The following is a 115343-nucleotide window of genomic DNA, read 5'->3' on the forward strand; positions in this document are numbered from 1 at the left end:
GCGCGGCGGTGTCGGCGTCAACAGAAGCATCCGCTGCCGATGCAGCGGCGAGTTCTACGCACGCTGTGTCGACCGCAGCCGCATCCGCATCCGCATCCGCACCCACACCGCCGACATCGAGCACGTTCCGCGCAATACCCCCCGCGGCACCACCAATACATCACGACACGCCGCGCGCCACGCCTGAACTCGATCGCGCCCGCGCTACCGCATTCGCCGATACCGTCGATGCACTGTACGGCGTGATCGCCGATCAGCGGCGCGCCGCAACCGATCATTCGCGCCGTATGAAGTGGATGCTCTCGATCGTAGTGGGCGCGTTGCTCGTGACGGTCGCGATCGGTATCGCGCAAACACTGCTACTGATGCGTCTCGCGCGGAACACCACGCTGCAACAACAGCGCATCGAACAGATGATGCTGACCCAGCAGGCCACGCTCGCGACGCTGCTCGATACCGATTCGGCGACAGTACCGGTACCCGCTGCAGCGGCGCCCGCGCCGGCAGTGGCGCAACCGCGTCCGGCGGCGCCGGCACGGCATCCGTCGAAAGCGCAGCACGGGCATAAGTCGAAGACGGCGAACGCGCACTGAAGGCACTGAGTTTCGCGAGCCCGCGGTTCTGTCTATAGCTACCCCGGTTCCCTCCAGCCGGCGGGAACGCTTGCTGGGCATGCGTTTGCGCAGGATAGAGGGCGACGGCTCCGACACGGAGTCGGTTGCCTCGTCTGTTGTATTGATGCAACGCACCAACCCTCTCCCAGCCGCACAAGCTCAATCAATTGTTAAAAATGGTGCGATGCACTAGACATCGACTAGGGAAAACCCTAGAATTCAATTTAAGGGAAAACCCTAGCTATTTATCAACCGGGAGTCGCCATGAGCTTTATCCTCGCACTGTTTCAAAAGGTCAGCGGCCTCTTCGCGTCGCCGCATCTGCCGATGGACTCGGAATACTCGTACGAAGCGCGCGCACGTGAAGCGCAACGCGTTCGCGAGTCGCAGTCCACGCTGTTCGGTATCCGTCTGATCGACTGAACACGGCTGACATCGCGCGGTCTTGTTCGCGCATCGTCAGTGAGCGGCGCGTCCTGCCTGGACGCGCCGCTTTCTTTTTGTCTGCTGGTTTCGCGTTTCGCTTGATCCAGGCAGCGCGCTCTTACGCGATATTTCGAACCCGAAATGGATGTAACGACTGCTGACCAGCCGCTCCGGCAGACGATCGTCGCGTCCCTTCCGATGGCCCCGATAAACAGCGGCCCAACCGTATCGAACCGTTTTTTCGCCCCCCGTCGATCCTGAAATTTGCGCTTACAAGTGCTCACGTATTCGCGCAGCATCGATCGTTAGAGTGGATTGCAAGCGCGGGATGAATCACGACGGCAGGTCCAGTTAATCGGGCACGCCGACCGCCTCGCGACAAACCTGAAAAACGGGAGGTGTTCGATGAAGACACGCAATAGGGTTTCGCAAACGATCCTCGCCGCGGCGCTCGCGGGCAGTGCATTACTGGCTGCAAGCAGTGCGTTTGCGCAGGAGGTGGTGGTCGAGCAGCCGCGGATGATTCCGGTGGGTGTACAGATCAATATCGGCTGGCATGGCGATCGGTATTGGGATGGTCACCGCTACTGGGCGCACGACGAGTGGATGCACCGCCATCCGCACGATCGCGATCCGCGGCGCGACCGCGATCATCGCTACTGACCGGCGCGGCGTAACGAGCAGTCAACCCGATGCGGCGTGGGGCGGCGTCGGGTAGCAGGCCCAGCAAGGCCGGCGTTCGAAAGGGCGCCGGCCTTTGCTGCATCTGGCGTTGCGAAGCGGCGCGTTAGGCTATTCTCTGGGGCTTCTATCGAAGGCTCGGCAGGAGAACAGCTTGGATAACGTAGAACCCTCGCGCGCCCATACTTCGCGCATCGATGGACCTGGCACGACCGTCATCGGCGTGATCGGCAGCGGGTTGATGGGCGTCGGCATCGCGACGCAAAGTGCGTTGCATGGCTATCGGACGATTGTGTACGACGTCGACGAAACGCGCCTTGCGAGCGTTGCACCAAAGGCCGAGGCGATCCTCGATGAACTCGTCGACGCCGGTCGCATCGACCTTGCTGCGAAGCAGGTCGCACTTGCGCGCATCGAGCGTCGCGCGCAGCTCGACGCGATGTCCGAAGCAGGTTTCGTAATCGAAGCGATTCCCGAAGTACTCGAACTCAAGCATCGGCTGTATGCAGCGCTCGCGGAAGTGCTCGGCGAGACCGCGATTCTCGCGAGCAACACCAGCGGTTTTCCGCCCGACCGGCTCGCGTCCGCCTTGCGCGCACCCGAGCGTTTCGTTATCGCACACTTCTGGAATCCGCCGCACCTGATTCCGCTCGTCGAAGTCGTGCCGGGTTCGGTTACATCCGCCGACGTCACCGCCCGTACCGTTGCGCTGATGGAAGCGATCGGTATGGAACCGGTCGTACTTGAGAAAGCGATCCCGGGGTTCGTCGGCAACCGGTTGCAGTTCGCGCTGCTGCGCGAAGCGCTCAACATCGTGCGCTCGGGCGCGGCTTCGCCGGAAGTCGTGGATCGTGTGATGAAGGCGTCGCTCGGACGTCGCTGGAGCATTGTCGGTCCGCTCGAAAGTGCGGATCTCGGCGGCCTCGATACGATTCTCAATGTCGGCACGCACCTGATGCCCGAACTCGCCAACGATAACGACGTGCTCGATCTGCTGCGCGAACAGGTCGACGCAGGACGCGTCGGTGTGCGCAGTGGTGCGGGCTTTTACGAATGGGACGAGGCGCGTCTTGCGCGCGTCCGCGCGCTGCGCAAACGCCTGATCGGCGGAGGATAAGCCCCATGTCGCATCTTTTCTATGACCCGGCGCAAGGCCACGGTCTGCCGCACGATCCGTTCAAGGCAATTGTCGCGCCGCGCATGATCGGCTGGATCTCGACACGCGATCCCGAAGGTCGCCTGAACCTCGCGCCATACAGTTTCTTCGGTGCGTTCGCGACGTTTCCGGCGATCATCGGATTCTGCAGCGAAGGCTACAAGGACAGCATCCGCAATATCGAAGCGACCGGCGAGTTCGTGTGGAATCTCGCGACGAAGCCGCTAGCCGGGCAGATGAACCGCTCGTCGGCGCCGGTCGCACCCGACATCGACGAATTCGAGCTGGCCGGTCTGACGCCGGCGCCGGGTCGCAACGTTGCGGTACCGCACGTCGGCGAGACGCCCGCGGCGCTCGAGTGCCGGTTGTTGCAGGTGATCCGTTTGCATACGCTCGACGGCACGCCGATGGACAACTTCCTCGCGCTCGGCCAGGTGGTCGGCGTGCATATCGACCCCGCGTACCTGAAGGACGGCCTCTTTGATACACGGGCCGCCCAGCCGATCATGCGTGCGGGGTATCGCGCCGACTACGCGGAGATCGGCGCGATGTTCCAGATGGTGCGACCGACGGCCTGAGCAAAGGCGAAACTGCTACCGCGGCTCACTTCGCGCCACGCCAGCCGCGCAGCAGCAACGCATTGGTCACCACGCTGACGCTCGAAAACGCCATCGCCGCGCCGGCCAGCATCGGATTGAGCAAACCAAACGCGGCAAGCGGAATGCCGATCAGGTTGTAGACGAACGCCCAGAACAGGTTCTGCTGGATCTTGCGCCACGTGCGGCGCGAGATGTCGATTGCGTCGGCGACCAGCGCCGGATCGCCGCGCATCAGCGTGATGCCGGCCGCGTGCATCGCGACGTCGGTGCCGGTCGCCATCGCGATGCCGATGTCCGCTGCGGCAAGCGCGGGTGCGTCGTTGATGCCGTCGCCGACCATCGCCACGACGCTGGCGGTGCGGATCTTCAGATCGTGGATCACGCGGGCCTTGTCTTCGGGCAACACCTGCGCATGAAACTCATCGATGCCGAGCGCGGCGGCGACACTGGCTGCGCTACCCGTGTTATCGCCGGTGACGAGCACGCTTTTCACGCCCATTTTCGCGAGCCGGGCGATCGCTTCGCGCGCGGTCGGTTTCAGCGTGTCGCCGAAGGCGATCAACGCGAGCGCGGCAGGTACGGCCGACGGCGCGCTACTGCTGCCCAGCTCCATCAACCACGACACGGTATTGCCCGCCTGCTCGAGTGCTTCGGCACGGGCTGTGACTTCGGGCGGCAACGCGATATGCAGTTCCGCCAGCCACCGGCTGCTGCCGATACCGAGCATGCGGCCGTCGATCTGCGCCTCGACGCCGCGACCTGGCACGGCACGCGCCTGCGTCACCGTGCGAGCGTCGGCGGCAGCGGCAGCAGGCGATTGCGCTGCGGAAGCCTCGTCGGCCGCTTTCAGTATCGCGCGCGCCAGCGGATGATCGCTATGCCGCTGCACCGCCGCGGCCAGCGCGAGCGCTTCGTCGCGCTCGATGCCGAGCGGCTCGAAGGCCGTGACCGAGGGTTGACCGATCGTCAGCGTACCGGTCTTGTCGAATGCGACGACATTCACCTGATGAGCGATCTCAAGCGCTTCGGCGTCCTTGATCAGCACGCCGCGCCGCGCTGCCGCGCCGGTGCCGGCCATGATCGAGGCGGGCGTCGCGAGACCGAGCGCGCAGGGGCACGCGATCACGAGGACTGCGACCGCGTTGAGAATCGCGCTCTCGACCGATGCACCGGCTAGCAGCCAGCCGATCAGCGTCAGCGCGGCGATGACGAGGATCGCGGGGACGAAGATCGCGCTCACCCGATCGACGAGCCGCTGGATCGGCGCCTTCTCGGCCTGTGCGCTTTCGACGAGGCGAATGATCCGCGCCAGCGTGGTCTCTGCCCCGGTGGCGGTCGTGGTAACGGTGATCGCGCCTTCGCCGTTGATCGAGCCGGCCGTGACCGGATCGGCGGATTCTTTCGGCACGGGCAGGCTCTCGCCCGTGATCAGCGATTCGTCGATGTGCGTGCGGCCCAGCAGGATATTGCCGTCCACCGGCACCCGTTCGCCGGGCCGGATTGCGACGATCATGCCGACACGCACCTGCGCAAGCGGTACCTCGTGCTCGCGATCCCCGACCACGATGCGCGCGCGTTCGGGGCGCAGGGCGTTGAGTGCGCGGATGGCATCGGTGGTCTGGCGCTTCGCGCGCGCTTCGAGCCATTTGCCGAAGCGCACCAGCGTGATGACGACCGCCGCCGCCTCGAAGTACAGATGTTCCGTGGCGCCGGGATGCACCACCAGTTCATACACGCTGATCCCATACGCCGCCGACGTACCGAGCGCGACCAGCAGATCCATATTGCCCGCGCCCGCGCGGACCGCGCGCCACGCGGCGCGGTAGAAGCGCGCGCCGAAGCCGAACTGCACGATCGTGGCGAGCGCGAACTGCAGCCAGGCCGGCGGCGAGAGATCGAGGCCGATGCCCGTCAACCACGTACCGGCCATCGGTGCGATGAGCGGCAGTGTCAGCAGTGCGGCCACGACGACTGCCACGAGTTCGCGTTGTGCGATGTTGGCCTGCGTGGGCCGGCCGGCTGCGCCTTGCGTCGCCTCCACGTCGGCCTCACGGGCGAGCGGAACGGCGGTGTAGCCGGCTTTCGTCACGGCTGCGACGAGTTGATCGACGGGCACGGCGTCGTGCAGATCGACGGCGGCTTTTTCGGTGGCGAGATTCACCGAGACGCGCGCGACACCGGGCACTTTCGCCAGCGCCTTTTCAACGCGCATCGCGCACGAGGCGCAGGTCATTCCGCCGATCGCGAATTCCGCGGTCTGCCCCGCGGTTGCGGTGTCAGCTGCGGCTGGGTCGGCTTCAAGCACGACCGGCGTCGCGTCGTAACCGGCTTTGCGAACGGCCTCGACAAGAGCGCCGGCGCTGGCGGTGTCGCGTAGATCGACGGTGGCTTTTTCGGTGGCGAGATTCACGGACACATGTGAGACGCCCGGCACCTTCGCCAGCGCCTTTTCGACGCGCGTCGCGCACGACGCACAGGTCATCCCGCTGATTTCAAGTTCCGCCTGCGCGGCGGCAGTGCGGTCTGGAACGGCAAGGTCAGTCATGATGGGGCTCGGTCTGGGGCGGCGTTCTACCGCACGATAAAACCCAGTATTGACGTTCCCATGATGGGAAGGTCAAGAACAGATGCAATCGATTGGCAAAACCCCGCTTTCGCCTGTGACAAATCGATGTCTCCGCGTTCGGACTTGCTTCGCCGTCACGGATACGTTAAAACCCGATGTTAGGGTCGGAGACGCGCCGGTTCGCCAATGAGCGGGGGCTCAGCGGACCTGGCCGCATCCGGTTCGCGCTATTTCACCGAACGCCTGTATCAATCAACGAATGATAAAAAGCCGCCGAGATTCCTTTTCGCTCCACTGGACCTGCGCATCGCTCGCAGGCCTCGCTTTCCTCGCCGGTTGTGCCGCCCCGCCTGGTGACAGTCCGAAGTCGACGGGCTGGATCAAGGACGAGGTGGCCGACTCCTACGTGTTCGGCTACCCGCTCGTACTGATGAGCGTCGCACGCGACGCCGCGGTCGGCGACAGCATGGGCCAGGCGCCCGTCAACACGCTGCGGCATGCGCAGACGCTGCCGCCGGTCGGCGCGGCGAACCCGACCACACCCAGCCTCGATACGCTCGACTCGACCGGCTGGCTCGACGTCGGCGCCGAACCTGTCATCGTTTCGCTGCCCGATTCGCACGGCCGTTACGTCGACGCGCGCGCGCTCGACATGTGGACCAACGTGATCTGGTCGACGGCCGCACAAGTCGGTCCGCATGCTGCGGGACTCAAGGCGCAAACGATTGCGTTCGTCGGCCCCGGCTGGCAGGGCGATCTGCCAAAGGGCGTCACGCGCGTCAACGTGCCGACCCGTAACCTGTGGCTCACGGTGCGGGTCCAGTCGAGCAGTCCGCGCGATGTCGTAGCGGTCCGCAAGCTGCAGCGCGCGATGCGCGTCGCGCCGCTCAGCGCGTGGTCGAAGCCCGCCGCTTCGGCGGCGGCGCCCGCATCACGTCCGGGCGGCAATCCCGCCGATGTGCCGTCCGCCGCCACGCCGGCCATTCTCGTGGCCGGTTACGACGCCAACGCGTTCTTCGGTCGGCTTGCTCAAGCGTTGCAAGACAACCCGCCCGAACCGGTCGATCCGCACGCGCTGAAGACCCTCTCCGACCTGGGCGTGACGCCGGGCGCATCGGCGGCATTGCCGTCGGGTGCAAGCGATGCAATCGCCACGGGTCTCGCCGACGGTCACGACCGCGTGGCCACTGCGCCGTCCAACCTGTTGACCGGCAACGGCTGGAGCTGGTTTGGCGACGGCATCGGTAACTACGGTCCGGACTACTCGTTGCGCGCCTATGCGGCGTTCGCGCAACCCGGCATCGGTACGCGCGACGACGAAGTCCGTGCCACGGTCGCGGTTGACGGTGACGGCCGGGCACTGAACGGTGCGAACCGCTATCAGATCCACTTCGCGCCGAACCAGTTGCCGCCGGTGCGTGGTTTCTGGTCGATCACCGCGTACACGAAAGAGGGCGCGCTGGGCGAAAGTGCGCCGGCGCACCTCGCGGTCGGCGATCGTAACGGCTTGCGGCGCAATCACGACGGTTCGGTCGACGTGACCGTGTCGGCGGTGCGGGCGAAGGCTACGAACTGGCTGCCGGTGCCGCGCGCCGACTTCCAGCTGATGATGCGTCTGTATGCGCCGAAGCCGGAGGCCACGGATGGTTCGTGGGCGCCGCCGACTGTCGTGCGCCAGTAACGCAGCGACGCGCGGATAACCGCATGGGTGGGGCAGCGGGCCAGTGCTTCGCTGCCCTTCGCGCGTGTCGTCCGTGGGTGGGATCGTGTGAGTGAAGCCTGTCGATGCCTATGCATGCATGTTGCATCGATGAGCGCAGTACCGTGCAAATTGCCTCACATTTGCACGACACGAAACTTCCAGGACGTATACTTGCCGCAGTCTGAACTTTCGTATCGCGGCGGGCTTGCCGCCGCATCATCGGCGACCGACAAGCATGGCGAGCCTCAACAAGGCGGCACTCGTTTCTTCCCTGCAGGCCGTTCGCGGCGTGGCAAGCGCGCGGCGTACCCGGCGCATCCTGACCGGTCTGCTGATCTTCCTGGTGTTGTTTGGCCTGTTCGGCTTCTTCGCCGCGCCCCCGCTGATCCGCCACATCGCCGAGCAACAGTTGAGCAAACAGCTCGACCGGCCGGCCACGATCGGCCGCATCGCACTGAATCCCTACACGCTCAACCTGGAAGCCGATAGCGTTCATATCGGCGAACGCGGCGGCGCGGGTGATTTCATCGATATCGCGCGGCTGATCGTGCGGCCGTCGTGGGCGTCGCTGTTTCGCGCGGCGCCGATCGTCAATGAAGTGCAGCTCGATTCGCCGAGCTTTCACATCATCCGTTACGACGCGCAACGCTTCAATTTCACCGACCTGATCGAGAAATTCTCGAAGCAGCCGTCCACACCGAATAGCAAACCGACGCTGTTCTCGGTATCGAACATCCGGCTCGAAAACGGCCGGATCGATTTCGACGACCGGCTGCTCGGCATGAAACACGTCATCGATCAGTGGAAGCTCGGTATTCCGTTTATCGCGACGCTGCCGTCCAAGACCGATATTTTCGTGCAGCCGCTGTTGCGCGCGCGGATCGATGGCAGCCCGCTCGCTATCGACGGCAAGACGAAGCCGTTTGCGGCCTCGCGCGAATCGGAAGTGGCGTTGCGTTTTGATGGTCTCGATATGCCGCGTCTGCTGTCGTATGTGCCGGTCAAGCTGCCGGTCACCGTGCGGACAGGCAAGCTGTCGAGCGATCTGAAACTGAACTTCGTGATGTCCGACGATGCGCCCACGCTGCGCATCTCCGGCACCACCGATCTCGACGACGTCGATGCAGTCGACCAGAACAACGCGCCGTTTGTCTCGCTGCATCAGCTGCATGTTGCCGCGGCGACGCTGGAACCGTTGAAGAACATCTATCGCTTCGACGACATCCGTATCGATGCACCGACTGTTGCGCTGGCCCGCGACAAGGCTGGCGTGCTGAGTGTGCAGCGCATGTTCGCACCGGCGCCGGGCGCCGCGACCGATGCTGCGCAGAGCGCCAGCACCGTGCCTGCTGCATCGGCGGCCAGCGCTGCATCGGGCGTGGCCGCTCCGACCGAAGCCGAAAAACCACCGGCGCCGTTCGATCTATCGATCAAGCGCTTCGAACTGACCGGCGGCACCGTCAATTTCCGCGACGACACGCCCGCGCAACCCGTCACGCTCGGCATCACCGATGTATCGTCGACGCTCACGGACTTCGCGATGCTCGGCAAGTCGCCGGCGCACTACACGCTGGGCGCGTCGCTGAAGGGCGGCGGGTCGGTGGCCGCCGCTGGCGCGTTCACGCTTGCCGCACAGACCGCCGACGCGAAGCTCGACCTGAAAACATTGCCGTTGCCACTGGTGCAGCCGTATCTCGCCGGCGCAACCGCGGCGCGGATCGCCGACGGCACGCTGTCCGCGAGCGTGAACCTCAACACGAACTGGGGCAAGTCGCCGCTCGACCTGAAAGTCAACGACAGCACGCTGACACTCCAGTCGCTCAAACTGAACGTACCCGGCGTGAAGCAGCAGGCCATCGGTCTGGCGCAGGCCGACGTGAAGATCGACCAGGTCGATCTGGCCGCGCGCAATGCCGTCGTCACTAGCGTCGATCTGACGGGGCTTGTCGTCAACGCGCAGCGTTTGAAGGACGGTCGCATCGATCTCGCAGCGCTGGCCGATTCACCTGCAACCGCACCGCGGCGCGCGGCGCCGCGCACCGCGCAGCCCGCGGCGAAAGAGGCTGCGTGGCACTACAAGATCGGTGAGCTGAGCCTGAAAGACGGATCGGCGGATTTCACCGACAACACGACGCCGCGCCCGGTGAAGCTCAGCGTGACGCCGCTGCAACTGAAGGTGCAGCAGATCAGCGACGATATGAGCCATCCGCTACCGATCGATCTGCAGGCGACGTTGAACCGCAAGGGCACGCTCGGCGTGACCGGCAACGTGACGGCGACTCCGTTAAAACTGGTGCTGAAAATCAATGCGAACCGGCTTGATGCCGCCGCCTTCGAACCGTATTTCGGCAACAAGCTGAACGCCACCATCGCGAGCGCGCTGCTGAATGCGAACGGTGAAGTGGCGTTGTCGCAGAACAAGGCGCTGCAGGTTGAGTATCGCGGCGACGTAGCCCTCGTCGATGTGCGCATGCTCGACAAGGCGACCTCGGATCCGTTTGCGGGCTGGCGTTCGCTGGCGCTGGCGAACCTGAAGGCGAACTACAGCGAGAGGGGTACCGACGTCGATGCGAGCCGTGTGACGTTCGCGGGTTTCTATGGCCGCGTGCTGCTCGACGCGCAGGGCAAGCTGAACCTGAGCCAGGTGGTCGCGCAACAGACGGGTGAGGCGCAGTCGCTCACACGCGACAAGAACGCGAAAGGCGAAGCGGTGCCGCTGACGCCGCAGGCTGCATCCGATGCGTCGGAAGCAGTCGCGGCATCGGCGCCGCATCCGGCGTCGGGGCCTGCCCCGACGGTGGTCGCCGCCACGCCGCCGCAAAGCCCGGTGAAACTGCATTTCGGCCAGTTGCTGTTGCAGGACGGTCGCGTCACCTACACCGACAACTTCATCAAGCCGAACTACACGGCGAACCTCGTGAGCATTACCGGCAAGATCGGTGCGTTCGGTACGCAGTCGACCACATCTGCGCCGGTGGACGTCGCCGCGAAGCTCGCGGCGAACGGCCCGCTGTCGATCCGCGGCTCGGTCAATCCGCTGATCGCGAAGCCCGCGCTCGACCTGACCGCGAGTGCGCACGACATCGAGTTGACCAATCTCACGCCGTACTCGGCGAAGTACGCGGGCTATCCGATCACGAAGGGCAAGCTGAACGTCGACCTGCACTACCAGCTCGCCAACGACCAGTTGAGCGCGAACAACCACATCTTCATCGATCAGCTGACCTTCGGCGACCACGTCGACAACAGCACGGCGACGAAGCTGCCGGTGCGGCTCGCGATCTCGCTGCTGAAAAACTCGCGCGGCGAGATCGATGTGAATATCCCCGTGTCGGGTTCGTTGTCGAACCCCGAGTTCAGCATCGGGGGGCTGATCTGGCATGCGGTGCTAAACCTGCTCGAGAAGGCAGTGACCGCGCCGTTCTCGTTGATCGCGAACGCATTCGGCGGTGGCAATAGCGAGGAGCTTGGCTACGTCGAGTTCGATCCGGGTTCGGCGAAGTTGTCCGATGCCGCGACGAAGAAACTCGATACGATCATCAAGGTGCTTACGGAGAAGTCGTCGATCCGTATCGACCTGATCGGCCGAGTCGATCCCGCAGCCGACGGGCCAGGCCTGCGCACCGCATATGTCGATGGTCTCGTGAAGCAGCTGAAAATCAAGGACACGGTCGGCAAGGGCGAGAGCGTCGACACGTCGACCGTGACCGTCGATCCCGCCGACTACGACAAGTATCTGAGCAAGGCGTACAAGGCCGCGGATTTCAAGAAACCGCACAACTTCGTCGGTCTGACGAAGTCCCTGCCCGCCGACGAAATGAAGAGCGCCATCGCCGAACATGCGCCGGTCAACGACGCCAGCCTGCGCGAGCTGGCGCAGCAGCGCGCGCAGGCCGTGCAGCAGTATTTCGAAGGCAAGATCGATAGCAGCCGGGTCTTCATCGTTGCACCGAAGCTCGACGCGCAGGGCATCAAGGACAAGGGCGCGGCGACGCGGGTGGACTTCGGCCTGAAATGACGCGCGGCCTGTCATGTCAGGCCGCCGCGCATCGCAACGACGCAGCACAACAGGACAGCGCATGCCGCCGCTCGACCCGTCGAGATCCGCCGTACCTGCAGCACCAGTAGCCCGCCTCGCGAGACGCGCACTCGCGGCCATGATGCTGATCTGCATGGCGGGTTGCGGCAAACCACTACCCGCGTTACCCAACGATGCATACGTCTGGCAACGCACGTGGACCCCGGCGGTTGCCGCGGCGATCGATGTGAGCCGCGGCTTCGTCGCGAGCTGGCATGTGCTGGCCGCGGAGCTCGACGCTCGCGGCCGCTGGGTCGACATGACACCCGATGCAAGTGTGCTGACCGCGGCGCATGGGCCGGTGGTGGCGGTCGTGCGCTTCGACGGCGCGCTGAGCGATCTCGACGATGCGGCATCGATCGCGCACATCGCGACGCTGCTCGGCGCGTGGCAGCACGAGGGGATCGCGTTGGCGGCTGTCGAAATCGACTACGACTGCGCGACCGCGCGTCTTGCGGGCTATCAACGGTTTCTTGGCGCGTTGCGCGAGCGGCTTGCGGTTGCGTCGCCGGGCATGCGCCTGTCGATCACTGCACTACCGACCTGGCTGGATAGTCCCGCGCTCGACAGCCTGCTCGCGCAGACGGACGAAGCCGTGCTGCAGGTGCATGCCGTGATGAACCCGGTGCGAGGGCTCTTCGACGAAGACCGTGCACAGACGTGGATGCGTGCATTTGCCCGGCGCACGCATCACCCATGGCGCGTCGCGCTGCCCACCTACGGCACGCGCGTCACGTGGGGACCGGACGGACGCGTAACGGGTATCGAGAGCGAGCGCCCGACATTGCAGTCCGACGATCTCGCACACGAACTCGTAGCAAAACCCGATGAGATCGGTGCCTTCGCGGCGCGCATCGGGCGTGACCGGCCGGCGGGTCTCGCTGGCATCGTCTGGTTCCGTCTGCCCACCGACGATGACGAACGCGCATGGAGCCTCGTCACGTGGCGCGCGGTGCTGACGCATGCGCCGCTGCGGCCCGCGTTGTCAGTGCGTACGCGCGCAGCGGCCGGTTCGACAGCAGCCGATGTCGTGCTGGTCAACGCCGGTACCGCCGATGCATCGCTGCCGTCGCGTATTCGCCTCGACAGCACGTGCGTGGCCGCTGACGGTATCAATGGCTATACGCTCGATCGCGATGCGCGGAACCTTGTCTTACGTCGCACGCAGGATGGTCTGCTGCGTGCGGGTCGCCAGCGCACCATTGGCTGGATTCGCTGCACTCAACCCACGGTGACTTCACGTGTCGATCCGTAAACCCACTGGCCTCGCGCTGGTTGCGGCGCTTGCCGCTGTCGTAGCGGGCGCCGCGGCTGTGCTCGCCTGCGGCCCGGATTTTCCGCTGCAACTACTCGACAATCGCGCCGGCACACTGAAAAGCACGCCGGCTAATTCGTTTGCCTACGAGGCATCGCATCTGGTTTCGGCGAACGACGCATTGAAGGCTGTGGAGTCGCTCACCGGCAACGACAGTTCGCCCGATACGCCCGACAAGCCGATTCTCACCGCCGATCAGATGAAGACCGTGCAGGCGATGCGCGCACTCGGCAACGGCGACACGGCGTTCGCGCTCGGTGATGGTGTGCCGGATGCGGTGCGTCTGTACACCGCTGCGGCGGTCGATTACAAGGCGTCGAATGCAACAGTGCCGTCGTGTGATGCGGGTGCGGCAAGCACGGCAAGCGCAGGCGATCATGCCGCAGCTTCAACGCGATCTTCGACAAAGCGCGCCGCCAGTTGCCGAGCTGCCCAGAAGCGCGCGGAGTCCGACGCGGCAGCCGCCGGTGTACGCGCGCAGCAGCGCTTCCAGGCCGTACTCGATCTGCCACGCGCAAGCAGCGATCTACGTGTGGTCTGGGCCGCCTACATGCTCGGCAAGATGCACGCCGACGCTTCAGCCGGTGCGGGCAACGATGCCACCGCAGAACGCGCGGCAGCCGTGCAGTCCTTCGCGCTCGCGCGTGCCCGGGCCCGCGATGGAGCACGCGACCCCTGGGGGCTGGCGGTCGCGAGCTATGGTGAAGAGGCGCGCCTGTATCTGTATTCCGGTGGCATACGATGCGATGACAGCGATTTCGACAACCGGACGGCCTGTGTCGATGCCATCGCGCCAGCGGACCTGAGCCGCGCCATCGCGTTGTACGCCGAACAGGCCGCGCGCGGTTCGACGAGCGGCCAGGTATCGCTGATCGTGATCGCCGGATGGGCGCTCAGCAGTCCGGCGCGCGCGACCCGGTTAGTCGGCGATCCGCTGACTCCGCTGACGCAGCGGCTGCTGGTCGCCTACGGCCTCGCGCGTCTTGGTGATGTCGTGAAAGACGATCCGGCGAGCACGACCGATTTCTTCGCGAGACGTGACCTCAATGGACACAACGGCTATGCGGACACGGCCCGCGGCGACAAGGACGTGAAGGCCAACCCGGTGCTGACGGCGCTCGTCGCAGCGATCGAGAAGCAGGGCATCGAGCGGTCAGCGGGCGCGGACCGGCTCGCGGCACTCGCGTATCGGCTCGGGCGCTACGACGTTGCGCAAACACTGATCGCACACGACGACAGTGCGCTCGCGAGCTGGGTGCGCGCGAAGCTCGCGCTGCGCAATGGCGATCTGACGGCGGCCGCGCAGGCCTATGCGCAGGCATCGAAAGCGTTCCCGCCGAACGATGCGAGTCTCGATAGCGGTAGCGCGGCGCTCGTCAAAGGCGAGCAGGGCGTGCTGACGCTTGCGCGTGGGCAGTATGCGGATGCATTGGACCAGCTCTACGCGGCCTCGCTGCGCAAGGAGAAGGCGAGCGGTGTCGACGACGTGTACCTTGGCAACGATGGCAGTGGAGTCGGTTACGCGGAAGATGCGGCTTACGTGGCCGAGCGCGTGCTGACAACCGACGAACTGAAGTCGTGGATCGATGCGCATGTGCCGGCCAGTGCAGTTCCAGCACCACCGATACCGGCAAGCTCGATCAGCCTCGCCGGCGACCAGTACTACCAGTGGCGCTTGCAGCACAGGCGGACGATGAACGACATGCTGCGCACGTTGCTGGCACGTCGTCTGGTGCGCGACGGGCGGGTCGATGAAGCCTTACCGTACTTTCCCGCGGACAACGACCCGCGTTTTGTCGATATCGATTACCGCAATGACAAAGTCATCGTGACGCCATGGCAGGCGCGCACCTGGGCTGCTGCCTATGGTGCCGCGTTGCACGATGCGCAGCATGCATGGCGCAGTACAACGCGAGCACAGGCATGGTTCACCGCCGCCACGCTCGCACGCACCCACGGCATGGAGATCATGGGCTATGAACAGGAGCCGGACTTTGCGACCTTCGACGGCGCGTTCGACGGCGGCGCCGGACGCCGCAGCGCCTGGCAGCCCGCTGCCGATTCGTCTTCCGGGCCCGCCGCACCGCCTCCCGACACGCCAGCACAGCGCGCCGCCGCCGACCTGCCTGGCTCGTTCGTGACCGATGGCGAGCGGCAACGCTATGCATCGAGCGAAGCAAAGCCCGACACGAGGTTTCACTATCGCGCAGTGGCCGCCGACGAAGCCCTCAACGCCGCGAACCTGTTGCCGCCGCGGTCACAGGCATTTGCAACCGTGTTGTGCCACGGTGCGGCATTCGTGCGCTACGACGATGACCGCGCGAATGCGATCTACCAGCGCTACGTGAAAGAGGGGGCCGCCGTTCCATTCGCCGCGCATTTCGGCCGCGACTGTCCGGCGCCCGATTTTCGCGCGGCGAGCCGCTTTCCCTATGTGCAGGCGTGGCGCGCGACGCGCTACTGGGTGCATCGGTATCTGTATGTGCCGGTTGGCGTGGCGTTGCTCGGTATCGTGGGCGTGGGCTGGTGGTACCGGCGCGATCGGGCCCGACGGGCTGGTTGAGCATGGCGTGCGTGTTTTGACGGAAAGTCCGGCAGCGCCGGTTTGCAGGCAGATCGATCAAGCGGTGCGACGCAAGACGTTCCCGAGGTTACCCCCGTATTGGCTGTTGCCTGCGCGGTGTATCCTCCGCACTAACGCCCTCGATAGTTAGAGAAATACTTCTCGGGCGTTGCTTAATTCACCCCACGGTCTTTGAGAGTTATCCGGAACATGGCCAGCACGACATCCATCGGAAGCAACAAGAATCTGCCTGTCATGCTCGGCGGCGGCCGGCTGTCGCTCGGCAACCGCATCGTGCTGAGTTTCGGCACGCTGTTCGTGCTGTTGCTCGTGATGGCGGCGATTTCCTACAGCCGCCTGCGGGCGATCGACGAACAGGCTCATAGCATCGGCCGCGATTCGGTGCCGGGGCTCTATCTGTCGACCTCGCTGCGCGCGGCGGCGAACGTGAGCTACACGATGCTCGAACGGGCGGCGTTCGTCGACGGTACCGCGGACGATGCGAAACACGACCTCGATGGTGTGCCCGATGCCCTGCGGAACTTCGAGCAGTTGAGCAGCGACTATCAGGCGACCATCTACGACGAACAGGACCGCGAGCAGTTCCGCGCATTTCGCAGCGCCTACGACCAGTACGTGCCGCTCCTGAACGACGCGGTGCGCATTGCCCAGACATCGAAACCGGCAGCCCAGGCCGCGTTTGTGAAGCTCACACCGACGTGGAACGAAGTGATCCGCACGGCGAATGTGCTGGTCAAGCAGAACCGTGCAAGTGCCGACGAATCGGCGCAACAGATCCGCAGTTCGGTGACCGGCACCGAGATCACGCTCGCCACGGCGCTCGGCGTCATCCTGCTGATTTCGCTCGCCACCGGCTATGCGCTGCTCAAGGCGGTCACGGTGCCGATGGTGCAACTCGTGAAAGTGCACGACCGGATGCGTACCGGCGACCTGACGCAGCGGCTCGACTTGCGGCGCGACGACGAGTTCGGGCGTCTGGAAGACGGCTTCAACCGTATGTCCGAAGAGCTGGCCAGCCTCGTTTCGCAGGCACAGAAGTCGTCGTTGCAGGTGACGACCTCGGTGGCGGAGATTGCGGCGACATCGAAGGAACAGCAAGCAACCGCAAGCGAAACCGCCGCGACCACCACCGAAATCGGTGCGACTTCGCGCGAGATTTTCGCGACTTCGCGCGATCTACTGCGCACGATGAACGAAGTGTCGAACGTTGCTGAGCAGTCGGCGTCGCTCGCGGGCGAAGGCCATACCGGTTTGTCGCGGATGGAAGACACGATGCGCAGCGTGATGGAAGCGGCCGGCTCGGTCAACGCGAAGCTCGCGATCCTCAACGAGAAAGCGATCAACATCAACCAGGTCGTCGCGACGATCACCAAGGTCGCGGACCAGACCAACCTGCTGTCGCTGAACGCGGCGATCGAAGCCGAGAAGGCAGGCGAATATGGCCGCGGCTTCGCGGTCGTGGCGACTGAAATCCGCCGGCTTGCCGATCAGACCGCGGTGGCGACGTACGACATCGAGCAGACTGTGAAGGACATCCAGTCGGCGGTATCGGCCGGTGTGATGGGCATGGACAAGTTCTCCGAAGAGGTGCGGCGCGGTATGCGCGACGTGCATCAGGTGGGCGGCCAGCTGTCGCAGATCATCACCGAAGTACAGACGCTCGCACCGCGCTTCCAGATGGTCAACGAAGGCATGCAGACCCAGGCGAGCGGCGCCGAGCAGATTACCCAGGCGCTGTCGCAACTGTCGGAGGCCGCGCAGCAGACTGCGGAGTCGTTGCGCCAGTCGTCGCAGGCCATCGACGACCTCACACTGGTCGCGAACCAGCTGCGCACGGGTGTGTCGCGCTTCAAGATCGAGGCCTGACTCAAGGGCTAATTCAAGGGCTGACACTCGCACCGGACCGCGCAGGCAATCGCGATGCTCTTTCTCCAGTTCGAACTCGACGGCGACCGCTACGCACTCGATGCGGCCACGATCGTTCAGGTGCTCGCCTACACGCAGGTGCGGCCGCTTCCCGGCACGCCCGCGTGGATCGCGGGCGTGATCGAGCACGGCGGTGCACCGGTGCCGGTGATCGACGTGGCACGGCTGGCGCTTGGCCGTGCGGCGCGTGCGTTGCGTTCTACGCGTCTGGTGCTGGTGCGTTATCGCAGCGGTGTATCGCTGAATGAAGATGATGCCGGGCATCTGCTCGGCCTGATCCTCGAGCGCGCGACACGTACGCAACGAATCGAGCGTGAGCGTTTCGCCGACAGCGGTGTCGCGACGCCCCATGCGCGCTGGCTCGGCCCCGTTGCAAGCGATGCCGAAGGGCTCGTGCAATGGGTCGATGTCGAAGAGATGCTCGACGATGAAACCCGCGCACTGCTGTTCCCGGCCGCACCCGTTGTAGCAGTGAGCGCCCGCACGTGATGACACCCATGACCTTCGCTGACCCGCGCTTCGTCAACTGGCTCTCGTCCGAGACGGGCATCGATGCGTCGTCGCTCGGTGTCAACGCATTCGGCCGCGCGGTGCTCGAACGCGTGCGCGCAACCCAGCACGACGAGCTGCCCGAAGACGTCGCACTCGATGCGTACTGGCTCCTGCTGAACCTCTCGCCCGAGGAGCGCCAGGCGCTTGTCGAATCGCTGGTCGTGCCGGAGACCTGGTTTTTCCGCGAGCGCGAGGCGTTTGCCGCGCTCGTGCGGCTCGCGCATGAACGGCTCGCCAGTGCGCCGGCGCGCGTGTTGCGCGTCTTGAGTGCGCCGTGTTCGAGCGGCGAGGAACCATATTCGGCGGCGATGGCGTTGCTCGATGCCGGTATCGACCCGGCGCGTTTCATCGTCGATGCAGTCGATATCAGTGGGCAGGCGATCGAGCGTGCACAGCGTGCGGTGTACGGGCGCAATTCGTTTCGCGGGCACGCACTCGAATTTCGCGCCCGCCACTTCGATGAAACTGCCGAAGGCTGGCAGTTGCACGAGCGTGTGCAGAGGACGGTGCAATTCACGCAAGGCAATCTGTTCGGGCCTTCGCAGCGCGCGGATATTCGCTACGATTTTATTTTTTGCCGCAACGTGCTGATCTACTTTTACCGCGATGCGCAGGACCGTGCGATCCGTCTGCTCGATGCGCAACTCGCGGACGGCGGCACGATCTTCGTCGGCCCCGCCGAAACCGGTCTGATGATGCGTCATGCGCTGACGTCCGCACGTATTCCGCTAGCGTTCGCATTTCAGCGCATGCCGGCTGATGAGAAGAACCTGATTGGTGGGACCACGCGGGCGGACCAGTGGTTTGCGCTGTCCGCGGGTGCGCCCGATGACGGTGCTGTGCAGTCGCTCGTGCCTATTGCGCGGACAACGACGTTGAAGCCGGTCACCGCACGCCCGGCACCGCCGCCCTTTGCCGCATCGCGTCCGTCAGAGATTGCCGCGCGTAGTGCCGCGGCCAGGGCCTCTGCGCCGCGTGCATCTACATCTGCGCCTGCATCGTCCGGGCTCGCCGAAGCGCATCGACTGGCCGATGCCGGTTTGCTCGGCGAGGCAGAGCGTCTGGTGCGTACTTTCATCGACGGTCACCAGCCCGAGGCGGAGGCGTTCTATCTGCTCGGCCTGATCGCCGATGCGCGTGGCGAAGGCACACAGGCTGTCGATTTCTATCGCAAGGCGCTCTATCTCGCGCCCGCTCACTATGAAGCGTTAACGCATCTTGCCGTACTGCTCGACGTGAGCGGCGACACCGCTGGCGCACAGCAGATGACGCTGCGCGCCCAGCGCGCGATGGCGCGGATGTCGACGCGCGAATCGGGTCGCGCGGATCCATCATGAGGAACGCATGATTCACGTCGCCACCGACAACGTGTGGACCACCGCGCCCGTCGACGATTGCTGGAATCGCATCGGTTCGCGCGGCGATGGTTCGTGCCCGCGTCTCGCCGAGCATGCGCGTTGCCTGAACTGCCCGGTGTTCGAACGCGGCGCGGCGTTGCTGCTCGATCGTCCGCTCGATGATGCGGCTAGCCTGCCGCATGTTTCGCATCCGTCCGCGCAGGCTGCATCGTCGGCGTCGCGAGAACTTGCTGCACGAGCCCTCGCCGCTCACGACCGCGCTGACCTTGCCGACATCGACCGCGCATCGCTTGAGGCCGCCCTCGTGTTTCGCGTCGCGGACGAATGGCTCGCACTGCCGGCCGCCGCATTGCGCCAGGTCGACGAGCCACGGCCGATTCATTCGTTGCCGCATCGACGCAATCGGGTGGTGCTCGGCCTCGTCAACATTCGCGGTGCGCTCACGGTTGCTGCGTCGCTCGGTGAGCTGCTGAATCTCGATCGCAATGGCCCCGCGCGGCACGCGAATCGCACTGTCTATGCGCGCATGCTGGTCGCGACGCATCGCGGCGAACCGGCTGCATTTCCCGTCGATGAAGTGGAAGGTGTCGTGCGCTTTGCGACATCGGCGGTGATGCCGGTCCCGACGACGCTTGCGCATGCAACCGCATCGCACGCACGCGGCGTACTCGCGTGGCGCGACACGACGATCGGCCTGCTGGATACGGCACGCGTATTCGAGTCGCTAGCGAGGAGCCTGCGATGAGCAGCACCGACGATCCGGGCCGCCTGTCGTTGCTCGAATTGTTCCGCGAAGAGGCGCAGGTGCAAACGCGCGTGCTTTCCGACGGACTGCTGCAGCTCGAACATGCGCCAACCGATGCTGCCGCGCTCGAAGCGTGCATGCGGGCCGCGCATTCGTTGAAGGGCGCGGCACGTATTGTCGGCCTACCGGATGGCGTCGACGTTGCGAACATGATGGAGGAATGCTTCGTCGCCGCGCAACGTGGCGAGCTGGTGCTGACCGCGCAACATATCGACGAACTGCTGCGCGGCGCCGACATGCTGCTGCGTATCGGCGAAGCAAGCCCCCCGGTGCCGGTACTGCGCGACGAAGTCGACGCATGGGTGGCGGGTCTGGCGGCGTTCGGCGCCCAGCCGGTAGCGCCGGTCGGCGTCAACTTCAACTTCAGCGAGCCAGACGAAGCATCGAGTGCCGACGACGATGCGACCTTGCGCACCGCGCTTGCACTGCTCAATGCGCATGCGGCCGCACAGCCGGACGCGCGCCTGGCCTCGCAGCAGCCGGTTGCATCGTTAGCCGTGCAGCCGCCCACGCGCGCAGACTACCGGGTCGCTAGCGATGAGAGCGCACCAGCCGCCGCCGAAGTGCCCATCGCGCATATCAACACGACTCGCGATCCGCATCGCATGCTGCGCGTGCGCGCGGACAGTCTCGACCGGTTGCTGAGTTTGTCGGGCGAATCGCTGGTTGAAGCGCGCTGGCTCAAACCGTTCGCCGAATCGATGCTGCGCGTGAAACGCACGCAGCGTGACGCTGCCCGTTCGCTCGATACGTTCTACGAGACGCTTGCGGAGCGTCTCGATGCCGACGCGCTTGCCGCACTGAACCGCGTGCGTGAAACGCTCGGCAACATGCAGCAGCTGCTTGGTGCTCGCATCGATGAACTCGACCGGTTCGATCGTCGTAGCACCCATCTTGCGCAGCAGCTCTACGACGAAGCGCTGCAATCGCGGATGCGGCCGTTCGGCGATGCGGCGCACGCGTACCCACGCATCGTGCGCGATCTCGCGCGTTCGCTTGGCAAGCGTGTGCGCTTCTCGGTGGTTGGTGAGTCGACCCAGGTCGATCGCGACATTCTCGACATGCTCGACGCGCCGCTTGGGCATCTGCTGCGCAACGCGCTCGATCACGGTATCGAAACGCCCGATGTGCGCACGGCCCACGGCAAGCCTGCCGAGGCGACCGTGACGCTCGAAGCGCGGCATAGCGCCGGCAAGCTGCTGATTTCCGTCAGCGACGATGGCGCCGGCATCGATCTCGACAGCGTGCGGGCGGCGGTTGTGCGCCGTCGTCTCGCCGACGACGATACGGCCGCGCGCCTGACCGATCACGAGTTGCTCGAATTCCTGCTACTGCCCGGTTTCTCGATGCGCGAGCGTGTCACCGACGTATCGGGGCGCGGTGTCGGTCTCGATGCCGTTCACGAAATGGTCAAGGCCGTGCGCGGCACGGTGCGCATCCACAACGAACCCGGCCGCGGCGCGCGCTTCGTGCTGCAACTGCCGCTCACGTTGTCGGTGATCCGCAGCCTGCTGGTCGAGGTCGGCGGCGAAGCATATGCGTTTCCGCTTGCCCATGTGCGACGCACACTCGAACTCACGCGCAACGACATCGATATGCTCGAAGGGCAGCAGCACTTTGCGTTCGAAGGCAAGCCGATTGGCCTCGTCACCGCGCATCAATTACTCGGTACACCGGTGTCGGATGACACGCGCGCCGGCGTCGCGGTTGTCGTGATCGGTGACGAGCGCGAACTGTGCGGCATCGCGGTGGACCGTTTTCTCGGCGAGCGCATGCTGGTAGTGCAGCCGCTCGATAGCCGGCTCGGCAAGGTCAAGGATATTGCCGCGGGCGCGCTGATGGAAAACGGCGAAGCGGTGCTGATTGTCGATGTCGAAGACCTGCTGCGCTCGGTGGACAAGCTCGTGCGCGGCGGTCAGCTCGACAAGGTGCGGCGCGCGCAGGGCACGGCGGTCGAAACGCGCAAGCACGTGCTGGTGGTCGAGGATTCGCTGACAGTACGCGAGCTCGAGCGCAAGCTGCTGGAAAAGCGCGGCTACCTGGTAACGGTTGCAGTGGACGGTATGGATGGCTGGAATGCGTTGCGTAATGCAGAGTTCGATCTGGTGGTGACCGATATCGATATGCCGCGCATCGACGGTATCGAACTCGTGACGTTGATCCGGCGCGATGCGGCGCTCAAGTCGCTGCCGGTGATGATCGTGTCGTACAAGGATCGCGAGGAGGATCGCCGCCGCGGGCTCGATGCGGGCGCGGACTACTATCTTGCGAAAGGCAGTTTTCACGACGAAGCGCTGCTCGACGCAGTGCGCGATCTGATCGGAGAAGCCCGTTCATGAACATCGGGATCGTCAACGACTTGCCGCTCGCGGTCGAAGCGATACGCCGCGCGATCGCGTTACGCCCCGAGCATCGCGTGCTCTGGGTGGCGCCCGACGGCGCACACGCCGTCGATTTCTGCGCGGCACAGCCGCCCGACATCGTGCTGATGGATCTCGTGATGCCCGGATTCGACGGTGTCGAAGCCACGCGGCGCATCATGGCGTCGCGCACGCCGTGCGCGATCCTCGTCGTGACGAGCAGCGTCGGTGCGAACGCGTGGCGTGTTTATGAAGCGATGGGTGCAGGTGCGCTCGACGCGGTCGACACACCGACGCTCGGCGACCACACACTCGCGGACAGCTCGCAACCGTTGCTCGAGAAGATCGACCAGATTGGCCGGCTGCTCGAGCAGCCGGTGGTGCGACGCGCGACGACATTGGCGCCGCGCGCAACGGGTAACGCCTCGATGCTGGTGGCGATCGGCGCATCGGCGGGCGGCCCGACTGCGCTCGCAACGGTGCTCGGTAAATTGCCCGCGGATTTTCGTGCGGGGATCGTGATCGTGCAGCACGTTGACAAGGCGTTTGCGGAAGGCATGGCGCAATGGCTCGATGGCCAGACACCGTTGCGCGTGCGCGTGGCCCAGACCGGCGACCGGCCGCAGCCTGGCGAAGCACTGCTTGCGGCGACCAACGATCATCTGAACCTCACGCGCACCGGTACGCTCGATTACGCGCGCGAGCCTGCCGACACACCATATCGACCGTCGGTGGATGTGTTTTTTCACAGCGTGGTCCAGCACTGGCAGGCCCACGCGATTGGCGTGCTGCTCACCGGCATGGGGCGCGACGGTGCGATCGGGCTGAAGGCAATGCGTGCGAAGGGCTACCACACGATTGCGCAGGACGAAGCGACGAGCGCGGTGTTCGGCATGCCGAAAGCCGCGGCCGCGCTCGGTGCGGCGCGCTCGATCTTGCCGCTCGATAAAGTAGCGGGCGAACTGTTGGCGCTGGTTAAAAAATCACAATGAGAGGCAGTAAGACTACCTGAGTCAGTCGAGGGGTGAATATGGATACAGATCGAAGCGGCGAGCCTGACCAGGGTGGCCGCATCAAGACCGAGGAAGGTGTACATCCGACGCTCGACGCGGTCCATGCCGCGCTGCAGACACCGCTGGCGTCGGCCGTGCCCGCGATGGTTCTGCTCGTCGACGACCAGGCGATCGTTGCCGAAGCGGTGCGCCGCGCGCTGGCCAACGAGGAGGGCATCGACTTCCACTACTGCGCGCACTCCGACGAGGCGATGCATGCCGCGGTGCAGACGCGGCCGACCGTGATCCTGCAGGATCTCGTGATGCCTGGCACAGACGGGCTCACGCTCGTGAAGGCGTATCGTGCCAATCCTGCGTTGCGCGACGTACCGATCATCGTGCTGTCGACCAAGGAAGAACCGGTCATCAAGAGCGCGGCGTTCGCGACCGGTGCAAACGATTACCTCGTGAAACTGCCCGATCGCATCGAACTGGTGGCGCGCATTCGTTATCACTCGCGTTCGTATGTGAACCTGCTGCAACGCGATGAAGCGTATCGCGCGTTGCGGCAATCGCAGCAGCAACTGCTCGAAGCGAATCTCGAACTGCGGCGCCTCACGCATTCGGATGGTCTGACCGGACTGTCGAACCGGCGCTATCTCGACGAGTATCTGAGCGCCGAATGGCGGCGCGGTCTGCGCGATCGATCGGAGCTGTCGCTGCTGATGATCGATGTCGACAATTTCAAGCTGTACAACGATACGTACGGGCACGTCGCTGGCGATGAAGTGCTCAAGCAGATCGCGGCGACGGTGGAAGGGTGCCTCGGTCGCGCGGGGGATCTCGCGGCGCGCTTCGGCGGTGAGGAGTTTGCGGTGGTGTTGCCGGGTACGTCGATGGGCGGCGTGAAGCTGCTTGCCGAGAAAATCCGCGCGGGGATCGAGGCGCTGCAGTTGCCGCACCGGCAATCGTCGACGGGGGACTACGTGACGATCAGTATCGGCGGTGCGACGGTCGTGCCCGAGATCGAAGCGGCGATGACGTCGTTGATCGAAGCCGCCGATGTTGCGCTGTATCAGGCGAAGCGGGATGGGAAGAATTGTGTGGTTGTGAATGCGGATCCGCATGCGATGCGGGATTAACGCGGGCGGTGTGGATCGAGATGATGGTTTCCTCGCTATCGGCAATGAAGGAATCGCGGCCTTTAACTGTCGTTCATATCAACGGCTCGATTAATAGCGGGAAATCTACGGTGATCGGGGTGCACGTGTGCTGAGGCGCGAGGAGCGCGAACGTATCGTCGAGATGTATGCGCAGGGATATCAGGCGCGGGCGTTCAGTGACGTTGTTCGCGATAACGCCGGCCTGTCTGCTGAAGAAACGGCGGCGTGCATTGCGGCGTATCTGGTGGACGAACGTCATTGAGGCTTGCTTTACTCGCTCAACACTCTGCAAGTTGTCGTGCACCGCGTTGCTGCCTAAAAAATGGCGGTAGGCGCACTTCCGCCCTTATTCATAGATCCTCCTGGTGATGCTTGTTTGCTAACGCTGTTTCTCGCGTTGGCAATTGTTCACAAATACCGTTCCCGGCTTCGCTACTCTTACGCGCAGACCAGAACCTGCGCGTGAATCGCACGCCGTGAATAATGAACAAGAACTGCTATCGGGTTATCTTCAATCGCGCTCGGGGCGCGCTCATGGTGGTGCAGGAGAATGGCCTGGCGCCGCACGCCGCGGGCAATCGTAGTGCATCTGGTGCGCTGGTTGTTTCCGCGATACTGCAAGTGACACGGCGCCCGATAGCGCTGGCTGCCATGCTGCTACTGGGTGTGCCAGCAATCGCCATGGCCCAGATTGTCGCCGCGCCCGGTTCCGGCGCGCACGTGATCCAGACACAGAACGGCTTGCCCCAGGTCGACGTGGCGCGTCCCTCGGGTGCGGGGGTGTCGGTCAACACCTACAACCAGTTCGACGTGCAGAGGGCCGGCGCGATCCTGAACAACTCGCCTACGATTGTGCAGACCCGGCAGGCGGGTTATATCAACGGAAATCCGAACTTCGGGGCCAACGACGCGGCCAGGATCATCGTCAACCAGGTCAACAGCAATAATCCGTCGCAGTTGCGAGGGTTTGTTGAAGTTGCAGGTCAACGTGCAGACGTGGTGATTGCGAATCCGTCGGGCCTGATGGTGGATGGTGGTGGATTCATCAATACTGGCCGCGCGACGCTAACGACCGGGCTACCGTTCTACGGGGTGGACGGCTCGCTCGCTGGTTTCAATGTTAACCGCGGCCTCGTCACGGTGGCGGGTTCGGGGCTGAATGCGTCGGGTGTCGATCGTGTCGACCTCATTGCGCGGGCAGTAGAAGCGAATGCCGCAATCTACGCGAATAACCTGGGCGTCCTCACCGGCGCGAATCAGGTCAACCATGACGCGTTGGCGACCTCGCGCATTCAGGGCGAAGGTGCTGCACCCGCCGTTTCCATCGATATCGGTCAGCTCGGCGGGATGTACGCGAACCGGATTTTCCTGGTGGGTACGGAGGGTGGTGTCGGTGTTCGCAACGCCGGCACGATCGCAGCAGACGCGATGGGCCTGACGCTGACAACTGAAGGTCGGCTGGTGCAGGCGGGCACGATCAGTGCGCTCGGCAACGTTGCGGTATCGGCGGCGGGTGGTATCGGGAATACGGGCACGACGTATAGCCAGCAGTCCGTGTCGCTGAACACCGGTGCGGATATGGCAAACAGCGGCACGCTCGCCGCGCAACGCCATGTGGGCGTGAATGCGGGTTCGGTGGATTCGACGGGATCGATCGGCGCGGGTGTGGACAGCGATGGCGTGCTCACGCAAGCCGGGGATCTGCAGATCACAACGACAGGCCAGTTGAGCGCGACTGGCAGGAACGTCACGGGCGGCAACGCGACGCTAAAGGGCTTCGCGGTGAATCTTGCCGGCAGTACAACAGCCGCGAACGGCAACCTGTCGCTGACCGCCGCGACTGGCGACGTCAATCTCGCAAACGCGACGACGATTGCCCAGGGGAGCGTCACGGTGAACGCGGCGAGCGCGTTCATCAACGACTACGGCGAGGTGTCGGCGGGCACGAATCTCCATGCGACAGGGTTGCAATCCATCGACAACAGCAGCGGCTCGCTGAAGGCGGGCCAGCACGTGGTCGTTGATGCAGGTTCGCGTCTCACCAATGCGGGTGGCACGATAGCCGGTCAGGTGGCTACGGTAAACGGGACCACGATAGACAACAGTACCGGGACCGTACAGGCCGTGCAGGTCACGTTGAACGGCACCGATCTCGTCAATCACGGGGGCACGGTCACGCAAACGGGCACCGGCCTGACGACCGTCAACGTGAGCGGTACGCTCGATAATTCGAATGGCGGCGTGCTTCAGACCGGCAGCACGAACCTGACGCTAGCCCCTGCTGAACTGATCAATTCGGGCGGCACGATTGCGCATGCGGGTGATGGCACGTTGACGATAGCGCCGGGTGTTGGCACGGGTCATCTGAAAAACGATTCCGGTCTCATCGCCAGTAAAGGGCAAGCGGTCGTGAACGCGGGCGACCTGAACAACGCGCAAGGGATCCTGTCGGCGCAGCGCGGCATCAATGCCACAGTCAGGGGCGACATCGACAACACCAAGGGTTTGATACGGTCGGACACGGAGCTATTTCTCGCGAACGGCGGCGCACTCGTGAACCGGGCAGGTCATATCCAGGCGGGCCAGACGACGGCAGACGACACGGGCACACTCGATGTCCAGTCCGCGTCGATAGACAACACTGACGGTTCCATCAACAACCTCGGCACCGGCCGGATGAACGTACAGGGTGGTAGCCGGATCGTGAACAGCCATGCTGGCGGCGTGAGCGGCATGGGCAGGATCACCGGTAACGGTGAGGTGACGATCGACGCAACATCGATCACAAACGACCATGGCGGACAGTTGAGCGGTGCCTCGCTGCGCGTCAGGGGGACGACACTCGATAACCGGGGCGGACAGATCGGTAACGTGGAGAAGTCGACGGGCGACGTGGACGTGACGATGACCGGTGCAATCACGAACACAGAAGGACAGATCAGCTCGACGTATGACCTCACCGTAACGGCGAGCACTCTGGCGGGGGGCGGAGCGTACAACGCGACCCACGACGTGACCGTGAATCTGCGCCCCGAAGGAAGTGCCCCTGGGGTGCACGCCGAAGGAAGCGCCCCGGGCGGAGGGGGCAATTTCATTGCTTCGCCTGACGTGCAGTTCAATGCCGGCCACGACCTGTCGTTCACGTTACCCGGCCAGTTTATCAATGGCGCGAACCTGCAATCGGTCAACAACCTGAGCGTCGAGGCGCAGAACATCTCGAACACCGGTTCGATGCAGGCGGGCGCCCTGCTGCGCACGCACTCGACCGATCTGACCAACACCGGCACGATGATCGGCGGCAGCGTGTCGCTGGCCGCAGGCGGCACGCTGTCGAACCTGGACACGAAGGCCCTGATCGGTGCATCGGACAGCGACGGTACACTCGAAATCCTCGCGCGCCTCATCGAAAACCGTGACGACAGCACGGCGACCGACACGATTGCGCAGCCGGCGATCTTCGGTCTGGGCAGGGTCGTGCTGGCGGGTGGCAAGGACGCGGACGGAAATTACACAAACGCGGCACGGGTCAACAACGTGTCGGCGCTGCTCCAGTCAGGCGGCGATATGGCACTGCACGCCGACCGGGTGCTGAACACACGGCGCGAGATGAAGACATCGGGCATCACCAGCGAGATCGACCCGGCCGCGCTGGAGCAGTACGGCATCAGCATGAAGGGCTGTGCAGCCTACTACGTGGAGGCGTGTTCCGGCCACGACGTGGGCTGGATCAGGCTGACGCGTAACCCGGAAAAACCTGAGTACGATCCCGCGCCCTTCATCGCGAAGCTGCGGACCCTGCCAGGCGGGCTGTACACCGACCCGCCTCACGAGGGTCGGTGGAATAGCGGCTATCAGTACACGACCTACGAGGGTAAGGCGGTCGCGAATACCGTGACGCAGATCAGCCCGGCCGGGCAGATCATCTCGGGCGGCGTGATCGATACGGCGTCGGTCGGGGCGATGCAAAACCTCTGGAGCAACATCGCCTCGGCGGGTGACTTCATTGCGCCCGCCAGCTACGAAACGGATGGCTGGAAAGCCACCGGGCAGCAGGCGCCGGGCGTGACCGTCACCTACTCCGGGCACTACCACTACAACAACTACAACAACACCAGACGTAACTGGACGTTGCCGTTTGGCGATGCGCGGTTTGTTGGCCAGCGTCCTCGCGGCTACGCGCAGGCCGCGCCCGCCGACGTCCGGCAATACAGCCTGCCGGGTTACGAATCGACCTGGGGCGCGAACGGGAAACTGACTGGCACAGACGTGAGCATCAACAACACGGCCGGCAATGCGGGGCTTCCGTCGCTGGGTCTGCTTCCCGGCCAGTCGGTGCCCGGGTTGACGATAGCCCCGCTCATCGGGAGTGCCAGTGGGGCATCGATACAGGGAGGTCCACCAACGATCGTCGATCCGGTCATCGCCAGCGCGACAGCACTGAACGTACTGACCAGCCTGACGATCCCGCGAGGCGGGCTGTACAGGCCGAACCCGTCGCCCGGCGCGGGCTACATGATCGAAACAAACCCGGCATTCACGAACCAGAAGAGTTTCATATCGAGCGATTACTTCTTCAACCAGATCGGAGTGGATCTGATCCATATCCCGAAGCGACTGGGTGACGGGTTCTACGAGCAGCAACTGGTGCGCAACCAGGTGACGGCGCTTACCGGCCGTGCCGTGCTGGGCCCGTACACCGATCTTCAGACGATGTACCAGTCGCTCATGACGGCCGGAGCAGCGCTTGACAGGCAGCTTGACCTGCCGGTCGGCGCGAGCCTGTCGGCGGCTCAGGTGTCGACGCTGACGGGCAACGTGATCATGATGGAAACGCGCGTGGTCGACGGCCAGTCGGTACTGGTACCGGTGGTCTACCTCGCGAAGACGAACCAGCAGAACATCAACGGCCCGTTGATTACCGCGACCGATATCGATTTCCAGAACACGCAGTCGTTCGCGAACAGCGGCACAGTGAAGGCGGATAACACGCTGTCGGTCCAGGGCAGGCAGATCGACAACGCATTGGGCGCGCGGCAAAGCGCCGGGCTGATGTCGCTGATGACGACGGGTAATGTCGATCTGACTTCGGCCAACGTGAAGGCCGGCAGTCTGGCGTTGAATGCGGGTGGCGACCTGATTCTCGATACAGCGACGAGGACGGATAACCGGGTCAGTCGCGATGGAGCAACAAGTGTCGTGACCACGCTGGGGCCAACCGCCAGACTGGACGTCGCGAACGATGCATCGATCGCCACCGGCGGCAACTTCCGGCAGAACGCGGGCAACCTGACGGTTGGCGGCAATCTCGAGACCGGTATCGGCGGTAACTGGGCACTCGGCACGCAACAGACCGGTGAACACAAGACCGTACGACGCGCGAACGGCGTGTCGGACACGGATATCAACAATGTCACGGGTAGTACCGTGAAAGTGGACGGCGTTTCCGACATCAGCGTCGGCGGTGACCTGACCGCGCGCGGCGCGCAGATCGACCTGAACGGTGGCGGCACGATCGCGGCTGAGGGGAGCGTCTCGCTATTGACTGCGAGCGCGACCACGACCGTGAACAACAACAGTTCGAGCAGCGATCGTCGCCGTAGCTCTGCCGCGGCGGAACACGCGGTGGATCAGCGGTTGACCGGCACGACGCTCAGGAGCGGCGACGCGCTCAACATTGTGTCGGGCAAGGACATCACGTTGAGTGGCAGCACGCTTAGGCTCGACAAAGGTCGAGCGACGCTGGATGCGAAGGGTGACGTGAATGTCGAATCGGCGACCGAAACGCGCGCAATCAATTCGCACGAAACACATAGCCGCAGCGGTCTCGTCAGTGGCACGAAGGTGGCGAGCGGAGTCGATCAGACGGCGACGTATAACCTCTCCAGTGCGATTTCGGCGGATGGGGTGACGATTGCAGGTGGTCGCGATATCAACGTCACGGGCAGCACGATTGTGGGCACGGATGACGTGAAGCTGAAGGCAGTACGCGATGTCAACCTCAGGACCTCGCAGGACACCGTTCAATCGTCCGGTTACTACCGGAAAAAGGACACGGGTCTGCTGTCGAACGGCGGTCTGTCAGTCTCGATCGGCTCGCAGTCGATGACCGATCGTCAGCAATCGTCCAGCGTGACGAACAACGCGAGTTCGGTCGGCGCACTGAATGGCAACCTGTCGATCGAAGCCGGCAACAACGTCAATGGAACGGCCGCGATGCTTCACGCCGGCAACGACGTGGAAATACTCGGCACACGGGTCCGGCTGGATGCGGCGCACGACACGATGGATCAGGGCAGCCAGCAGCAATACAGACAGGCGGGTGTGACGGTGGGCATCACCAATCCAGTCGTGGCAGCAGTGCAGACCGGGCGGCAGATGGCGAATGCGGCGCAAAGCGTCGACGGCGATCCACGGCTGCTGGCGCTTGCGGCGGTCACCACAGGGCTCGCTGCGAAGAACACCTACGATGCAGTGAAGCAGATGGGCGGCGATCCACTGAAGGCGGCGGCGAGCGTCAATGTCAACGTGTCGCTCGGTGCAAGCAAAAGCGATAGCCAGTCGCGCGCGCAATCGAACACGGCGCTCGGGGGTGTCGTGTCGGCGGGCCACAACGTGAAGGTTACGGCGACAGGCGCAGGTGACGATAGCAACATCGACGTGACCGGCAGCACAATTTCGGCGGGCAACGACACGAAACTGAAATCGGACGGCAGGATCAACCTGCAGGCGGCTGAGAATACGAGCAGCCTGCACGGCACGAATAGCGGTTCGAGCGTGGGCGTCGGCGTCACGGTCGGACTCGGCGCACAAAGCGGCGTTGCGTTGACGGCGAGCGCGGCGGGAAACCGCGGTCGCGCCAGTGGAGATTCCAGCACCTGGACTAATTCATACGTGATGGCAGGCAATACGCTCACACTTGAATCTGACGGTGACACGAACATGAGAGGGGCGGTCGCGTCTGGCAGACAGGTCGTGACGAATGTGGCCGGCAACCTGAACATCGAGAGTCGGCAGGACAGGGATTACTACGATTCGAAACAGCAGAACGCCGGGATCGGAGTCAGTGTCTGTCCGCCGCCGTGTCTGTCGAGTGTGTCGGGTAGCGTTGGCCAGACGAAGATGAAGAGCGATTACGCGAGCGTGACCGGGCAGTCGGGGATCAGGGCGGGCGATGGCGGTTTCCAGGTCGATGTGAAAGGTAATACCGATCTGAAGGGTGGCGTGATCGCGAGCAGTGACAAGGCGGTGGCGGAGCACAGGAACAGTCTGAAGACGGCGACGCTGACGACGAGCGATATCGAGAACCATGCTTCGTACGACGCTTCGAAGGTAGCGCTGAGTGGCGGGTATAGCTTTGGTGGCGATAGTCACGCGGATGACGGCAACAGGAGCGGTATCGGCAAGGATCAGAAGGGTAAGGCCGACAATGTGAATCCTGTGCCGGGGACGGCGCTGGCGAAGTCTGATGGAGGATTGTCAGTTGCGCCGCCTGTTGTGCTGGGTGCTTCTGGAGAGGCGAAGTCGACTACGCGTAGCGGGATCAGCGGTGGGGGGATCACGATTACTGATCCTGAAGCACAACAGCGGCTTACTGGCAGGACGGCTGAGGAAACGGTTGCGGGCGTCAATCGGGATACGGCGGATACGGGTGGCGCACTGGTGCCGATCTTTGATAAGGAGAAGATTCAGGCGGGGTTTGAGATCGCGGGGCAGTTTGTTAATCAGGTGGGAACGTTTGTTGCGAACCGGGCAGCCGAGGCAGATGCGGCGAAGAAGGCGGCGACTGATCCGGATCTGACGCCGGAGCAACGGGCAACTGCGCAGCAGCGGGCGGATCAGTTGAATGCTGACTGGGGGCCGGGCGGGACGTATCGGCAGGTATTGACTGCGTTGACGGTTGCAGCGGGCGGTAACGTAATGGGCGGTGCGGGACAGTTTGCGCAAGGAGCGACGGTTGCCTACTTGCAGGAACTCGGTGCGAGCCACGTCAAACAGCTTGCGGACGACCTCGGTAGCGAAGAGGCGCGTGCGGCGCTTCATGCGATCGTGGGGTGCGCGGGAGCGGCGACCAGTAACCAGAGTTGTAGTGCGGGTGCGATGGGCGCGGCGACAAGTTCCGTGCTCGGTAGGTTGCTTGCCCCTACCGACGGGATGACGACTTCCGAACGTGAGGCGCGCGCCAATCTGGTTACCAGTCTGGTTGCCGGCATTGCGGAAGTGTCCGGACAGAATGGTATGACGGCGGCCGGCGCTGGCAAGATCGAAGTGGAGAACAATCAAGTTGCAATGCTAATGCCCAAGGGGATGATGGACTATGGGCAGGCCCAGGCATCATTGGGTCAATTCATGTTGCAGAACGGCGCGACACCGGAAGAAATCGTTCAAGCTCAGGCGGAGCTCGCTAGAGGTAAAGGGCTTAATTACACCGACCCAGTCAGCGGCCTTTTAAAGGGTTGGGTGCTGTTGATGAGCACTGCTGCTACGGCAGGACTTGGTCCTGCCGCAGGGGCAGGAGCTGCAATTGCAGGAGGGGTAATTGGCGGTGCTGCGAATGCCGGGGCTCAACTTGCCACGAAAGACAGCGGTTCATTTAGCTATATCGATGCGCTGATCGCTATCGGCACCGGCGCGTTGACGCAGGGCAAAGGCATCGTAACGACAAGCGTGACCAGCATGGGCGGTGCTTTTGCAGGTAGTGTGATTAAAGGCGAAGATCCAGTCAACTCGGTGATTGGAGCTGGAATGGGATCCATGGTTGGAAGCGGTGTAGGTAAAATTGTAACGGATAAGGTGAAGCCTAGTATATCCGACGCAGTTGCTGAAGTTGTTGGATCAGGTTCGGGTGCAATTATTTCTGAAGCCATCGATTTTGAAACCCGAGATAGATTCAATAAATAGGACAGGATAAATTATGAGGCCAACCACAACTGGATTCTATCTTTTGTTATCTCTAATGTTGACAACGGTTGGTTCGCTATTTGCATCCTCGTTGATGATAAGACTTATATTGATGATTTTTTCTTATAAGAATAATGAAGAATGGAATTTTAACATGGTCGATGTAATTTATTCGGCAAAGATAAGTTTGGGCGGGGGAATCCCTTTAGCGGTTGGTGGGTGGTTACTTGCAAATTTTAAGGCAAAGCGCCAAAAATAATGCCTTGATGAAAGCGCAATTCTTTAAATGATCTGGCCGGATATGTGGTGGGGTATTTGAGGTATTGGAATTTGAAGTTTTGAATTATGCGACAAAGGTTGGTCTAGGAGCAGGTATCCCACTGGGTATTGGCATTTGGTTTATGTCCTGGATGAAACAGCGTGAAGAGAATCGTTCTCCACGAGGAGAAGATCCATGCACGGTCCAGGATCATGGGGCCGTTCGGGGTCAGCAGTGGGATGATTACGATCACCGACGTTGAGAACGTCAGCTTGCGGTGATGGTGTCGGTCCATAGGTGATTTGCCGGGTTCGGGCCGCCGGGACAGAGGGGGCAGGATCGACAGAGAGGCGATGGAGTGATTGTCGATCCAGTTCGGCTTGTGGACCCAATCGTTACCCGTACGCCGCCGGATACGCGATTGCAGATTACAGCGATGGCAACCACGAGGTAGAGTTCCCGAACCTCGGCGGACAACCAGGACACCGTCGGTCACTACTGGAAGCGACTCGAAATCAACAGAGGAGCAGTGGCAACAAAGCGCGGCCGCATTGGTTATCAGCGGTCGCGTGACAGGTGGTGGGAACCCACTACCGCAAATCGTGGAATCTGTCGAATCGGGGATAGAAAAAACAATGAAACGAACCACACGGCTGGCGGCCTTGCCTATCACAGCCTTGGTATCGCTCGGGGTGCACGCTCAACAGACTCCCACGCCTGCCGACGAGGTCGCCGCCGCGCGAGCAAACGCAGAACGCGACCGCCAGGCACAACAGCAACACGACGCACAGCAACGCGACGCGACTGTACGCGCACCTTCAGCACGCTCCGACTTACCCAAGCCCGAAACGTATCCATCGCTACCGTCCGAGCAACCTTGCTTCCACATCAGCCGCTTCACACTCGACATGCCTGACTCGCTGCCCGCGGCCGTCAAATCATCGGGAGCCTCAACGTTGCCAATGGACCGTTTCGCCTTCGTCCACGAATGGCTGACCCACTACACGGGCCAATGCATTGGCCAGCAAGGCGTTGACGCACTAGTAAAAGGTCTCTCCCAGGCGATTCTGTCACGCGGTTACGTCACCACGCGCGTACTCGTCCCCGAGCAGGATCTATCGAGCGGCACACTCAAGCTAGCCTTGATCCCCGGCGTCATTCATCACATTCGCTTTGCCGACGAAAAACTATACGGCACATGGAAACCGGCCTTCCCGACAAGGGATGGTGACCTGCTGAACCTGCGCGACCTCGAACAGGGTCTGGAGCAGATGAAGCGCGTCTCGAACCAGGACGTATCGATGCAGATCGTCCCCAGCGAGCAGCCAGGCGAAAGTGACATAGTGCTCGACGTGAAGCGGAGCAAGCCGTGGACACTCGTCGCATCGATCGACAACTCCGGCACGCGCGCCACCGGCAAGCTGCAAGGCAATCTCTCGATCGGCGTCTACAACCCACTCGGCCTGAACGACATCTTCAACATCGGCGCGAGCCAGGATCTTGAATTCGGCGACAGGCGCCTCGGCTCACACGGCTGGAACAGCATCTATTCAATCCCGTGGGGCTACTGGACCGCCACGCTGTCGGCGTACACGAACACCTACTACCAGCAGATTTCCGGTGTGAATCAGACGTTCGTCGCGAGCGGTAACTCGAAGACGGTCGATTTCAAGCTGGCCCGTGTGCTGATGCGCGACCAATATGACGTATTGGGCGGGTATCTCCGACTATCGCGCCGCTTTGGTCGGAGTTTTATTGAGGATACCGAGATTCCCCAGCAGCGCCGCAATAACACGATCATTGAAATCGGCATGACCGATCGGCACTACTTCGCCAATGCGCAGTTCGATGGCGCACTCGCGTACCGGCAGGGCGCCGGTGCATTCGGCGCGCAGGACGACGTGTTTGCAGCGGCCGGCGGTCCGACCTATCGCTACCGGATGGCCGTGCTCGATGCGAACCTGTCGGTGCCATTCGCAATCGCGAAGCAGCCGTTCCGCTATGTCGGAACGTTCCACGGCCAGTACACCGGGAACACGCTGTACTACATCGATAACCTGACGATCGGCAGCCGCTACACGGTACGAGGTTTCGACGGGGAAACGCTGCTGGCAGCTACGCGCGGGTTCTACTGGCGCAACGAACTGCAAATGCCGATCGGCCAAACCGGACACGCGCTCTATTCGGGATTGGACTATGGCCGGGTCTTGGGCGCGCAGCCGATCGCACTGGCTGGCACGCAACTCGCGGGCGCGGTGATCGGCGTAAAGGGCAGCGCCGGCAAGCGTATGGGGACGTATGCGTATGACCTGTTTGCGGGCACGCCGATCTACAAGCCGTCTGGATTTCCGACTGCGCGCGTTACGGTCGCCTTCCAGGCGACCTCGCAGTTCTAGGTCGATTGTGTCACGGCCATCCCAAGTCTAGATTCTTCGTGCGGCAGCTTTTACATCGCGTCTTTTATACAGTAATCGCGCAAGGGAAATTGGGATCAAGTCGAAAAATTGAACGTCGTAACTTGTTAGGAATATTTATCAATCAAAGGAATTAGTAATGAGGAAGCAATTTCTTCTGGCAAGCCTGGTAAGTTCAACCGTCTTGCTCGCGGCGTGTGGTGGGAGCAACGGCGGGAACATCAATGGAGGAACGAGCACCTCGAACAATAACGCGGCCGAAACACCAACTACCGCTCCGCCCAATTCTTCGACACCACAGCCTTCGATCCACGCAGCATGCCGGCCCGACGGCAGCTTTACCTATTCGGGGTCCGCCTCTCAAATAGCGGTAAACAACGGACAACTGGCTGTGGTGGTGGTCCCCACACTACCCAATGCCTATGCGAAGAACAGGAACATGACTGCCGCAGACGTACCTGCATCGAGTCTCGTACAGCAACCGGGTGGCGCGTTCACGACGCTTGCGTCATCGGCGGCGGAGACTGACTGCCTTGGGCTCGAACACGGGGCGGTGACGGAGATTCAGAGTGTCGGCAGCGATGTGGCAATCGGTCGGTGGAATAAGGCCATGGACACAGATGGCAACACCTATAACGACCAGCAAGGCGTTCACTACGCAGTCGGTACGCCGCTGTCGCTGTCCGCGACGAGCGGCACGCTCGTGTGTACTCAATTGATCGCAGACGCAGTGGCGAGCGACGACGGTAGCCCGGGCGGCACGCTCGAAACAAGCTCCGCCACGCTCGATCTCGCGACGCGCACGCTCAACAATCTGAACCTGTCGATCAACTGGGCGAACACTCCGTTTGCATTGACGAACACTCAACGTACGGTAACGAGTGCACAGGCGCCGTTGAATGGCGTCTCGACGAACGGGCCGTTGCTGGTTCAGTCGGTTGTCGTGGGGCGCGACGCGACGCAGCCGCTGGTCGCCGTCGGTTACTCGACAGTATCGTTTGGTGGAGTCGTAGTCCTGTCGTGCCATTGACCTGGGCCGACTGTTCAGTTCATCAACGGGAAAAGGGGGATTAGTAACCACACGGGGTCATTTGAAAAAATCAATCTGATGGTGTGATTTAGCTTGTTAGTTATGTTTAGCAAATAAAAAGGGTGGAAAATGAAAAATAAACTGTTCGTAGTGAGTTTGATGAGTTCGGCTGTCCTTCTGACAGCGTGTGGTGGTGGCGATGGCAAGGGCGGAAGCGCGGCGAAAGATAACCGCTCGGCCGATTCGGCTGCACAAGCCGGAACAGACCCGACCGCACCGTTCTCCTGCCCCTCCGACTACAGAAAGATAACGCTTTCGAATAACAGCGTGATTGCAAACGTGAATCTGAATATCAAATCCGACGACGGCATCGCGACGCTGACAGTCAAGACGCCTGCAGACGGGAAGACAGGCGATCTGATCATCTGTCTAGGCAAGCCCGATCCGGTGCCAGCCGGCGTGACGGCGAACTACGTCTACGAAGTGAAGTCCTCGGGTGATCTGCGCGCGATGGCGTCCTCGACATTGACGCTGAACTTCGCATCCGACGTCGTCCCCGATCCGAACCCGCCGGTCATCGAGTTCGCCGATATCACGAACGGAAGGGTGACCTACAAGCCGCTGGTTCAGGGTGCATCATTTGCAGAAGCGCCGAACTACAGCCTGGCTGCAAACGCACAGGACACCGGTCTATACGTGGTGCGCCTGACGAAGTAACGCCTCCGTTTCGACCGGACACAAAAAAGCCCGGCACAAAACCGGGCTTCTCCACACCACCGCATCTCAACAGAGACGCGGCTGCTAACGCAGCAACTACATCACACTCAAGCCGCAAGCAACGACCGCAGCACGAACGGCAGAATCCCGCCGTGCTTGTAGTAGTCGACTTCGATCGGCGTATCGATACGCAGCAGAACCGGCACGCGCTTCGTGCTGCCGTCCTTGCTGTGGATCACAAGCGTGACTTCCTGCTGCGGCTTGAAGTCGTCGCCGAGACCTTCGACGTCGTAGGTTTCTTCGCCGGTGATGCCGAGCGATTGCACGCTATCCGAGCCCTTGAACTGCAGCGGCAAGACGCCCATGCCGACCAGGTTCGAACGGTGAATCCGCTCGAAGCTGCGTGCGACCACGGCCTTCACGCCGAGCAGTTGCGTGCCCTTCGCCGCCCAGTCGCGCGACGAACCCGTGCCGTACTCCTCACCCGCGAACACGATGGTCGGCGTACCCGCATCGATGTACTTCATCGCTGCGTCGTAGATCGACAGTTGTTCGCCGTCCGGCTGGTGGATCGTCAGACCGCCTTCGACGCGCGTGCCATCCGCCTTCACCGGGATCATCAGGTTCTTGATCCGCACGTTGGCGAACGTACCGCGCATCATCACGTCATGGTTGCCGCGACGCGAGCCGTAGCTGTTGAAGTCGGCCTTCTGCACACCGTTTGCCTTCAGCCACTTGCCGGCCGGCGAGTCTTCCTTGATCGAGCCTGCCGGGCTGATGTGGTCGGTCGTCACCGAGTCGCCGAAGATGCCGAGCGCACGTGCGCCCGTCACTGCGGCGATGCTGGCAGCCGGCGTCATCGAGAAGTCCTTGCCGAAGAACGGCGGCTCGGCGATGTAGGTCGACTTCGGCCAGTCGTAGACCTGGCCTTCTTCGCCTTCGATCTTGCTCCAGAGATCGCCCTTCTTCGTGAGCTGCGCGTAGTTCTTGCGGAACGCGTCGGCGTCCATCGCGAACTTGAGCAGCGCGTTGACTTCGTCACTGGTCGGCCAGATGTCGCCGAGGTAGATATCCTTGCCGCCCTTGCCCTTACCGACCGGCTCGGTCATCAGGTCACGCGTGATATTGCCGGCGATCGCGTACGCGACGACGAGCGGCGGCGACGCGAGGAAGTTCGCGCGGATGTTCGGGTGGATACGCGCTTCGAAGTTACGATTGCCGGACAGCACGGCAGCCGCAACGATGTCGTTCTTCGTAATCGCTTCGTTCAACTCGGGCGTGAGGTCGCCCGCGTTACCGATACAGGTCGTGCAGCCGTACGCGGCCAGTTCGAAACCGAGCTTCGACAGGAACGGCAGCAGGCCGGTCTTGGTCAGGTACTCGGTGACGATGCGCGAGCCCGGAGCCAGCGATGTCTTGATGTGCGGCGCGATCGTCAGACCCGCTTCGACGGCCTTCTTCGCGAGCAGGCCGGCGGCGAGCAGCACGCTCGGGTTTGACGTGTTCGTGCACGACGTGATCGCGGCGATCAGGATGTCGCCGTTCTTCACGTTCACGCCATTGCTCGTCGTGTATTGCGCGTCGAGATCGGCGGATTTTTTCGCAAAGCCGTTTTCACCGACCGGTTTCGAGAACAGGTCGCTAAACGTCGACTTCACGTGACCGATTTCGATACGGTCTTGCGGACGCTTCGGACCCGCGAGCGACGGTGCCACCGTGCCGAGGTCGAGCGTGACGACCTTCGTGTAGTCGATCTGGCCGTCCTTCGGAATACCGAACAGACCCTGCGCCTTGAAGTAATTTTCGAACGCGGAGATTTCGGCGTCGGTGCGGCCCGTGCCCTTGAAGTAGTCGATGGTTTTTTCGTCAACCGGGAAGAAGCCCATCGTTGCGCCGTATTCCGGCGCCATGTTGCCGATCGTCGCGCGGTCCGGCAGCGACAGCGACTTCGTGCCTGCGCCGAAGAATTCGACGAACTTGCCGACCACCTTCTCTTTACGCAGCAGTTCGGTGACGGTCAGCACGAGGTCGGTGGCGGTCACACCTTCGCGCAGCTTGCCCTTCAGATGCACACCGACCACGTCCGGCGTCAGGAAGTACACCGGCTGGCCCAGCATGCCCGCTTCCGCTTCGATACCGCCCACGCCCCAGCCGACCACGCCGATGCCGTTGATCATCGTCGTATGGCTGTCCGTGCCGACGAGCGTGTCCGGGTAGTACACGGTGTCTTTGCCGTCGGCCTTCTTGTGCACGCCGCGCGCGAGGTATTCGAGGTTCACCTGGTGAACGATGCCGACGCCCGGCGGCACGACCTTGAACGTGTCGAATGCCTGCATGCCCCACTTCATGAACTGGTAGCGCTCGTTATTGCGCTGGAATTCCAGTTTCATGTTGAGGTCGAGCGCATCCTTCTGGCGGAAGTAATCGATCTGCACCGAGTGATCGACGACAAGATCGACCGGCACCAGCGGTTCGATCGCCTTCGGGTTCTTGCCGGCGCGCTTCGCGACGCCACGCATTGCAGCGATATCGGCGAGCAGCGGCACGCCGGTAAAGTCCTGCAGCACGACGCGCGACACGACGAACGGGATTTCGTCGACGCGCGATGCGCTCGGCTTCCAGTTCGCGAGTTGCTCGATGTGCTCTTCAGCGATCTTCTTGCCGTCGTAGTTGCGCAGCACCGATTCCAGCACGATGCGGATCGATACCGGCAGGCGATCGATCTTGATGTTCAGCGCCTTGCCGAGTTGCGGCAGTGAGTAGAACTTGCCTTTGCCGGAACCGCTGTCGAATTCCTTGAGCGTTTTGTGGAGATTGTGGGCCATGGTGTTTTTCCCTGGTTGAATCGCGGGTCGTGGAGATAACGGTGCTACTTTCTTCAAACTAGATCACATACAGATCGACATACTCGTTGACGGGCATGGCCTCGAGCCGTGCCTGATCGAGCGAGATGTCGAGAATGGCTTGCTGCTGCTTCACCGGAAAGCGTCGCGCGAGGTTGGTGCGAAACTTCTCGACCAGCAGCGGGATGCCATCGGTGCGGCGGCGCTTATGACCGATCGGGTACTCGACCACCACCTCGTCGAGCGCCGTACCGTCGTTGAACTCGACCGTCAGCGCGTTGGCAATCGAGCGCTTGTCCGGGTCGTGATAATCCTTCGTGAACTGCGCGTCTTCCACGCAGGTCATTTTGTCGCGCAGCACATCGATGCGCGGGTCCTGCGCGATTGCGTCTTCGTAATCGCCGGCCGTCAGACGGCCGTAGATCAGCGGCACCGCAATCATGTACTGGATGCAGTGATCGCGATCGGCCGGATTGTTCAGCGGACCCTTCTTGTCGATGATGCGGATCGCTGCTTCATGGGTGCGGATCGTGATCTTCGCGATGTCTTCGACCGCCTTGCCCTTCGCTTTCAGCTGGCCGTGCAGCGTCATCGCTGCCTCGACTGCGGTCTGCGAGTGGAACTCGGCCGGAAACGAAATCTTGAACAACACGTTCTCCATCACGTACGAACCATACGGCCGCTGGAACCTGAACGCGTTGCCCTTGAACAGCACGTCGTAGAAGCCCCAGGTCTTCGCGGTGAGCACCGACGGGTAGCCCATCTCGCCCGTCTTGGCGATCAACGCGAGACGTACTGCGCGCGAGGTTGCATCGCCGGCGGCCCACGACTTGCGCGAGCCGGTGTTCGGCGCATGCCGGTAGGTGCGCAGAGAGTGGCCATCCACGAAGGCCAGCGACACCGCATTGATCAGCTCGTCGCGCGTCAGCCCGAGCAACTGGCCGACCACCGCGGTGGAAGCGAGCTTGACCAGCAGCACGTGATCGAGACCGACGCGGTTAAACGAGTTCTCGAGCGCAATGCAGCCCTGGATCTCGTGCGCCTTGATCATGCCGACCAGCACGTCTTTCATCGTCAGCGACTTGTTGCCAGTGGCGACGGCGTTGCGTGAAAGCCAGTCGGCGGTTGCGAGGATGCCGCCCAGGTTGTCCGACGGGTGGCCCCACTCGGCGGCAAGCCACGTGTCGTTGAAGTCGAGCCAGCGAATCATTGCGCCGATGTTGAACGCGGCCTGCACGGGGTCGAGCTGGAACTGCGTGCCGGGCACCTTCGCACCGTGCGGCACGATCGTGCCGGGTACGAGCGGTCCCATCAGCTTGGTGCAGGCGGGGTAGGAAAGGGCTTCGAGTCCGCAGCCGAGCGTGTCGATCAGGCAGTTGCGCGCGGTTTCCAGCGCGAGCGCGCTGTCGACCACGTAGCCGAGCACGTAGTCGACGATATCGACGAGTACCTGATCGGGCTCGGGCCTGACGTTGGAAATCGGTGCGGACATCGAAGCTTCCTGGTGAGGACGATTAGTTGTTCGGGTTCTTGATCAGCTCGTTCGATTGCGTCGGAGCTGGAGCACCCTGGATCATCGCGGCAGTCTTGCATTCGTCGGCCAGACGCGAGCTGTCCTTGTCGGAGAACAACATCGCCTTCGCCGGGATCACGACGAGGTCCATGCCGGAAGCGGCGTCGTGGAAGCGGTCGGCGCCCGTCGTCGTGGCTTCGCGCGGCAGGTTGTAGTTCTTGCTGCCCCAGTGCACGGTGACGATCTGGTCACGCTTCATGTCGCCCTTCAGGTCGAACGACAGGCCTTCGTTACACGACCACTTTTCAGCGCCGTCCGGCACCGCATCGACCTTGGCTTCCTTCGACGGATTGGCCTTGCGCTTGATCAGGCGGCGCTTCGGTGCCGGTGCTTTCGGCTTGGCCTTGGCGGTTGCCGCCGGCGCGCTGGTGCTCTGCGCGGACGCTTCAGGGACGGCGATCAGCATCGTCGTGGACAAAACACCGGCAACGGCGGCAATCAGCAGCTTGTTCATGGGAGAAAACCCTCTCTATCGTTTTTTGGTTAAACAGTTGACGGGTACTGGCAGCGCAACCGTCGGGATTGGACTCCACGCACTGTGACAAAGCGCGCAGCGGACGCTATTTTCTCCTATTTAGCGGCACGAACTTCAAATTCTCCGGGCCGGTGTAATTTGCACTGGGCCGGATGATCTTGTTGTCGATGCGCTGCTCGATGATGTGCGCGCTCCAGCCGGCCGTGCGCGCGATCACGAACAACGGCGTGAACATCGCCGTCGGCACGCCCATCATGTGGTACGACACCGCGCTGAACCAGTCAAGATTCGGGAACATCTTCTTGACGTCCCACATCACGCTCTCGAGCCGCTCCGCGATATCGAACAGCTTCAGGTTCGAGGCTTCCTTCGACAGCTTGCGCGCCACTTCCTTGATCACCTTGTTGCGCGGATCGGAGATCGTGTACACCGGGTGGCCGAAGCCGATCACGACTTCCTTGTTCTCGACGCGTTTGCGGATGTCGGCTTCTGCCTCGTCGGGGTGGGTGTAGCGCGATTGAATTTCGAAAGCGACTTCGTTTGCGCCGCCGTGCTTCGGACCGCGCAGCGCACCGATTGCACCGGTAATCGCCGAATACAGGTCCGAACCCGTGCCGGCGATCACGCGGCCAGTAAAGGTCGATGCGTTGAACTCATGCTCCGCGTACAGATTCAGCGACACATGCATCGCATCGACCCACGACTTCGACGGCGCAACGCCATGCAGCAGATGCAGGAAGTGCCCACCGATCGAATCGTCGTCGGTCTCGACCTCGATGCGCTTGCCGTTATGCGAGTAGTGATACCAGTACAGCAGCATCGAACCGAACGATGCCATCAAACGGTCGGCGATATCGCGCGCACCAGGCAGATTGTGGTCGTCCTTCTCGGGCAGCACGGTGCCGAGCACCGATGCGCCGGTGCGCATCACGTCCATCGGATGAGCCGAGGCGGGAATCCATTCGAGCGCGGCCTTCAGGTTTGCGGGCAAGCCGCGCAATGCCTTGAGCTTCGTCTTGTAGGCGGTGAGTTCGGCGGTATTCGGCAGCTTCTCGTGCACGAGCAGATAAGCGATCTCCTCGAACTCGCACGCACCGGCTATATCGAGAATGTCGTAGCCGCGGTAGTGCAAATCGTTGCCCGTGCGCCCGACGGTGCACAGAGCCGTATTGCCTGCCGTCACGCCCGACAGCGCAACGGATTTTTTCGGTTTGAAGCCGGCTGCGCCTGGTTGCGCGGCGGATTGCGGTGCTTCGCTCATCTCCTGCGATCTCCTTGTGGCCCTGCTCACTTCCTGTTGAACGGCACGTCGAGCTTCCGCCCGTACGCGTGACAGCCGATGCTTTCGGACAGCGCTTCGGCGCGGGTTGGCATTGTTCTCGCGGCGACCTTGTTCAGCATGCGGAACGGCTTCCGGTCATTCGTATTCATGACGTGCGCCCCTGCTGTGAACCTGCAGGCGCAAACAGTGGTGCAGCCTCGGCGGGCACCGTACGACCGGTCGAGCGCGCGCGGCGCAGCACCGACCAGTAGTAGCGATAGCTCGCGCGATCGTGCAGCGTGTCGTGGTAACGCGTCGGGCCCCACTGCGCGTGTTGCGCGGCGAGCAGGATATCGGCGGCGGTGGCGATTTCCTCGTCGCGCGGCGCAAACGCCGCAACGATGACCGGCACCTGGGCGGGGTGAATGCTCCACATCCGCGTATAGCCGAACTCGTTGCGCGCCCGCGCGGCATCGCTGGCGACCACGGTCATGTCACGTACTTCGGTCGACACGTTGTGCGACGGCACCTTGCCGTGCGCGTGACACGCCGCGGCGATTTCCAGCTTCGCGCGACGCACGAGCGGATGATCGAACTGGTCCGGCGAGCGCATCGCGCTGTCGGGAATCGCGCCGTCGTGCGCAGAGACGAAGTCCATCAAACCGAAGCTCAGCGCTTCGACACCGGGTAGCGCAGCGAGATCGAACGCACGCGCAAGCGCGCCATGCGTTTCGACCAGCAGTTGCACCGGCACGGGCTGGGCAATGCCGAGTTCGCGGCGGGTCGCTTCGATGAACGCGCACATTTCGGCGGCGTCCGGGACGTTGCGGACTTTCGGGAGCGTGATGTAGGCGGGCGCACGCTTTGCCGCGCGCAGGATGATGCGCACGTCGTCGCGCCAGTGCGGATGAGCGAAATCGTGAATGCGGACGCCGACGCGGCCGAAGCAGTCGTGCTCGCTGCCTGGAAACGACGCGACGAGTTCCGCGTGCTCCGCTTCGTGGCCGACCTGGGCACCGTCTTCGCAATCGAGCGTCACGTCGAACACCGCACCCAGCTCCTGCTGTAGCGCAAGCGATTTCAGCATCAGCTTCTCGCTGCCGGCGTAGTGATCGCAGGCAGGCAGAACGGCTGGGGGCGCTTCGCCGTCAAACAGCACTTCGGCGGGTGTGAGAGCGCGCATCGTCGGCGTCAGGAGCGTGGGTCGTCTTAGGGAGAAACCTGATTCGGGTGCGTTCTGAAGAAGCGCTGAGATGACACAGCGCGGTGGGCAAAACGCGCCCGGATCAGGCGCGAACCCGGCACACGACGATTCGAAAAAAACCGCCGTGCGCGAATTCGCAAATCAAAACCAGTTGCGTGAAAAAACCGGTGCCCGTCGTGCTGCAACGGGCCCAGCTTTGCCGCGCGGCTCGTAGCTATTAGCCGAGCAGATGCTGAACGCCGTCGCGCTCTTCGAGCAGCTCGTTCAGCGTGTGATCCATCTTCTCGCGTGCGAACGCGTCGATGGCCAGACCTTCCACGCGCTTGTATTCACCGTTTTCGCACGTGACGGGCACGCCGTAGACGATGTCTTCCGGAATGCCGTACGAGCCGTCCGATGGAATGCCCATCGTGACCCACTTGCCGTTCGTGCCGAGCACCCAGTCATGCACGTGGTCGATCGCCGCATTCGCCGCCGATGCCGCCGACGACAGCCCGCGCGCTTCGATGATCGCCGCGCCGCGCTTGCCGACCGTCGGAATGAACGTGTTGCGATTCCATTCGTCGTCGTTGATCAGCTTGGTGAGGTCCTGGCCTTCTGCCGTTGCGACGCGGAAATCCGGGTACATGGTCGGCGAGTGGTTGCCCCACACAGCCAGCTTTTCGATCGATGCGACCGGCTTGCCCGACTTCGCAGCCAGTTGCGACAGCGCACGGTTGTGGTCGAGACGCAGCATCGCGGTGAAGTTCTTCTTCGGCAGATCGGGTGCCGACTTCATGGCGATGTAGGCATTCGTGTTGGCCGGGTTGCCGACCACCAGTACCTTCACATCGCGGCTCGCGACTTCGTTCAGCGCCTTGCCTTGCACCGTGAAGATTTCGGCGTTTGCCGACAGCAGGTCCTTACGTTCCATGCCCTTCGAGCGCGGACGGGCGCCGACCAGCAGCGCGACATCGGCGTCCTTGAACGCGACCTTCGGGTCGTCGGTGACCACGACGCCCGCGAGCAGCGGGAATGCGCAGTCTTCGAGCTCCATCACGACGCCTTTGACGGCGCCTTGCGCCTGCGGCAGGTCGAGCAACTGCAGGATCACGGGCTGGTCTTTGCCGAGCATGTCGCCGTTCGCGATGCGGAACAGCAGGGAGTAACCGATTTGACCTGCGGCGCCGGTGACGGCAACACGCTTTGCGGGCTTAGCCATTGAAAATCTCCAGGACGATGCGTTAGTGCGTTAGACGCTAGGGAAAAACGCCATTTTATATGCGCGTTAGACAAAGCGTCGTTGAAACACGGCGGAATTCGCTGCGCGCGGGCTTGCGCTGAACCGGGCGGAAGCCGGGGAGCGCCGCTGCGCGGCCGTCGTGCCGGGTAATCTGTACAACCGAGCTGTGCAACCGGGCGGAGTGCGGGACGCTGTCGGTACCGTGGCGGCCGTTGCGCCTGCCGGCTCCTGCTACAGCGCGTTTCGGCGCGCGACCGGCGAGGCGCCGGCGGGCCAGTCGAAACCTGGACTGCATGAGAGAACAGCATGGTGCAGGGCGGCTTTTGGTGCGTGACAGCCATCGGGAAAAGCGCCGTACGACAACCCGCAAACCCTTGCTCGACAAGGAGTGTAGGATTCGGCAGACGCAAAGTCAACATTATCTTATGTCTTATATAAGACATAAGTATCGCCGGGAAAGGGCTGGACGCAAGATGGGCCTTTATGATGAAATGCGCGGATGACTTCGAACCAGGCGAGCACTGCGAATCCTATCGGCCCGGCGGGCTCAGGCGACGGCGTGCCCGCTGGCGCACCCACTTCTTCCGCGGGGGCCGCGCCTGCTGCTTCAGCACCCACCGCAGCCCACGCATTGCCCACCTCGCCGACCTTCAGCCCGCTGTATCAGCAGATCAAGGGGTTGATTACGCAGAGCCTCGAGTCGGGCGAATGGAAACCCGGCGAAATCATTCCCAGCGAAGTCGAACTGGCCGCCCGCTACAAGGTGAGTCAGGGCACCGTGCGCAAGGCAATCGACGAACTCGCCGCCGATAACCTGCTGGTCCGGCGCCAGGGCAAGGGCACTTTTGTTGCTACGCACAACGAAGACCGTGCCCAGTTTCGCTTCCTCAGATTGCTTGCCGATGACGGCGACGAACATCCGCACGTCAGCCGGCTGCTCGAATGCCGGCGGCTGCGCGCCCCGGCAGAAATTGCCCGCCAGCTCGATCTGAAGCCCGCCGATCCCGTCGTGCTGATCAAGCGCCTGCTGCAGTTCGATGGCGAAACTACGGTGCTCGACGAAATCTGGCTGCCAGGTGGCATGTTTCGCGGCCTCACGCTCGAGCGCCTGTCGGAGTACAAAGGGCCGCTCTACGCGATGTTCGAGACGGAGTTCGGCACGCGCATGATCCGCGCATCCGAGAAAATCCGCGCGGTGGCAGCCGATCCGGCCGTGGCCGAACTGCTGCACGTGCCGGCTGGTTTTCCGCTACTTTCGGTGGAGCGCGTGTCCTATACGTACGGCGATCGACCGGTCGAAGTGCGTCGTGGCTGGTATGTCACAACCGGGTATTACTATCAGAACGATTTGAGCTGACGATCTGGCTCAAGACAACGCGCGAGGACCTGTGCGAAGCACGCGCCAGGCCGCTCAAACACGCAATTGTTGCCCGCTCCGTAAAGCTCCTGCGCGGTTTTTCGCTGCAGCGCGATATGAAAAGGCGCTAAAATCGCGGACTAGTGTGACTACAAAGTAGGGGTCTAGCATGGCTGAAGCCGTAAAAAAACCGAGGCCGGAGTTCCGGAACATCGGTATCGGACAGATCTTGACGGCATACCGTCTCCCGCTAGCGGGGCGGGTGTCGATCCTGCACCGCCTGAGCGGTGGTCTGCTCTTCGTGTTCCTCCCGTTCCTGCTGTACCTCTTCTCGCAAAGCCTGACATCAGAAATCAGCTTCGAGTTGTTCAAGGATTTCCTCTCCAACATCGTCGTCAAGCTCCTCACGCTGGTTCTCGCGTGGGCCTTCCTGTTTCACTTCTGCGCCGGCGTTCGCCATCTGGTGATGGACACACACCGCGGCGTCACGAAGGAAGGCGGCAAGCAGACGTCGATCGTCGTGCTGGTTCTGTCGTCGCTACTCACCCTCGCTTTTGCAGCAAAACTCTTCGGAGTCTTCTAAAAAAATGGCATCCCACAATCGAATCGGCCCGAAGCGCCTCGTCGTCGGCGCGCATTACGGGCTGCGCGACTGGCTCGCGCAACGCATTACCGCTGTCGTGATGGCGGTCTACACCGTGATCCTGCTCGCATGGTTCTTCGGTGCGAAGGACTTCTCCTATGAAGGCTGGTCGTCGATCTTCGCCACGCAGTGGATGAAGCTCGCCACGTTCGTCGCGCTGCTGTCGCTGTTCTATCACGCCTGGGTCGGCATCCGCGACATCTGGATGGACTACATCAAGCCCGTCGGCACGCGGCTCCTCCTGCAGGCGCTGACGATCGTCTGGTTGCTCGCGTGTGCGGGCTACGCTGCGCAGATTCTCTGGAGAGTGTAAAAGAATGGCTGCAATCAAGAATTCTCTGCCGCGTCGCCGCTTCGACGTTGTCATCGTCGGTGCAGGCGGTTCGGGCATGCGTGCGTCGCTGCAACTCGCGCGCGCAGGCCTGTCGGTCTGCGTGCTGTCGAAGGTGTTCCCGACGCGCTCGCACACGGTCGCCGCGCAAGGCGGTATCGGTGCTTCGCTCGGCAACATGAGCGAAGACAACTGGCACTACCACTTCTACGACACGATCAAGGGTTCCGACTGGCTCGGCGACCAGGATGCGATCGAATTCATGTGCCGTGAAGCGCCGAATGCGGTCTACGAACTCGAACACATGGGCATGCCGTTCGACCGTAATGCCGACGGCACGATCTATCAGCGTCCGTTTGGCGGCCACACCGCGAACTACGGCGAAAAGCCGGTGCAACGTGCCTGCGCGGCAGCGGACCGGACCGGTCACGCGCTGCTGCACACGCTGTATCAGCAGAACGTCGCGGCGAAGACGCAGTTCTTCGTCGAATGGATGGCGCTCGATCTGATTCGCGACGCCGAAGGCGACGTGCTCGGCGTGACCGCGCTCGAAATGGAAACCGGCGACGTCTATATCCTCGAAGGCAAGACCACGTTGTTCGCCACAGGCGGCGCGGGCCGGATCTTCGCGGCATCGACGAATGCGTTCATCAACACCGGCGACGGTCTTGGCATGGCGGCCCGCTCGGGCATCGCGCTGCAGGACATGGAATTCTGGCAATTCCACCCCACCGGCGTGGCCGGTGCCGGCGTGCTGATTACCGAAGGCGTGCGCGGCGAAGGCGGCATTCTGCGCAACTCGGACGGCGAGCGCTTCATGGAGCGCTATGCACCGACGCTGAAGGATCTGGCGCCGCGTGACTTCGTCTCGCGTTCGATGGATCAGGAAATCAAGGAAGGCCGTGGCGTGGGTCCGAACAAGGACCATGTGCTGCTCGACCTGTCGCACATCGGCGCCGAGACGATCATGAAGCGTCTGCCGTCCATTCGCGAAATCGCGCTGAAGTTCGCGAACGTCGATTGCATCAAGGAACCGATCCCGGTTGTGCCGACCATCCACTACCAGATGGGCGGCATTCCGACGAACATCCACGGGCAGGTGGTGGGGACGTCGAAGGGTCACGAAGATCCGGTCAACGGTTTTTACGCAGTGGGCGAATGCTCGTGTGTGTCGGTGCACGGTGCGAACCGTCTCGGCACGAACTCGCTGCTCGATCTTGTGGTGTTCGGCCGCGCGGCCGGCAACCACATCGTCAAGCACGTGCGCGAGATCAAGGACCACAAGCCGCTGCCGGCCGATGCCGCCGAGTTCTCGCTGGCACGTCTCGACAAGCTCACGAAGTCGACGTCGGGCGAATACACGCAGGCCATCGCCGGCGACATCCGTGCATCGATGCAGGCGCATGCAGGCGTGTTCCGTACGTCGAAGCTGCTGGCCGAAGGCGTCGACAAGATCAAGGAACTGGCTGAGCGGGTGGAACACGTTCATCTGAAGGACAAGTCGAAGGTGTTCAACACGGCACGTGTCGAAGCGCTGGAACTGGCGAACCTGATCGAAGTGGCACGCGCCACGATGGTCTCCGCCGAAGCGCGCAAGGAAAGCCGCGGTGCGCACGCGCAGAGCGACTTCGAACATCGCGACGACGAAAACTGGCTGCGTCACACGCTGTGGTTCAGCGAAGGCGATCGCCTCGACTACAAGCCGGTGCATATGCAGCCGCTGACGGTCGAATCGGTACCGCCGAAAGCGCGGACGTTCTAAGCCCAAGCCAAATCAAAGGAACTGGAAATGGCCACGCGAATTTTTGAAATCTACCGCTACGATCCGGACAAGGATGCAGCGCCGCGCATGCAACGCTACGAGATCGAAATCGACTCGCACGAACGCATGCTGCTCGACGCGCTCATCAAGCTGAAGGCGGTCGACGAAACGCTGTCGTTCCGCCGTTCGTGTCGCGAAGGCGTGTGCGGTTCGGACGCGATGAACATCAATGGCAAGAACGGTCTTGCCTGCCTGACGAACCTCAACGACCTGCCGCACAAGATCGTGCTGCGTCCGCTGCCGGGGCTGCCCGTCGTGCGCGACCTGATCTGCGACTTCACGCAGTTCTTCAACCAGTACCACTCGATCAAACCGTACCTGATCAACGACACGCCGCCGCCGGAGAAGGAGCGTCTGCAGTCGCCGGAAGAGCGCGATGAGCTCGACGGTCTGTACGAGTGCATCCTGTGCGCGAGTTGCTCGACGTCGTGCCCGAGCTTCTGGTGGAATCCGGACAAGTTCGTTGGGCCGGCTGGCCTGCTGCAAGCCTACCGTTTCATCGCGGATAGCCGCGACGAAGCAACCGGCGAGCGTCTGGACAACCTGGAAGATCCGTATCGTCTGTTCCGCTGCCACACCATCATGAACTGTGTCGACGTGTGTCCGAAGGGTTTGAACCCGACGAAGGCGATCGGCAAGATCAAGGAATTGATGGTTCGCCGCGCCGTATAGCATGGAAGAAGCTTCGCACCAGTCCGACCCGCTTCGCCGCGCACGCCTTCGCTGGCGCGCCCGGCGCGGCTTGCTGGAAAACGATCTGATCTTCGAGCGTTTTTTCGGCAAATACGAGCATGACCTCAGCGATGCCGATGTCGGCGCCCTTACGCGCCTGCTCGAGCTGAGCGATAACGACCTGATGGACTTGCTGCTTGCACGCAAGGAACCGGAAGGCGAACTTGCTGACCCGGATGTCATACGGGTGCTGCAGCTGCTGCGTACCGTGTAAGCATCTCGAGTAGACGCACGCAGCGCAAGTAGCGCACGCGTGCGGTGCTGCCGGTGCTACCGGGCGTGCAGATTATCGAAACCCTGTTTCCATACTTCGATTGAGGATGTGCCATGACCCCGTCTGATGTAAAAGCCACGCTATCGTTCAGCGACAATTCGCCGAGCGTTGAAATGCCGATCTACAAGGGCACCCTTGGCCCGGACGTGATCGACATCCGCAAACTGTACGGCCAGACCGGCAAGTTCACGTACGACCCCGGCTTTATGTCGACGGCGTCGTGCAACTCGGCGATCACGTATATCGACGGGGACAAGGGCGAGCTGCTGTACCGCGGCTACCCGATCGACAACCTCGCGCAGAACGCCGACTTCCTCGAAACCTGCTTCCTGTTGCTGAAGGGCGAACTGCCGAACAAGCAGGAAAAGGACGAGTTCGTCGACACCGTCACGAAGCACACGATGGTGCACGAGCAGATGCAGTTTTTCTTCCGCGGCTTCCGCCGCGATGCACACCCGATGGCGATTCTGGTTGCCGCTGTCGGTGCGCTGTCGGCGTTCTATCACGACTCGCTCGACATCAATAACCCGCGTCATCGCGACGTATCGGCAATCCGCATGATCGCGAAGCTGCCGACGCTGGTTGCGATGGCCTACAAGTACAGCATCGGCCAGCCGTTCGTGTATCCGCGCAACGACCTGTCGTACAGCGCGAACTTCATGCGCATGATGTTCTCGAATCCGTGCGAGGAATATAAGGTCAACGACGTGCTGGTGCGCGCGCTCGACCGCATCCTGATCCTGCATGCGGACCATGAGCAGAACGCGTCGACATCGACGGTGCGGCTGGCGGGTTCGTCGGGTGCGAATCCGTTTGCGTGTATCGCGGCCGGTATCGCGTGCCTGTGGGGTCCGGCACACGGCGGTGCGAATGAAGCAGCGCTGAACATGCTTGAAGAAATCGGTTCGATCGACAACATTCCTGAGTTCATCAAGCAGGTGAAGGACAAGAACTCGGGCGTGAAGCTGATGGGCTTCGGTCACCGTGTGTACAAGAACTACGATCCGCGCGCGAAGCTGATGCGCGAGACGTGCTACGAAGTGCTGGAAGAACTGGGCCTGCATGACGACCCGCTCTTCAAGCTCGCGATGGAACTCGAAAAGATCGCGCTCGAAGACGAATACTTCGTGTCGCGCAAGCTGTACCCGAACGTCGATTTCTACTCGGGCATCGTGCAACGCGCACTGGGTATCCCGACGTCGATGTTCACGTGCATCTTCTCGATGGCGCGTACGGTGGGCTGGATTGCGCAATGGAACGAAATGATCGCCGATCCGGAACAGAAGATTGGCCGTCCGCGTCAGTTGTTCGTCGGTGAGACGTCGCGCGAAGCGAAGCCGATCGCGCAGCGCTAAAACGATAAGTAGCGGTAGCTGCAAAGAGAACGCCCCGACGGTGAAAGCCGTCGGGGCGTTTTTTATGGTGCGGTAGTTCGCGTAGGGACAAGACCGCGCTAGCGGCCTTGTCCCGTGTCCCTTACCACTGCATCGAGGCACCAATCCCGTATGCAGTCCCTGCCGAACTCGTACCGACCCCGGCGCGCATCTTGATGTTGTTCGTGATGCGCGCGGTCGCTCCCACAGCGACCGCCTGGTAGCCCTGGAAGGACCCGACGCCTACCCCCATCGAGAGCGATTTGCCTTGATCCACCTCCGGGATCATCGAGAGCGCGGTCGCGGCGGCAATACCCGAATAAGCGGTTCTTGCCGTGCTGTTGACGCTCTGCTGCAACTGGCCCACCGCCTGATTCGTGTAGTTATTCGCCTGACTGAGCGTGGCGTTGAGCTGGTTGAGGTTGACCGCGTCGGTGCCCTGCGTGCCGGCAGCCACATTCGTGACCTGGCGTTGCTGGTTCGCGCTGCCCATCGAAACGACGTTTGAACGGCCACCGTCATCCGAGCCGGCGCCGATTGCCACGGAATTGGAACCGGCTGTGACGTGCGGCTTGTCGGTGCCCTTGCCGTTCATGTCCGTTGCGACGCCGTTGTTGTTGGCCGCGGTCGTCGAGCTGTTGCTGATGCTGGTCGAGAGTGACGACACCTGGTTATTCACGCTGGTCGATAGCGAAGCGACGGTGTTGTTGGTGCTCGAGAGACCTGTCGATAGCGAGTTGACGCTCGTTTGAGTCGACGTAGACAGCGATGTCAGGTTGCTGTTGGTGGTGCTGAGACCGGTCGACAACGATCCGACTGCGGTCGACGTAGAGGTCGACAGCGAGGCGACGTTGGCGTTGGTGGCGCCCAGTCCCGTGGATAGCGAAGCGACCACGCTGTTGGTCGCGAACAACTGGCTGCCGTTGATCGCGTCGGTGCTGCTCGATGTGATCTGGCCGGCTGCGACGTTGGTGACCTGCCGTTCGTGATTCGGAGCGCCGACGCTGAACACGCCATCGGAATTGGCGCCCGCAAACCCACCGAAGAACAGCCCCCCGATCGTGACCGACGAGACGGGGGCAGAGGCTGGCGCAGTGACAGAGCCGTTACCGATGGCGACCGAGTTAGCAACGCTGGCGGTTGCGCCCAGGCCCATGGCGATCGAATTGCTGGCGCTGGCGGTCGCATTCTGACCGATGGCCGTCGAGTCGCTAGCATTGGCGGTCGAATTCAAGCCGATGGCGACGCTGTCTCCACCGCTCGCGACGCTGTCCGCACCAGTCGAGTTGGCATGGAAGTACTTGGTGCCCTTGTTACTGATGTTGTTGAGGGCGTCTCCGACGTTGTTATTGGACGTCGTCGAACCGTTGGCGTTGTAGGTGACATAAGTCGGCGGCGAGATCTTGCCGGTAGTCGAATCGTAGCTTGCACCACCACCCAACGCCGAGGCCGTGGAAGTACCCAGAGCGTTCGTATTGGTTGTGATGGAGCTGATGCCGGTGGACAACGAGCTAAGCCCAGTCGATGTCGAGGTCGACAGTGTCGTCAAGCTGCTGTTAGTCGAGCTCAGACCAGTGGACAGCGATGTGACGTTGCTCGTCAGGGTCTGCAGTCCAGTAGACGTCGACGTCGACAGCGAAGTGAGGTTGCTGTTCGTCGTGGACAGACCGCTGGATGTCGAGGTGGATAGCGACGCGACGGAGCTCGTGGTGGTCGACAGGCCGGTGGACAGCGAATTGATGCCGGTCGAAGCCGATGTCGAGAGCGACGTCAGGTTCAGGTTCGTGGTCGACAAGCCGGTGGACAAGGAGTTGATGCCGGTCGATGCCGACGTCGAGAGCGACACCACATTCGCGTTGGTAGTCGACAGACCGGTGGACAGCGAGTTGATGCCAGTCGATGCCGACGTCGAGAGACTACCGACGTTGCTGTTGGTCGTACTCAGACCAGTCGACAACGAATTCACACCCGTCGATAGCGAACTGATCCCACTCGACGTGGAACTCGACAGGCTCGTTACGTTGCTGTTGGTCGTACTCAGGCCGGTCGACAGCGAACTCACGCCCGTCGACAGCGAGCTGATCCCGTTCGATGTAGAACTCGACAGGCTCGTCACATTGCTGTTGGTCGTGCTGAGCCCAGTCGACAGCGAGGTGATGCCACTCGATGTGGAGCTCGACAGACTCGTCACATTGCTATTGGTCGTGCTCAATCCAGTAGACAGCGAATTCACACCCGTCGACAGCGAACCGATACCGCTCGACGTCGAGCTCGACAGGCTCGCGAGATTGCTATTGGTCGTGCTCAGACCGGTCGACAGACTGCTAAAGCCCGACGACAGGGTGCCGACGCCGGTCGACAGCGAGTTGACCGCGCCATTCGTCGCAAAGAGCTGCGAGCCGTTGATCGCATCGGTGCTGGTTCCTGTGATCCGGCCTGCAGCCACGTTGGTGATCTGGCGTTCCTTGTTCAGGTCACCCACCGATACCACGCCAACCGGCGCTCCCCCCGCGTAGGTAGAGGACTGCCCGCCAACCGTTCCGGTCGGCGTGGGATTGGCCGCCGCGGTGACAGAGCTGCTGCCCAGCGCCACGCTGTTCGCGGTACTGACCACCGCACCGTTGCCGATCGCCACGCCATTGGACACCGACGCGCTGGCATTCGGACCCAACGCCATCGCATTTACACCGGTCGCGCCGTCGTTGTTGAAATTGCCCTGTTGCGTGCCGTTGTCGTTAACGCTGTAGTAGTGCGTGCGCGTAGCCGACACGACGGTGGACAGGCTCGATACGTTGCTGCCCGTCGTGCTCAGTCCGGTGGACAACGACGTGATGCCCGTCGAGGTCGATGTGGACAACGTGTTCAGGCCGGTCGACAGCGAACCGATACCGGCCGAAGTCGTGGTCGACAGACTGGTGACACTGCTGGTCGTAGTGCTCAACCCGGTCGACAGGGTGTTGATACCGGTCGAAGTAGACGTGGAAAGCGAGCCGATACTCGTCGATGTCGAACTCGACAGGCTCGCGACGCTGGTGCTGGTCGTGCTCAGGCCGGTCGAAAGGCTGGTCACGCTGGCGGCCGTAGCGGTCGACAGCGATACCACGTTGTTCGCGACGCTGAACAACTCACTGCCGTTCACTGCATCGGTACTGGTCGAGGTTACGCGGCCTGCCGCGACGTTCGTGATCTGCCGCTCGGCGCCAGGTGCACCGACACTCACTACGCCGCCAGGCGTGGGGCCGGCGAATGGCCCGAAGGTGGTCGAACCGATCGTGACGTTGGCCACCGGGTTGGCAGCTGCGGTGACGGATTGCGCGCCCAACGCAACGGAGTTATCCGTTCCCGCGACCGCACCCGAGCCAAGCGCAACGGACAGGCTCCCAGACGCACGGGTCTGCGTGGTCGCATCGTAGTTGATGCCCGCGGTGCCAGTATTGTCCGAACCGATCGCGATGGAGCCTGTGCCCGAAGCAAGCGATGACTGGCCGACGGCAATGGCCCCCGCCCCGGATGCCCACGATACCGAACCCAGCGACAGTGAATAGTCACCATCCGCAGCGCTCTGCCGGCCGATGGCAATACCTGCGGCACCATTCGACAACGCGGCTGCTCCGATAGAAACGCTGCCATTCTGCAAGGCCGCGGCCGCGGGTCCCAACGCCACCGAGAGTGCGCCAGTGGCCGTCGTGTTAGCACCAATAGCCGTCCCGCCCGAACTGGTTGCCGAGGCATTGTCGCCAAGTGCCACACCGCAATTGGCCACGGTGAAATTGGCACCTGGAGTCGAGGTCGGAGAGTTACCTGGGTTCTTGCGATCAACCGTGGCGGAGCACGGTGTGGTTGTGTTGGTGATGATGACCTTTGCCGTACCGGCCGATTGCGTGCCGGATAGCGCAGTTTGTGTGGTCTGCGCAAGAGACGGAACCGCATACCCCAGCCCAAGCGCAGTCGCGATGCAAAACGCGATGCTATTCAGCCTGAGCGAACTCGGAGCAGGCGTCGCTGGTCCGTTGCCGGACAAAGCCGTTTCAGTGCCGGTTCGCTTGACCGCCGACTGATTGGGTTTCCCGTTTGACGAGGTGAGTTCTGACGCCGCAATCCAGGATTGAAGCGCGTCATTCCAGATAGAACGGTAGGCTCGATTCATGACTGAAATTTCCCTAAATCTCTAATAGAGGTTTTGAAAGGTTGAATATCTCCCCCGTATGTCCCGGCCTTAATCTAGTTGTACTGTTTAGTGAAAGCGTTATTCGAGGCGATGCGATACGTGCACCACGATCGAGCGTGGTGACGCGGTAATAAGGACGAAATCGCTCCGCGACGGCCGGTTTCCCGCGTCGACAGTCAGGTACAGCGCGCTGGCGTTTTCACGCCGCGCTCAGCCTGTGCCAAAGCTCAAAAGAGAAGGAATCGATCCGTCGATAAGCTGAAGGTCTGGCGCCAGATCCACAGGCCGTACGCCCGGCATCGCACGGCGTATCGGCAAAGTGTCAGGAACACTGCTTGGTCTGTAGAGGCACCGGCAAGATTGGTTAGTCGCGACTTACGCCATTTGGGTTACTCACTGCATTGCCAGCAAACACTGATTCAATCAACGCTGGGATGGTATCAGCGCCCGCAGCCGTGTCAATATAATTCGATATAACCCGTACATTTTGTGCGGTGTGCATTAACGCTTATTGATTCAAAAATGAAACAAAATGATCGCAAGGTTATTTGCATTAAATGCGCGGTGATTAAAGTCGCACCGTCAAATGGATAAATGCCAAGCTCTGAGGCGGCCAACTATCTGTCCGTTTCGGCCAGGCGCACACAAAAAAGGATGCCTGTTTCCTCGTTCGGTAAAAACAGGCATCCCGTCTGAATCCAGATTCAACCGATCGAGCTGTGCTTACCGATTGGGTCTTTCGCGCCTCCGGGATGCGGCGTACGCAAACCTCTTGCCAGTGAAGTTGGCCGCGTCTCGAGTCCCGCTGACGAACCGGGCGGCGGTACCTGCCCATGCGTTTCGAAGCAGCGTCGCCAGGCGCCTGGCGTCATGCCGCGCGCCGCGAGAAACTGTCGGTTGAAATTCGCGAGATTCGGGAAGCCGGCCTTCGCGGCGATGACCGCGACGGGCCACGCGGTATCGGTCAGTTGCCGGGCTGCATAGGCGATGCGCAAACGGCTCAGATATCGCCCGACGCTCTCGCCGACGTGCCGCACGAAGTAGCGGTGCAACGAGCGTTCCGACAGGTTGGCGACCGCACATAACTCTGCGACGCGCAGCGGTTCGCCGAACCGTCGATCGAGCAGATCGAGTACCCGGTTCAGACGCTCGGTTTCGAAGGCCGTGCCGGGTGCCACGCCGCCGTGAGCAGCCGGCGATGCGAGCGGTTGCGCCTGCGCTTCGGTGAGCGCGGCAAGCGTGTCGAGTACCGCCGCGAGCCGCGTGCGTGGTTCCGCATCGAGCAAGGCGGGTACGCGCGAACGCATCGCGGCAGTCGCGGCCTCGCTGAAATGAAGACCCGGTGCCGCGCGCCGCAGCAGCGAGCGCAGCGACGCGAATTCCGGACAGCAATCGGCGACGCGGCGCACCCAGTCGCCGCTGAACCACACGACGATCGCCACCTGCGGCTCATGTGCAACGGGGCTCTCGCTGGACGCCCACGTGTGCGGCATGTCGGGCGGAACGAGCACAAGATCGTCACACGCGTACTCGCCGATATGGTCGCCGACGAAGCGGCGGCCGCGGCTGTTCATCGTCAGCGTCAGTTCGTACTCGGGATGGTGATGCCATTCGAAAGGGATCTGCGCGATCTGCCGGCGATACACACGCACCGAACAGCCATCGGGGATCGTCACGCGTTCGTACTGGGGTTTTATCGGGATCGTCCGGCCGCCGGGGAGAGGGCGGCGAATGTCCGGATTGTATCGATGGTTGGCTGAAAAGTATGTCTGTGAGCACTGGAACGCTCCTAATCTACCTGCACGATAAACAACCACGATGAGACATCCGATGCCGTTCACCATCGACAATCTGCAGGACACGATCCGCACCACCCGGCGTTCGCTGCGCGCCGCGCTGCCCGACTACGCGCGCGTGTTTCGCGAAGTCGAAGGCGCGATCGCCGCCCAGGTCGATGCGATCCAGCGCGATCGCGCGCGCGGCGCCGACACGATTCCGGTGTTCGACTATGCGTCGATTGTCGCGAACGACGTCGATCCGCGCACCATTGCGCAACTGAAAACTCGCGGCGCGTGCGTCGTGCGTCGCGTGTTCGATCCGCAGCAGGCAAGCGACTGGAACGATGAACTCGGCGAGTACGTCGAGGGCAATCGTCTCGACGAGGTGCTTGCCCGTCGCGCCGAGGACCGATACTTCGGCACGCTGGCATCGAACAAACCGCTGATCTACGGCGTGTACTGGTCGAAGCCGCAGATCGCAGCGCGGCAGTCGGAGGCGCTCACACGCACACGGGTGTTTCTGAATCGCTTGTGGCGTGCGCATAGCGAAGGGCGCCAGCATTTCGATCCGGACGTCGTGCCCACGTACGCGGACCGGATTCGCCGGCGGCCGCCGGGTTCGGCATCGTTGGGGTTGTCGCCGCATGTCGACGGTGGATCGGTAGAGCGCTGGCTCGATCCGTACTATCGCAATGTGTATCGCCACGTGCTGTCGGGCAACTGGCGCGACTACGATCCGTACGACGCGGCGTTCCGGCCGGACGTGCAGGAGATTGCGTCGCCTGCGGTGTGTTCGATGTTCCGTACGTTCCAGGGCTGGACCGCGTTGACGCCGCAAGGTCCCGGCGACGGCACGTTGCAACTGATCCCGATTGCGAATGCGATGGCCTGGGTTCTGCTGCGCGCGCTGCAGGACGACGTGCCCGACGATTCGCTATGTGGCGCGCAACCGGCGCGCGCGTTGTCGGTGATGCCCGAGTGGCATGCGCTGTTGCTCGAAGCGGTGACACCCATTCCGCAGATGCAGCCAGGAGACGCCGTGTTCTGGCACAGCGACGTCGTGCATTCGGTCGAAGACGTACATAGCGGTACCGGCTACAGCAACGTGATGTACATCGCGTCGGCACCGGGCTGCGCGAAAAACGATGCCTATCTGCAGCGGCAGTTACCGGCTTTCCTGCGCGGCGAGAGCCCGCCCGATTTTCCCGCCGATCACTTCGAAACCGACTTTGCAGGGCGCGCCGAAGAGCGCGATCTGACAGCACTGGGGCGAGCGCAACTCGGCCTCGATTGACGAGAGCAGACGAGAACAACGCAGCGGCAGGGTCGTCGTGCAGTGACGGGTAACGCCGATACAGGTATCGGAAGTACTACCCAACTCACTGTTTTTTATCGGTTTTTCGCTTGGCGGGTCAGCAAAACAGAAGGGCTGCGTGGCATAATCGACCGACACGGACAGCAGGCAATTTCCAGCGAAATCAGCGTGCGAAGTCCGCAGTGACGTCATTACTACCCGCATACCATGGCACAGACCCTCTACGACAAATTGTGGAACACCCATGTGGTCCACACGGAAGACGATGGCACGACGATTCTCTACATCGACCGTCACCTGCTGCATGAAGTCACGAGCCCGCAGGCGTTCGAAGGGCTGAAGCTGGCCGAGCGTCCGGTATGGCGCATCAGCGCGAATCTCGCGGTCTCCGATCACAACGTCCCCACTACCGATCGTTCCCACGGCATCGCCGATCCCGTCTCGAAGCTGCAGGTCGATACGCTCGATTCGAATTGCGACGCGTACGGCATTACGCAGTTCAAGATGAATGATCTGCGTCAGGGCATCGTGCATATCATCGGACCGGAGCAGGGCGCGACGTTGCCGGGCATGACGATCGTTTGCGGCGACTCGCACACGTCGACGCACGGTGCGTTTGGCGCGCTCGCGCACGGCATCGGCACATCGGAAGTCGAGCACGTGCTCGCCACACAGACGCTGCTGCAGAAGAAGAGCAAGAACCTGCTCGTGAAGGTCGAAGGGCCGCTGCCGCGCGGCTGTACCGCGAAAGACATCGTGCTCGCGATCATCGGCAAGATCGGTACCGCGGGCGGCACGGGTTATGCGATCGAGTTCGGCGGTTCGACGATTCGCGCGCTGAGCATGGAAGGCCGCATGACCGTGTGCAACATGGCGATCGAAGCGGGCGCGCGCGCTGGCATGGTCGCTGTCGATGACACGACGATCGACTACCTGAAGGGCCGTCCGTTCTCGCCGCAAGGCGTCGAGTGGAACCAGGCCGTCGAATACTGGAAACAGTTCAAGACCGATGACGGCGCGCAGTTCGATCGCGTGGTCGAACTGAATGCCGCCGAGATCGTGCCGCAGGTTACGTGGGGTACGTCGCCGGAAATGGTTACGCCGATCGACGGCCGCGTGCCGGATCCCGAGCGCGAGAAGGACCCGGTGAAGCGCGGTGCGATCGAACGCGCACTGCAATACATGGCGCTCGAGCCGAACCTGCCGATCGAATCGATCAAACCCGACAAGATCTTTATCGGCTCGTGCACGAATGCGCGCATCGAAGATCTGCGCGCCGCGGCCTACGTCGTGAAGAAACTGGGCCGGCGCGTCGCGCCAAGCATCCGCCTTGCGATGGTGGTGCCGGGCTCGGGTCTCGTGAAGGCGCAGGCCGAACGCGAAGGGCTCGACAAGATCTTCACCGACGCCGGCTTCGAATGGCGCGAGCCCGGTTGCTCGATGTGTCTCGCGATGAACGCCGACCGGCTCGAGCCGGGCGAGCGCTGCGCGTCGACGTCGAACCGTAACTTCGAAGGGCGCCAGGGCGCGGGCGGTCGTACTCATCTGGTCAGCCCGGCGATGGCAGCGGCGGCAGCCATCGAAGGACACTTCGTCGATATTCGCAAGCTGGGATGAGCGCCATGAAAACATCGACACTCTGGCGTCGTGCCGCACTGCTGGCGTTGACCGGCATGCTGCTTGGACTGGCGGGTTGCAATACGGTCGCAGGCTTTGGCCAGGACATGGACGACGCCGGACACGCAATCAAGAAAGCAGCCGATTAATGCAACGCTGCCGTGCCGCACGACGCGTGCGCGTCACTCGGGCTCGGCGCTTTTCGATTACACCGGCACGCGCGATCAGATATCGCGCGTGCCGGTCTCAACTCTGGCGGGTGATGAACCATGGATAAATTCATCGTACATACAGGCGTCGTAGCGCCGCTCGATCGCGAGAACGTCGATACCGACGCGATCATTCCGAAGCAGTTTCTCAAGTCGATCAAGCGCTCCGGCTTCGGCCCCAACGCCTTCGACGAATGGCGTTACCTCGATCACGGTGAACCGGGTCAGGACAACTCGCGCCGTCCGCTGAATCCGGATTTCGTGCTGAACCAGCCGCGCTACCAGGGCGCTTCCGTGCTGCTCGCGCGCAAGAACTTTGGTTGCGGCAGCTCGCGCGAACACGCACCGTGGGCGCTGCAACAGTACGGTTTTCGTGCGCTGATCGCGCCGAGCTTCGCCGACATCTTCTATAACAACTGCTTCAAGAACGGCTTGCTGCCGATCGTGCTGACCGAGCAACAGGTCGATCATCTGTTCAACGAGACCTATGCGTTCAACGGCTTCAAGCTGACCGTCGATCTCGAAGCGCAGGTCGTGCGGACCTCGGACGGTAGCGCCGAATATCCGTTCGAAGTAGCGGGTTTCCGCAAATACTGCCTTCTGAACGGCTTCGACGATATCGGCCTCACGTTGCGTCACGCGGACAAGATTCGCCAGTACGAAGCGGAGCGGCTTGCAAAGCAGCCGTGGCTGAATCACCGCATCATCGGCTAGGCTGCACGCATCAGGCCCAACTTCTATCAAACACCCAGCAAGGAATTCCGCATGAAGATCGCTGTACTGCCGGGCGACGGCATCGGTCCCGAGATCGTTAAAGAAGCCGTGAAAGTGCTGAACGCACTCGGCGAAAAATTCGAACTCGAAGAGGCGCCCGTCGGCGGCGCAGGTTACGAAGCGAAGGGGCATCCATTGCCCGACTCAACACTCGCGCTCGCGAAGGAAGCCGATGCGATCCTGTTCGGCGCGGTTGGCGACTGGAAATACGATTCGCTCGAACGCGCGTTGCGGCCGGAGCAGGCCATTCTCGGGCTGCGCAAGCATCTGCAGCTGTTCGCGAATTTTCGTCCGGCGATCTGCTATCCGCAGTTGACCGGCGCGTCTTCGTTGAAGGAAGAAATCGTATCGGGTCTCGATATCCTGATCGTGCGCGAGCTGAACGGCGATATCTATTTCGGCTCGCCGCGCGGTGTGCGCGAAGCGCCGGACGGTTTGTTCGCCGGCGCGAAGGAAGGTTTCGACACGATGCGTTATTCAGAGCCGGAAGTGCGCCGCATTGCCCACGTCGCGTTCCAGGCGGCGCGCAAGCGCAGCCGCAAGCTGACCTCGGTGGACAAGGCGAACGTGCTTGAAACGTCACAGTTCTGGAAGGACGTGATGATCGACGTCGCGAAGGAATATACCGACGTCGAGCTGTCGCACATGTACGTCGACAACGCCGCGATGCAGCTCGTCAAGGCGCCGAAATCGTTCGATGTGATCGTCACCGGCAACATGTTCGGCGACATCCTGTCCGACGAAGCGGCGATGCTGACCGGCTCGATTGGCATGCTGCCGTCGGCCTCGCTCGATAAGGACAACAAGGGGCTCTACGAACCGTCGCACGGTTCCGCACCGGACATCGCCGGTAAGGGCGTGGCGAATCCGCTGGCTACGATCCTGTCGGCGGCGATGATGCTGCGCTATTCGTTGAATAAGGTCGAGCAGGCTGACCGCATCGAAAGTGCGGTGAAAAAGGTGCTGGAGCAGGGCTTCCGCACCGGCGATATCCTCACGCCGGGTTGCCAGCAGGTCGGCACGGCAGCGATGGGTGATGCGGTGCTCGCGGCGCTCTGAGATGCCGGCGTAAGCGTAAGTAAACAGGCAATAAGCGCATAAACAGGCCGTTATACCGGCCTGTTTATGCAAAAACGACGTGTATCGGCGGCTTACACCGCTCATTTCAGGTTTCGTGTAGACTGGCGCGATGGCGAAGATTCCACAAATCTCCTCGATTTCGAACCAGCACGGCAACACAGCCCGTGCGGTTGAACTCGCCATCGTCAGCCAAACGCTGATCAAAACGATTACCCCGAAAACGATCACGATTCGCTGATCGTCCGTCGTGCCCGCCTGTCTTCCCCGCGCGGTCACTGCGGGCAAAGATGCGGGGAAGGCTCCACTCCAAGGGTAAGTGTCATGAACGTAGGTCTCGTAGGTTGGCGCGGCATGGTCGGCAGCGTCCTGATGCAACGGATGCAGCAGGAAGGTGATTTCGACCTCATCGAACCGGTGTTTTTCAGCACCAGCAATGCGGGCGGCAACGCGCCGTCGTTCGCCAAAAACGAGACGAAGCTCAAAGACGCAGCCAGCATCGACGATCTGAAGAAGTGCGACATCGTCATCACCTGCCAGGGCGGCGACTACACCAGCGAAGTCTTCCCGAAGCTGCGCGCAGCGGGCTGGAACGGCTACTGGATCGATGCGGCATCGTCGCTGCGCATGAAGGACGACGCGGTCATCATTCTCGATCCGGTCAACCTCGACGTGATCAAGAACGCACTCGTCAACGGCACGAAGAATTTTATCGGCGGCAACTGCACGGTGAGCCTGATGTTGATGGCGCTGGGCGGACTGTTCCGCGAGAACCTCGTCGACTGGATGACGGCAATGACGTACCAGGCCGCATCGGGTGCGGGCGCGCAGAACATGCGCGAGTTGCTGCAGCAGATGGGCACGCTGTACGGCGCGGCGAAGGAAGACCTCGCCGATCCGTCGTCGGCGATTCTCGACATCGACCGCCGCGTACAGGCCGCGCTAAACAGCGACCGCATGCCGACCGAGCACTTCGGCGTGCCGCTCGCCGGTGCGCTGATTCCGTGGATCGACAAGGATCTCGGCAACGGTATGTCGAAGGAAGAGTGGAAGGGCGGTGCCGAAACCAACAAGATTCTCGGCAAGCCGGCTGTGGGCGAGCCGGGTTCGATTCCGGTCGACGGGCTGTGCGTGCGGATCGGCGCGATGCGTTGCCACTCGCAGGCGCTCACCATCAAGCTGAAGAAGGATGTGCCGCTCGACGAAATCGACGGCATTCTTGCATCCGCAAACGACTGGGTGAAGGTCGTGCCGAACCAGCGCGAAGCGTCGATGCGCGAGCTGTCGCCGGCCGTAGTGACGGGCACGCTGACAGTGCCGGTCGGCCGTCTGCGCAAGCTGTCGATGGGCGGTGAATATCTGTCGGCCTTCACGGTCGGCGACCAGCTGCTGTGGGGTGCTGCCGAACCGCTGCGCCGCATGCTGCGCATTCTGCTCGACAAGTAAAGTAAACTACGCGGTTACGACGCGTAAGAAGTCCGAAAGCGTCGCGTTTCACGCGGCGCTTTTTTCATTGTGTGCTCCGAATCTTGTCTTCAATCCATCGCCAACAAGGGCCGCGCAACGACGCGCCAGGAGTCCCGATGACAGTACGACTGAATGGTTTTCGAGCTGCCTCGCGCAACCGGGTGTGTGCCATGACGGCACTCGCGGCCGCGGTATTTTTTGTCGCGGGCACGAGTGCCGCGCAAGTTGCGGCTGTCCCGGCTGCGAGTGCGGCAGCTGGTGATGCTGCAAGTGTCGCTGCCGACGCTAGCAGCAGTGCCACGGACGCAAGCGCGGTCACCGGTGCTAGCGGCAGCGCCAGGGATACGAGCACAACCGCCGGCGCAAGCAGCACCGCCAGGGCCAGGAGATCCGCCGCCGCAAGCGCAGCCACCGGCACCTCGGCCGCCGCTAAGGCTCCCGCCACGCCAATACCGGCCTCCGAGCAGGCCGTGTCGGCGATGGGCCTGCCTGCCGCGCAGTACACCATTCGGCCGGGGCAGTCGCTCAACGACATCGCGATGGATATCACGCAGTCGCACGACCGCGCGACGCTTACGCGTGCGGCACGGGCACTGTTCGACGCGAATCCCAACGCGTTCATGGGGCATGACCCGAGCCGGCTGAAGCTCGGGTCGGTACTGGATGTGCCGACACTCGATGCGTCAGGGGCGCCTTCGGGACCTTCGGCGGCATCTGATGCTGCGGCATCGGCGGCGAGTGGGTCGTCGGGTGCATCGGGCGCATCGGCGGCGGACAGTGGTGCGGCGGTGTCCGCCAGCACACCAGCCGCGGCGGCGGCTACATCACCATCGGCCTCGGCTGCCGACGCGACGCAAACAGACACCACTTCGGACACGCAGCAGGACGAGCATGCGAGCGGCGCTCACGTCTGGGCGGGAGCGATCCGGCCATCCGCGAGTGCGCCTGAGGGCGGCTCGGCAGGGAGCACGGCAACGGATACGGCATCGACCGATTCGGCCGCCTCGCCGCCGCATGAGCAGGTTTCGAGTCTCCAGCAACTGCTGGCGCTGAAAAATCGCGTGTTGATGGCGTTGCAGAAGCACGGCATTGGCTCATCCACGGGCGCCGCGGGTAGCGGCAACGCGGCCCCGGCGCCCGGTGCGCAGCAATCGGCGGCTGGTCAGGCGGCGGGCAGTGGTAGCGTTGCCGCGAACGCGCCGACGGGCTCTGGCACATCCACGCCATCGGCTACCGACGGCCAGTTCGGCTTCTCGCAAGCGCAGCTCAGTATCGCCGCAGCCATCGGCGCGGCGCTGGTCGTGCTGCTGACGGGGCTGTCGATGCGTCGCCGCAAGGCGGCCAAAGCGCGTGCCGCGTTGCCGGCCACCGCGCCTGTACGACCGCCGACGCAACTGGAGAAGGACACAGCCGCTTACCTCGCGCGTATGAATGCGCTTTCTGAGGCATCCGCGGAAAGCGTTGCGCCTGAGGCGGGCGCGGCGGCTTCTCATGTTGCCGATGCTGCCAGCGGAGGCATTTCGGCGAATGCACAGCCCGCTTCACTCGATAGCGCGACGACCCCTGCGAGTCTCACAGCGGCCGCAGAGCCGGGCGCCGAAGCGTTGCCATTGGCGCCGGTCCAACCGGCCGCCGCTGATCACGGCGATCACGCCGCCGCCGCAGAATTACCCGCTGCCTCTACCGCCGAACAACCTGCAGCGTCCGACGCAGCCACCCGGCCCGCGCCTGTCGCACTGCCATTCCCACCCGAGGCAATAGCGGCGCTCGGCAGCCTTGATCTGTCGCTGCCGCCGCGCACGGGAGCTACGCCGGCGCCTGCCACACACGACGGCATCGAGCCACAACCACCCGCGGCAACGTTCGAGCCGACATCGAACGAACCGGCCGCGCACGATGCACCGCACGCCTATGTAGCCGTCGAGCCGGCGCCCGTTGAGCAACAGAACGTGCAGCACGAATCAAACGAAGCAACCGGGCACGACACACCGCACGCCTACGTACCCGTCGAGCCCGCGCCAGTTGCGCAACAGAACGTGCAGCACGAATCGAACGAACCGGCTGGGCATAACGGACCGCAAACCTACGTACCCGTCGAATCCGCGCCATTCGCGCAGCAGAACACGCAGCACGAACCCACCACCGGGTACTCGGCCGCTGAATCCACCGAACCCACCCCCGTCGCCGCCGACATCACTGCCGGCACCGCCGGCGCAGCATCAGTCGCAGGCCTCGGCGCGGCCCACTTCGGCGCGCTGAACCTCGACTTCGATCTCGAACTGCCACCGAGCCCTGCACAGCCGATCCCCGCGTTCACACCGGACGAACTGGCGCGCATCGCCCGCAACAAGCTCGATCTCGCGAGGGAATACATCCAGCTAGGCGATCTGACGGGCGCGCGGACGCTGATCAACGAAGTGATCGAAGCCAACGACGCCGGCACGCACGCCGAAGCGCACGCGTTGCTGTCGACGCTCGCGCCGCTGTCGTGATGCGTGTCGCGCTCGGCGTCCAGTACGACGGTTCGGCGTTTTGCGGCTGGCAGTCGCAGCCACACGGCAAGACGGTTCAGGATGCACTCGAACGCGCCTTGCGCGAGTTTGCCCAGACGCCGCTGCCGACCGTAGTGGCGGGGCGCACGGATACGGGCGTCCATGGGCTCGGGCAGGTGGTCCATTTCGACACCGAACTGACGCGCGACGATTTCTCGTGGGTGCGCGGCACCAATGCGTTCCTGCCGCCGACCGTCGCCGTGCAGTGGGCGAAGCCGATGCCGGACACGTTCCACGCGCGGTTTTCCGCGTTCGAGCGAACCTACTACTACGTGCTGTACGTCCATCCGGTTCGCTCGCCGATGCTCACGGGCCGGGCGGGCTGGATTCATACGCCGCTCGATGTCGACGCGATGCGCACCGCGGCCGCCTATCTGATCGGTGAACACGATTTTTCGGCGTTCCGTTCATCGGAATGCCAGGCGAAGACGCCGGTCAAGCATCTGCATCAGATCGACGTGCGGCAGCAGGGCGACTTCATCCACTTCCGCTTCCGCGCCAATGCGTTTCTGCATCACATGGTGCGCAACCTGATGGGCTGCCTTGTGGCGATCGGACGCGGCCGTCACAAGGCCGAATGGCTGGCCGAAGTGCTGGCGGGCAAGGACCGCAGCCGAGCTGCGCCGACCTTCATGCCGGACGGCCTGTATCTCGCCCAGGTGGGCTATCCTGAGGCATTCGCCGTGCCGCCCGCGCAGTCCGGCAGCGTGCCATGGAGCACCGTATGGACCGATTGACCGAAACCAGAACATGACCGCAGACCAGAACCCGCCGTCCGTTGCCGTACCGCACAGAACCCGCATCAAGCTGTGCGGCCTGTCGACGCCCGCCAACGTTGCCCATGCAATCGATCTCGGTGCCGATGCGATCGGCCTCGTGTTCTATCCGCCGAGCCCGCGTTCGGTCAGCGTCGTGCAGGCGCTCGATATGACGCGCGAGATTCCGCCGTTCGTGTCGGTGGTCGGACTGTTCGTCAATGCGTCGCCGGACTGGATCACCGAGGTGACATCGAACGTCCCGCTGACGCTGCTGCAGTTTCACGGCGACGAAACGCCGGTGCAGTGCGAGTCGCTCGCCAGCATTGCGGGTTTGCCTTGGTTGCGCGCAATACGCGTTGCGGCAGATACTCAACCGGCCGATTTGGTAGAATCGGCACTTAACTATTCAGCTGCCAGTGGCCTTCTGCTCGACACACATGTCGAAGGCTATGGCGGTGGCGGGAAGGTCTTCGATTGGTCACTTATTCCAGCAGAGCTCGCGCGTCGGGCCGTTTTGAGTGGTGGGTTGAACGCGCAAAACGTCAGTGATGCGATTCATCGCGTGCGTCCGTACGCGGTCGATGTCTCGAGCGGCATCGAGGTGGCGGGCGCCAGGGGTGTGAAAGATCACGCCCTGATGGCGGCGTTTGTGCGCGCGGTGCGCGACGCAGACGCCGGATGATTCCGGTGGTGCAGCTCCCCGTCCGGGGCAGCGGCGCCGCCCACTGAGAAGAGTGACACAATGTACAACTTGCCAGACGAAAGAGGCCATTTCGGCCAATATGGCGGCATATTCGTCGCCGAAACCCTGGTTCACGCACTCGACGAGCTGCGTGCGGCCTACGCCAAATACCAGCAGGATCCCGACTTCGTCGCCGAATATGAGCGCGAACTGAAGCATTTCGTCGGTCGTCCGTCTCCCATCTATCACGCGCAGCGCTGGAGCGAGACGCTCGGCGGCGCGCAGATCTTCCTCAAGCGCGAGGACCTGAACCACACGGGCGCCCACAAGATAAACAACGTGATCGGCCAGGCGCTGCTCGCCAAACGCATGGGCAAGCCGCGCGTGATTGCGGAAACCGGCGCAGGGCAGCATGGCGTCGCGACCGCAACGATCGCAGCCCGGTTCGGCATGGAATGCGTCGTCTACATGGGCGCCGAGGATATCCACCGCCAGGCCGCCAACGTCTACCGGATGAAGCTGCTCGGCGCGACCGTCGTACCGGTCCAGTCCGGCTCGCGCACGCTGAAGGACGCGCTCAACGAAGCGATGCGCGACTGGGTCACCAACGTCGAAAACACCTTCTACATCATCGGTACGGTGGCGGGCCCGCACCCGTATCCGATGATGGTGCGTGATTTCCAGCGCGTGATCGGTGACGAATGCAAGGTGCAGATGCCCGAACTGACGGGCCGACAGCCGGATTCGGTGATTGCGTGTATCGGTGGTGGATCGAATGCGATGGGGATCTTTTACCCGTATATCGACGACACTTCCGTGCAGTTGATCGGTGTCGAAGCCGCTGGCGACGGTATCGAAACCGGCCGCCACGCAGCCTCGCTGACGGGTGGTAGCCCCGGCGTGCTGCACGGCAACCGCACCTATCTGCTGCAGGACGAGAACGGCCAGATCATCGAGACGCATTCGGTCTCGGCCGGCCTCGACTATCCTGGCGTCGGTCCCGAGCATGCATGGCTGAAGGACAACGGCCGTGCGCAATACGTCTCCGTCACCGACGAAGAAGCGCTCCAGGCCTTCCACGACTGCTGCCGCATCGAGGGCATCATCCCGGCCCTCGAATCGAGCCACGCACTCGCGTACGCCACCAAACTCGCGCCGACCTTGCCGAAGGGCAAGAATCTGCTGGTCAACCTGTCGGGCCGCGGCGACAAGGACATGCATACGGTCGCCGAGCGATCGGGCATTACGTTCTGAGCGCCGCGACGATGCGCGACGAGTTCGACGAGCCGCAACCGGCAGACATCGCCGAAACGACGGTGCCTGCCGGGACGGCCGTGCTGGCCGAGGCAACAGCAACAGAAGCAGCGCAAGCATTGGAGGCAGACGCACCGGTCGGTGCGCGTGCTTCGACTGCCGAGCTGCCGCTGCCTCCCGGCATCGAACTGTGGAACCGCGATTTTCTGACCGAGGTAGCGAACCTCCCGGATGCGTCGATCGACCTGATCCTCGCCGACCCGCCGTACGGGCTCGGCAAGGACTACGGCAACGATTCGGACATGCGCTCGGGCGAGGACTTTATCGCCTGGACGCGTGGCTGGCTCGAGCTGGCTATTCCGAAGCTCAAGCCGACTGGTTCGCTGTATGTGTTCTGCACCTGGCAATACGCGCCGGAAATCTTCAGTTTCCTGAAGACCCGACTCACGATGGTCAACGAGATCATCTGGGACCGGCGCGTGCCGAGCATGGGCGGCACGACGCGCCGCTTTACGTCGGTGCACGACAACATCGGTTTCTTCGCGGTATCGAAGGACTACTACTTCGATCTCGATCCCATCCGCATCCCGTACGACGCCGCGACCAAGAAGGCCCGTTCGCGCAAGCTGTTCGAGGGCAGTAAATGGCTGGAGCTCGGCTATAACCCGAAGGACGTCTGGTCCGTGTCGCGACTGCACCGGCAGCATGCCGAACGCGTCGACCATCCGACCCAGAAGCCTCTGGAAATCGTCGAGCGGATGGTGCTCGCGAGCTGCCCGCCGGGCGGCCGCGTGCTCGACCCGTTTATGGGAAGCGGCACCACCGCCGTTGCCTGCGCCCGTCAGCAGCGCGAATTCGTTGGCTATGAAATCAATGCAAGTTACTGCGCGATAGCGCGCGAACGCGTCAGCGCGATCGCCGCGCCCGTGGCGGCCGAGCCGGACGATTCCGTGTCGGCTACCACCACGGCTACGACGTAAAGCCGTCGGCGCGCAGTCTCACTCGAGAGAAAATTCATGTCCCGTATCAAAAGCACGTTCGCGGCACTGGCCGCACAAGGCAGGAAAGGGCTGATCCCGTTCATGACGGCGGGCGACCCCGATCCTGAGCGCACCGTCGAATTCATGCATGCGCTTGCCGCCGGCGGCGCGGATGTCATCGAACTCGGCGTGCCGTTTTCGGACCCGATGGCCGACGGCCCGGTGATCCAGCAGTCGTCGGAGCGCGCGCTCGCGCGTGGCGTGTCGTTGCGTCACGTACTGGCCGACGTAAAACGCTTTCGCGAGAGCAACCAGACGACGCCGGTGGTGTTGATGGGCTACGCGAATCCGATCGAACGGATGGGCGCCGATGCGTTCGCCGCAGCGGCCCAGGACGCAGGTGTCGACGGTGTGCTGGTTGTCGACTACCCACCGGAAGAATCGGTTAATTTCGCCGAAAAAATGCGATCTTCCGGTATCGATCCGATCTTCCTGCTGGCCCCCACCTCAACCGATGAGCGTATCGCTGAGGTAGGCAAGATCGCTAGCGGCTATGTCTACTATGTGTCCCTGAAAGGGGTGACAGGTGCGGCAAATCTGGACGTTTACAGTATCGCGGGTAAAATCCCGGCCATTAAGTCGCGCGTTCCGCTGCCGGTAGGCGTCGGTTTTGGCATCCGTGACGCGCAGACTGCGCGTGCGGTCGCCGAGGTGTCCGATGCCGTCGTGATCGGTAGCCGTATCGTGCAATTGCTGGAAACCGCCGCTCCGGACACTGCTGCAGACACACTGACGCGCTTCATCGCGGAAGTGCGTCAGGCGGTGGATAGCATCGGGGCTGCGACCCGCTAACCGTTATCTTGTCGTCTTAATTTGTCGCGTCGGGCGGCAGCAGGAGTTTCTGCTGCCGCCCGTGTCGCGATTCAGGAAGGAAACACCATGAGCTGGCTCGACAAACTGCTGCCGCCGAAAATCAAGCAAACCGACCCGAAGAACCGCAAGGGTATTCCGGAAGGTTTGTGGATCAAATGCCCGTCGTGCGAAGCGGTGCTGTACCGCAACGACGTCGAGGCCAATCTGCATGTGTGTCCGAAATGCGACCACCACATGCGGATCGGTGCGCGCGAGCGGCTCGACGGCCTGCTCGATCCGGAAGGCCGCTATGAAATCGGCCAGGAAATCCTCCCGGTCGATGCGCTCAAGTTCAAGGACAGCCGCAAGTATCCGGATCGCCTGAAAGAGGCGATGGACGAAACCGACGAAACCGACGCCATGGTCGTCATGGGCGGCGCGATTCACACGCTGCCGGTGGTGGTCGCGTGCTTCGAGTTCTCGTTCATGGGCGGCTCGATGGGGTCTGTGGTCGGCGAGCGTTTTGCGCGCGCGGCACAGAACGCGCTCGAGCAGCAGGTGCCGTTTATCTGCTTTACCGCTTCGGGTGGCGCGCGGATGCAGGAAAGCTTGCTGTCGCTGATGCAGATGGCCAAGACCACCGCGATGCTCACGAAACTGGCGGAAGCGAAGCTGCCGTTTATCTCCGTGCTGACCGATCCGACCATGGGCGGGGTGTCGGCAAGCTTTGCGTTCCTCGGCGACGTCGTGATTGCCGAACCGAAGGCACTGATCGGCTTTGCCGGGCCGCGCGTGATCGAACAGACGGTGCGCGAAAAGCTGCCCGAAGGCTTCCAGCGCTCGGAATTCCTGATACAGAAGGGCGCCATCGACATGATCGTCGACCGCCGCAAGCTGCGCGAAGAGATTGCACGCCTGATGGCGCTGCTGACGCGTCTGCCGGTGGACGCGGTCGCCTGAGCGGCGGTTGGTGTTCTCGCGAGGCGGCGCCCGCCGCCTCGTCGCTTCATGGTTTCACCTCGCAATCGAGCGGTACGCTGCCGTTTCCGGGATAATGCCGTTCCGCGGTACCGGTTTATCCCCGTCTTAAGCGATCCATCCGATGAGCTACCCCTTCCCCAGCCTCGACGCGTGGCTGACGCACCTTGAATCCGCGCATCCGGTCGGCATCGACATGGGTCTCACGCGCATCAGCCTCGTACGCGATGCGCTGAACCTGCAGTTCGCCTGCCCGATCATCACGGTGGGCGGCACGAACGGCAAAGGCTCGACTTGCGCGATTCTCGAATCGATCCTGCTGCGAGCCGGCTACACCGTCGGCTGTCACACGTCGCCGCATCTGCTGGTGTTCAACGAGCGTGCGCGCATCAATGGCGAGGTCGCCACCGACGCCGATCTGCTACCGCATTTCGCCGCTGTTGAAGCGGCTCGCTTGAGTCTCGCGGAACCCGTTTCGCTCACGTACTTCGAGTTCACGACGCTCGCGATCATGCATCTGTTCGCCTCGCGCGGGTTCGATGCGGTGATCTTCGAAGTGGGACTCGGCGGCCGGCTCGACGCGGTGAACATCCTCGATACCGATTGCGCGATCGTCACCAGCATCGACATCGATCACACCGAGTACCTCGGCGATACGCGCGAGAAAATCGCCTTCGAGAAAGCAGGTATTTTCCGGCCAGGCAAGCCCGCAATTTGCGCCGACCCGGTGCCGCCGCAGACGTTGATCGATTACGCCGAGAAGATCGGTGCCGAACTGTGGCTGTTCGGCCGCGATTTCCGCTACGAAGGGCAGGCTGGCAGCGAGCGTCAGCAATGGAGCTACATCGGCCCGACACTGCGCCGTTCCGCGCTCGCCTATCCGGCGTTGCGCGGCGCCAACCAGCTGATCAACACGACAGCCGCGCTGGCCGGTCTCGAAGCCCTGCGCGACCGTCTGCCCGTGTCGGCGCAGGACATCCGCCTAGGGCTCGCAAACGTCGAACTGGCGGGGCGCTTCCAGGTGTTGCCGGGCAAGCCCGCTGTCGTGCTCGACGTCGGTCACAACCCGCACGCGGCCGCCGTGCTCGCGCAGAATCTCGGCAATATGGGCTTTTTTCCCTACACGTACGCGGTATTTGGCGCGATGGGCGACAAGGATATCGCCGGGGTGCTGGAGCACGTGAAAGGCGAGATCGATCACTGGTGCGTCACCGCGCTACCGACGCCACGCGCGGCTTCCGCGGAAGCTATCGAGGGGGCGCTGCGCGAAGCCGGTGTGGTCGACGGGCCGGATACCAGCGTCACGCGCCATGCGTCGCCTGCAGAAGCGTTCCAGGACGCGCTAAAACGAGCGTCCGACAATGATAGAATCGTGGTTTTCGGAAGTTTCTATACGGTAGCTGGCGTTATGTCCTATCGTAAATCGCAGCAACACTGACCGCGCGGAAGCTCGAACCAAGCCATTCATGGGAATTTTCTCGTTCGGCAAGAAAGACGACGCGTCTACCCGGCGCGGCGCACAGACCGGCTCTAGCCGGGGTACCCGTACCGAGTCCAAGGGGACTGCATTCGGGGCCCGTGTCGAGCGGCGCAGCCGCCGCACGGACCGGTCCGGCGACGCCGACGCGATGCTGCTCGACCCCACCCTGCCCGAGAAACAGCGAGCGCGCAGGCGCCTCGTCGGCGCAATTGCGCTGGTTATCGCTGCGGTCGTGATCCTGCCGATGGTGCTCGATTCGCACCCGAAGCCCGTCACCGACGACATTTCGATCGATATTCCGAACCGCCCTGCGCCGAAGGCCAGCACGGCGCCTGAAGATACGCAGGCCGGTGTCGCCCCCGACAGTCCGTCGCCCGACGCAACGCTCGCGGCTTCCGGGCTGGCTTCTGCACATACGGCGACGGGCACGGCGGCAATGGCAGCGGCAGCCACCTCGACTGCGACGAAACCAGCAGCGAAACCGGCTGCGAAGCCGACCCCGGCTACGACAGCCACGACAACCAACAACGCACCCGCAAACGCGACAAAGCCGCCCCGTCAGGCGCCGGCCCCGGCCACCCAGACCGCGGACAACCCGCCGTCTGCCGCCGCCGCAGACGCCGATTCGGGCACGCCCGCGTCGCCCCCCGGCAGCCGCTTTGCGGTTCAGCTCGGCTCCTTCCCGGACGACACGAGCGCGAAAACCTGGGCGACCAAATTGAAAGCGGCCGGCGTGCCCGCATATACCGAACGTCGTAAGCAGCCGGACGGCTCGACCCGCACGCTGCTGCGCGCCGGTCCGTTTGCCGATCGGGCGGCGGCGTCGGCGGCCATTGCAAAAGTACGCGACGCCGGTCTGACGGCGGGCGCGAACGACAGCACACAGTAACCAGGCGATGTTCACCGCCTTCGACTACGCTGTAATGGCGGTGATCGGTTTATCGGCGCTACGGGGCACGTGGCGCGGCTTTCTGTCCGAAGTATTTGCGCTGATCGGCTGGATCGTGGCTTTCCTGATCGCCTGCCGCTTCGTCGGCAACGTTACACCGTGGGTTCCGGCCACGTGGCCGGGCGGGGCGCTGACCCAGTGGCTGATCGCGTTTCTCGCGATCGTCGTCGGTGTGGTGCTGGTAGCCGGCGTGGCGAATGCGCTATTAAGCCGCCTCGTCCAGGCGAGCGGCCTGAGCGGTGTGGACCGCTCGCTGGGCCTGCTGTTCGGCCTCGTCCGCGGGGTCGTGCTGGTGCTGCTGCTGGTCGCCCTTGCAGGCTTGACCCAGCTACCCCAGCAGGAATTCTGGCGCGATGCGCTGTTGCGGCCCTACGCCGAACAGGGCGTGCGCGAACTGAAACCGCTGCTTCCCGCGATGCTTGCCGCCTACGTCCGCGTTTGATTTCTCCTGAGGAGAATCAGGCGCGTGAGGACGAGGCGGAGGCAGCCCACCGGCGAAGCATGCAGGACACCGGCGCGACCCGGATGCCGCCCCGGCACCGGCCGCCGTTACGAATTTCGTACCTTTGAAGGACATGCCATGTGCGGCATCGTAGGCGTAGTTTCCCGTTCCCCCGTCAACCAGCTGCTTTATGACAGCCTGCTGCTTCTGCAGCATCGCGGTCAGGACGCGGCCGGCATCGCAACGGCGAACGGCAGTAATTTCCACATGCACAAAGCCAACGGCATGGTGCGCGACGTGTTCCGCACGCGCAACATGCGCAGTCTGCCGGGTACCACCGGCATCGGCCAGGTGCGTTACCCGACGGCAGGTTCCGCTTCGAGCGAGGAGGAGGCCCAGCCGTTCTACGTCAACGCGCCGTTCGGCATCATCCTCGCGCACAACGGCAACCTGACCAACTGGCCGCAGCTGAAAGAAGAGATGTTCCGCGTCGACCGGCGCCACATCAATACCAATTCCGATACGGAAGTGCTGCTCAACGTGCTCGCGCACGAACTGCAGCTGTCCAGCTCTGGCCTGCAGCTCGACCCGGCCGCGGTCTTCAAGGCAGTCGCGGGTGTGCATCATCGGGTGAAGGGTTCGTATGCGATCGTGTCGCTGATCGCCGGCTACGGGCTGCTCGCGTTCCGCGATCCGTTCGGGATTCGCCCGCTGTGCCTCGGCAAGCTCGAGACCTCGGAAGGTGTCGAATGGATCGTGGCGTCGGAATCGGTGGCGATCGAAGGTATCGGTTTCGAATTCGTGCGCGACGTGGCGCCGGGTGAAGCGATCTTCATCGACCTCGACGGCAATCTGCATGCGCAGCAGTGCGCGACCAACCCGAGCCTGAACCCCTGCATCTTCGAACTCGTGTATCTCGCACGGCCCGACTCGGTGCTCGACGGCGTGCCGGTGTACAACGCACGTCTGCGGATGGGTGACTACCTCGCGGAAAAGATCAAGCGCGTGCTGCCCGACGTGAAGATCGACGTTGTGATGCCGATCCCCGATTCGTCGCGTCCCGCGGCGATGCAGGTCGCGTTGAAGCTCGGTGTCGAGTATCGCGAAGGCTTCTTCAAGAACCGCTATGTCGGCCGCACGTTCATCATGCCCGGCCAGGCGGTGCGTAAAAAATCGGTGCGCCAGAAGCTGAACGCGATGGGTATCGAGTTCAAGGGCAAAAACATCCTGATCGTCGACGATTCGATCGTGCGCGGCACCACGTCGCATGAAATCGTCCAGATGGCGCGCAACGCCGGCGCAGCCAAGGTGATCTTCGCTTCGGCGGCGCCGCCGGTGAAATTCCCGAACGTCTACGGCATCGATATGCCGACGCGCGGCGAACTCGTCGCGCACGGCCATACCGACGAGGAAGTCGCGCGCATGATCGGCGCGGATCATCTCGTGTATCAGGATGTCGACGCGCTGAAGCAGGCGATTCGCGATATCAACCCGGCGCTGAAGGAGTTCGACGCGTCGTGCTTCGACGGTAAGTACATCACCGGCGATATCACGAGCGCGTACCTCGATGGCGTCGAACTCGCGCGTCTCACACCGTCTGCGCTGTCGGACCGCGATGCGGCAAGCGATGCGATCGACGGCGGTGCCGCGCGTTCGCAGCTGCATCTGCAACTGTCGGTGGAGTAACACGCGCAATGCGTGGGCAAGAGGCGGCCTCACCGCCTCTTTGCTGCGCGTCTGTGCTAGCATCGGGACTTGCGTCGATTTGATCTCAGCTTGCGGACGCGGGGCAACCCAAAACAGCTAAAGCGAATGGTGGGGTTTATCTATGCCACCAGCGCTCCAGCTTTCCCCGCACATGAAGCCCGCTTATGCCGACGCAAAGCGGGCTTTTTTGTTGCCGGCACGGTCATGATCAAGACCGCGCCGACTGAATAACGGAACCGAATCACCATGGACGACTCCCTCAATTTCGACACCCTCTCCGTGCGGGCCGGTACGGTGCGTAGCGAGTTCAACGAGCACTCGGAAGCGATCTTCCTGACGTCGAGCTTCTGCTTTGCGAACGCAGCCGAAGCCGCCGATCGCTTCAAGCATTCCGAGGACTATTACACCTACTCGCGCTTCACCAACCCAACCGTCACGATGTTCCAGGATCGTCTTGCTGCGCTCGAAGGCGGCGAGGCGTGCATGGCGACGGCGTCGGGGATGAGCGCGATCCTGTCGGTGGTGATGTCGGCGTTGCAGTCGGGCGACCACCTGGTCAGTTCGCAGAGTCTGTTCGGTTCGACGCTTGGCATGTTCTCGCAGATCTTCACGCGTTTCGGCATTACGACCACGTTCGTCGATCCGACCGATCTCGATGCGTGGAAAAACGCCGTGCGTCCCGAGACGAAGATGTTCTTCCTCGAAACGCCGTCCAACCCGCTGACCGAGATCGCCGACATCGAAGCGATCGGCAAGATCGCGAAAGCGGCGAACGCGTTGTTCGTCGTCGATAACTGTTTTTGCAGCCCGGCGTTGCAGCAGCCGCTGAAGCTCGGCGCGGATGTCGTGATGCACTCAGCGACCAAGTTTCTTGATGGCCAGGGTCGCGTGCTTGGTGGCGCGCTGGTTGGTTCGCGGCAGTTCATCATGGAGAAGGTGTTTCCGTTCGTGCGCAGCGCCGGTCCGACGCTGTCCGCGTTCAACGCATGGGTGCTGCTGAAGGGCATGGAGACACTGTCGTTGCGCGTCGAGAAGCAGTCGGCGAATGCGCTGGAAATTGCGGGCTGGCTTGAGAGTCATCCGGCCGTGAAGCGGGTGTTTTACCCGGGGCTCGAATCGCATCCGCAGTACGAGATCGCGAAGCGTCAGCAGAAGGCCGGCGGTGCGATCGTTTCGTTCGAGCTGAAGGGCGAGACGCCCGAGGCGCAGCGTGCGAACGCATGGCGCGTGATCGACGGCACGAAGATCTGTTCGATTACTGCCAACCTCGGCGATACGCGCACGACCGTCACGCATCCGGCGACGACGACGCACAGTCGTATCACGCCGGAAGCACGGGCCGCAGCGGGGATTACAGAAGGCTTGATCCGGCTTGCAGTCGGCCTCGAAAACGCCGGCGATATCCGCGGCGATCTCGCGCGCGGTCTGGGGTAGCCGGGCCTGGATGAGAACCCCATGGCCGGAAGGAAGCTGGCTGGTCATGGGGGTTCAGAACGGATGGCATCGACAGCGCTGTCCGCCGCTCGACGCGCATCACTACCTCGCCGCACAAAACCGGACAAAACCCGAACAAAACTGAACAGTACAAACGGGTCCGTGATGTCAGTATGACGCTCGCCCTTTCTCGGCCGTTCTTTGCGACGCCGGGAGCCCTGCGGCAACCTCTTGACCTTCCGTCCGATGCCGTTCCCGGCCTGAACGCGAAACCGAGAAACGTGAACTGCACATCCGGATCAGTGCCGGTGCGCCCATCCCGATGAGGAGGCCGGGTTGAAATTTGCCAAACGCAATTGCATTGTCGAAGCCACCCGATGGTTTTCGCCAGGCGATCATCCAGCCGTTGAACAACACGATGGCGTGTGGTCCATCGCCACACCCGAAGGATGGCGCGACGTCAAACCCGGCGACTGGGTGATCACACCGCCGGGAGATGCGATCTATTGCATGCAGGACTCGCTGTTCACCAGCCTCTATGAGCCGCTTGCTGGCAGTTCTGTGCTGACGGCCACGCTAACCTGAGTACGTCTTTATTGTCCGGACGGCGCGGTGCGTCGTTCAGTGCCGCAGCGCGCGCCATTGCCCTGGAGCGAGACCGAAGCGCCGTGTGAATGCATGCGTGAACGCGCTCTGATCGGCGAAGCCGATGTCGAACGCGATATCGGCCAGCGAGCGGCGCGGATCGGCGAGCAGCGTCACCGAAGTATCGAGCCGGAGTCGCTGCAGATAGCGATGCGGCGTCTCGCCGAACGCATCGATGAACAACTGATGAAAGCGCCGCATACCGAAGCCGCAATGCGCGGCGAGATCGGCAATGCGTAGCGGCTCCGCGAGATGCGCGCGCAGCCAGCGGTCAATGCGCGCGAAGTCGAGGCCGGGGCAGGGTAGTCCGGCGCGGCTTGCCGGCACAGCGCCGGTGTTCGAGAGGATCGCGGCGCACAGGCGCGCGGCCGCATCCCAGTTGAAGCGCCGCAGGTACGGCGCTAGCGTGGTGGGTTCGGCGGGTATGCCGAGCGTGGCGCCCGCAGCGATCTGGCGCACGAGCTGAGTCATGTACGGATCGACAGTCACGGCGCGCGCCCGGTCGAACAGACGCTCGGGCACGGCCAGCGAAGCAGCAGGTAAATCGAGCACGAGCTGGCAGTTTTCACCGAGCCCCGAGTAGTCGTGCCGCGAGCCCGCCGGAACGAGCCACGCGGAACCGCTGGCAATCTGCTCGCCAACCCCATCTACCGCCATCACCATCGAGCCGTCGAGCCCCAGCACGACCTGATGGAAGTCGTGTACATCCGACGCTTCGATGGCGCCGAAACGGCGCAACGAAACGCTGGGTGCGAGGGGCATCGGCAGCATGGGCTAACGGTGTGGTTGACAGCAGCGTGTGGGACTCAGACGCCAAGCAGTTCGACTTCGAACACGAGCGTTGCATTCGGCGGAATCACGCCGCCTGCGCCGCGCGGGCCGTAGCCGAGTTGCGGCGGAATCGTCAGACGGCGCACACCGCCGACTTTCATGCCCTGCACGCCTTCATCCCAACCCTTGATGACCATCCCGCCGCCCAGCACGAACTCGAACGGATCGTTGCGATCCTTGCTCGAATCGAACTTCTGGCCGTCGGTCAACCAGCCGGTGTAATGCACGCTGACGGTCTTGCCTTTGACGGCTTCAGCGCCGCTGCCTTCGGTCAGATCTTCGTATTTGAGGCCGGACTCGGTGGTGACGCTAGACATGACACACTCCTTCAGACAAATCGTTAAGAACCGGTATTGTAGGCGAGGTTGGTCGGCCGTTTCGAGTCGCGCGCAGGTTGCCGGCCGACCGGGCCCGCTACGTGCTACCTCTATTCCGATCAACCGGCGATCCAGGGCGCCGGAACGGCCTGCCATAATGGGCGTCATGATGACCATCCCTGCACCGAGAGGGCTTCAAACGTGAGTACGTCTTCTGCTGGGGCGGGTGCTGTGCAGCCCGGCCGTCCCGATTCCACCGCCTACGAACGCACCGCGCGCCGGCGCGCCGAAACCGCGCTCTTCATGCGCGACCATGTGTTGTCGCTGGTATCGCACGATCTGCGCGGCCCGCTAAACGCGATTCATAGCTGGGCTTACGTGCTGGAGCGCAAGCTCGATGCCGCCGATAGCGCAGGGCAACGCGCGCTAGGCGGCATCCGCACGGGTGTCGAACAGCAGGTGAAACTGCTCGAAGAGATCGTCGATACGACGCGCGCAGAGACGCGCACGCTCGCGCTCGACACTACGCCGTTCGCGTTGTGGCCACTCGTCGACGAGACGCTCGGCGAGGTCCGCACCACACTGGCGGCACCGCGCGAGGTGCCGATCGAAGTCGACACGCAACTGTCCACCGACCAGTTGAGCGGCGACCGCGACCGGCTGGCTGCCGCGCTGTGGCTGATGCTGACGTTTGCAGTCGAAGCGAGTGCTGCGGCGTCGCCGGTGACGCTCGCGACGGCCGTCGATGGCACCGTGTGGCACACCACTGTTACGTTCCACCCAACACCGGCCGCATTCGATGCCGCCGATGCGCCCCACCTGCTCGAAGCGTTTGCGCGCAGGCAAGCCCAGGTGCCGTGCGAAGCCGGTCGTATAGCGTGGGTGCTGGCGCTGTGCAGGCGCGTGGCCGAAGCGCACGGCGGCACGTTCGAGCAGAACGATGCAGCAGAGCCCGGTGGTGCCGCGACGCTCGCGCTGCGAGTGCCGCTGGCCGGAGCGTAGACCAGCAACCAGCAGCCGGCAGCGCGTGGCGGCATGAACACCCGCGGAGCGCTACGGCAAAAAGCCGCAGACCCGTAGCCGCCGCTTTTTGACACGATCGGCTTTCAGCTGGCTTGCGACCTCTATACTGACGACTTTTGCTTCCGGAGCTTCCCCTCTTGATCCAGGTTGTCGCCATCATCGGCGCGTTATTGCTCGTTGCGCTCAACGGCTTCTTCGTCGCCGCCGAATTCGGTCTCGTCAAACTGCGGCAAACGCGCGTGCAGGCGCTGGCGAAAAAGCACGGCCTGCGCGGCCGCCTGCTGGCGAAGGTCCACGGTCATCTCGACGCGTATCTGTCCGCCTGCCAGCTCGGCATCACGCTCGCATCGTTGGGGCTTGGCTGGATCGGTGAACCCGCATTTGCCGAACTGCTATCGCCGCTGTTCGAAGTGCTCGGCATCCACTCGCTGCCGCTCACACACGCAATCTCGCTGTTCTTCGCGTTCACCTGCATATCGTTTCTGCACATCGTCGTTGGTGAGCTGGCGCCGAAGTCGCTGGCGATCCGCCAGGCCGAGCGCATCTCGCTGTGGACCGCGATGCCGCTGTACGGTTTCTACTGGGCGATGTACCCGGCCATCTGGTTGCTCAACAACAGCGCGAACGCGGTGTTGCGCGTCACGGGGCTGTCGTCGGAGCATGGTGGCGATGCGCATTACTCGAACGACGAACTGAAGTTGATCCTGCGCGGCCGGCGCGCCGGCGTCGAGCAACAGAAGGACGGTCATCCTGACAACGTGCTTGGCGAAGGTGCCTATAGCCAGGACGAATGGAACACGATCGCGCATTCACTCGATTTTTCGCGCATGACCGTCTCCGATCTGATGCGGCCTGCCCACGAGATGGTCGGTCTGCGCCGCGATCTGCCGTTGCGCGACAACATGCAGGTGGTCGCGCAGCATCGTTTTAGCCGCTACCCGTTGTTCGACGATGCGTCCGGTGTGCGTGTGGACGGCATGATCCACCTGAAGGACCTGCTGCTTGCGCGCCACGCAGGCAGCACGCTCGAAGATCTGGCCCAGTACGCACGGCCGGTTCAGTATGTGAAGCCGACGATGCCTGCGCTCGAACTGTTCCGGCGCTTTCGCAAGGGCGCGCCGCACTTCGCGCTGGTCGGCCACAAGAACGCGCAGCCGATCGGCTTCCTGACGCTCGACAATCTGCTTGGCGCGCTGGTGGGCCAGATTCACGACGAGTTCCGCCAGGGCGACGCCGACTGGACGCGGATGGACGACGGCACGCTGATGGGCAAGGGGAGCTTGCCGGTGGTATCGCTGGAGCGCGCGCTGGGTATCGATATCGACGAAGGTCGGGCGGAATCGGTGGGTGGTCTCGTGATTCAGGCGCTCAACGATCTGCCCGAAGAAGGCCAGCGTGTTTCGTTTGATCGCTTCGATGTCGTCGTCAAGAAGATGCGCGGTCCGCGGATCGTGCTCGTGCGTGTGTATCCGAAGCGGTTCGACGACGAGGGCGGTTAGGCGCGCGTCGTTTCGGCTGCTGCTTCGCGCTCACAGAATGCGCGTACTTCCATACGTGGCAGGATCGAGCGATATGGCGAGGCCCTGCCAGTCGTATTGTCCGAGCTTCAGCCGCGCGGTGTTTTCCTGAGCGATACGCCTGAAGAGGCGCAATGCGGTGTGACTCTCAAGTTGAGCCGTGTCCTCATCCAGATGCTCGGACAGCAACCGGCAGCGCAGACTGCGAACCCTATCCCGGTCCCAGACCGTCGCGTTCAGTTCGCCATGACCGAACAGCGAATTCGAATGCAGGTTGCAGGACCCGAGCGTCGCCCATTCGTCATCGATCAGCATGATCTTCGAATGGACATAGACGCTGCTGCGCGTTCCTTCCGCCGTGCGTCCTGCGATTCCCGCCAGCGTGAAGTTTGCATATTGCCCGAGCACATCGATGTGATCGAAGAGCCCTTGCCTTGTAGGGTCGCGTCGCCATTGGCCGTACGGGTCCTCTGGTTCCGCGGGAACCAGCATGACGATTTCGACGCCGCGTTTTAGCGCCTGCTCGAGCGGCCGGGCGATTTCGGGAACCGGCAGCGCCTGGTTCTCGATGTAGATCGAATGGCGGGCCGCTGCGATGGCCAGCAGGTATTGATCGGTGATCGACCGTTCGCCTTTCGACAGATCGTAGGTGGTGCCATCGGGCGTCGGCGTCCTTTCGTCGTAGAGACCCGCGTGCATGTTTCGCTGAATCTGCACCGCGCTTTCACCGCGCGATGCGGAGATGCGGACAGGAAAGGGCAACCTGTCGCCGTCATCGTTGTTCCAGCATCCATCGGCCTTGTTGCGCTCGCTCGCTTCGTTCCAGCGCTGCACGAAGTTGTGATGCACATCGCTGCAGCACGGCCCCGTGACTTCGACATAGAAGTCGTGGCGGTGGCCCGCGCCGTCGTGGCCCGGTTCGAAGCATCCGAACGTCGGATTGATGCCACCGATAAACGCTGTCTCCGATTCTGCACCGGCGTCCATCAGCCAGAACTTCTGATGCTGGACGAAACGATCGACTGCGCAGTCCCATCGCGCCTTGAAGCGAATGTTTCTGCCGCGCAGCACTGCATGATCTTCCGGTGTGCCCGCGAAGGTTTTGCCGTATCGGCTGCTCTGCTCGAGCGGACGCCAGAAAATCACGCGCACGTCGAGTCCGCGTGCCGCAGCGCGATCGAGCACATCGAATATCGTGCCGCGGTTGTCCGGCATCTGGAAATCAGGGTCGATGAAGGTCACGGCGAGCCAGACGCTGCGTTGCGCGTGATCGATTGCCTCGCACAGTCTGCGGAAGGTGGGCCCGCTATCGACTAGCGGTCGCAGCAGGTTTCCAGTGCGCAACGGATAGGAGCCGGACTGGATGGGCGGGACGGATGCGGCTTGTGTGTCGACTGCGTTCATGGATGCTCCTCGCGCGATGCTCGTGATTCTGCAGGAGTTTCCTTGCGGATAGATTGCTGGATCGCCTTCGGGGCTGCAGTCTGCACGCTCGATGACAACTCGCCGGGAATCGGGAATACTTTCGCGGGCATTGCTTGCGCCTTCATCGGTCAATCGGTTGGTGAGGATCTTCAGGGAACACATGGAATACCTCCTCGTACTCAGCGTCGGTCTGGTCGCCGGCGTGTTGAGCGGTGTGATCGGCACCGGCTCGTCGATGCTGCTGATGCCCGTACTCGTGATGTCCTTCGGCCCGCAACAGGCGGTGCCGATCATGGCGATCGCCGCGATCATGGGCAATCTGGGCAAGGTGCTCGCGTGGTGGCGCGAGATCGACTGGCGCGCCTGCGGGGCTTATTGCGCAACGGCGGTGCCTGGCGCCGCGCTCGGTGTCCGCACGCTGCTGGCGTTGCCGCCGCATGCGGTGGAGCTGGCGCTCGGTGTGTTCTTCGTCGCGATGGTGCCGACCCGGCGCTGGCTCGCGCGGCGCGCAATTCGTTTCACGCTGCTGCAACTTGCGCTGATTGGCGGTGTGGTGGGTTTTCTGACGGGCATCGTTGTGTCGACGGGGCCGATTACCGTGCCCGTGTTCATGTCGTATGGCCTTGTTAAAGGTGCTTTTCTCGCAACCGAGGCCGCGGGTTCCGTCGCTGTGTATGTCGCCAAGGTCGCTGTTTTCCGGCACTTTGGCGCGTTGCCGCCGAGCGTGGTGTTCAGCGGGTTGATCATTGGGTCTGCGTTGATGACGGGGTCGTTTGCGGCGCGGCACATCGTGCTGCGGATGAGTCCGCAGACGTTTCGGCTGGTGGTCGACGGGTTGATGCTGTCGTCGGGGTTGTCGTTGTTGTGGGCGGCGGGACGGTAGTCTTGTACGTGTAGTGTGATCAACTGTGTGGTGGTGACTGCCCTACGTACGCGGCACACCATCTTCGACGAGTATAGCCACCGGCATCGCCGCAAGCGCATCGCGCAGATACAGCAGGCCCGTGTCGTCGACTTTCGGCGCGGCCGGGCTCAGACAATCGAACAGCGCGCGCGAGGCGAGATCGCCGGGCAGCACGACCGCGGTGTCGCCCCATGCGTCACTGTTCACCCACGGCGTATCGCCATCAGGATCGAGCAACGTCATCGCGAGCCGCGTCGCGATGACGACGGCCCACGCATTGCCATGTCGCCGCGCGAATGCGATTGCATGTGCGGCATGCGCGCCTTGCACCTCGAGCGGCAGATACACACCGTCGCTCAGCAACGCAGGCAGATGCGTGCGCAGCGCGAGGCCGCGCTGCACGACCGCGAGTTTCACTCGGCCGCTACGCCAGTCGACGAGATGCGCCGAGGGCGGCGTATCGACCGATTCGGCGAGCCACGCGTGACGCTGTGCGAAATCGACCGGCCGGCGGTTGTCTGGATCGACGAGGCTGAAGTCCCACAGTTCGGTGCCCTGATACAGATCGGGCACGCCTGGCGAGGTCAGTCGAAGCACCGTCTGCTGCAGGCTGTTGATCGCCCCCGCGCGCGCAATGCGCGCGACGACCTCCGACAACTCATGCAGGAACCCGTCGCGCCGCTGCGGCGCGAGGATATCGAACAGAAAATCGCGGCAGGCGTGCTCATAGGTTTCATCGTGCACGCGCCATCCGGTGCGCAGCTTGGCTTCGCGCAGCGCCTTCAATTGCCATTGCGCGACGCGTTCCGCGAGCGCTTCGATGCTGGCAGCGTCGTTGGGTGCGAGATCGAGCGGCCAGCAACCCACCAGCGTTTGATAGAGCAGTGCTTCTGCGGCAACGCCCGGCGCCCAGTGCTCGCTCTCGTTGCCCGACGCCGCATGCGCACCAGCACTTGCATCCGGCATCCGCCGATGCGGCGCATTCAGCGTCGACCAGCGCCGCAGCGTCGCGCTCCAGTCGTGTGCGATCTCGCTTAACACCGCGAGCCGCGCGCGCAGGTCTTCGCCGCGCTTGTGATCGTGCGTCGCGGTAGCCAGCAGCGCGTGCGGAAAGCGCCGCGCGCGAGCGAGGTTGGTTGCATGAAACTGCTCGACTGTCAGCGCGAATTCGCCAGGATCGGAGCCGACCTCGTTGCGCGACAGCAGACGGCCGTAGCGATAACCCGCGGTGTCTTCGATCGCTTTCGCCGCGACGGGCGCGGTGACTTGCGCGAACACCGTCTGAGCCGTGCGGCGCGAGATCACCGCGTGGCTGTTCTGCGTGGCTCCAGCGTTACCCGGCGCTCCATTGTCGTCGCCGTCCAAAGCAGTTCGACCAAGCCACGCATCGACACGCTCGAGCACCGCATGATCGGCCAGCGGCAACACGCGCTTCGCGGCATCGAGCGCCGCATCGAACCACACGTTGTCGGTTTCGCCGCGCACACCATTCTGCGGATAGATCCGGTACACCGGGAAATGCGCGACCAGTTCTGCGAGTACCCGCCGGATCGCAGTGAACGTGAAGTCGCGCGTAGTCGTGCTTTCGCGCGCGATGCGGTGCAACGCGCGGGCCGCGCGGTCCAGTTCCGCCGAGAGATTCTCCGCGAGCATCTTGCGCCGTGCCGCAAGCGCTTCGTCGGCGAATACCGCGCTGCGCCCGCTCAGTTCGGCCCACGTTGCCGCAAGCGGTTCGGCGCCGGCAGGATCGTGCAGCAGCGCACCGACGTCGTTCATGAAATCGTAGCCGGTCGTGCCATCGACGGGCCAGTCTTCGCGCAGCGTTTCATCGCGCGCGAGAATTTTCTCCACCACGAGGTAGGGCGCATCGCTGCGCAGTTCCATGAGCCGCTGCCGCAGCCGCTGACAATACTCGCGCGGCTCGGCGAGACCGTCGATATGATCGATGCGCACACCGTCGATCGTGCCTTCCGCGTACAGCCGGAATATCAGCGCATGCACCGCTTCGAATACTTCGGATCGCTCGACGCGTACACCGGCCAGCGCGCCGATGTCGAAGAAGCGTCGCCAGTTGACCTCATCGGATGCCGTGCGCCACCACGCAAGCCGGAAGTGTTGGCGTTCGAGCAGACGATGTAGACGGTCGCGTGCGGCCAGCGCATTGGCGGAGTCGGCAGCTTCGCCGGCAGCCGGCACATAGGTTTGCAATGCCGCTTCGATCGCGGCCGTGCCGTGCTGCGCCGCGTAGTCGCGCAACGCATCGCGTGCCGCGGCGGCGCGCGGATGATCGGTGGGTTGCGTGGTGAGTCCCACGAAGCGTTCGGCCAGTGCATTCAAATCCGCATGATTCGCGGCTTGCAGGACGGATGGGTAATCGACCGGGCACACGGGGCAGACATGTTCGCCGTAGCCAATCAACAGTCGCCCGCTATCTGGCGCAAAGCGCAACACGATGTTGCCTGCATTCAGCTCGTCGCCATACGACCCGCCGAGAAACGGCACCAGTACCTTGCCGCGCAGCGCAGGATCGGGCGAGTGCCAGTCGACATCGAAGTGTCGCGCATACACGCTATGCCGTCCCCATTCGAGGATGTCGAGCCACCACACGTTGTGCGCACCACCCACGCCCATGTGGTTCGGCACGACGTCGACGATCAGCCCCATCCCTCGTGCGTGCAGCGCGTCGGCAAGTCGCTTGAGCGCCGCTTCGCCGCCGCATTCCTCGCTGATCTGGCTGTAGTCGACGGCGTCGTAGCCGTGCAGCGAGCCAGGTTGCGCAGTCGTAATCGGCGACGCGTACAGATGGCTCACACCGAGCATGGCGAAATAGTCGAGCTGGGCGAGCGCGTCGTCGAACGTGAAGTTCCGGTGGAACTGGAGCCTGAGCGTGGCGCGTGGGGCAGTCATGGCGTATCGGACTGCGAGGAAGCAGAAGCAGAAGCAGAAGCGCGACGCGCGCGGTCGACGGCAAGCAGCCGGTCGCAGAACGTCGGGTCCGCGAAGAGTTCGTCGACCGGCAACGTCAGACGACGACGCCAGTTCGGATGCTCGTCGATCGAACCTGGCAGGTTCGGTTGATCGGTTAGCGCAAGCAGATCCTCGAGCGGATAGGCGACGAGCGGTGCAGGCGTCGCGGCGACGAACGCCAGCGCTTCGTCGACGGGCGCGTTGTCCTGCGATGGCGGGGGCATGTCGTGCGCAGCGACACCGGCGTGCTGGAAGGCGCGCCACAGCGCCTCGCGATGCGCCGCGCGTTCGTCGAGCGCGAGTTGCACCGGGTCGCGGCCATCCGCACGCGGCAGCGTCTGGCCGATGCGATTGCGCCATGCAATGTCCTCGCCGCGCCACCAGCCGGTCACTGTCGGCAGGTCATGCGTCGTCGTGGTCGCGAGCGCGTTCGCATCCCAGGCGCGCGGTGCCTTGAAGCCGGCGCCGCCGTCGCTCCATTCGAACCACATCACGCGAATACCGGCGAGGCCGTGGTCAGTGAGCCGTTCGCGAAAACCCGACGGTACCGTACCGAGGTCCTCGCCGATCACGATCGCGCGATGCCGCCACGATTCGAGCGCGATCAGCCGTAGCAGGTCGTCGAGCGGATAGCGCAGATAGGCGCCGTCTTTTGCGTGCGCGCCGTCGGGCACGAGCCACAGGCGTCGCAGGCCGAGGATGTGATCGATGCGGATCCCGCCCGCGTGCGCGAACGCCGCACGCAGCATGTCGATGAATGCAGTGAAGCCCTGGTTGCGCATCGCGCGCGGCGAGAACGTCGTCAGGCCCCATGCCTGGCCGGCCTGGTTGAACAGGTCGGGCGGCGCGCCAACCGACACGCGTTGCAGCATGTCGTCGCGATACGACCATGCGTGACTACCGCCGCTATCGCAACCGACGGCGAGATCGGCAATCAATCCGACCGCCATACCGGCATCGCGCGCGGCGTGCTGCGCATGCGACAACCCTTTGGCCGCGAGCCATTGCAGGAACAGATGAAACTCGACCTCGTGGCGATGCGCCTGGGCGAAGGCTTCGACTTCTGCGCTGCGCGGGTCCTGCAACGCCTCGGGCCAGTCGCGCCAGTAGCCCGAGCTGTTGTCCTGCGCGAGCTGATGCGCGTGCAGCGCTTCGAAGCGTGCGTGATCTTCGAGCGCGCGGCCACCGCGCTCGCAGAAGCCGTGAAACTCGAGCGCGCGCGGACCCGGTGGCGTGCGTTCATGCGAGCAGAAGCGCTCGAACAACGCACGCAATACCTTGAGCTTGAGCGGCACCGCCTGCGGCCAGTCGATTAACGGTAACTGTTCGAGTGTCTGCCACGCGCCGGCGGCGTGCGAAGACTCGATTGCCGCACGTGCGAGATCGGCGCCGAACACCGCGGCCGGATCGATATGCGCGACGTTCACCCAGAGCCGCGACGATGGCGAATACGGACTGAAGTTCTGCGGCGCGGCGCTGAACATCGCATGCGTCGGGCTGACTGCAAGCGCATGCGCGCCATGTTTCGCACTCTCGATTGCGACGGCGGCAAGCGCCGAATAATCGCCGATGCCGCCGTCGCCGTTGCGCCGCAATCCATACAATTGCGCACCGATGCCCCATAACGGCGGCGGTTGCGAACCCGCGCCGTGTTGCGTTTGCCACGCATCGGCGACGGTATAGCAGCGCGGCGGCGCGACGGCGAGCGTGATACGTTGTTCGTTGATGACGAGCGTGTGATAACCGGCTTCGCTGATCGGTGACAACAGCGCGATCTCGCCCTTCGGCGCAGTGAAGCGACCATCGATCACCGCACCACTTTCCAGCTCGATCCGATAGCGGCTGCCCGAGCGGATCGACGATGCGGGCAACGCGATGCCGCGCTCGCATTCGGCAGTCAGCAGCGGCGGTAGTCTGCGTCCGGACTGTTCGCTGTCGATCAACGCCGTGCTGTGCCGCATCTGCGTGGCCGTGCCGCATGACAGACCGAGGCATTCAAGCAGCAACGCGAGCGTTTCGTCGGGCACGCGCTGTGTCGTTCCGTGCGCATCGAACCATTCGACCTCGAAGCCCGCGCGCGCCGCGAGGCTGTCGATCGTATCGGTGGAACGTCGAGTGGCAGTCATGCGTGCTGCTCCGGATGCGTGAACTTGCGCGCGTCGTGATGCAGCGCGTATTCGCCGACGTCGCCGGTTAGCCACGCGATGCACGCGTAGGCCGGCAGTTCGTGCGCGTCGGCGCGCTCGCGTGCGCGCGGTGGTGTTTCGAAGATGATCTTGCCGTCGGGTTTTGCGTCTACGGGTAGCAGCACGGCGTCGCGCGAGAGGTTCAAGGCAATCGACAGCGTCTGCCCATCGCCGAGCCGCCAGCGTGCGACCAGTGCATCGGCATCGGTGCCGTTTTTTGTGGCGAGCACGTTTGCGCCTAACGCTCTTGCGTGTGCGAGTCGCGGAGCAATCAGTTTTGCGCGCACCGTTAACGCCGATTTGTAGAAGTGCATCCAGCTGCGCCGTTCGTTCGCGTCTGCGTCCGGCGCATCGGCCGGCGACGATGCCGCAAACGTGCGCGGATCGTTCGGATCGGGAATCTGCGCGCGGCGGCTTTCGTCGCTGAACGCCGGGAAGCGGGCGAACTCGCGGCGACGTCCTTCACGTACCGCTTCGGCTAGGTCGCCGGTGTAGTCGGTGAAAAACAGGAACGGCTGCTCAGACCCGTACTCTTCGTCCATGAACAGCATCGGGATTTGCGGCGACAGCAGCAACAGCGCCGTGGCCGCGCGCAGCGCGTCGTCGGAACACAGCGTGCGCAGCCGTTCGCCGAATGCGCGGTTGCCGATCTGGTCGTGGTTCTGCAGGAACATTACGAACGAGGTAGGCGGCAGATGCGCGCTCGCTTCGCCGCGTGGTGCGCCGTCGTGAATCGGCGAGCCTTCGCCCTGATACGCAAAACCTTCACCGAGCACGCGTGCGAGCTTGCGAATGGGCTGCTCGGCATACGCGCGATAGTAGCCGTCGTGTTCGCCCGTTAGCAGCACATGCAGCGTGTTGTGCGCGTCGTCGTTCCATTGCGCGTCGAAATCTGTGTCGAGCAGACTCGCGGTGTTGCGTTCGTTCTCGAGCACGAGATAGACATGCCGGCCGTGCTGCATCTTCGCGCGGATGTGGTCGGCGAGTTCGCGCAGCCACTCGTCGTTGGCGATGGCGTGTACCGCGTCGATACGCAAACCGTCGAAGCGATATTCGTTGAGCCAGTAGAGTGCGTTGTCGAAGAAGAACTCGCGCACTTCGGTCCGCGAAAAATCGATGGCCTGACCCCACGGTGTGTGCGTGCCATTGCGGAAGAACGACTTCGCATACTGGTTCAGATAGTTGCCGTCCGGACCGAAGTGGTTGTACACGACGTCGAGCAGCACGGCGAGGCCGAGCCCGTGTGCGGTATCGATCAGCGCTTTCAGTTCGTCGGGGCGGCCGTAGGACGAATCGGGCGCATACGGCAACACGCCGTCGTAGCCCCAGTTACGGGCGCCGGGGAAATCGTTGAGCGGCATCAGTTCGATGGCGGTGACACCGAGTTCCACAAGCGCGGGCAATCGTTTCGCCACCCCCGCATAGCCGCCGAGCGCGCCCACATGCAGCTCGTACAGCACCGCTTCTTCCCACGGCCTGCCGTGCCAGCGCGTGTGCTGCCACGCATACGCGCGCGGATCGATCACTTCGCTTGGGCCATGCACGTCCTGCGGCTGGAAGCGCGACGCGGGGTCGGGCACCGCAAGGCCGCTGTCAAGCCGGAACTGGTACAGCGCGCCCGCGCCACACGCGGCTTCGGCCTCGAACCAGCCGTTACCGGTCGGCGTCATGTCGACCGTACCCGGCTGCGGACCACTCTCGATCGTCACCTGCACAGCGTTGCACGACGGCGCCCAGAAGCGAAACCGCGTGCGCGGTTTGGCACTCGTCGCACCGACCAGCTGTGCACCGAACGGCAGGCAATGCGCATGATGATGCGCGTGAGGATCGATCGGATGTTCGGACATGGTGAATAACCCTTCGGTTGCATGCCGCCGCATCGTCAAGCTTGCGGTGGGCCTTCGTCAGATTCATCAACTTCGTCGTTGCCGATAGCTTCGTCTGGTGGTGCTGTGCTGACTGCAATATCGGATGGCTCCGCAGGCGGCGTTGCCAGAACACGCTCGGCGGCACGCCATGCGGCGAACCAGTCAGCGGTGCCAGTCGGTTGCGCGGCCAGTAACGCGAAACCGTGCGCTTCGATCGACAACTGCGGTGCGGTGAGCGCATACGGCGCCACGTCGGACTGTGCCGTATCGAGCAGCACGTACCATTCCAGCTGTGGCGCAGGCGGCGTGAATTGCAGCGTATTGGCCGACGCGTTCAGCATCATCAACAATACTTCCGTTTCACCATCGCGTCCTGGACCGGCGCGGCGCAAGGTCAGTGCGCGTCCCTCGGTGTCCTGCCATGCTTCGGTGGAGAGCGGTTCGCCGCGTTCGTCGAACCAGCCGATATCGTGCACGCCCGGCAATACCTCGCGATCGCCAAACAGGAAGCGCGTTTCGCGCAGCAACGGATGTTGCTTGCGCAATGCGATCAGCCGCGCGACGAAAGCGGTCATGCGTCGCCCGTCGTCGGTCGCCGCGCGCTCCCAGTCGATCCACGAAATATCGTTGTCCTGGCAGTACGCGTTGTTGTTGCCCTGCTGGGTGCGTCCGCTTTCGTCACCGGCCAGCAGCATCGGTGTGCCGAGTGAGACGAATAGCGTGGCCAGCAGCGAACGCGCAACACGCGCACGCGTGGCGACGATTGCTGGGTCGTCGCTCGGACCTTCCGCGCCCCAGTTCGAACTGCAATTCTCGTTGTGACCGTCGTTGTTGTTCTCGCCGTTGATCTCGTTGTGCTTCTGCTCATACGACACGAGATCGGCGAGCGTATAGCCGTCATGCGACGCGACGTAATTCACCGACGCCCACGGCTTGCGATGACGCCGGTTAAACAGATCGGCGGACCCCGTCAGACGAGCGGCCAGATCGGGCCGCAGCCCCGCGTCGCCGCGCCAGAAACGCCGCACGGTGTCGCGATAGCGGTCGTTCCATTCGCCGAAACCCGGCGGATGGTTGCCGAGCTGATAGCCGCCCGGGCCGATGTCCCACGGCTCGGAGATCAGCTTGCGTTGCGCGAGCACCGGGTCCTGACGCAGCGCGTCGAAGAAGCCCGAACCCGGATCGAAACCCGTGTGCTCGCGCCCGAGTGTCACACCGAGATCGAAACGGAAACCGTCGATGTTGAATGCCGTGGCCCAGTAACGCAGCGAGTCGGTGATCATTTGCAGCACACGTGGCTGCGGCACGTTCAACGTATTGCCGCAGCCGGTGTCGTTAATGTGATGACGTTCGTCGCCGGGTATCAGGCGGTAGTAGCTTGCGTTGTCGAGACCGCGCCACGAGATGGTCGGCCCCAGTTCGCCGCCTTCGCACGTGTGGTTGTACACGACGTCGAGAATTACTTCGATGCCGGCCGCGTGCAGCTGGCGTATCGCGATGCGCATTTCGTCGAGACGATGCGTCGACAGGTACGACGGTTCCGGCGCGAAAAACGCCGCCGTGTTGTAGCCCCAGTAGTTACGCAGGTCGCGCTCCACCAGAAAGCGGTCGTTGAGGAACGCGTGCACGGGCAGCAGCTCGACTGCGGTGACACCGAGCTTGCGCAGATGATCGATGAATTCCGGCGACGAGAGCGCAGAAAACGTGCCGCGCTCATGGGCACGCAGATCGTGCCGCCGCATCGACGTGCCGCGGACATGCGTTTCGTAGATCACCGTTTCGCCCCACGGCACGTTCGGGCGCGTGTCGTGCGACCAGTCGAATGCTTCATCGACGACGACGCACTTCGGCATCGCGGGCGCCGAATCGCGCCGGTCGATCGACAGATCGAGCCGGTTCGAATGCATGCGGTAGCCAAACAGCGCATCGGACCAGCGGAACTGGCCAACCAGCTTGCGTGCGTACGGGTCGAGCAGCAACTTGTGCGGATTGAAGCGGTGTCCATGCTGCGGTTGATACGGACCATGCGCGCGAAAACCGTACACGGTGCCCGGATGCGCGTTCGGCAGATAGCCGTGCCAGACCTCGTCGGTGCATTCCGGTAGCGCGAGCCGCGCAAGTTCCTTACGACCGGTGGGATCGAACAGGCACAATTCGATCTTCTCCGCGTTCGCCGAGAACACGGCGAAGTTCACGCCGAGGCCATCCCAACTCGCGCCGAGTGGATAAGGCACGCCCGGCGCAAGTCGATTGGGCAAAACGTGCGACATGAATCCCGTTCCGGTTTTTCTCATCAGTTGTTCTGTTCGCCCTGTTGTCATTCACGTGCTGCGACATGCCAGACAGCACGTTGTTCTTCAATCCTTCAATCGGCCCGCAGCACGATAGTCGCGAGCGGAGGCAAGATCAGTGCAGCCGATTGCGGCCTGCCGTGACTCGCGATGTCTTCCGTGTGAATTAACCCGCCGTTGCCGACGTTCGAGCCGCCGTAGAAGCTCGCATCGGTATTCAGCACCTCGACCCAGCGGCCCGCGCGCGGCATACCGAGCCGGTAGCCGATGCGTGGCACCGGTGTGAAGTTGCTGATCGCGATGACTTCGCGACCGTGTCCGTCGGTGCGGCGAAACGCGAACACACTGTTGTCGGCGTCGTCGCCGATCAGCCAGCCGAAGCCAGCAGGATCGCTATCGAGCGCATGCAGTGCCGGCTCTTCCGCATACAACCGGTTCAGGTCGCGCACGAGTTTCTGCACGCCGTGGTGCAGCGGATCGTCGAGCAGATGCCAGTGCGGCGACGTGTCGTGATCGAACTCCGCCATCTGCGCGAATTCACCGCCCATGAACATCAGCTTCTTGCCCGGATGCGCCCACATGAAACCGAAATACGCGCGCAGGTTCGCGAAGCGTTGCCAGCGGTCGCCGGGCATCTTGCCGAGCAGCGAGCCCTTGCCATGCACGACTTCGTCGTGTGAAAGCGGCAGCACGAAGCGTTCGGAATACGCGTACACCATGCCGAACGTCATGTTGTGATGGTGGTAGCGACGATGGATCGGATCTTCGTGCAGGTAGTGCAGCGTGTCGTGCATCCAGCCCATATTCCACTTGAACTGGAAGCCGAGCCCGCCATCTTCGATACGTGCGGTCACGCCAGGCCATGCAGTCGATTCCTCGGCGATCGTGATCGCACCACGCACATCGGGCACGTAAGCGACCTCATGGTTCAGCCGCTTCAGAAACGCAATCGATTCGAGATTCTCGCGGCCGCCGTAGATATTCGGCACCCACTCGCCAGCCGCACGCGAATAGTCGCGATACAGCATCGAGGCCACCGCGTCGACGCGCAACGCATCGACGTGATAGCGCATCAACCACGCCAGCGCCGAGGCGATCAGGAACGCGCTCACCTCGTTGCGGCCGAGGTTGTAGATCATCGTGTTCCAGTCGGGGTGGTAGCCCTCGCGTGGATCGGTGTGCTCGTAAAGCGGCGTACCGTCGAACTCGACCAGACCATGCGCATCGTTGGGAAAATGCGCGGGCACCCAGTCGAGGATCACGCCGAGTCCCGCTTCGTGCGCGCGATCGACAAAATGCGCGAAGCGCTGCGGCGCGCCAAAACGCGCAGACGGCGCGAACTGCGACAGCGGCTGATAACCCCACGAACCACCAAACGGATGCTCGGCGATCGGCATGAACTCGACGTGAGTGAACCCCATTTCCTTCACATACGGGATCAGCCGGTCCGCGAGTTCATCCCAGTCGAGATTGCGCTGACCGCCTTCGTTGACGCGTAGCCACGACTCCGCGTGGACTTCGTAGATCGAAAGCGGTTTATGTTCGGTCTGGCGCTCGCCACGCGACTGCATCCACGCAGCGTCGGTCCACGCAAAACGTTCGATCGCATCGGCATCCGCCACGATCGACGCAGTCGCGGGCGGCCGTTCAGTCTGCATCGCGCACGGGTCGGCCTTCAGTGGCAGCGCATGGCCGTCGCGTGCGAGGATCTCGTACTTGTAGCGCGCACCCGCACCGATGCGCGGCACGAACAGCTCCCACACACCGGCCTCGTGACGAACGCGCATCGGATGACGCCGCCCGTCCCAGGCGTTGAAGTCACCGACCACCGACACGCGCCGCGCATTCGGCGCCCACACCGCGAAGCGCACGCCGGGCACACCGTCGACAACGAGCGGGCGCGAGCCGAGACATTCGAGCACCGCATACGGATCGCCCTGCGCGACACGGCGCAACGGTTCGTCAGGCAGCACGGGGGGAAATGCATAAGCGTCTTCGACCTCTTGCACCGTGCCATGCCAGTCGATACGCAGCTTGTACGGCACATCGCTTTCGATCACGCCGGCAAAGAGGCCGCCCGGATGCAGCGACTGCAACTCGCCGAGCAGTTTGCCGTCATCGCGTGCGACGATACTTACTCCTGCTGCGTTCGGCAGCAGCACGCGCACGATCGTGCCCGCCTCCGTGCGATGCGGCCCGAGCTGTGCGAACGGATCGGGATGGCGCGCCTCGACGAGCGCGTCGATGTCGATGGCAGGCAGATCTGCTGCAGTCTGTCGATCGTTTTGGTCAGTCATGGTCGCCTTCGGGCGCGAGTGGTGTCGCATCGGGTGCATGCAGGGGCTCGCCGAGCAGGCGGCTTGTCAGTGCTGCGAGTCCGCGCACCGGTAAGCCGATCCAGGTCGGTCGGTTGGCCGCTTCGTAGCGGATTTCGTAGGCTGCTTTCTCGATCAGGAACAGATCGAGTAGCGCTTGCTCGCTCGTCGCGGCGACCAGCGGCTGCGATGCTGCCGCGACTGCGATGCGGTATTCGTCGAGAAAACGTTCGGCGGCACCGGCGCGGAAGCGCTCGAACAGTGCGCGTTTGCGCTCGGCGGTCTGTTGCGGCGCGCTTTCCGTGGTCGATTGCGCGGCGGCGCTAGCGTACGACAGCGAGCGTAACAATCCGGCCACATCGCGCAGCGGGCTCGACTTCATACGCCGCTCGGCGAGCGTGCGCGCCGGCTCGCCTTCGAAGTCGATCAGGAACGCATCGCCCTGTGCGACCAGCACCTGGCCCAGATGAAAATCGCCGTGGATGCGCGTGCACAGCGCGCCCGCATCGGCGCTCACCAGATGTTCGACCGCGTCGCTCAGTGCGGCGCGGCGATCGAGCAGGGCACGCGCGAGATCGAGCGTGTCGTCGTTCAGATGGTTGAGCTGTCTCGCGAGCACATCGAGTGCTGAAGCGAGCATCGACTGTGTGCCGTCGATCCACGCGCGAATCTGTGCGGCATCAGCGGGCTCGGGCGCGAACGCGGGATCGTCGCACGGTGAGGCGAGTGCGACGTGCAGTTCGCCGAGCCGTTTACCGATGACGCCGGCCAGTGCGCTATAGCCGGCCGTCGCGTCCGCTTCGTCCTGCGTGCGATCCGGAGCCTGGTCGTGCGAGTCGCCGACGTGCGCGAGATCGTCGATGGTGCGGCGCAGATAGTCGAGCGCCCAGTTCCATGCGTCGCCCTGGTTATCGATGAAGCCTTGCAGGATGGCCAGCGTGTGCGGCACACCGGCCGGGTCGACGCGCACCACTTCGCCATACAGCGGCGCCGTATTCGCATAGCCGAGCTGGGTCAGATAACGACTCATCTCCGCTTCGGGATGCACGCCGTCCAGCAGCCGTCGCACGAGCTTCAGCACGGCGACGTCGGCGATCACGAGCGAGCTGTTGCTTTGCTCGGCCGCGAGCCAGCGGACATCAGGTCGTTCGCCGAGTTCGAGTTCGTCGAAACGCGTGGTCGGCACGAAGCAGATTTCGCTTTTCTGCACGGTAGGCACGACTGCGCGTTCGCGCAATTTGCGCAGCACACCATGCGCAAAAAGCGGCAACGAGAACGCGTCGGTCAGGTGACCGATCGTACGGTTGCGGCGCACGCGAGCCAGCGCGAGCTGCATGAAGAGCGGCGTCGTGGTGTCGGCGCCCCACGAGATCGCGATCGGCACGACATAGCGTTCGGTGTGATCGCCGACGTCCGCTTCGATCTCGGTGAACGCGAAGCCGCCGTTCGGGATGGTCGTGAGCGCGGCGAGACGCACGGCATTCAGCTTCTGGTCTTTCGATGCAAACCAGCGGCGCCGGCTCAACCACGAAGGCAGTACCTCCGATTCGAGCAGTCGCACGTTTTCCGGTGTCGGTCCGGCCTGGCCTTCGCGGATCACGATGGTGACGAATTCGGGCAGCGGCTCGGAGGCCGGCTGGCTCCACGTGGGGCGCGCGCCGCCTTCGCAGAGCAGGAACCACAGGAAGCCGTACGGCGGGAACGTCAGCAGATAGGTGAGCTGGCCGATCGCGGGAAACACGGAGTCCGCAGTCATCTCGATCGGCACCGCGCCGGCGAATTCGGACAGATCGAGTTCGACCGCCTGCGGTGCGCGCGACAGGTTGGCGACGCAGAGGATCGGCGCTTCGCCCGGCATTTCACGCAGATACGCGAGGATCTTGCGATTGTCCGGCCGCAGGAAGCGGATGCTGCCGCGCCCGAACGCATGTTTCGCGCGACGCGTGGCGAGCATGCGCCGCGTCCAGTTCAGCAGCGAATGCGGATCGCGACTTTGCGCTTCGACATTCACTGCATCGAAGCCGTACAGCGCGCCCATCACCGGCGGCAACACGAGCTGTTCGGGATCGGCACGCGAGAAGCCTCCGTTGCGATCCGACGACCACTGCATCGGTGTACGCACACCGTCGCGGTCGCCGAGGTGGATGTTGTCGCCCATCCCGAGTTCGTCGCCGTAGTAGATGACCGGCGTGCCGGGCATCGATAGCAGCAGTGAATTGATCAACTCGATGCGGCGGCGGTCGCGCTCCATCAGCGGGGCGAGCCGGCGGCGGATGCCGAGATTCAGGCGCGCGCGGCGGTCGCTGGCATAGGTGTTCCACAGGTAGTCGCGCTCGGAATCGGTGACCATTTCGAGCGTTAGTTCATCGTGATTGCGCAGGAAGATCGCCCACTGGCAGGTAGGCAGCAGATCCGGTGTCTGCTTCATGATGTCGATGATCGGGAAGCGGTCTTCGCTCGCGATCGCCATGTAGATGCGCGGCATCAGCGGGAAGTGGAACGCCATGTGGCATTCGTCTTCGTTGCCAAAATATTCCTGCACGTCTTCCGGCCACTGGTTCGCTTCGGCGAGCAGCATCCGGTTCGGATACTCGGCATCGATTGTCGCGCGGATCTTTTTCAGCACCGCGTGCGTTTCCGGCAGATTCTCGTTGTTCGTGCCTTCGCGTTCGACCAGATACGGCACCGCGTCGAGCCGCAGTCCGTCGATACCCATATCGAGCCAGAAGCGCATCACCTGCAGCACTTCGCGCAGCACGGCGGGGTTGTCGAAGTTCAGATCGGGCTGATGCGAATAGAAACGATGCCAGTAGTACGCACCTGCTATCGGGTCGTAGGTCCAGTTCGACGGCTCGGTATCGATGAAGATGATGCGCGTCTCTTCGTACTTCTTGTCGGTATCGGACCACACGTAGTAGTTGCGGTAATTCGAGCCGGGCTTCGCACGGCGCGCGCGCTGGAACCACGGGTGCTGGTCGGAGGTGTGATTGATGACCAGTTCGGTGATCACGCGGATGCCGCGCGCATGCGCTTCCTGAATGAAGTGGCGCACGTCGGCGAGCTGGCCGTAGTCCGGATGCACGCCGCGATAGTCGGCGATGTCGTAGCCGTCGTCGCGGCGCGGCGATGGATAGAACGGCAGCAGCCAGACCACGTTGACGCCCAGTTCCGCGATGTAGTCGAGCTTCGCGAGCAGGCCGGGAAAATCGCCGACGCCGTCGTTGTTCGCATCGAAGAACGACTTCACGTGGACCTGGTAGATGATCGCGTCCTTGTACCAGAGCGGATCGTCGGACAGCGGGGAAGGTTTGACGCGGCGCGCGGTGCGTGGCTTTGCCGTGCTGTGGGTTGCCGTGCCGACGGCGCTGCCAATGTCGCTGTCGTCATCCGGCAGCCCGGCAGAAAGATCGTCGCGTGGTTCGCGGGTCATTGCGCACCTTCGTTCGGAGAGTCGAAGTCCGCGGCGTGCGGGCGGTTGGGTGCACCTGAATCATCGGGTTCAGCAGGCGGCAGTCCGCCCGCGGGCGCGATGCGCCAGATCGCAAACGGTCGAGCGCCCGGGTCGAGGCGCACGTGTTGCCAGCGGCCATGCCATTCGAAACGCGCGCCGCTGATTTCATCGGTGACCTCGAGCGCGGCGTGATCGTGCAGGTGCCAGCGCTCGAACGTTGTCTGCGATAGCTCGATGTCCGCGCCTTGCTCATTGAACGGATCGAGATTGATCGCGACGACGAGTACGTTGTCGCGCGCTTCGGTGGCTTTCTCGAAGAACAGGATGTGATCGTTGTGCGCGGGCAGGAACGTGATGCCGAGATGCGAATGGAGGGCGGGGTTCGCACGACGGATGCGGTTCAGCGCCGTGATATCAGCGACGATATTGCCGGGCCGGTTCCAGTCCCACGCACGCAACTGATACTTCTCGGAGTCGAGGTATTCCTCGCTGTTGGGCAGCGCGGCGGCTTCGCACAGCTCGAAGCCGCTATATACGCCCCACAGTCCCGACAGCGTGGCGGCCAGCGCCGCGCGGATCTGAAAACCCGCCCGCCCCGACGACTGCAGATGCCGCGGGTTGATATCCGGTGTATTGACGAAGAAGTTCGGCCGGTAGAAGTCGCGCGGTTCGGTCTGCGTGAGTTCGCTCAGGTATTCGATGAAATCGCGCTTCGATTCGCGCCACGTGAAGTAGGTGTACGACTGCGAGAAGCCGAGCTTCGCGAGGCGGTACATCATGCGCGGTCGCGTGAACGCTTCCGCGAGGAAGATCGTGTCCGGATAGCGCGCGCGCACATCGGCGATCATCCACTCCCAGAACGGCAGCGGCTTCGTATGCGGGTTGTCGACGCGGAAGATACGCACGCCCGCATCGATCCAGAACAGGATCACGTCGCGCAACGCGAGCCACAGATCGGGCTTCGCATCGTCGGCGTAGAAATCGGGGTTGACGATGTCCTGATACTTCTTCGGCGGATTCTCCGCATAGCGCAGCGTGCCGTCGGGGCGCCACGCGAACCACGTCGGATGCTCCTTCAGCCACGGGTGATCGGGCGAACACTGGATCGCGAAGTCGAGCGCGATTTCGAGGCCGTGCTCGCGCGCGGCGCCGAGCAGCGCATGAAAGTCGGCGAGCGTGCCGAGTTCCGGATGCACGGCCGTATGCCCGCCTTCGGCTCCGCCGATCGCATACGGACTGCCGACGTCGCCCGGTTGCGCGGTCAGCGTGTTGTTGCGGCCTTTTCGGTTGGCGATGCCGATCGGGTGGATCGGCGGGAAATACAGCACGTCGAAGCCCATGTCGCGGATGCGCGGCAGCTTCGCGATCACGTCGGCGAATGTGCCGTGACGATGCTCGTCGTCGCTCATCGAGCGCGGGAAGATTTCGTACCAGCTGGCAAAGCGGGCGGCGGTGCGTTCGGCGTCGAGCGGGTAGACGACCGGGTCGTAGCTGAGAAACGGTTGGTAGCCTGAGGTGGCGATCGTACGGGCCGTGTCGGGCGCGAACAGCAGTTCAAGGCGGGTTGCCGTATCGGCCTTCGCGAACTGTGCGACGAAGGGGGCGAAGTGTGCGGCGGCCGGTCCTCTGTAGGAGGCGGTCAGCAGTGTTTCCCGATACGCGAGCACCCGTTCGAACAACTGCTTCGCTTCATCGAGTTCGAGATCGACCGGCTGGCCCACGTTGAGCTTCTTCTGCACATGATCGACCAGCGAAGCGAAGTCGTCGCGCCATGCGACTACTCTGAATTCGTGCCGCCCGAGCCGCTCGAGCGGAATATGCGCGTGCCACATATCCATGCCGGCGGGCGATGCCACTGTCATCGGCGTCGTGTACCAGCCGGCTTCGCCGACGGCGTGCCACTGCACCGCCGCGGCAATCTTGTCGTGGCCTTCAGCGAAAATCGCCGCGCGGATTTCGACGCGTTCGCCAACCACCCGCTTCACCGGGAAACGCCCGCCATCCACCGCGGGCGACACGCTTTCGATCACGACACGCGGCGCTGTCAGCGCGTCGTTCACGGTTTTCTTGCCGCTGTCCTTGCCGCGCCCGGTGTCGACCGGCGGTGCGAGCTGCACCGGCGCCTCGGCGATCGCCGCGAACAGCCGGCAGGCGCCGGGCGCGAGCGTGAACGCATCGAGCGGTAGCGGTGCGTGGCGCGCTGAAGTATCGATGGACTGGAAGCGCGTGAAATTGCCCGGCACGCCATCGAGAAAACGAGCAGGCTCGACATGCACCGCAGTGGTGAGATCGGGATTGACGACGACGAGGACCGCATCGCTTGCGCTGCGCAGATCGCGTGTGTCGCCGCGCAGCAGCGCCGCGACGGGCGCGCCTGGGCCGCTTAGTGTACGCAGTTCGCCCGATGCGTTGAGCGGCCAGGTGTCGCGCTGCAACGCGTTGGCCGTGGCGATCGTCTTGCACAGATCGAAGCGCGCATGGGTAGCGAACTGCGCCGCATGCCCAGGCGACGCGGGGGCAGTGAGCGACAGCGGCTCGTCGATACCGTATTCGAAGCCCATCGGCATGAGCCAGCCGGTGCCGGTGGCGATGGCGACATTGAGTGCCCGACGATATGCACGCTCGACGAGCGCCACGTCATCGCGGCCGGCGAATTCCGCTGCGAGCCGCGTGTCGTACGGCGCTTCGGGGAAGGCGATGGGCCCGCCGAGCGGCAGCAGTGCCGCGTGCTCGTCGGTCATCCACGCGGCGCGGAAGTCCCACCAGCGCACCGACGAAAACACGCTGTCGAAGCCCGCGCCTTCGAGTGCGGCGAGATCGGTGCGTGTGAGACCGGGCGTGGCAGCGAGAAAGCGCAGCGCCGGGTACCGCGCACGGACTGCGGCGCGCAGCCGTTGCCAGACCGCACGCGGCACGCGATGCGGCGAATCGAAACGGAAACCGCCGAGACCCGCATCGGCAAGCGCGAGCAGCGTCTGGGTCCACCAGTCGACGAGCGGCGCTTCGCTCAGATCATTGCGCGTGAAATCGCGCGTGAAGTCGAACAACGCGACGCTGTCGTCGCGATGCGCGTGGCGCGGATCGAGGCGGGCTGCCTCGCTGTCGAGCGGCTGGAACCAGTCGGGATGTGCTGCGTACAGTGCGCCATCGGCGGCAACCCGGTCGACGGCCAGATCGGCGAGCAGCGTCAGCCCGTGGGCGCGCGCAGCGACGGCGAGTGTGCGGAGAACCTCGGCAACTGGCCGCTCGGTGGCGAATACGGGATGCAGCCGCGTGTGATCGGCGGTGACGAACGCATGGCCGGCGCGCCCCGGCTGGAACAACCCACCGATCAGCAGATGATCGAAGCCGAGCGCAGCCGCATGGGCGAACTGCGCGGGCCACGCAGCGAGCGGCCCGACAAGAGGACCGTGGACAAAGTAGATCCGTGGCGCATACGCGTGAGCAGCTTCCATCGATCGTTTCCAGATTCGTCCTGCTGCGGCGTGGATGCACGCGAGGTGCGATCACAGCCGCCCATTGGGCTTCCAGAGCCGGATGACGTGGAGCACGCGGCGGGCGCGAGCACCTGTTAGTCAATGTAGCGCAAAGATCGACACGCTGTCGTGTGTGACTGTATCCGGCGACGTGCGATCCCGTCCGTAGCGGGCAGTGCGATGACGGCGAGGGTCCGCGCAACGCCCGAACGGTGGATGGATGCACTGCAGCAAACCCCGTGCCAGCGGTTGCGGCCGGGTAGCGCGACGTTTGCCTGGAGACGCGATGGGCGAGGTGGGTAAAACCGGCGCGGCGCGTGCGCGTTTTACAGGCCGCGTGTCGCGGCTGTCATGTGGTCTTCACGCGGTCTTAACGCGGCCTTCATGAACCGAGCAGCCCCGCCGCGATATTGACGCACAGACCGAGCACCGCGACATTGAAATAGAACGACAGGATCGATTGGGCGAGCGTGGCGCGCCGGATCGAGCGCGAGCGCAGGACCACGTCCGACGTTTGCGACGCAACCGCAATCGTGAACGAGTAGTACAGGAAGTCCCAGTAGTTCGGATCGAGCGCGCTATCGGGGAACTGCAACGCGGTCTCGTTTGTGCCCGAGCTGTAGTAGAGCCGCGCGTAGTGCATCGTGAAGATGGTCGGGATCATGAACCACGCGCCGATCAGCGTGAAGCCGGTAAGCAGCGAGTGCAGCACGCTCGACGTGCTACTGCTACCCTTCGCCGCCGAGAGTTCGAGGATGATCGCCGCAATGCTCGCAACCGTCGCGACGCAGATCACGACCAGCACGACACCGGCATTCTCGTCGTCGCGCATGGCGAATTCGCGCACCTGGTCGTGATGCGCGGCGGCCATGTGGATCCACATGAGCACCAGATACGTCCATACTGTGACGTCCCACGCGATCAGCACGCGCACCATCGGTTTCAGCGAAGACGGAACGAGCAGCGCCGCGACGATACCGATGACCAGTGCGATCATCATGCGCGGCCGGTTACGGAGCACTTGCGGATAGAGGGTCATGGGCGTGTGATAGAAAGGAAAGCCGCGGAACCGGCTGCGGCGATTCTACTCGCGGGGTCCGGGCGATTTGTCGAAATGTCGCGCGAAGGCTATAGTTTTTTGCGCGCCGCCTTGCATGAAGCTTTCGCAGGCTTGAATAACACCGGCTGGCGCGAGTACGCAGCAACGATATAACAGAGACCGCGATAGCGGCACAACACGACCTGGTTTGGGGCGAACCGCTGGTGCGGTTTTCATGGCGACAAGCCGTGACGGCAGCACCGGTTGACACAATACAACATCATCTGGAGCCCCCATGACAGATGCTGGAGAGAACGATGCGCGCCATGTGGCGACGCATTCCGCGAGCCGCAGGGCATGGATGCTCGGCGCCTGCGCGACAGGCGCGGTGCTCGCTTTCGCGGTTGCCGGCCGCCCCGGTATGCAGGTCGGGGCCGGCTTCTTCGGCATTGCTCCCGCGTTCGCCGATGCGCCCGCGGGCGGCGGCCTCGACGCATTCGTCGCGTTATCGCAGCGGCTGACCGGCCACACCACATTCGATCCCATACTCAGCAAGCGCATCTACGATGCGCTCGCGAAATCCGACAGCCAGTTCACCCAGAACGTCGCATCGCTCAACACCTGGCTGCAGGGCCATGGCGGTGTGCCGTCCGATACCGTGACACAGGCGTTGCAGACCGATCAGCCGGCGCTCGCGAAAACCATCGGCGCGATCATGCGCGCGTGGTACCTGGGGCTCGTCGGCGAGATGCCGCATGTGCAGGTGGTCGCCTACGAACGCGCCCTGATGTTCGAACCCGTGAAGGATGTCCTGACGATTCCGTCGTATTGCCGCGACGTGCCGTTCTACTGGACCCAGAAGCCCGCCAGTGTCTGAGCGACACCGGTCTCTCGCACGCCGTGCGCCGCCCGTGGCGGACGTTACGGCGTACCTCAGCAAGCAACGATAAGCCAGCAGGAGAGGGCAACCATGGCAAATTCAACTTCCGCCGACGTCGTTGTAGTCGGTTCGGGCGTGGCGGGCGGTCTCGTCGCGCATCAGATGGCGCTGGCCGGCGCGTCGGTGATCGTGCTCGAAGCGGGGCCGCGCATTCCGCGCTGGCAGATCGTCGAGAACTTCCGCAACTCGCCGGCGAAGTCCGACTTCGCGACGCCGTATCCGTCGACACCGTACGCGCCGCATCCCGAGTATTCGCCGGAGAACAACTACCTGATCCAGAAGGGCGAGTATCCGTACAACTCGCAGTACGTGCGGCTGGTGGGCGGGACGACGTGGCACTGGGCCGCGGCGACCTGGCGTCTGCTGCCGTCCGACTTCCAGTTGAAGAAGCTGTACGGCGTGGGCCGCGACTGGCCGTATCCGTATGAGACGCTCGAGCCGTGGTACTACGCGGCCGAAGTCCAGCTCGGCGTGTCCGGTCCCGATGCGAAGGTGGACCTCGGCTCGCCGCGTTCGAAACCATACCCGATGAATGCGCTGCCGCTGTCGTACATGGACCAGCGCTTCATGGACGTACTGAACCCGCAAGGCTTCAAGGTCGTACCCGAGCCGGTCGCGCGCAACAGCCGGCCGTACGATGCGCGACCGACCTGCTGTGGCAACAACAACTGCATGCCGATCTGTCCGATTGCCGCGATGTACAACGGCGTCGTACACGCGGAGAAAGCAGAACAGGCGGGCGCGAAATTGATCGCCGAGGCAGTCGTCTACAAGATCGAGGCGGACAACAAAGGGCTCATCACCGCGGTCCACTACAAGGACCCGAACGGCAACAGCACGCGCGTGACCGGCAAGCTGTTCGTGCTCGCCGCAAACGGCATCGAAACACCAAAGCTGATGCTGATGTCGACCTCCGATAAATTTCCGCACGGCATTGGCAACAGCTCCGACCAGGTCGGCCGCAACCTGATGGACCATCCGGGCACCGGCGTGACGTTCCTCGCCAACGAGCCGTTGTGGCCCGGACGCGGACCGATGGAAATGACCTCGATCGTCAACTTCCGCGACGGCGCGTTCCGCTCCGATTACGCAGCGAAGAAACTGCATCTGTCGAACGGCGTGCCGACGATGAGCGTCACAGCCGCGCTGCTGAAAAACGGTGTGACGGGCGCCGAACTCGACCGGCAGATCCGCGACCGGGCGTCGCGCACGCTGAGCATCAACAGTTTTCACGAGCATCTGGCGGAGCCGCAAAACCGCATCATTCCTTCGTCCGATCACAAGGATGCGCTGGGTATTCCACAGCCCGAGATCTACTACTCGATCAACGACTACGTGAAGAAGAGCGCCGCCAACACGCACGAACTGTATGCGCAGATCGCGGGGCTGTTCGGCGGTACCGAGGTGAGCTTCGACGATACCTTCGCGCCGAACAATCACATCATGGGCACGACGATCATGGGCAGCGATGCGGCCGATTCGGTGGTTGATAGTGATTGCCGCACACACGATCATGCGAATCTGTTCATTGCGAGCAGCAGCGTGATGCCGACTGCCGCTTCGGTGAACTGCACGCTGACGATTGGCGCGCTGGCGCTGAAGCTGGCCGACAAGCTCAAGCGTGAAATCTGACCGGACCCGACGGAGAGCCACCATGACGAAATTGACGTCTCGCGTGCATCCGGCCGGCGACGTCGCCGTGCAGATGCAGGTAAAACGCCGCCGCCTGAGGGTTGCGACGCTGGCAGCGGGCTTCTCGCTGTTCGCGTTGTATCTCGCCTGGCATGCGTGGCACGATCCTCAATCGCAGCATCAGGACGAACTGCCGATCACCCAGGCGCGCGCGCAGGATGCATCGTCCGATCAGGCGGTTGCGGTGCCCGGCCCCGATCTCGTGAAGCGCGGCGAGTACCTCGCGCGCGCGGGCGACTGCGTTGCGTGTCACACCGCGGACAAGAGTCGTCCGTACGCGGGCGGCCTGCCGATCGCCACGCCGTTCGGCACGATCTATACGCCCAACATCACACCGGATCCCGATACCGGCATCGGCCAGTGGAGCGACGCGGAGTTCCTGCGCGCGATGCATGAGGGCATCGGCAAAAGCGGCGAGCGGCTGTACCCCGCGTTCCCTTACGCGGAGTACACGCGGGTCACCGATCAGGACGTGCTCGCGATCCGCGCGTATCTGAATACGCTTGCGCCCGTGCATTTCACGCCGCCGCGCAACGACCTGAAGTTTCCGTTCAATCAGCGCTGGCTGATGACGTTCTGGAATCTCGTCAATTTCACCGAAGGGCGCTTCGTGCCCGATCCGAAGCAGAGCGCGGAGTGGAATCGCGGGGCGTATCTGGTGCAGGGGCTTGCGCATTGCGAGGAATGCCACACGCCGCGTAATGTCATGCAGGGGCTGAAGTCGAGCGATCGTTTATCGGGAGCGGTCCAGGCGGGTTGGCACGCGTTCAACATCACACCGGACAAGAACAGCGGCATCGGCAACTGGAGCGACGACGAACTGGTCAGCTATCTGTCGACCGGTGTCGCACCGGGTCGCGCCAATGCGGCCGGCCCGATGGCCGAGGTGGTGGCCGACAGCACGCAGTATCTGAACAACGAGGATTTGCGCTCAATCGTGACGTACCTGCGTAGCGTGCCGCCGGTGAGCGGCGGCGAAACGCGGCCACGCGACCAGTGGGGCAAGCCCGCCGACGATGTCACCGCGCTACGCGGCCAGACCATCACGAGCGTGAACGGCGCGCAGCTGTTTATCGCGAACTGCGCGACCTGCCACAACTGGACCGGGCAGGGCGTCGGAGCGAGTGCGCCGGGCGCGTACCCCTCGCTGCTTCACAACAGCGTGGTCGGCGCCAGCGATGCAAACAATCTCGCGATGGTGATCCTGCACGGCGTGAGTCGCACGACGAAACAGGCCGACGTGCTGATGCCTGCGTTCGGCGATCAACTGACCGACGATCAGGTGGCCGCCATCACCAACTACGTGACAAAGCAGTTCGGCAATCCGCAGTCGACAGTGACCGTCGATCAGATCGCGAAGCTGCGCACACTGCAACAATGACCCTGCGGGCGGCGTGTACCCGGTAGCGATTGCCGGGCGCATCGCCCGCAGGCTTGCAAGCGCTTACAAGAACCGGTCGCGCGCAGAAAAGATGGCAAGCGCGCATACGGGCGATTTGCGGCGCACTATCATGTTGCTATGCACACTCCTTCCGCCACTTCGGCTGCGCCTGTCGTTCAGCACCACCCGGCCAACGCGCAGGGCCGCGATTACGTCGTCGGCGATCTGCATGGTTGCGTGGATGCGCTGCGCTATCTGCTGCGCGAAATCGCCTTCGATCCCGCACGCGACCGGTTGTTTTCGGTTGGCGACCTGGTCGACCGCGGGACGCAATCGGAGGAAGCGCTCGCGTTGCTCGGCAAGCCGTGGTTCCACGCGGTGCTTGGCAATCACGAGGACACGCTGTGCGCGGTTGCCGAAGGGCGCTTGAAGCGCCAGTGGTGGTATGGCATTGGCGGCGGATGGGCGGCCGCGGTGCCGCTGGAGCGCCTGCAACAGCATGCACACAGGTTGAGGACGCTGCCGCTCGTGCGGGTCGTGGGCAGCGGCACGACGCGCTTTAACGTGCTGCATGCGGAGTTCTTTGGCACGGATGCCGAACTCGATGCCGAACACTTTTCCGACGAGCAGCGTCATCAGTTGCTATGGGGCCGCGCACTTGCGTCGGGCAATCGCGACGTGCACGGCCAGGCCGGGCTATCGCTGACCTATTGCGGTCATACGCCGATGCGCGAGATGCAGCAGATCGGCGCGCAGGTGTTCATCGATACCGGCGCGTTCGGGCCGGGCGGCAAGCTGACGATCGTCGAGGCGCGCAAGCCGCATCGGTGGTCGATATCCGTTGAAGCGGCGCGTGCAGATGGCGCGGCTGCGCTGGCGTTGCCCTGACTGACTGTTTGCATTTCGGTTTTTATCCCACCTGACTCAACTCGAACACCATGTCGACGGCGTTGCCGTTCCAGTTGTATTCGAGGTACGCGGCATGGTGACAATCCCGCAGCACCGTGGTGCTGAACGCAGCGAGACATTCGCCACCCGGATCGCGCACCGACGGATAGGCAATGCCCGGTGCGCCAGTCGTGCGCACTGCGCGGCCGAGCATCTGGCCGGGCAGGTAGTCGACCGGTGACAGCACGCCGGGATCGAGCGACGGGTCGTCGCGTAGATCGACCACCTTGCCCTGCGCGCTCACCGTATAAAGGCGCATCTGCTGCCGCAGCGGTGGCTCTTGCGTCGCGGCGAGAAACTGGCCCGTGTGATAGCGCGTTTCTGCGATCGCGGTGGCCCGCGAGCGCGCGCAGTAGAACACGCCGTAGGTGCCGTCCGAAAAGCGGCTGCCGCCCGGATTCAGATGCGTCAAGGCAGCCATGATCGGCCCCCAGCCCTTGCCGAAGCGGCGTTCCTCGCGCGGTACCAGATCGAGATCGCCGACTTCGGTGCGCAGGCGGTCGTTGGTCATCTCTTCGAGCTTGTAGAGCGCTTCGAAGTCTTCGGGCGAGGCGACGCGGTCGAACAGGTTCACAGCCGGGAAGCGCGTCGGGATCACGCGATACGCGGGCGACCAGGCGAGCGGCGACGTGCGCCAGCGGTCCTGCCAGTGCGGTTCAGTCACGCCCAGCCGCCTCGCATTGCGTCGAGGTACTGGCGCACGGCGACCAGGTCGCTGAGGTTGCCGGCGAGCATGCGGTCGAGCGCGCGGCGGCCGCCGAACGGCGGCGCACTGTTGGGGCGCTTGACCCAGGCATCGGCGGCGTGCGGCTGCGGCAGCAGGATTTGCAGTGCCTTGTAGATGCCGAGCATCAGCGATAAGCGCTCGAGCGTGTCGCGCCCGAGCCGCGCGGTTTCCGGCATGGCCTTCCATTTGAAGAACGTCGACCGGCCGGGCGAACCGAGCAGGACGATCTGTTCGTCGGCGCTCAGATCCCAGTCTCGCGCGATGTTGAAGAACGCGCGCAGGCCCGCGGCGGACATATCCGCGACGGACGGTTCCCCGAGAGCCCGGCGCTGCGGCTCTCGCGAAGCGGAAGCATGGGCGGCAGATGACATGATTTAGTCCTTAATTGAACTTCTATGTGATATTAGTCCATTTATGGATTAATGCAAGGCCTGTATACCGATTGGTCATGAAATTCCCGCCCGCGCGGGTTCCCGCCCGGTGACCGGGCGGGCTTCAGGCAAAACAAAGGGGCTTGATGACCGCTTCAGACCATCGAGGCAGCCGGTGCGCCGCTTTGCGCGTAGCGCTCGAGCACGTGCCCGATGCACAGCGCAATAAACGCGGCATCAAGCCGGTCGAGGGCGGCGGCGGCCTCGCGCAGCACGGACTGATCGACGGCGGGGGACTGGAAGATGACATCGCGCAGCGCTTCGGCAAGCGCGGCGCGTTCGATGAACGCGTTCAGATCGGACAGACGCGGAAAGTCCGCCTGTTCAGCCTGGCTTCTGAGCGAAGAGAGCAGCACTGAAAAAGACGGCGAGCCCTTGATGTCGATGGAGAGTTCGACGCCGCGGCTGCGCGCGAGCGTCTCCACGAAACGGGCTACGCTGCCGCGCAGGCGAGTGAAGGCATCGACGACATCGCGGATCGAGTCGGCCCGGCGACGGTCGCCCGTCGGCCGCAACGGCATGATTTTTCCCGCGAATCCGCCTGAACGACGGCTCTTGTCAATGGACATCTCTTCCCCTGGCACTGCTGCATCGAAACACACAGCGTAATATACGACAGAATATAACGATGACCCCAGTGGCGGTCTGCGAATGCACAGGCGTCGAGCCACGCGCGCGCGCCGTTTTCATGACACGATTCAGACTCAACGCACAACGCGGCATGGGCCGCAGGAGAGCATGGCAGTGAGCGAAGCAATGAATCAGCAAGATGCAATCAGTGCATCGAAGCAGGCCGTCGGTGACGGATTTTCCGTGGCATCGATGCGCCACGCGAGCGACATGACGTGGCAAGCAGTCGAAGCCGTTGCACGCGAAATCCGGCCCGGCATGCGCGAATCGGAAGCCGTCGCACGGTGCAAGGAAGTGCTGGGCGAGCTTGGAATGGACCGCATCTGGCATCCGATTCTGATCCGTTTCGGCGAGAACACGCTGAAGACGTTCAAGCAGGCATCCACGGTCGATCCACAACTCGGCGAAACCGATATTTTCTTCGTCGATCTCGGCGCGGTCTGGGATCGTCACGAAGGCGATGCGGGTGCGACGTTTGTAGTGGGTGACGATGCGGAGATGCGGGCCTGCGCGGACGCCGCGAAGGTCGTCTACGACGAAGTCGCGCATCACTGGCGTACCACCGGCGCCGGCGGCAAAGAGCTGTACCGCTATGCGGCGCAGCGCGCCGAAGCACATGGATGGCGGCTAAACGTCGATATCAAGGGCCACCGCATCAGCGATTTTCCGCACGCCATCTACAAAGCCGGTAACCTCGGCGATTTCGATGCGTGTCCGTCGGCGGGCCTGTGGATACTTGAAATCCAGCTCGCTCATCCGACTCGCCCGTTCGGCTCGTTCTACGAAGACCTGCTCGCGTGAAGATGTGCGTTGTTTAACCCCCGTCTGATCGCGACACTTCGGAACACGGCATGTTCATCCGTCAGCTCGACTATCTGGTGACGCTTGCGCGCGAGCAGCATTTCGCGCGTGCCGCCGAGTTATGCCACGTGTCGCAGCCGGCGCTGTCGTCGGCGATACGCAATCTCGAAGCCGAACTGGGACTCGTGATCGTGCGGCGCGGCCGGCGTTTTCTCGGCTTCACCGAAGACGGCGAGCGCGTGCTCGGATGGGCGCGCCAGACGCTCGCCGCGCTCGATCACATGCGCCAGGATGCCTCGGCGGCGCAGGTTCGTCTGACCGGGACGCTGCGCATCGGCGTGATACCGACCACGATGCCTGTGGTGAGTCTGCTGCTCGGCGCGTGTCGCGACGCGCATCCGGCGATGCGCTACTCGCTGCGCTCGCTCAGCTCCGATGCAATCCTGCGCCAGCTCGACGACTACGAACTCGATATCGGTTTTACGTACCTCGACGATCGCGTGCAGGCGGGCTTCGATGTGCTGCCGCTGTATCACGAGCGTTATGTGCTGCTGTCACCGGCCGGGTCGAGCGAAGGCGTGTGCGCCGGTGTGGATCGCTGGGATGCGGTCGGCGCGCTGCCGTTGTGTCTGCTCAGCAATGCGATGCAGAACCGTCAGGTGATCAACGCCGCGTTCCGGCGCGGCGGTGTGCAACCTTCTGTTGTGCTCGAAGCGGACTCGCTGCTGGCGCTGTATTCGCACGTCCAGCACGCGGGGTTGCACAGCGTGTTGCCGCACAGCCTGCTCAGCGTGCTCGATGCGCACGACGGCGTGAACGCAGCGCTGCTGCTTCCCGAACTGACCCGCGAGATCGGCCTGATCGCGCGCAACCAGCCGTCGATGCCCGCGCTCGCCGCCGCGATGTGGCGCGCGGCTGCACAACTCGACCTGCAACACACATTCGATTCGCTGCTGCCGCACGCATAACGCAATCGACGAAGCCGCTCGTCCGGCGAGCTTGATAAGGCGCAGTTATCAACCGATCCGTCCAAACGATTGGACCCACCGCACCTCGCACGCCGACACTGGGTCTGTCGGTTGTACTGCAGTCGGATGACCGGCCGGCATGACCTCATGCCGTATCCCGACTGAGTCAGAGCGGAGTGAAACATCGTGGCAAAAGTTCTTTGTGTTCTGTATGACGATCCTGTCGGTGGCATGCCGAAAAAATACGCACGCGACGACATCCCGACGATCAGCCGTTATCACGACGGTCAGACGGCACCCACGCCGCAAGCTATCGATTTCAAACCGGGCGAGCTGCTCGGCAGCGTGTCGGGCGAACTCGGCCTCCGCGCGTTTCTCGAATCGCACGGCCACACACTGGTGGTGACATCCGACAAGGATGGTCCGAACTCGACCTTCGAGCGCGAACTCGCCGACGCCGAAGTAGTGATCTCGCAGCCGTTCTGGCCGGCTTACCTGACCGCCGAGCGCATCGCGAAAGCGCCGAAGCTGAAGCTCGCGCTAACCGCCGGTATCGGCTCCGATCACGTCGATCTGGCGGCCGCGATCGAGCGCAAGATCACCGTCGCCGAAGTGACGTATTGCAACAGCATCAGCGTGGCCGAACATGTCGTGATGATGATCCTGTCGCAGGTCAGAAATTATCTGCCGTCGCACGAATGGGTCAAGAAGGGCGGCTGGAATATCGCGGATTGCGTCGAGCGCGCGTACGACCTTGAAGGCATGCATGTGGGTACGGTTGCCGCCGGGCGG

The 115343-nt window shown here is 63.2% G+C and carries 83 protein-coding genes (2 of these 83 running past the window's edge); 57 read left to right on the forward strand and 26 right to left on the reverse strand.

Features of this window, described 5'->3' with window-relative positions:
• The 5 genes from BWP39_RS28195 to BWP39_RS28210 form a co-directional block, all read left to right on the forward strand.
• Positions 1-593: the 3' portion of a hypothetical protein gene (locus BWP39_RS28195; protein WP_096725499.1), read on the forward strand. The gene continues 733 nt to the left of window position 1, outside the view; the window shows 593 of its 1326 coding nt (coding positions 734-1326); its start codon lies beyond the left edge, outside the window; its stop codon occupies positions 591-593.
• A gap of 285 nt (positions 594-878) precedes the next feature.
• Positions 879-1037: a hypothetical protein gene (locus BWP39_RS32015; RefSeq protein ID WP_170043910.1), complete on the forward strand. Its 159-nt coding sequence runs from the start codon at positions 879-881 to the stop codon at positions 1035-1037.
• A 408-nt stretch (positions 1038-1445) separates the two neighbouring features.
• The gene (locus BWP39_RS28200) at positions 1446-1703 is read left to right on the forward strand and encodes a hypothetical protein (protein ID WP_096725500.1); all 258 of its coding nucleotides are present in this window, start codon (positions 1446-1448) and stop codon (positions 1701-1703) included.
• A gap of 211 nt (positions 1704-1914) precedes the next feature.
• The gene (locus BWP39_RS28205) at positions 1915-2838 is read left to right on the forward strand and encodes a 3-hydroxyacyl-CoA dehydrogenase family protein (protein WP_268877190.1); all 924 of its coding nucleotides are present in this window, start codon (positions 1915-1917) and stop codon (positions 2836-2838) included.
• Positions 2839-2843: 5 nt separating this feature from the next.
• Entirely contained in the window at positions 2844-3455 is a 612-nt protein-coding gene (locus BWP39_RS28210) for a flavin reductase family protein (RefSeq protein WP_096725501.1), read from the forward strand.
• 25 nt (positions 3456-3480) lie between these two features.
• On the opposite strand, the gene BWP39_RS28215 is transcribed toward BWP39_RS28210, so the two are convergent.
• Positions 3481-6021, reverse strand: coding sequence for a heavy metal translocating P-type ATPase (locus BWP39_RS28215; protein ID WP_096725502.1), 2541 nt, complete (start codon positions 6019-6021; stop codon positions 3481-3483).
• A gap of 280 nt (positions 6022-6301) precedes the next feature.
• Between BWP39_RS28215 and BWP39_RS28220 the strand changes: the two genes are divergently transcribed.
• The 11 genes from BWP39_RS28220 to BWP39_RS28270 all read left to right on the forward strand — a co-directional run bounded on the left by BWP39_RS28220 (position 6302) and on the right by BWP39_RS28270 (position 24856).
• Entirely contained in the window at positions 6302-7723 is a 1422-nt protein-coding gene (locus BWP39_RS28220; protein WP_096725503.1) for a DUF1254 domain-containing protein, read from the forward strand.
• 256 nt (positions 7724-7979) lie between these two features.
• Positions 7980-11762, forward strand: a complete 3783-nt coding sequence (locus BWP39_RS28225) for a DUF748 domain-containing protein (RefSeq protein ID WP_096725504.1) — start codon at positions 7980-7982, stop codon at positions 11760-11762.
• A gap of 61 nt (positions 11763-11823) precedes the next feature.
• Positions 11824-13077, forward strand: coding sequence for a DUF3142 domain-containing protein (locus BWP39_RS28230; protein ID WP_207557152.1), 1254 nt, complete (start codon positions 11824-11826; stop codon positions 13075-13077).
• Complete coding sequence (locus tag BWP39_RS28235; RefSeq protein ID WP_096725505.1) at positions 13064-15700, forward strand: hypothetical protein; 2637 nt, start codon at positions 13064-13066, stop codon at positions 15698-15700. The genes BWP39_RS28230 and BWP39_RS28235 overlap by 14 nt, the downstream gene beginning before the upstream one ends.
• A gap of 210 nt (positions 15701-15910) precedes the next feature.
• The gene (locus BWP39_RS28240; protein ID WP_096725506.1) at positions 15911-17587 is read left to right on the forward strand and encodes a methyl-accepting chemotaxis protein; all 1677 of its coding nucleotides are present in this window, start codon (positions 15911-15913) and stop codon (positions 17585-17587) included.
• Positions 17588-17641: 54 nt separating this feature from the next.
• A complete protein-coding gene (locus BWP39_RS28245; protein ID WP_096725507.1) occupies positions 17642-18136 on the forward strand; it encodes a chemotaxis protein CheW in 495 nt (164 codons plus the stop codon).
• A gap of 8 nt (positions 18137-18144) precedes the next feature.
• Complete coding sequence (locus BWP39_RS28250) at positions 18145-19536, forward strand: CheR family methyltransferase (protein ID WP_096725508.1); 1392 nt, start codon at positions 18145-18147, stop codon at positions 19534-19536.
• Positions 19537-19543: 7 nt separating this feature from the next.
• On the forward strand, positions 19544-20302 hold the full coding sequence (locus BWP39_RS28255) for a chemotaxis protein CheW (RefSeq protein WP_096725509.1): 759 nt from the start codon (positions 19544-19546) through the stop codon (positions 20300-20302).
• Positions 20299-22701, forward strand: coding sequence for a hybrid sensor histidine kinase/response regulator (locus tag BWP39_RS28260; RefSeq protein ID WP_096725510.1), 2403 nt, complete (start codon positions 20299-20301; stop codon positions 22699-22701). Before BWP39_RS28255 ends, BWP39_RS28260 begins: the two co-directional genes overlap by 4 nt.
• The gene (gene cheB / locus BWP39_RS28265; protein ID WP_096725511.1) at positions 22698-23714 is read left to right on the forward strand and encodes a chemotaxis response regulator protein-glutamate methylesterase; all 1017 of its coding nucleotides are present in this window, start codon (positions 22698-22700) and stop codon (positions 23712-23714) included. The genes BWP39_RS28260 and cheB overlap by 4 nt, the downstream gene beginning before the upstream one ends.
• A gap of 38 nt (positions 23715-23752) precedes the next feature.
• Positions 23753-24856 (forward strand): diguanylate cyclase, encoded by a 1104-nt coding sequence (locus tag BWP39_RS28270; RefSeq protein ID WP_096725512.1) that lies wholly within the window; start codon positions 23753-23755, stop codon positions 24854-24856.
• A 73-nt stretch (positions 24857-24929) separates the two neighbouring features.
• On the opposite strand, the gene BWP39_RS31640 is transcribed toward BWP39_RS28270, so the two are convergent.
• Positions 24930-25136 carry a hypothetical protein gene (locus BWP39_RS31640; protein WP_133116958.1) on the reverse strand — a complete coding sequence of 69 codons (207 nt, stop codon included), beginning with the start codon at positions 25134-25136 and terminating at the stop codon, positions 24930-24932.
• A gap of 224 nt (positions 25137-25360) precedes the next feature.
• Here BWP39_RS31640 and BWP39_RS28275 point away from each other — a divergent pair, with 224 nt between their 5' ends.
• From BWP39_RS28275 to BWP39_RS32180, 4 genes are all read left to right on the forward strand, one after another.
• Positions 25361-33775 (forward strand): hemagglutinin repeat-containing protein, encoded by an 8415-nt coding sequence (locus BWP39_RS28275; protein WP_096725513.1) that lies wholly within the window; start codon positions 25361-25363, stop codon positions 33773-33775.
• 894 nt (positions 33776-34669) lie between these two features.
• The gene (locus tag BWP39_RS28280) at positions 34670-36430 is read left to right on the forward strand and encodes a ShlB/FhaC/HecB family hemolysin secretion/activation protein (RefSeq protein ID WP_096725514.1); all 1761 of its coding nucleotides are present in this window, start codon (positions 34670-34672) and stop codon (positions 36428-36430) included.
• Between the two features lie 457 nt (positions 36431-36887).
• A complete protein-coding gene (locus tag BWP39_RS28285) occupies positions 36888-37478 on the forward strand; it encodes a hypothetical protein (protein WP_207557153.1) in 591 nt (196 codons plus the stop codon).
• Between the two features lie 129 nt (positions 37479-37607).
• A complete protein-coding gene (locus tag BWP39_RS32180; RefSeq protein ID WP_096725516.1) occupies positions 37608-38195 on the forward strand; it encodes a hypothetical protein in 588 nt (195 codons plus the stop codon).
• 107 nt (positions 38196-38302) lie between these two features.
• On the opposite strand, the gene acnA is transcribed toward BWP39_RS32180, so the two are convergent.
• The 7 genes from acnA to BWP39_RS28320 form a co-directional block, all read right to left on the reverse strand.
• Positions 38303-41020, reverse strand: a complete 2718-nt coding sequence (gene acnA / locus BWP39_RS28295; protein WP_096725517.1) for an aconitate hydratase AcnA — start codon at positions 41018-41020, stop codon at positions 38303-38305.
• Positions 41021-41078: 58 nt separating this feature from the next.
• Positions 41079-42530, reverse strand: a complete 1452-nt coding sequence (locus BWP39_RS28300) for a bifunctional 2-methylcitrate dehydratase/aconitate hydratase (RefSeq protein WP_096725518.1) — start codon at positions 42528-42530, stop codon at positions 41079-41081.
• 22 nt (positions 42531-42552) lie between these two features.
• The gene (locus BWP39_RS28305) at positions 42553-43065 is read right to left on the reverse strand and encodes a hypothetical protein (protein WP_096725519.1); all 513 of its coding nucleotides are present in this window, start codon (positions 43063-43065) and stop codon (positions 42553-42555) included.
• Between the two features lie 106 nt (positions 43066-43171).
• Positions 43172-44347 (reverse strand): bifunctional 2-methylcitrate synthase/citrate synthase, encoded by a 1176-nt coding sequence (gene prpC, locus BWP39_RS28310; protein WP_096725520.1) that lies wholly within the window; start codon positions 44345-44347, stop codon positions 43172-43174.
• Positions 44348-44373: 26 nt separating this feature from the next.
• Complete coding sequence (locus BWP39_RS31805; RefSeq protein WP_157915192.1) at positions 44374-44517, reverse strand: hypothetical protein; 144 nt, start codon at positions 44515-44517, stop codon at positions 44374-44376.
• Positions 44514-45530: an HpcH/HpaI aldolase/citrate lyase family protein gene (locus tag BWP39_RS28315; protein WP_096725521.1), complete on the reverse strand. Its 1017-nt coding sequence runs from the start codon at positions 45528-45530 to the stop codon at positions 44514-44516. Before BWP39_RS28315 ends, BWP39_RS31805 begins: the two co-directional genes overlap by 4 nt.
• Before the next feature lie 238 nt (positions 45531-45768).
• Positions 45769-46752 (reverse strand): malate dehydrogenase, encoded by a 984-nt coding sequence (locus BWP39_RS28320; protein ID WP_096725522.1) that lies wholly within the window; start codon positions 46750-46752, stop codon positions 45769-45771.
• 520 nt (positions 46753-47272) lie between these two features.
• Here BWP39_RS28320 and BWP39_RS28325 point away from each other — a divergent pair.
• The 7 genes from BWP39_RS28325 to gltA all read left to right on the forward strand — a co-directional run bounded on the left by BWP39_RS28325 (position 47273) and on the right by gltA (position 53287).
• Positions 47273-48130 carry a GntR family transcriptional regulator gene (locus BWP39_RS28325; RefSeq protein WP_096725523.1) on the forward strand — a complete coding sequence of 286 codons (858 nt, stop codon included), beginning with the start codon at positions 47273-47275 and terminating at the stop codon, positions 48128-48130.
• Positions 48131-48299: 169 nt separating this feature from the next.
• On the forward strand, positions 48300-48713 hold the full coding sequence (gene sdhC / locus BWP39_RS28330) for a succinate dehydrogenase, cytochrome b556 subunit (protein WP_096725524.1): 414 nt from the start codon (positions 48300-48302) through the stop codon (positions 48711-48713).
• A gap of 4 nt (positions 48714-48717) precedes the next feature.
• On the forward strand, positions 48718-49086 hold the full coding sequence (gene sdhD, locus BWP39_RS28335) for a succinate dehydrogenase, hydrophobic membrane anchor protein (RefSeq protein WP_091012488.1): 369 nt from the start codon (positions 48718-48720) through the stop codon (positions 49084-49086).
• A gap of 4 nt (positions 49087-49090) precedes the next feature.
• The gene (gene sdhA, locus BWP39_RS28340) at positions 49091-50866 is read left to right on the forward strand and encodes a succinate dehydrogenase flavoprotein subunit (RefSeq protein WP_096725525.1); all 1776 of its coding nucleotides are present in this window, start codon (positions 49091-49093) and stop codon (positions 50864-50866) included.
• Positions 50867-50893: 27 nt separating this feature from the next.
• Positions 50894-51598, forward strand: coding sequence for a succinate dehydrogenase iron-sulfur subunit (locus BWP39_RS28345; RefSeq protein ID WP_091012494.1), 705 nt, complete (start codon positions 50894-50896; stop codon positions 51596-51598).
• Between the two features lies 1 nt (position 51599).
• Positions 51600-51872 carry an FAD assembly factor SdhE gene (locus tag BWP39_RS28350; RefSeq protein WP_091012496.1) on the forward strand — a complete coding sequence of 91 codons (273 nt, stop codon included), beginning with the start codon at positions 51600-51602 and terminating at the stop codon, positions 51870-51872.
• A 113-nt stretch (positions 51873-51985) separates the two neighbouring features.
• Positions 51986-53287, forward strand: a complete 1302-nt coding sequence (gene gltA / locus BWP39_RS28355; protein WP_096725526.1) for a citrate synthase — start codon at positions 51986-51988, stop codon at positions 53285-53287.
• A 121-nt stretch (positions 53288-53408) separates the two neighbouring features.
• Here gltA and BWP39_RS31645 read toward each other — a convergent pair whose 3' ends face one another.
• A complete protein-coding gene (locus BWP39_RS31645) occupies positions 53409-57452 on the reverse strand; it encodes a beta strand repeat-containing protein (RefSeq protein ID WP_133116959.1) in 4044 nt (1347 codons plus the stop codon).
• A gap of 725 nt (positions 57453-58177) precedes the next feature.
• Positions 58178-59170, reverse strand: a complete 993-nt coding sequence (locus BWP39_RS28395; RefSeq protein ID WP_096726229.1) for a helix-turn-helix domain-containing protein — start codon at positions 59168-59170, stop codon at positions 58178-58180.
• Between the two features lie 133 nt (positions 59171-59303).
• On the opposite strand from BWP39_RS28395, the gene BWP39_RS28400 reads away from it, so the two are divergent.
• The 20 genes from BWP39_RS28400 (at position 59304) to BWP39_RS28490 (ending at position 80363) form a co-directional block, all read left to right on the forward strand.
• Complete coding sequence (locus BWP39_RS28400) at positions 59304-60545, forward strand: DUF1479 domain-containing protein (protein WP_096725530.1); 1242 nt, start codon at positions 59304-59306, stop codon at positions 60543-60545.
• 228 nt (positions 60546-60773) lie between these two features.
• Positions 60774-62183 carry a 3-isopropylmalate dehydratase large subunit gene (gene leuC / locus BWP39_RS28405; RefSeq protein WP_096725531.1) on the forward strand — a complete coding sequence of 470 codons (1410 nt, stop codon included), beginning with the start codon at positions 60774-60776 and terminating at the stop codon, positions 62181-62183.
• A gap of 5 nt (positions 62184-62188) precedes the next feature.
• A complete protein-coding gene (locus BWP39_RS28410) occupies positions 62189-62332 on the forward strand; it encodes an entericidin A/B family lipoprotein (RefSeq protein ID WP_096726230.1) in 144 nt (47 codons plus the stop codon).
• A 120-nt stretch (positions 62333-62452) separates the two neighbouring features.
• Positions 62453-63106 carry a 3-isopropylmalate dehydratase small subunit gene (gene leuD / locus BWP39_RS28415; protein WP_096725532.1) on the forward strand — a complete coding sequence of 218 codons (654 nt, stop codon included), beginning with the start codon at positions 62453-62455 and terminating at the stop codon, positions 63104-63106.
• A 51-nt stretch (positions 63107-63157) separates the two neighbouring features.
• Positions 63158-64225, forward strand: a complete 1068-nt coding sequence (gene leuB / locus BWP39_RS28420) for a 3-isopropylmalate dehydrogenase (RefSeq protein WP_096725533.1) — start codon at positions 63158-63160, stop codon at positions 64223-64225.
• 130 nt (positions 64226-64355) lie between these two features.
• Positions 64356-64484: a hypothetical protein gene (locus BWP39_RS32520; protein WP_266254504.1), complete on the forward strand. Its 129-nt coding sequence runs from the start codon at positions 64356-64358 to the stop codon at positions 64482-64484.
• 83 nt (positions 64485-64567) lie between these two features.
• Positions 64568-65689, forward strand: coding sequence for an aspartate-semialdehyde dehydrogenase (gene asd, locus BWP39_RS28425; RefSeq protein ID WP_096725534.1), 1122 nt, complete (start codon positions 64568-64570; stop codon positions 65687-65689).
• A 137-nt stretch (positions 65690-65826) separates the two neighbouring features.
• On the forward strand, positions 65827-68202 hold the full coding sequence (locus tag BWP39_RS32525) for a FimV/HubP family polar landmark protein (RefSeq protein ID WP_157915193.1): 2376 nt from the start codon (positions 65827-65829) through the stop codon (positions 68200-68202).
• Positions 68202-68999, forward strand: a complete 798-nt coding sequence (truA, locus tag BWP39_RS28435; RefSeq protein ID WP_096725536.1) for a tRNA pseudouridine(38-40) synthase TruA — start codon at positions 68202-68204, stop codon at positions 68997-68999. The genes BWP39_RS32525 and truA overlap by 1 nt, the downstream gene beginning before the upstream one ends.
• Positions 69000-69012: 13 nt before the next feature.
• Complete coding sequence (locus BWP39_RS28440) at positions 69013-69702, forward strand: phosphoribosylanthranilate isomerase (RefSeq protein ID WP_096725537.1); 690 nt, start codon at positions 69013-69015, stop codon at positions 69700-69702.
• A gap of 60 nt (positions 69703-69762) precedes the next feature.
• Positions 69763-70956: a tryptophan synthase subunit beta gene (trpB, locus tag BWP39_RS28445; RefSeq protein WP_091012526.1), complete on the forward strand. Its 1194-nt coding sequence runs from the start codon at positions 69763-69765 to the stop codon at positions 70954-70956.
• Between the two features lie 11 nt (positions 70957-70967).
• Entirely contained in the window at positions 70968-71936 is a 969-nt protein-coding gene (locus BWP39_RS28450; RefSeq protein WP_096725538.1) for a DNA-methyltransferase, read from the forward strand.
• A gap of 36 nt (positions 71937-71972) precedes the next feature.
• Positions 71973-72788: a tryptophan synthase subunit alpha gene (trpA, locus tag BWP39_RS28455; protein ID WP_096725539.1), complete on the forward strand. Its 816-nt coding sequence runs from the start codon at positions 71973-71975 to the stop codon at positions 72786-72788.
• An 87-nt stretch (positions 72789-72875) separates the two neighbouring features.
• The gene (gene accD / locus BWP39_RS28460; protein WP_096725540.1) at positions 72876-73748 is read left to right on the forward strand and encodes an acetyl-CoA carboxylase, carboxyltransferase subunit beta; all 873 of its coding nucleotides are present in this window, start codon (positions 72876-72878) and stop codon (positions 73746-73748) included.
• A gap of 142 nt (positions 73749-73890) precedes the next feature.
• Positions 73891-75204: a bifunctional tetrahydrofolate synthase/dihydrofolate synthase gene (gene folC, locus BWP39_RS28465; RefSeq protein WP_096725541.1), complete on the forward strand. Its 1314-nt coding sequence runs from the start codon at positions 73891-73893 to the stop codon at positions 75202-75204.
• Between the two features lie 28 nt (positions 75205-75232).
• Positions 75233-76135 carry an SPOR domain-containing protein gene (locus BWP39_RS28470; protein ID WP_096725542.1) on the forward strand — a complete coding sequence of 301 codons (903 nt, stop codon included), beginning with the start codon at positions 75233-75235 and terminating at the stop codon, positions 76133-76135.
• 7 nt (positions 76136-76142) lie between these two features.
• Positions 76143-76637: a CvpA family protein gene (locus BWP39_RS28475; protein WP_096725543.1), complete on the forward strand. Its 495-nt coding sequence runs from the start codon at positions 76143-76145 to the stop codon at positions 76635-76637.
• A gap of 138 nt (positions 76638-76775) precedes the next feature.
• Positions 76776-78323 carry an amidophosphoribosyltransferase gene (purF, locus tag BWP39_RS28480; RefSeq protein ID WP_096725544.1) on the forward strand — a complete coding sequence of 516 codons (1548 nt, stop codon included), beginning with the start codon at positions 76776-76778 and terminating at the stop codon, positions 78321-78323.
• 267 nt (positions 78324-78590) lie between these two features.
• Positions 78591-79778: an O-succinylhomoserine sulfhydrylase gene (locus tag BWP39_RS28485; protein ID WP_096725545.1), complete on the forward strand. Its 1188-nt coding sequence runs from the start codon at positions 78591-78593 to the stop codon at positions 79776-79778.
• A 336-nt stretch (positions 79779-80114) separates the two neighbouring features.
• The gene (locus BWP39_RS28490) at positions 80115-80363 is read left to right on the forward strand and encodes a hypothetical protein (protein WP_096725546.1); all 249 of its coding nucleotides are present in this window, start codon (positions 80115-80117) and stop codon (positions 80361-80363) included.
• Positions 80364-80399: 36 nt separating this feature from the next.
• On the opposite strand, the gene BWP39_RS28495 is transcribed toward BWP39_RS28490, so the two are convergent.
• Complete coding sequence (locus BWP39_RS28495; protein ID WP_096725547.1) at positions 80400-81194, reverse strand: AraC family transcriptional regulator; 795 nt, start codon at positions 81192-81194, stop codon at positions 80400-80402.
• A 35-nt stretch (positions 81195-81229) separates the two neighbouring features.
• The gene (locus tag BWP39_RS28500) at positions 81230-81571 is read right to left on the reverse strand and encodes an FKBP-type peptidyl-prolyl cis-trans isomerase (protein ID WP_096725548.1); all 342 of its coding nucleotides are present in this window, start codon (positions 81569-81571) and stop codon (positions 81230-81232) included.
• 201 nt (positions 81572-81772) lie between these two features.
• Between BWP39_RS28500 and BWP39_RS28505 the strand changes: the two genes are divergently transcribed.
• Both BWP39_RS28505 and BWP39_RS28510 read left to right on the forward strand, forming a co-directional pair.
• Positions 81773-82573, forward strand: a complete 801-nt coding sequence (locus BWP39_RS28505) for a sensor histidine kinase (protein ID WP_207557155.1) — start codon at positions 81773-81775, stop codon at positions 82571-82573.
• A gap of 158 nt (positions 82574-82731) precedes the next feature.
• Positions 82732-84093 (forward strand): hemolysin family protein, encoded by a 1362-nt coding sequence (locus BWP39_RS28510; RefSeq protein WP_096725550.1) that lies wholly within the window; start codon positions 82732-82734, stop codon positions 84091-84093.
• 30 nt (positions 84094-84123) lie between these two features.
• Here BWP39_RS28510 and BWP39_RS28515 read toward each other — a convergent pair whose 3' ends face one another.
• Both BWP39_RS28515 and BWP39_RS32025 read right to left on the reverse strand, forming a co-directional pair.
• Entirely contained in the window at positions 84124-85515 is a 1392-nt protein-coding gene (locus tag BWP39_RS28515) for a phospholipase D-like domain-containing protein (RefSeq protein ID WP_170043911.1), read from the reverse strand.
• A complete protein-coding gene (locus tag BWP39_RS32025) occupies positions 85512-85661 on the reverse strand; it encodes a hypothetical protein (RefSeq protein WP_170043912.1) in 150 nt (49 codons plus the stop codon). The genes BWP39_RS28515 and BWP39_RS32025 overlap by 4 nt, the downstream gene beginning before the upstream one ends.
• A 35-nt stretch (positions 85662-85696) precedes the next feature.
• On the opposite strand from BWP39_RS32025, the gene BWP39_RS28520 reads away from it, so the two are divergent.
• On the forward strand, positions 85697-86419 hold the full coding sequence (locus BWP39_RS28520; RefSeq protein WP_096725552.1) for a sulfite exporter TauE/SafE family protein: 723 nt from the start codon (positions 85697-85699) through the stop codon (positions 86417-86419).
• Positions 86420-86461: 42 nt separating this feature from the next.
• Here BWP39_RS28520 and treY read toward each other — a convergent pair whose 3' ends face one another.
• From treY to BWP39_RS28560, 8 genes are all read right to left on the reverse strand, one after another.
• Positions 86462-89347, reverse strand: a complete 2886-nt coding sequence (treY, locus tag BWP39_RS28525; protein WP_096725553.1) for a malto-oligosyltrehalose synthase — start codon at positions 89345-89347, stop codon at positions 86462-86464.
• Entirely contained in the window at positions 89344-91533 is a 2190-nt protein-coding gene (malQ, locus tag BWP39_RS28530) for a 4-alpha-glucanotransferase (protein WP_096725554.1), read from the reverse strand. The genes treY and malQ overlap by 4 nt, the downstream gene beginning before the upstream one ends.
• Complete coding sequence (gene treZ / locus BWP39_RS28535; RefSeq protein WP_096725555.1) at positions 91530-93440, reverse strand: malto-oligosyltrehalose trehalohydrolase; 1911 nt, start codon at positions 93438-93440, stop codon at positions 91530-91532. The genes malQ and treZ overlap by 4 nt, the downstream gene beginning before the upstream one ends.
• Before the next feature lie 35 nt (positions 93441-93475).
• Positions 93476-95731 (reverse strand): glycogen debranching protein GlgX, encoded by a 2256-nt coding sequence (gene glgX / locus BWP39_RS28540; RefSeq protein ID WP_096725556.1) that lies wholly within the window; start codon positions 95729-95731, stop codon positions 93476-93478.
• Between the two features lie 95 nt (positions 95732-95826).
• The gene (gene glgB / locus BWP39_RS28545; protein ID WP_096725557.1) at positions 95827-98049 is read right to left on the reverse strand and encodes a 1,4-alpha-glucan branching protein GlgB; all 2223 of its coding nucleotides are present in this window, start codon (positions 98047-98049) and stop codon (positions 95827-95829) included.
• On the reverse strand, positions 98042-101497 hold the full coding sequence (gene treS / locus BWP39_RS28550; RefSeq protein ID WP_096725558.1) for a maltose alpha-D-glucosyltransferase: 3456 nt from the start codon (positions 101495-101497) through the stop codon (positions 98042-98044). The genes glgB and treS overlap by 8 nt, the downstream gene beginning before the upstream one ends.
• On the reverse strand, positions 101494-104973 hold the full coding sequence (locus BWP39_RS28555) for a maltotransferase domain-containing protein (protein WP_096725559.1): 3480 nt from the start codon (positions 104971-104973) through the stop codon (positions 101494-101496). The genes treS and BWP39_RS28555 overlap by 4 nt, the downstream gene beginning before the upstream one ends.
• Before the next feature lie 403 nt (positions 104974-105376).
• A complete protein-coding gene (locus tag BWP39_RS28560) occupies positions 105377-106033 on the reverse strand; it encodes a DUF1345 domain-containing protein (protein ID WP_096725560.1) in 657 nt (218 codons plus the stop codon).
• A gap of 295 nt (positions 106034-106328) precedes the next feature.
• Between BWP39_RS28560 and BWP39_RS28565 the strand changes: the two genes are divergently transcribed.
• The 4 genes from BWP39_RS28565 (at position 106329) to BWP39_RS28580 (ending at position 110934) form a co-directional block, all read left to right on the forward strand.
• A complete protein-coding gene (locus BWP39_RS28565; RefSeq protein WP_096725561.1) occupies positions 106329-106910 on the forward strand; it encodes a sugar dehydrogenase complex small subunit in 582 nt (193 codons plus the stop codon).
• Between the two features lie 93 nt (positions 106911-107003).
• Complete coding sequence (locus BWP39_RS28570) at positions 107004-108605, forward strand: GMC family oxidoreductase (RefSeq protein ID WP_096725562.1); 1602 nt, start codon at positions 107004-107006, stop codon at positions 108603-108605.
• A gap of 22 nt (positions 108606-108627) precedes the next feature.
• Positions 108628-110046: a cytochrome c gene (locus BWP39_RS28575; protein ID WP_096725563.1), complete on the forward strand. Its 1419-nt coding sequence runs from the start codon at positions 108628-108630 to the stop codon at positions 110044-110046.
• Positions 110047-110184: 138 nt separating this feature from the next.
• Positions 110185-110934, forward strand: coding sequence for a metallophosphoesterase (locus tag BWP39_RS28580; RefSeq protein ID WP_096725564.1), 750 nt, complete (start codon positions 110185-110187; stop codon positions 110932-110934).
• Between the two features lie 22 nt (positions 110935-110956).
• On the opposite strand, the gene BWP39_RS28585 is transcribed toward BWP39_RS28580, so the two are convergent.
• The 3 genes from BWP39_RS28585 to BWP39_RS28595 form a co-directional block, all read right to left on the reverse strand.
• Positions 110957-111658, reverse strand: a complete 702-nt coding sequence (locus BWP39_RS28585; protein ID WP_096725565.1) for an RES family NAD+ phosphorylase — start codon at positions 111656-111658, stop codon at positions 110957-110959.
• On the reverse strand, positions 111655-112092 hold the full coding sequence (locus BWP39_RS28590; RefSeq protein ID WP_096725566.1) for an MbcA/ParS/Xre antitoxin family protein: 438 nt from the start codon (positions 112090-112092) through the stop codon (positions 111655-111657). Before BWP39_RS28590 ends, BWP39_RS28585 begins: the two co-directional genes overlap by 4 nt.
• 155 nt (positions 112093-112247) lie before the next feature.
• Positions 112248-112721, reverse strand: a complete 474-nt coding sequence (locus BWP39_RS28595; RefSeq protein WP_133116962.1) for a hypothetical protein — start codon at positions 112719-112721, stop codon at positions 112248-112250.
• A gap of 187 nt (positions 112722-112908) precedes the next feature.
• Between BWP39_RS28595 and BWP39_RS28600 the strand changes: the two genes are divergently transcribed.
• The 3 genes from BWP39_RS28600 to BWP39_RS28610 form a co-directional block, all read left to right on the forward strand.
• Positions 112909-113583, forward strand: coding sequence for a M24 family metallopeptidase (locus BWP39_RS28600; protein WP_096726231.1), 675 nt, complete (start codon positions 112909-112911; stop codon positions 113581-113583).
• A gap of 50 nt (positions 113584-113633) precedes the next feature.
• Positions 113634-114551: a LysR family transcriptional regulator gene (locus tag BWP39_RS28605; RefSeq protein WP_096725568.1), complete on the forward strand. Its 918-nt coding sequence runs from the start codon at positions 113634-113636 to the stop codon at positions 114549-114551.
• A 186-nt stretch (positions 114552-114737) separates the two neighbouring features.
• On the forward strand, positions 114738-115343 hold the 5' portion of the coding sequence (locus BWP39_RS28610) for an NAD-dependent formate dehydrogenase (RefSeq protein ID WP_096725569.1). It continues 597 nt past the right edge of the window; the window shows 606 of its 1203 coding nt (coding positions 1-606); its start codon is at positions 114738-114740; its stop codon lies beyond the right edge, outside the window.

Origin of the sequence: Paraburkholderia acidicola, assembly GCF_002362315.1 — a bacterium.
Lineage (GTDB): Bacteria > Pseudomonadota > Gammaproteobacteria > Burkholderiales > Burkholderiaceae > Paraburkholderia > Paraburkholderia acidicola.

Coding starts and splice junctions, on each gene's coding strand:
- BWP39_RS28485 (WP_096725545.1), top strand. CDS start 78,591: ATGGACGACTCCCTCAATTTCGACACCCTCTCCGTGCGGGCCGGTACG.
- BWP39_RS28410 (WP_096726230.1), top strand. CDS start 62,189: ATGAAAACATCGACACTCTGGCGTCGTGCCGCACTGCTGGCGTTGACC.
- BWP39_RS28570 (WP_096725562.1), top strand. CDS start 107,004: ATGGCAAATTCAACTTCCGCCGACGTCGTTGTAGTCGGTTCGGGCGTG.
- BWP39_RS28575 (WP_096725563.1), top strand. CDS start 108,628: ATGACGAAATTGACGTCTCGCGTGCATCCGGCCGGCGACGTCGCCGTG.
- BWP39_RS28320 (WP_096725522.1), bottom strand. CDS start 46,752: ATGGCTAAGCCCGCAAAGCGTGTTGCCGTCACCGGCGCCGCAGGTCAA.
- BWP39_RS28250 (WP_096725508.1), top strand. CDS start 18,145: ATGACCTTCGCTGACCCGCGCTTCGTCAACTGGCTCTCGTCCGAGACG.
- BWP39_RS28400 (WP_096725530.1), top strand. CDS start 59,304: ATGCCGTTCACCATCGACAATCTGCAGGACACGATCCGCACCACCCGG.
- sdhA (WP_096725525.1), top strand. CDS start 49,091: ATGGCTGCAATCAAGAATTCTCTGCCGCGTCGCCGCTTCGACGTTGTC.
- BWP39_RS28600 (WP_096726231.1), top strand. CDS start 112,909: ATGAATCAGCAAGATGCAATCAGTGCATCGAAGCAGGCCGTCGGTGAC.
- prpC (WP_096725520.1), bottom strand. CDS start 44,347: ATGAGCGAAGCACCGCAATCCGCCGCGCAACCAGGCGCAGCCGGCTTC.
- BWP39_RS28245 (WP_096725507.1), top strand. CDS start 17,642: ATGCTCTTTCTCCAGTTCGAACTCGACGGCGACCGCTACGCACTCGAT.
- leuC (WP_096725531.1), top strand. CDS start 60,774: ATGGCACAGACCCTCTACGACAAATTGTGGAACACCCATGTGGTCCAC.
- malQ (WP_096725554.1), bottom strand. CDS start 91,533: ATGACTGCCACTCGACGTTCCACCGATACGATCGACAGCCTCGCGGCG.
- leuD (WP_096725532.1), top strand. CDS start 62,453: ATGGATAAATTCATCGTACATACAGGCGTCGTAGCGCCGCTCGATCGC.
- BWP39_RS28595 (WP_133116962.1), bottom strand. CDS start 112,721: ATGTCCATTGACAAGAGCCGTCGTTCAGGCGGATTCGCGGGAAAAATC.
- BWP39_RS28500 (WP_096725548.1), bottom strand. CDS start 81,571: ATGTCTAGCGTCACCACCGAGTCCGGCCTCAAATACGAAGATCTGACC.
- BWP39_RS28270 (WP_096725512.1), top strand. CDS start 23,753: ATGGATACAGATCGAAGCGGCGAGCCTGACCAGGGTGGCCGCATCAAG.
- BWP39_RS28200 (WP_096725500.1), top strand. CDS start 1,446: ATGAAGACACGCAATAGGGTTTCGCAAACGATCCTCGCCGCGGCGCTC.
- treY (WP_096725553.1), bottom strand. CDS start 89,347: ATGACTGCCCCACGCGCCACGCTCAGGCTCCAGTTCCACCGGAACTTC.
- treS (WP_096725558.1), bottom strand. CDS start 101,497: ATGACCCGCGAACCACGCGACGATCTTTCTGCCGGGCTGCCGGATGAC.
- gltA (WP_096725526.1), top strand. CDS start 51,986: ATGACCCCGTCTGATGTAAAAGCCACGCTATCGTTCAGCGACAATTCG.
- BWP39_RS28555 (WP_096725559.1), bottom strand. CDS start 104,973: ATGGAAGCTGCTCACGCGTATGCGCCACGGATCTACTTTGTCCACGGT.
- BWP39_RS28210 (WP_096725501.1), top strand. CDS start 2,844: ATGTCGCATCTTTTCTATGACCCGGCGCAAGGCCACGGTCTGCCGCAC.
- BWP39_RS31805 (WP_157915192.1), bottom strand. CDS start 44,517: ATGAATACGAATGACCGGAAGCCGTTCCGCATGCTGAACAAGGTCGCC.
- cheB (WP_096725511.1), top strand. CDS start 22,698: ATGAACATCGGGATCGTCAACGACTTGCCGCTCGCGGTCGAAGCGATA.
- truA (WP_096725536.1), top strand. CDS start 68,202: ATGCGTGTCGCGCTCGGCGTCCAGTACGACGGTTCGGCGTTTTGCGGC.
- BWP39_RS28520 (WP_096725552.1), top strand. CDS start 85,697: ATGGAATACCTCCTCGTACTCAGCGTCGGTCTGGTCGCCGGCGTGTTG.
- BWP39_RS28605 (WP_096725568.1), top strand. CDS start 113,634: ATGTTCATCCGTCAGCTCGACTATCTGGTGACGCTTGCGCGCGAGCAG.
- BWP39_RS28315 (WP_096725521.1), bottom strand. CDS start 45,530: ATGCGCGCTCTCACACCCGCCGAAGTGCTGTTTGACGGCGAAGCGCCC.
- BWP39_RS28440 (WP_096725537.1), top strand. CDS start 69,013: ATGACCGCAGACCAGAACCCGCCGTCCGTTGCCGTACCGCACAGAACC.
- purF (WP_096725544.1), top strand. CDS start 76,776: ATGTGCGGCATCGTAGGCGTAGTTTCCCGTTCCCCCGTCAACCAGCTG.
- BWP39_RS28300 (WP_096725518.1), bottom strand. CDS start 42,530: ATGTCCGCACCGATTTCCAACGTCAGGCCCGAGCCCGATCAGGTACTC.
- BWP39_RS28350 (WP_091012496.1), top strand. CDS start 51,600: ATGGAAGAAGCTTCGCACCAGTCCGACCCGCTTCGCCGCGCACGCCTT.
- leuB (WP_096725533.1), top strand. CDS start 63,158: ATGAAGATCGCTGTACTGCCGGGCGACGGCATCGGTCCCGAGATCGTT.
- BWP39_RS32520 (WP_266254504.1), top strand. CDS start 64,356: ATGGCGAAGATTCCACAAATCTCCTCGATTTCGAACCAGCACGGCAAC.
- sdhD (WP_091012488.1), top strand. CDS start 48,718: ATGGCATCCCACAATCGAATCGGCCCGAAGCGCCTCGTCGTCGGCGCG.
- BWP39_RS32025 (WP_170043912.1), bottom strand. CDS start 85,661: ATGAAGGCGCAAGCAATGCCCGCGAAAGTATTCCCGATTCCCGGCGAG.
- folC (WP_096725541.1), top strand. CDS start 73,891: ATGAGCTACCCCTTCCCCAGCCTCGACGCGTGGCTGACGCACCTTGAA.
- accD (WP_096725540.1), top strand. CDS start 72,876: ATGAGCTGGCTCGACAAACTGCTGCCGCCGAAAATCAAGCAAACCGAC.
- BWP39_RS28475 (WP_096725543.1), top strand. CDS start 76,143: ATGTTCACCGCCTTCGACTACGCTGTAATGGCGGTGATCGGTTTATCG.
- BWP39_RS32525 (WP_157915193.1), top strand. CDS start 65,827: ATGACAGTACGACTGAATGGTTTTCGAGCTGCCTCGCGCAACCGGGTG.
- BWP39_RS31645 (WP_133116959.1), bottom strand. CDS start 57,452: ATGAATCGAGCCTACCGTTCTATCTGGAATGACGCGCTTCAATCCTGG.
- BWP39_RS28565 (WP_096725561.1), top strand. CDS start 106,329: ATGACAGATGCTGGAGAGAACGATGCGCGCCATGTGGCGACGCATTCC.
- BWP39_RS28225 (WP_096725504.1), top strand. CDS start 7,980: ATGGCGAGCCTCAACAAGGCGGCACTCGTTTCTTCCCTGCAGGCCGTT.
- BWP39_RS32015 (WP_170043910.1), top strand. CDS start 879: ATGAGCTTTATCCTCGCACTGTTTCAAAAGGTCAGCGGCCTCTTCGCG.
- BWP39_RS28515 (WP_170043911.1), bottom strand. CDS start 85,515: ATGAACGCAGTCGACACACAAGCCGCATCCGTCCCGCCCATCCAGTCC.
- BWP39_RS28220 (WP_096725503.1), top strand. CDS start 6,302: ATGATAAAAAGCCGCCGAGATTCCTTTTCGCTCCACTGGACCTGCGCA.
- BWP39_RS28240 (WP_096725506.1), top strand. CDS start 15,911: ATGGCCAGCACGACATCCATCGGAAGCAACAAGAATCTGCCTGTCATG.
- BWP39_RS28215 (WP_096725502.1), bottom strand. CDS start 6,021: ATGACTGACCTTGCCGTTCCAGACCGCACTGCCGCCGCGCAGGCGGAA.
- BWP39_RS28280 (WP_096725514.1), top strand. CDS start 34,670: ATGAAACGAACCACACGGCTGGCGGCCTTGCCTATCACAGCCTTGGTA.
- BWP39_RS31640 (WP_133116958.1), bottom strand. CDS start 25,136: ATGACGTTCGTCCACCAGATACGCCGCAATGCACGCCGCCGTTTCTTC.
- BWP39_RS32180 (WP_096725516.1), top strand. CDS start 37,608: ATGAAAAATAAACTGTTCGTAGTGAGTTTGATGAGTTCGGCTGTCCTT.
- BWP39_RS28450 (WP_096725538.1), top strand. CDS start 70,968: ATGCGCGACGAGTTCGACGAGCCGCAACCGGCAGACATCGCCGAAACG.
- glgB (WP_096725557.1), bottom strand. CDS start 98,049: ATGACTGACCAAAACGATCGACAGACTGCAGCAGATCTGCCTGCCATC.
- asd (WP_096725534.1), top strand. CDS start 64,568: ATGAACGTAGGTCTCGTAGGTTGGCGCGGCATGGTCGGCAGCGTCCTG.
- BWP39_RS28260 (WP_096725510.1), top strand. CDS start 20,299: ATGAGCAGCACCGACGATCCGGGCCGCCTGTCGTTGCTCGAATTGTTC.
- BWP39_RS28470 (WP_096725542.1), top strand. CDS start 75,233: ATGGGAATTTTCTCGTTCGGCAAGAAAGACGACGCGTCTACCCGGCGC.
- BWP39_RS28580 (WP_096725564.1), top strand. CDS start 110,185: ATGCACACTCCTTCCGCCACTTCGGCTGCGCCTGTCGTTCAGCACCAC.
- BWP39_RS28305 (WP_096725519.1), bottom strand. CDS start 43,065: ATGAACAAGCTGCTGATTGCCGCCGTTGCCGGTGTTTTGTCCACGACG.
- sdhC (WP_096725524.1), top strand. CDS start 48,300: ATGGCTGAAGCCGTAAAAAAACCGAGGCCGGAGTTCCGGAACATCGGT.
- BWP39_RS28255 (WP_096725509.1), top strand. CDS start 19,544: ATGATTCACGTCGCCACCGACAACGTGTGGACCACCGCGCCCGTCGAC.
- trpA (WP_096725539.1), top strand. CDS start 71,973: ATGTCCCGTATCAAAAGCACGTTCGCGGCACTGGCCGCACAAGGCAGG.
- BWP39_RS28275 (WP_096725513.1), top strand. CDS start 25,361: ATGAACAAGAACTGCTATCGGGTTATCTTCAATCGCGCTCGGGGCGCG.
- BWP39_RS28345 (WP_091012494.1), top strand. CDS start 50,894: ATGGCCACGCGAATTTTTGAAATCTACCGCTACGATCCGGACAAGGAT.
- treZ (WP_096725555.1), bottom strand. CDS start 93,440: ATGTCCGAACATCCGATCGATCCTCACGCGCATCATCATGCGCATTGC.
- trpB (WP_091012526.1), top strand. CDS start 69,763: ATGTACAACTTGCCAGACGAAAGAGGCCATTTCGGCCAATATGGCGGC.
- glgX (WP_096725556.1), bottom strand. CDS start 95,731: ATGTCGCACGTTTTGCCCAATCGACTTGCGCCGGGCGTGCCTTATCCA.
- BWP39_RS28230 (WP_207557152.1), top strand. CDS start 11,824: ATGCCGCCGCTCGACCCGTCGAGATCCGCCGTACCTGCAGCACCAGTA.
- BWP39_RS28495 (WP_096725547.1), bottom strand. CDS start 81,194: ATGCTGCCGATGCCCCTCGCACCCAGCGTTTCGTTGCGCCGTTTCGGC.
- BWP39_RS28325 (WP_096725523.1), top strand. CDS start 47,273: ATGACTTCGAACCAGGCGAGCACTGCGAATCCTATCGGCCCGGCGGGC.
- acnA (WP_096725517.1), bottom strand. CDS start 41,020: ATGGCCCACAATCTCCACAAAACGCTCAAGGAATTCGACAGCGGTTCC.
- BWP39_RS28285 (WP_207557153.1), top strand. CDS start 36,888: ATGACTGCCGCAGACGTACCTGCATCGAGTCTCGTACAGCAACCGGGT.
- BWP39_RS28560 (WP_096725560.1), bottom strand. CDS start 106,033: ATGACCCTCTATCCGCAAGTGCTCCGTAACCGGCCGCGCATGATGATC.
- BWP39_RS28590 (WP_096725566.1), bottom strand. CDS start 112,092: ATGTCATCTGCCGCCCATGCTTCCGCTTCGCGAGAGCCGCAGCGCCGG.